117 protein-coding genes are annotated in these 108,251 nt (G+C 66.4%); 58 read left to right on the top strand and 59 right to left on the bottom strand.

The window, feature by feature from the left end; genetic code table 11:
- Positions 1-602 precede the first annotated feature (602 nt).
- Complete coding sequence (locus VEA80_RS16580; protein WP_325061886.1) at positions 603-881, top strand: helix-turn-helix domain-containing protein; 279 nt, start codon at positions 603-605, stop codon at positions 879-881.
- A 17-nt stretch (positions 882-898) separates the two neighbouring features.
- Here the strand turns inward: VEA80_RS16580 and VEA80_RS16575 are convergent, their stop codons facing one another.
- The 5 genes from VEA80_RS16575 to fliQ form a co-directional block, all read right to left on the bottom strand.
- Complete coding sequence (locus VEA80_RS16575) at positions 899-2,596, bottom strand: hypothetical protein (protein ID WP_325061885.1); 1,698 nt, start codon at positions 2,594-2,596, stop codon at positions 899-901.
- 80 nt (positions 2,597-2,676) lie between these two features.
- Positions 2,677-5,202, bottom strand: coding sequence for an ATP-binding protein (locus tag VEA80_RS16570; protein WP_325061884.1), 2,526 nt, complete (start codon positions 5,200-5,202; stop codon positions 2,677-2,679).
- A 94-nt stretch (positions 5,203-5,296) separates the two neighbouring features.
- A complete protein-coding gene (gene flhB, locus VEA80_RS16565) occupies positions 5,297-6,391 on the bottom strand; it encodes a flagellar biosynthesis protein FlhB (protein WP_325061883.1) in 1,095 nt (364 codons plus the stop codon).
- Between the two features lie 4 nt (positions 6,392-6,395).
- Entirely contained in the window at positions 6,396-7,151 is a 756-nt protein-coding gene (gene fliR / locus VEA80_RS16560; protein ID WP_325061882.1) for a flagellar biosynthetic protein FliR, read from the bottom strand.
- 2 nt (positions 7,152-7,153) lie between these two features.
- Complete coding sequence (gene fliQ, locus VEA80_RS16555) at positions 7,154-7,417, bottom strand: flagellar biosynthesis protein FliQ (RefSeq protein WP_325061881.1); 264 nt, start codon at positions 7,415-7,417, stop codon at positions 7,154-7,156.
- 253 nt (positions 7,418-7,670) lie between these two features.
- Here fliQ and VEA80_RS16550 point away from each other — a divergent pair, with 253 nt between their 5' ends.
- Positions 7,671-7,799, top strand: a complete 129-nt coding sequence (locus VEA80_RS16550; protein ID WP_325061880.1) for a hypothetical protein — start codon at positions 7,671-7,673, stop codon at positions 7,797-7,799.
- Positions 7,800-7,825: 26 nt separating this feature from the next.
- On the opposite strand, the gene fliP is transcribed toward VEA80_RS16550, so the two are convergent.
- Entirely contained in the window at positions 7,826-8,629 is an 804-nt protein-coding gene (fliP, locus tag VEA80_RS16545) for a flagellar type III secretion system pore protein FliP (RefSeq protein ID WP_325061879.1), read from the bottom strand.
- The gene (locus tag VEA80_RS16540) at positions 8,626-8,901 is read right to left on the bottom strand and encodes a flagellar biosynthetic protein FliO (protein WP_325061878.1); all 276 of its coding nucleotides are present in this window, start codon (positions 8,899-8,901) and stop codon (positions 8,626-8,628) included. Before VEA80_RS16540 ends, fliP begins: the two co-directional genes overlap by 4 nt.
- Positions 8,902-9,039: 138 nt before the next feature.
- Here VEA80_RS16540 and flgB point away from each other — a divergent pair, with 138 nt between their 5' ends.
- From flgB to VEA80_RS16520, 4 genes are all read left to right on the top strand, one after another.
- Complete coding sequence (gene flgB / locus VEA80_RS16535) at positions 9,040-9,450, top strand: flagellar basal body rod protein FlgB (protein WP_325061877.1); 411 nt, start codon at positions 9,040-9,042, stop codon at positions 9,448-9,450.
- Positions 9,451-9,453: 3 nt separating this feature from the next.
- Positions 9,454-9,864, top strand: a complete 411-nt coding sequence (gene flgC / locus VEA80_RS16530; protein WP_325061876.1) for a flagellar basal body rod protein FlgC — start codon at positions 9,454-9,456, stop codon at positions 9,862-9,864.
- A 4-nt stretch (positions 9,865-9,868) separates the two neighbouring features.
- Entirely contained in the window at positions 9,869-10,174 is a 306-nt protein-coding gene (fliE, locus tag VEA80_RS16525) for a flagellar hook-basal body complex protein FliE (protein WP_325061875.1), read from the top strand.
- A 221-nt stretch (positions 10,175-10,395) separates the two neighbouring features.
- Positions 10,396-10,836: a hypothetical protein gene (locus VEA80_RS16520; RefSeq protein ID WP_325061874.1), complete on the top strand. Its 441-nt coding sequence runs from the start codon at positions 10,396-10,398 to the stop codon at positions 10,834-10,836.
- Between the two features lie 955 nt (positions 10,837-11,791).
- Here the strand turns inward: VEA80_RS16520 and VEA80_RS16515 are convergent.
- The 3 genes from VEA80_RS16515 to dxs form a co-directional block, all read right to left on the bottom strand.
- Positions 11,792-12,085, bottom strand: coding sequence for a helix-turn-helix domain-containing protein (locus VEA80_RS16515; RefSeq protein ID WP_325061873.1), 294 nt, complete (start codon positions 12,083-12,085; stop codon positions 11,792-11,794).
- A gap of 10 nt (positions 12,086-12,095) precedes the next feature.
- On the bottom strand, positions 12,096-12,452 hold the full coding sequence (locus tag VEA80_RS16510; protein ID WP_325061872.1) for a type II toxin-antitoxin system RelE/ParE family toxin: 357 nt from the start codon (positions 12,450-12,452) through the stop codon (positions 12,096-12,098).
- A 209-nt stretch (positions 12,453-12,661) separates the two neighbouring features.
- Positions 12,662-14,566, bottom strand: coding sequence for a 1-deoxy-D-xylulose-5-phosphate synthase (gene dxs, locus VEA80_RS16505; protein ID WP_325061871.1), 1,905 nt, complete (start codon positions 14,564-14,566; stop codon positions 12,662-12,664).
- 228 nt (positions 14,567-14,794) lie between these two features.
- Here dxs and VEA80_RS16500 point away from each other — a divergent pair, with 228 nt between their 5' ends.
- Entirely contained in the window at positions 14,795-16,108 is a 1,314-nt protein-coding gene (locus tag VEA80_RS16500; protein WP_325061870.1) for an NAD(P)/FAD-dependent oxidoreductase, read from the top strand.
- 84 nt (positions 16,109-16,192) lie between these two features.
- On the top strand, positions 16,193-18,313 hold the full coding sequence (locus tag VEA80_RS16495; RefSeq protein ID WP_325061869.1) for a prolyl oligopeptidase family serine peptidase: 2,121 nt from the start codon (positions 16,193-16,195) through the stop codon (positions 18,311-18,313).
- Positions 18,314-18,414: 101 nt separating this feature from the next.
- Here VEA80_RS16495 and VEA80_RS16490 read toward each other — a convergent pair whose 3' ends face one another.
- Both VEA80_RS16490 and VEA80_RS16485 read right to left on the bottom strand, forming a co-directional pair.
- Complete coding sequence (locus tag VEA80_RS16490; RefSeq protein WP_325061868.1) at positions 18,415-18,732, bottom strand: polyhydroxyalkanoic acid system family protein; 318 nt, start codon at positions 18,730-18,732, stop codon at positions 18,415-18,417.
- Positions 18,733-18,771: 39 nt separating this feature from the next.
- The gene (locus VEA80_RS16485; protein ID WP_325061867.1) at positions 18,772-19,659 is read right to left on the bottom strand and encodes a farnesyl diphosphate synthase; all 888 of its coding nucleotides are present in this window, start codon (positions 19,657-19,659) and stop codon (positions 18,772-18,774) included.
- A gap of 210 nt (positions 19,660-19,869) precedes the next feature.
- Between VEA80_RS16485 and VEA80_RS16480 the strand changes: the two genes are divergently transcribed.
- Positions 19,870-21,030, top strand: a complete 1,161-nt coding sequence (locus tag VEA80_RS16480; RefSeq protein ID WP_325061866.1) for a hypothetical protein — start codon at positions 19,870-19,872, stop codon at positions 21,028-21,030.
- Between the two features lie 84 nt (positions 21,031-21,114).
- Here VEA80_RS16480 and VEA80_RS20580 read toward each other — a convergent pair whose 3' ends face one another.
- The 7 genes from VEA80_RS20580 to VEA80_RS16450 form a co-directional block, all read right to left on the bottom strand.
- Entirely contained in the window at positions 21,115-21,384 is a 270-nt protein-coding gene (locus VEA80_RS20580; RefSeq protein WP_414731520.1) for a type II toxin-antitoxin system RelE/ParE family toxin, read from the bottom strand.
- Positions 21,381-21,602, bottom strand: coding sequence for a hypothetical protein (locus VEA80_RS16475; protein WP_325061865.1), 222 nt, complete (start codon positions 21,600-21,602; stop codon positions 21,381-21,383). The genes VEA80_RS20580 and VEA80_RS16475 overlap by 4 nt, the downstream gene beginning before the upstream one ends.
- Positions 21,603-21,614: 12 nt before the next feature.
- Positions 21,615-21,983 (bottom strand): tRNA-binding protein, encoded by a 369-nt coding sequence (locus tag VEA80_RS16470; RefSeq protein ID WP_325061864.1) that lies wholly within the window; start codon positions 21,981-21,983, stop codon positions 21,615-21,617.
- 16 nt (positions 21,984-21,999) lie between these two features.
- Positions 22,000-22,245, bottom strand: coding sequence for an exodeoxyribonuclease VII small subunit (locus tag VEA80_RS16465; protein WP_325061863.1), 246 nt, complete (start codon positions 22,243-22,245; stop codon positions 22,000-22,002).
- 95 nt (positions 22,246-22,340) lie between these two features.
- Entirely contained in the window at positions 22,341-22,958 is a 618-nt protein-coding gene (locus tag VEA80_RS16460) for a histidine phosphatase family protein (RefSeq protein WP_325061862.1), read from the bottom strand.
- A gap of 43 nt (positions 22,959-23,001) precedes the next feature.
- Complete coding sequence (locus VEA80_RS16455) at positions 23,002-23,922, bottom strand: histone deacetylase family protein (RefSeq protein ID WP_325061861.1); 921 nt, start codon at positions 23,920-23,922, stop codon at positions 23,002-23,004.
- Positions 23,923-23,957: 35 nt separating this feature from the next.
- Positions 23,958-24,413, bottom strand: coding sequence for a hypothetical protein (locus VEA80_RS16450; protein ID WP_325061860.1), 456 nt, complete (start codon positions 24,411-24,413; stop codon positions 23,958-23,960).
- Positions 24,414-25,004: 591 nt separating this feature from the next.
- Here VEA80_RS16450 and VEA80_RS16445 point away from each other — a divergent pair.
- From VEA80_RS16445 to VEA80_RS16435, 3 genes are all read left to right on the top strand, one after another.
- The gene (locus VEA80_RS16445) at positions 25,005-25,181 is read left to right on the top strand and encodes a hypothetical protein (RefSeq protein WP_325061859.1); all 177 of its coding nucleotides are present in this window, start codon (positions 25,005-25,007) and stop codon (positions 25,179-25,181) included.
- Between the two features lie 75 nt (positions 25,182-25,256).
- Positions 25,257-27,860 carry a M1 family metallopeptidase gene (locus tag VEA80_RS16440; protein WP_325061858.1) on the top strand — a complete coding sequence of 868 codons (2,604 nt, stop codon included), beginning with the start codon at positions 25,257-25,259 and terminating at the stop codon, positions 27,858-27,860.
- 70 nt (positions 27,861-27,930) lie between these two features.
- Entirely contained in the window at positions 27,931-28,848 is a 918-nt protein-coding gene (locus VEA80_RS16435; protein ID WP_325061857.1) for a hypothetical protein, read from the top strand.
- Positions 28,849-28,851: 3 nt separating this feature from the next.
- Here VEA80_RS16435 and VEA80_RS16430 read toward each other — a convergent pair whose 3' ends face one another.
- The 3 genes from VEA80_RS16430 to VEA80_RS16420 form a co-directional block, all read right to left on the bottom strand.
- Positions 28,852-29,601 (bottom strand): enoyl-CoA hydratase-related protein, encoded by a 750-nt coding sequence (locus VEA80_RS16430; protein WP_325061856.1) that lies wholly within the window; start codon positions 29,599-29,601, stop codon positions 28,852-28,854.
- A 93-nt stretch (positions 29,602-29,694) separates the two neighbouring features.
- A complete protein-coding gene (locus tag VEA80_RS16425) occupies positions 29,695-30,462 on the bottom strand; it encodes an ABC transporter permease (protein WP_325061855.1) in 768 nt (255 codons plus the stop codon).
- Positions 30,459-31,385 (bottom strand): ABC transporter ATP-binding protein, encoded by a 927-nt coding sequence (locus VEA80_RS16420; protein ID WP_325061854.1) that lies wholly within the window; start codon positions 31,383-31,385, stop codon positions 30,459-30,461. Before VEA80_RS16420 ends, VEA80_RS16425 begins: the two co-directional genes overlap by 4 nt.
- Positions 31,386-31,604: 219 nt before the next feature.
- On the opposite strand from VEA80_RS16420, the gene VEA80_RS16415 reads away from it, so the two are divergent.
- From VEA80_RS16415 to VEA80_RS16400, 4 genes are read left to right on the top strand one after another with little or no spacing between them, the layout of a single operon-like run.
- On the top strand, positions 31,605-31,958 hold the full coding sequence (locus VEA80_RS16415; RefSeq protein ID WP_325061853.1) for a DUF6491 family protein: 354 nt from the start codon (positions 31,605-31,607) through the stop codon (positions 31,956-31,958).
- Positions 31,959-31,997: 39 nt separating this feature from the next.
- Entirely contained in the window at positions 31,998-33,023 is a 1,026-nt protein-coding gene (locus VEA80_RS16410) for a ligase-associated DNA damage response exonuclease (RefSeq protein ID WP_325061852.1), read from the top strand.
- Positions 33,020-34,660, top strand: a complete 1,641-nt coding sequence (locus VEA80_RS16405; protein ID WP_325061851.1) for a cisplatin damage response ATP-dependent DNA ligase — start codon at positions 33,020-33,022, stop codon at positions 34,658-34,660. Before VEA80_RS16410 ends, VEA80_RS16405 begins: the two co-directional genes overlap by 4 nt.
- Before the next feature lie 49 nt (positions 34,661-34,709).
- Positions 34,710-35,045: a hypothetical protein gene (locus VEA80_RS16400; RefSeq protein WP_325061850.1), complete on the top strand. Its 336-nt coding sequence runs from the start codon at positions 34,710-34,712 to the stop codon at positions 35,043-35,045.
- Here the strand turns inward: VEA80_RS16400 and VEA80_RS16395 are convergent.
- The gene (locus VEA80_RS16395) at positions 35,042-36,817 is read right to left on the bottom strand and encodes an arylsulfatase (protein WP_325061849.1); all 1,776 of its coding nucleotides are present in this window, start codon (positions 36,815-36,817) and stop codon (positions 35,042-35,044) included. The two genes, VEA80_RS16400 and VEA80_RS16395, sit on opposite strands and share 4 nt — an antisense overlap.
- 112 nt (positions 36,818-36,929) lie before the next feature.
- Between VEA80_RS16395 and VEA80_RS16390 the strand changes: the two genes are divergently transcribed.
- Both VEA80_RS16390 and VEA80_RS16385 read left to right on the top strand, forming a co-directional pair.
- On the top strand, positions 36,930-37,415 hold the full coding sequence (locus VEA80_RS16390; RefSeq protein ID WP_325061848.1) for a CreA family protein: 486 nt from the start codon (positions 36,930-36,932) through the stop codon (positions 37,413-37,415).
- A gap of 63 nt (positions 37,416-37,478) precedes the next feature.
- Complete coding sequence (locus tag VEA80_RS16385) at positions 37,479-38,009, top strand: hypothetical protein (protein ID WP_325061847.1); 531 nt, start codon at positions 37,479-37,481, stop codon at positions 38,007-38,009.
- On the opposite strand, the gene VEA80_RS16380 is transcribed toward VEA80_RS16385, so the two are convergent.
- Both VEA80_RS16380 and VEA80_RS16375 read right to left on the bottom strand, forming a co-directional pair.
- Positions 38,006-39,781 carry an alpha/beta hydrolase family esterase gene (locus tag VEA80_RS16380; RefSeq protein ID WP_325061846.1) on the bottom strand — a complete coding sequence of 592 codons (1,776 nt, stop codon included), beginning with the start codon at positions 39,779-39,781 and terminating at the stop codon, positions 38,006-38,008. The two genes, VEA80_RS16385 and VEA80_RS16380, sit on opposite strands and share 4 nt — an antisense overlap.
- 87 nt (positions 39,782-39,868) lie before the next feature.
- Positions 39,869-40,735: an NAD(P)-dependent oxidoreductase gene (locus tag VEA80_RS16375; RefSeq protein ID WP_325061845.1), complete on the bottom strand. Its 867-nt coding sequence runs from the start codon at positions 40,733-40,735 to the stop codon at positions 39,869-39,871.
- Positions 40,736-40,863: 128 nt separating this feature from the next.
- Here VEA80_RS16375 and VEA80_RS16370 point away from each other — a divergent pair, with 128 nt between their 5' ends.
- Entirely contained in the window at positions 40,864-41,577 is a 714-nt protein-coding gene (locus VEA80_RS16370) for a hypothetical protein (RefSeq protein WP_325061844.1), read from the top strand.
- 89 nt (positions 41,578-41,666) lie between these two features.
- Entirely contained in the window at positions 41,667-42,413 is a 747-nt protein-coding gene (locus VEA80_RS16365) for a hypothetical protein (protein WP_325061843.1), read from the top strand.
- A gap of 48 nt (positions 42,414-42,461) precedes the next feature.
- Here the strand turns inward: VEA80_RS16365 and VEA80_RS16360 are convergent, their stop codons facing one another.
- The 3 genes from VEA80_RS16360 to VEA80_RS16350 are packed head-to-tail and all read right to left on the bottom strand — an operon-like array spanning position 42,462 to position 44,146.
- On the bottom strand, positions 42,462-42,779 hold the full coding sequence (locus VEA80_RS16360; RefSeq protein ID WP_325061842.1) for a YbjQ family protein: 318 nt from the start codon (positions 42,777-42,779) through the stop codon (positions 42,462-42,464).
- A 13-nt stretch (positions 42,780-42,792) separates the two neighbouring features.
- Positions 42,793-43,098: a hypothetical protein gene (locus VEA80_RS16355; protein ID WP_325061841.1), complete on the bottom strand. Its 306-nt coding sequence runs from the start codon at positions 43,096-43,098 to the stop codon at positions 42,793-42,795.
- Positions 43,085-44,146: an MBL fold metallo-hydrolase gene (locus tag VEA80_RS16350; RefSeq protein WP_349257279.1), complete on the bottom strand. Its 1,062-nt coding sequence runs from the start codon at positions 44,144-44,146 to the stop codon at positions 43,085-43,087. Before VEA80_RS16350 ends, VEA80_RS16355 begins: the two co-directional genes overlap by 14 nt.
- Before the next feature lie 147 nt (positions 44,147-44,293).
- Here VEA80_RS16350 and VEA80_RS16345 point away from each other — a divergent pair, with 147 nt between their 5' ends.
- Positions 44,294-45,511: a DUF2235 domain-containing protein gene (locus VEA80_RS16345; RefSeq protein WP_325061839.1), complete on the top strand. Its 1,218-nt coding sequence runs from the start codon at positions 44,294-44,296 to the stop codon at positions 45,509-45,511.
- A gap of 3 nt (positions 45,512-45,514) precedes the next feature.
- Here the strand turns inward: VEA80_RS16345 and VEA80_RS16340 are convergent, their stop codons facing one another.
- Complete coding sequence (locus VEA80_RS16340; protein ID WP_325061838.1) at positions 45,515-47,143, bottom strand: acyl-CoA dehydrogenase family protein; 1,629 nt, start codon at positions 47,141-47,143, stop codon at positions 45,515-45,517.
- Positions 47,144-47,245: 102 nt separating this feature from the next.
- Here VEA80_RS16340 and VEA80_RS16335 point away from each other — a divergent pair, with 102 nt between their 5' ends.
- From VEA80_RS16335 to VEA80_RS16305, 7 genes are all read left to right on the top strand, one after another.
- Complete coding sequence (locus VEA80_RS16335; RefSeq protein ID WP_325061837.1) at positions 47,246-47,911, top strand: YceI family protein; 666 nt, start codon at positions 47,246-47,248, stop codon at positions 47,909-47,911.
- Between the two features lie 100 nt (positions 47,912-48,011).
- The gene (locus tag VEA80_RS16330) at positions 48,012-48,716 is read left to right on the top strand and encodes a YceI family protein (protein ID WP_325061836.1); all 705 of its coding nucleotides are present in this window, start codon (positions 48,012-48,014) and stop codon (positions 48,714-48,716) included.
- Positions 48,717-48,719: 3 nt separating this feature from the next.
- Positions 48,720-50,060: a cytochrome b/b6 domain-containing protein gene (locus tag VEA80_RS16325; RefSeq protein WP_325061835.1), complete on the top strand. Its 1,341-nt coding sequence runs from the start codon at positions 48,720-48,722 to the stop codon at positions 50,058-50,060.
- A complete protein-coding gene (locus tag VEA80_RS16320) occupies positions 50,057-50,974 on the top strand; it encodes an L-threonylcarbamoyladenylate synthase (protein ID WP_325061834.1) in 918 nt (305 codons plus the stop codon). The genes VEA80_RS16325 and VEA80_RS16320 overlap by 4 nt, the downstream gene beginning before the upstream one ends.
- Positions 50,975-51,019: 45 nt before the next feature.
- On the top strand, positions 51,020-52,417 hold the full coding sequence (locus VEA80_RS16315) for an FAD-binding oxidoreductase (RefSeq protein WP_325061833.1): 1,398 nt from the start codon (positions 51,020-51,022) through the stop codon (positions 52,415-52,417).
- Between the two features lie 156 nt (positions 52,418-52,573).
- Positions 52,574-52,732 (top strand): hypothetical protein, encoded by a 159-nt coding sequence (locus tag VEA80_RS16310; protein ID WP_250689515.1) that lies wholly within the window; start codon positions 52,574-52,576, stop codon positions 52,730-52,732.
- 324 nt (positions 52,733-53,056) lie between these two features.
- On the top strand, positions 53,057-53,491 hold the full coding sequence (locus tag VEA80_RS16305; protein WP_325061832.1) for an NUDIX hydrolase: 435 nt from the start codon (positions 53,057-53,059) through the stop codon (positions 53,489-53,491).
- Here the strand turns inward: VEA80_RS16305 and VEA80_RS16300 are convergent.
- On the bottom strand, positions 53,482-54,144 hold the full coding sequence (locus VEA80_RS16300; protein WP_325061831.1) for a DUF6498-containing protein: 663 nt from the start codon (positions 54,142-54,144) through the stop codon (positions 53,482-53,484). The two genes, VEA80_RS16305 and VEA80_RS16300, sit on opposite strands and share 10 nt — an antisense overlap.
- Positions 54,145-54,212: 68 nt before the next feature.
- Between VEA80_RS16300 and VEA80_RS16295 the strand changes: the two genes are divergently transcribed.
- The 3 genes from VEA80_RS16295 (at position 54,213) to VEA80_RS16285 (ending at position 56,832) form a co-directional block, all read left to right on the top strand.
- Complete coding sequence (locus tag VEA80_RS16295; RefSeq protein WP_325061830.1) at positions 54,213-54,425, top strand: hypothetical protein; 213 nt, start codon at positions 54,213-54,215, stop codon at positions 54,423-54,425.
- An 80-nt stretch (positions 54,426-54,505) separates the two neighbouring features.
- On the top strand, positions 54,506-55,726 hold the full coding sequence (locus VEA80_RS16290) for a parallel beta-helix domain-containing protein (protein ID WP_325061829.1): 1,221 nt from the start codon (positions 54,506-54,508) through the stop codon (positions 55,724-55,726).
- Complete coding sequence (locus VEA80_RS16285) at positions 55,726-56,832, top strand: SO2930 family diheme c-type cytochrome (protein WP_325061828.1); 1,107 nt, start codon at positions 55,726-55,728, stop codon at positions 56,830-56,832. The genes VEA80_RS16290 and VEA80_RS16285 overlap by 1 nt, the downstream gene beginning before the upstream one ends.
- A 102-nt stretch (positions 56,833-56,934) precedes the next feature.
- Here VEA80_RS16285 and VEA80_RS16280 read toward each other — a convergent pair whose 3' ends face one another.
- A complete protein-coding gene (locus VEA80_RS16280) occupies positions 56,935-57,363 on the bottom strand; it encodes an MAPEG family protein (RefSeq protein ID WP_325061827.1) in 429 nt (142 codons plus the stop codon).
- 121 nt (positions 57,364-57,484) lie between these two features.
- Between VEA80_RS16280 and VEA80_RS16275 the strand changes: the two genes are divergently transcribed.
- On the top strand, positions 57,485-58,039 hold the full coding sequence (locus VEA80_RS16275; protein WP_325061826.1) for a TIGR00645 family protein: 555 nt from the start codon (positions 57,485-57,487) through the stop codon (positions 58,037-58,039).
- A 998-nt stretch (positions 58,040-59,037) separates the two neighbouring features.
- Here the strand turns inward: VEA80_RS16275 and argS are convergent.
- Together argS and VEA80_RS16265 are read right to left on the bottom strand one after the other, a co-directional pair.
- Positions 59,038-60,942 (bottom strand): arginine--tRNA ligase, encoded by a 1,905-nt coding sequence (argS, locus tag VEA80_RS16270; protein ID WP_325061825.1) that lies wholly within the window; start codon positions 60,940-60,942, stop codon positions 59,038-59,040.
- Between the two features lie 250 nt (positions 60,943-61,192).
- On the bottom strand, positions 61,193-61,861 hold the full coding sequence (locus tag VEA80_RS16265) for a hypothetical protein (RefSeq protein WP_325061824.1): 669 nt from the start codon (positions 61,859-61,861) through the stop codon (positions 61,193-61,195).
- A gap of 160 nt (positions 61,862-62,021) precedes the next feature.
- Here VEA80_RS16265 and ispH point away from each other — a divergent pair, with 160 nt between their 5' ends.
- The 5 genes from ispH to rnhA all read left to right on the top strand — a co-directional run bounded on the left by ispH (position 62,022) and on the right by rnhA (position 65,820).
- Complete coding sequence (gene ispH / locus VEA80_RS16260; protein WP_349257278.1) at positions 62,022-62,975, top strand: 4-hydroxy-3-methylbut-2-enyl diphosphate reductase; 954 nt, start codon at positions 62,022-62,024, stop codon at positions 62,973-62,975.
- A 66-nt stretch (positions 62,976-63,041) separates the two neighbouring features.
- Positions 63,042-63,887, top strand: coding sequence for a hypothetical protein (locus tag VEA80_RS16255; RefSeq protein ID WP_325061823.1), 846 nt, complete (start codon positions 63,042-63,044; stop codon positions 63,885-63,887).
- A 96-nt stretch (positions 63,888-63,983) separates the two neighbouring features.
- The gene (locus VEA80_RS16250) at positions 63,984-64,943 is read left to right on the top strand and encodes a homoserine kinase (RefSeq protein ID WP_325061822.1); all 960 of its coding nucleotides are present in this window, start codon (positions 63,984-63,986) and stop codon (positions 64,941-64,943) included.
- Between the two features lie 47 nt (positions 64,944-64,990).
- On the top strand, positions 64,991-65,389 hold the full coding sequence (locus tag VEA80_RS16245) for a hypothetical protein (protein WP_325061821.1): 399 nt from the start codon (positions 64,991-64,993) through the stop codon (positions 65,387-65,389).
- Positions 65,386-65,820, top strand: a complete 435-nt coding sequence (gene rnhA / locus VEA80_RS16240) for a ribonuclease HI (RefSeq protein WP_325061820.1) — start codon at positions 65,386-65,388, stop codon at positions 65,818-65,820. The genes VEA80_RS16245 and rnhA overlap by 4 nt, the downstream gene beginning before the upstream one ends.
- Before the next feature lie 12 nt (positions 65,821-65,832).
- On the opposite strand, the gene VEA80_RS16235 is transcribed toward rnhA, so the two are convergent.
- Complete coding sequence (locus tag VEA80_RS16235) at positions 65,833-67,665, bottom strand: adenylate/guanylate cyclase domain-containing protein (RefSeq protein WP_325061819.1); 1,833 nt, start codon at positions 67,663-67,665, stop codon at positions 65,833-65,835.
- A 133-nt stretch (positions 67,666-67,798) separates the two neighbouring features.
- Between VEA80_RS16235 and VEA80_RS16230 the strand changes: the two genes are divergently transcribed.
- Positions 67,799-68,284, top strand: coding sequence for a DUF6265 family protein (locus tag VEA80_RS16230; RefSeq protein ID WP_325061818.1), 486 nt, complete (start codon positions 67,799-67,801; stop codon positions 68,282-68,284).
- Here the strand turns inward: VEA80_RS16230 and VEA80_RS16225 are convergent.
- From VEA80_RS16225 to VEA80_RS16215, 3 genes are all read right to left on the bottom strand, one after another.
- Complete coding sequence (locus VEA80_RS16225) at positions 68,281-68,730, bottom strand: NfeD family protein (RefSeq protein ID WP_325061817.1); 450 nt, start codon at positions 68,728-68,730, stop codon at positions 68,281-68,283. The genes VEA80_RS16230 and VEA80_RS16225 overlap by 4 nt on opposite strands.
- Before the next feature lie 149 nt (positions 68,731-68,879).
- Positions 68,880-69,824, bottom strand: a complete 945-nt coding sequence (locus tag VEA80_RS16220; RefSeq protein WP_325061816.1) for an SPFH domain-containing protein — start codon at positions 69,822-69,824, stop codon at positions 68,880-68,882.
- A 40-nt stretch (positions 69,825-69,864) separates the two neighbouring features.
- Positions 69,865-70,347 (bottom strand): peroxiredoxin, encoded by a 483-nt coding sequence (locus tag VEA80_RS16215; RefSeq protein WP_325061815.1) that lies wholly within the window; start codon positions 70,345-70,347, stop codon positions 69,865-69,867.
- Positions 70,348-70,444: 97 nt separating this feature from the next.
- On the opposite strand from VEA80_RS16215, the gene VEA80_RS16210 reads away from it, so the two are divergent.
- Entirely contained in the window at positions 70,445-71,008 is a 564-nt protein-coding gene (locus VEA80_RS16210) for a YqgE/AlgH family protein (RefSeq protein WP_325061814.1), read from the top strand.
- 243 nt (positions 71,009-71,251) lie between these two features.
- On the opposite strand, the gene VEA80_RS16205 is transcribed toward VEA80_RS16210, so the two are convergent.
- Together VEA80_RS16205 and VEA80_RS16200 are read right to left on the bottom strand one after the other, a co-directional pair.
- Positions 71,252-71,482 (bottom strand): DUF1272 domain-containing protein, encoded by a 231-nt coding sequence (locus tag VEA80_RS16205; protein WP_325061813.1) that lies wholly within the window; start codon positions 71,480-71,482, stop codon positions 71,252-71,254.
- Positions 71,482-72,168: a DJ-1/PfpI family protein gene (locus VEA80_RS16200; RefSeq protein WP_325061812.1), complete on the bottom strand. Its 687-nt coding sequence runs from the start codon at positions 72,166-72,168 to the stop codon at positions 71,482-71,484. Before VEA80_RS16200 ends, VEA80_RS16205 begins: the two co-directional genes overlap by 1 nt.
- 53 nt (positions 72,169-72,221) lie before the next feature.
- Between VEA80_RS16200 and VEA80_RS16195 the strand changes: the two genes are divergently transcribed.
- Both VEA80_RS16195 and VEA80_RS16190 read left to right on the top strand, forming a co-directional pair.
- A complete protein-coding gene (locus VEA80_RS16195) occupies positions 72,222-73,184 on the top strand; it encodes a GlxA family transcriptional regulator (RefSeq protein ID WP_325061811.1) in 963 nt (320 codons plus the stop codon).
- A gap of 32 nt (positions 73,185-73,216) precedes the next feature.
- A complete protein-coding gene (locus tag VEA80_RS16190; RefSeq protein ID WP_325061810.1) occupies positions 73,217-74,014 on the top strand; it encodes an SDR family oxidoreductase in 798 nt (265 codons plus the stop codon).
- 163 nt (positions 74,015-74,177) lie between these two features.
- On the opposite strand, the gene VEA80_RS16185 is transcribed toward VEA80_RS16190, so the two are convergent.
- From VEA80_RS16185 to VEA80_RS16160, 6 genes are all read right to left on the bottom strand, one after another.
- Entirely contained in the window at positions 74,178-75,218 is a 1,041-nt protein-coding gene (locus tag VEA80_RS16185) for a cell wall hydrolase (RefSeq protein ID WP_325061809.1), read from the bottom strand.
- A gap of 615 nt (positions 75,219-75,833) precedes the next feature.
- Positions 75,834-78,503: a pyruvate, phosphate dikinase gene (gene ppdK / locus VEA80_RS16180; protein WP_325061808.1), complete on the bottom strand. Its 2,670-nt coding sequence runs from the start codon at positions 78,501-78,503 to the stop codon at positions 75,834-75,836.
- On the bottom strand, positions 78,500-78,829 hold the full coding sequence (locus VEA80_RS20495) for an endonuclease domain-containing protein (RefSeq protein WP_349257275.1): 330 nt from the start codon (positions 78,827-78,829) through the stop codon (positions 78,500-78,502). The genes ppdK and VEA80_RS20495 overlap by 4 nt, the downstream gene beginning before the upstream one ends.
- A 272-nt stretch (positions 78,830-79,101) precedes the next feature.
- Complete coding sequence (glyS, locus tag VEA80_RS16170; RefSeq protein ID WP_325061806.1) at positions 79,102-81,507, bottom strand: glycine--tRNA ligase subunit beta; 2,406 nt, start codon at positions 81,505-81,507, stop codon at positions 79,102-79,104.
- Positions 81,507-82,160 carry an endonuclease domain-containing protein gene (locus VEA80_RS16165; protein ID WP_325061805.1) on the bottom strand — a complete coding sequence of 218 codons (654 nt, stop codon included), beginning with the start codon at positions 82,158-82,160 and terminating at the stop codon, positions 81,507-81,509. Before VEA80_RS16165 ends, glyS begins: the two co-directional genes overlap by 1 nt.
- Positions 82,157-83,032, bottom strand: coding sequence for a glycine--tRNA ligase subunit alpha (locus VEA80_RS16160; RefSeq protein WP_325061804.1), 876 nt, complete (start codon positions 83,030-83,032; stop codon positions 82,157-82,159). The genes VEA80_RS16165 and VEA80_RS16160 overlap by 4 nt, the downstream gene beginning before the upstream one ends.
- Positions 83,033-83,088: 56 nt before the next feature.
- Between VEA80_RS16160 and VEA80_RS16155 the strand changes: the two genes are divergently transcribed.
- The gene (locus VEA80_RS16155) at positions 83,089-83,658 is read left to right on the top strand and encodes a Uma2 family endonuclease (RefSeq protein ID WP_325061803.1); all 570 of its coding nucleotides are present in this window, start codon (positions 83,089-83,091) and stop codon (positions 83,656-83,658) included.
- Here the strand turns inward: VEA80_RS16155 and VEA80_RS16150 are convergent.
- The 7 genes from VEA80_RS16150 to VEA80_RS16120 are packed head-to-tail and all read right to left on the bottom strand — an operon-like array spanning position 83,655 to position 87,061.
- The gene (locus VEA80_RS16150) at positions 83,655-84,539 is read right to left on the bottom strand and encodes an alpha/beta hydrolase (RefSeq protein ID WP_325061802.1); all 885 of its coding nucleotides are present in this window, start codon (positions 84,537-84,539) and stop codon (positions 83,655-83,657) included. The two genes, VEA80_RS16155 and VEA80_RS16150, sit on opposite strands and share 4 nt — an antisense overlap.
- Before the next feature lie 14 nt (positions 84,540-84,553).
- Positions 84,554-85,462 carry a TraB/GumN family protein gene (locus VEA80_RS16145; protein WP_325061801.1) on the bottom strand — a complete coding sequence of 303 codons (909 nt, stop codon included), beginning with the start codon at positions 85,460-85,462 and terminating at the stop codon, positions 84,554-84,556.
- A gap of 52 nt (positions 85,463-85,514) precedes the next feature.
- Positions 85,515-85,955 carry a hypothetical protein gene (locus VEA80_RS16140; RefSeq protein ID WP_325061800.1) on the bottom strand — a complete coding sequence of 147 codons (441 nt, stop codon included), beginning with the start codon at positions 85,953-85,955 and terminating at the stop codon, positions 85,515-85,517.
- Positions 85,956-85,966: 11 nt separating this feature from the next.
- Entirely contained in the window at positions 85,967-86,179 is a 213-nt protein-coding gene (locus tag VEA80_RS16135) for a helix-turn-helix transcriptional regulator (RefSeq protein ID WP_325061799.1), read from the bottom strand.
- On the bottom strand, positions 86,176-86,478 hold the full coding sequence (locus tag VEA80_RS16130; protein WP_325061798.1) for a hypothetical protein: 303 nt from the start codon (positions 86,476-86,478) through the stop codon (positions 86,176-86,178). Before VEA80_RS16130 ends, VEA80_RS16135 begins: the two co-directional genes overlap by 4 nt.
- Positions 86,475-86,879 carry a hypothetical protein gene (locus VEA80_RS16125; protein ID WP_325061797.1) on the bottom strand — a complete coding sequence of 135 codons (405 nt, stop codon included), beginning with the start codon at positions 86,877-86,879 and terminating at the stop codon, positions 86,475-86,477. The genes VEA80_RS16130 and VEA80_RS16125 overlap by 4 nt, the downstream gene beginning before the upstream one ends.
- Positions 86,880-86,890: 11 nt before the next feature.
- The gene (locus VEA80_RS16120) at positions 86,891-87,061 is read right to left on the bottom strand and encodes a hypothetical protein (RefSeq protein ID WP_325061796.1); all 171 of its coding nucleotides are present in this window, start codon (positions 87,059-87,061) and stop codon (positions 86,891-86,893) included.
- Positions 87,062-87,213: 152 nt separating this feature from the next.
- Here VEA80_RS16120 and VEA80_RS16115 point away from each other — a divergent pair, with 152 nt between their 5' ends.
- The 3 genes from VEA80_RS16115 to VEA80_RS16105 all read left to right on the top strand — a co-directional run bounded on the left by VEA80_RS16115 (position 87,214) and on the right by VEA80_RS16105 (position 89,779).
- Positions 87,214-87,786, top strand: coding sequence for a ribonuclease HII (locus VEA80_RS16115; protein WP_325061795.1), 573 nt, complete (start codon positions 87,214-87,216; stop codon positions 87,784-87,786).
- Positions 87,787-87,854: 68 nt separating this feature from the next.
- A complete protein-coding gene (locus VEA80_RS16110; protein WP_325061794.1) occupies positions 87,855-88,583 on the top strand; it encodes a hypothetical protein in 729 nt (242 codons plus the stop codon).
- A gap of 107 nt (positions 88,584-88,690) precedes the next feature.
- On the top strand, positions 88,691-89,779 hold the full coding sequence (locus VEA80_RS16105; RefSeq protein WP_325061793.1) for a site-specific DNA-methyltransferase: 1,089 nt from the start codon (positions 88,691-88,693) through the stop codon (positions 89,777-89,779).
- 111 nt (positions 89,780-89,890) lie between these two features.
- Here VEA80_RS16105 and VEA80_RS16100 read toward each other — a convergent pair whose 3' ends face one another.
- On the bottom strand, positions 89,891-90,334 hold the full coding sequence (locus tag VEA80_RS16100; protein ID WP_325061792.1) for a hypothetical protein: 444 nt from the start codon (positions 90,332-90,334) through the stop codon (positions 89,891-89,893).
- On the opposite strand from VEA80_RS16100, the gene VEA80_RS16095 reads away from it, so the two are divergent.
- The 3 genes from VEA80_RS16095 (at position 90,309) to VEA80_RS16085 (ending at position 92,915) form a co-directional block, all read left to right on the top strand.
- A complete protein-coding gene (locus tag VEA80_RS16095; RefSeq protein ID WP_325061791.1) occupies positions 90,309-90,674 on the top strand; it encodes a hypothetical protein in 366 nt (121 codons plus the stop codon). The two genes, VEA80_RS16100 and VEA80_RS16095, sit on opposite strands and share 26 nt — an antisense overlap.
- A 105-nt stretch (positions 90,675-90,779) precedes the next feature.
- On the top strand, positions 90,780-91,469 hold the full coding sequence (locus VEA80_RS16090; protein ID WP_325061790.1) for a Crp/Fnr family transcriptional regulator: 690 nt from the start codon (positions 90,780-90,782) through the stop codon (positions 91,467-91,469).
- Between the two features lie 387 nt (positions 91,470-91,856).
- Entirely contained in the window at positions 91,857-92,915 is a 1,059-nt protein-coding gene (locus tag VEA80_RS16085; RefSeq protein ID WP_325061789.1) for an AI-2E family transporter, read from the top strand.
- On the opposite strand, the gene VEA80_RS16080 is transcribed toward VEA80_RS16085, so the two are convergent.
- From VEA80_RS16080 to mutY, 4 genes are read right to left on the bottom strand one after another with little or no spacing between them, the layout of a single operon-like run.
- Positions 92,864-93,403: an isoprenylcysteine carboxylmethyltransferase family protein gene (locus VEA80_RS16080; RefSeq protein ID WP_325061788.1), complete on the bottom strand. Its 540-nt coding sequence runs from the start codon at positions 93,401-93,403 to the stop codon at positions 92,864-92,866. The two genes, VEA80_RS16085 and VEA80_RS16080, sit on opposite strands and share 52 nt — an antisense overlap.
- Positions 93,400-93,870, bottom strand: a complete 471-nt coding sequence (locus tag VEA80_RS16075; protein WP_325061787.1) for a GFA family protein — start codon at positions 93,868-93,870, stop codon at positions 93,400-93,402. Before VEA80_RS16075 ends, VEA80_RS16080 begins: the two co-directional genes overlap by 4 nt.
- On the bottom strand, positions 93,867-94,052 hold the full coding sequence (locus VEA80_RS16070) for a hypothetical protein (protein WP_325061786.1): 186 nt from the start codon (positions 94,050-94,052) through the stop codon (positions 93,867-93,869). Before VEA80_RS16070 ends, VEA80_RS16075 begins: the two co-directional genes overlap by 4 nt.
- Positions 94,052-95,104 (bottom strand): A/G-specific adenine glycosylase, encoded by a 1,053-nt coding sequence (gene mutY, locus VEA80_RS16065; RefSeq protein ID WP_414731519.1) that lies wholly within the window; start codon positions 95,102-95,104, stop codon positions 94,052-94,054. Before mutY ends, VEA80_RS16070 begins: the two co-directional genes overlap by 1 nt.
- Before the next feature lie 49 nt (positions 95,105-95,153).
- Between mutY and VEA80_RS16060 the strand changes: the two genes are divergently transcribed.
- Genes VEA80_RS16060 through VEA80_RS16050 form a run of 3 tightly spaced genes read left to right on the top strand, consistent with a single transcriptional unit; the run spans position 95,154 to position 99,863 of the window.
- A complete protein-coding gene (locus tag VEA80_RS16060) occupies positions 95,154-95,690 on the top strand; it encodes a DciA family protein (protein WP_325061784.1) in 537 nt (178 codons plus the stop codon).
- A 57-nt stretch (positions 95,691-95,747) separates the two neighbouring features.
- A complete protein-coding gene (locus tag VEA80_RS16055) occupies positions 95,748-96,389 on the top strand; it encodes a DsbA family protein (protein WP_325061783.1) in 642 nt (213 codons plus the stop codon).
- A 21-nt stretch (positions 96,390-96,410) separates the two neighbouring features.
- Positions 96,411-99,863 (top strand): AAA family ATPase, encoded by a 3,453-nt coding sequence (locus VEA80_RS16050; protein WP_325061782.1) that lies wholly within the window; start codon positions 96,411-96,413, stop codon positions 99,861-99,863.
- Between the two features lie 70 nt (positions 99,864-99,933).
- On the opposite strand, the gene VEA80_RS16045 is transcribed toward VEA80_RS16050, so the two are convergent.
- Positions 99,934-100,416 (bottom strand): hypothetical protein, encoded by a 483-nt coding sequence (locus VEA80_RS16045; RefSeq protein WP_325061781.1) that lies wholly within the window; start codon positions 100,414-100,416, stop codon positions 99,934-99,936.
- Positions 100,417-100,772: 356 nt separating this feature from the next.
- Here VEA80_RS16045 and VEA80_RS16040 point away from each other — a divergent pair, with 356 nt between their 5' ends.
- From VEA80_RS16040 to VEA80_RS16010, 7 genes are all read left to right on the top strand, one after another.
- Complete coding sequence (locus tag VEA80_RS16040) at positions 100,773-100,964, top strand: hypothetical protein (RefSeq protein WP_325061780.1); 192 nt, start codon at positions 100,773-100,775, stop codon at positions 100,962-100,964.
- A gap of 59 nt (positions 100,965-101,023) precedes the next feature.
- Positions 101,024-101,275 (top strand): hypothetical protein, encoded by a 252-nt coding sequence (locus VEA80_RS16035; protein WP_325061779.1) that lies wholly within the window; start codon positions 101,024-101,026, stop codon positions 101,273-101,275.
- Positions 101,276-101,467: 192 nt separating this feature from the next.
- The gene (locus VEA80_RS16030; RefSeq protein ID WP_325061778.1) at positions 101,468-101,806 is read left to right on the top strand and encodes an AtpZ/AtpI family protein; all 339 of its coding nucleotides are present in this window, start codon (positions 101,468-101,470) and stop codon (positions 101,804-101,806) included.
- 8 nt (positions 101,807-101,814) lie between these two features.
- The gene (locus tag VEA80_RS16025) at positions 101,815-102,585 is read left to right on the top strand and encodes a F0F1 ATP synthase subunit A (protein WP_325061777.1); all 771 of its coding nucleotides are present in this window, start codon (positions 101,815-101,817) and stop codon (positions 102,583-102,585) included.
- 36 nt (positions 102,586-102,621) lie between these two features.
- Complete coding sequence (locus tag VEA80_RS16020) at positions 102,622-102,855, top strand: F0F1 ATP synthase subunit C (RefSeq protein WP_325061776.1); 234 nt, start codon at positions 102,622-102,624, stop codon at positions 102,853-102,855.
- Between the two features lie 25 nt (positions 102,856-102,880).
- Positions 102,881-103,453 (top strand): hypothetical protein, encoded by a 573-nt coding sequence (locus VEA80_RS16015; protein ID WP_325061775.1) that lies wholly within the window; start codon positions 102,881-102,883, stop codon positions 103,451-103,453.
- A 12-nt stretch (positions 103,454-103,465) separates the two neighbouring features.
- A complete protein-coding gene (locus tag VEA80_RS16010) occupies positions 103,466-103,951 on the top strand; it encodes an ATP F0F1 synthase subunit B (RefSeq protein WP_325061774.1) in 486 nt (161 codons plus the stop codon).
- 114 nt (positions 103,952-104,065) lie between these two features.
- On the opposite strand, the gene VEA80_RS16005 is transcribed toward VEA80_RS16010, so the two are convergent.
- The coding region (locus tag VEA80_RS16005) for a beta strand repeat-containing protein (protein ID WP_325061773.1) at positions 104,066-108,251 on the bottom strand (4,186 nt) is incomplete at its 5' end.

Genomic DNA, 108,251 nt, shown 5'->3' with positions numbered 1-108,251 from the left:
GAAATGTTCTAGCTCATCCGAGAACGGAGAGCGGGACGCGGATGAATCGCGTCGAATAATGTGCGCCTTGTGAGGGCGCTGCCTACGCGGGTTCACCCGCGTCCCGTGATTGTTTGGGCATCGGCGCCGTCGCGGGAGATTTTTCACTCTCGGAGGCGGCTCGGCCGATAGCGTGCGGGTTTGCGCTGTTCGACGACGCAAGGCCCGGTGCTTCTCCCCGCCATTTCATGTTCGGCGGGCTTCTCCCCCTACCCCCGGCTCAAGTCCGGGGTTCGGAGGATCACGCTCAATCACCACGCTCGCGCATCGGTTCGAACAGGGTACCAACTGCTCTCCAGCGGAGCGATGCGCGCATTATAGCTCAACTTCGAGGTCGGTCGGATTGATTTTGTGGAGTCTCAACGATTGCAGGGGCTTAGCGCGGAAAAGTGTTGGATAGAGGCGAAGGTTATCCTCGTATTTCCCCGGATCGCCGCCGCCCTCGCCAGCATCGGAGTTGATGCAAATCCTGAGCGTAGTGATGTTACTCTGCCAGTGTCGCCGGCGAGGGCGCCGGCGGCCCCGGGGCGGCGCCGCGACCTCGCTCGTGACAGGATCAAGACGTGACGAAGAAAAGGAAAATACGGATTGGCTCGAGCTTCGATTCCTTTTTCAAGGAACAAGGCGGCTACGAGGACACCCAGGCGGTCGCGATCAAACGCGTGCTTGCTTGGCAAGTCGAACGGGCGATGAGGGAAGAGAATGTCACGAAAGCCGAGATGGCGCGGCGCATGAATACGAGCCGCAGCCAGCTGGTTCGGCTGCTCGATCCTGAGAACCATGCCGTGAGCCTGGAGACGCTGACGGGCGGCGCGTGCTGGGGGGCGGAATCTGAAGCTTGAGCTGGTCTGATCCGCGTTCAACGCAGCTGCTCCGTCACGCTCGCGATGGCCGCCCGATTTGAAGCGGTGCATAGGTCGATCACGATTGCACTCTCCATGATGGTTCGTGTCGCGAACTCTTGCAGCACCACACTGCAACCATCCGGCGATATGCTGCGCATCCGCAGGGCCGCGCCCGCTTCACGCGCTTGATACAGCCGAAGAGGGCCATGCTCCGAGATCAGGTATAGCCCGCCAGGAAGGTGGCCCCGAGGCGTCTCGTACCATTTGACCACGCCCAATAGTCCCGCCGCCGAAGGCCAATACTCAACATCTGCTTCGTTTAACGCGGTGCGCGCAATTTCAATTGTCCGTAGCGAACGTTGCTCGGGATCAACCACGGGGATCGAGATCGGATTGTCTGCATAAAATGAACCGCGCACTTCGACGGGAATAATGTAGGCGGCGTCGCGCGCCGACCAGACGAGTTGCCGCCACTCCGGTTGCAGACCCAAGTCGACGGACGAAGTCAAATCGGCGCTCACCAGAGCGAGCCTGTTGTGGCTAACAAGTGTCTCGTCGCGAACAGCAACGACGTATCCGTCCCCGGGTCGAAGCGGAAAGATGGTGCGGTCGTAGCGGTCAGCCGGAAGGATCGTGTCGAGCCTTTGCATGAACGCGGTGTGGTCGACAATCTCGCATGTGTACGGATTGATCCAATCCGCATTCCCGTCAGTCCAGATGTACGGCTTCGTCACACTTAGGACGTAGGGCGAGGTCACGTTCCGTCGGCGAGTCTCGCCACTGCTCAGAGTTAGTGAAGCAAGCGCATTGGCCTCGACACGTCCTGGCACAATGCGCTGCTCACGCCAGCCGATGCGGCCGTTCACGCCGCAGGCGAGGTCGGTGAGCATACCCTGCTCGAGCGTAAGTGGGCGTCGCGAGATTTCCTGACCACTCAAGACAACAAGAGAAAGCGGCCCGTCCCGGCTTTCACGATCAATCGAAAGCGCGACCGTCTCGTTATCAGCCCACATCGGATTGTCCGACACGCGTGCGTCGACAAATGTCGCCGTCATAGCGACGTGGGGAAACGGATCGGTGCGGCCAAGCGCTTCGATCTCGATCAGTCGCCGCCGACCTCGCTCCAGCCGCGCAGCAGCCCCTGACCATTCGTCGCGCGGGATGACATACTCGCGCTCCAGCCTCTGGCGATCGCTGAAATCTCGTTCGCCGAATACCCAGGCGCAGATTTCAGCGGCGGAGGCCTCGTCATCGTAGCGCCGGCCCTGACTGAGCGCCCATTCGAATGCCGCGACACGCTCCTGGGAGCTCGCGTCAGCGACGTTGCGGAACAACTCGCCATAGAGATCGCGCTCGATGCCTTCGAGCGGATTGAACAGGTCAGCCGCCCGGTCGCGCCGGCAACGCATTGCAGCGTAACCTTGGCGCAGCTGCCCGAGCGCAAATAGCCGCAGGGCAGCTTCACGATCAGTCGCCCATCGGCGCGACGCCAAAGCGTACAGAGCCCAATACGGAAGCTCAAACGGACGTCGCTCAAGCTCATCATAGATGCGCCCGAGGTCTTCAGCTTGCTGAAGCTCGAGAAAACCAACGTAGGAGACGTCGGCGCTGCTTCCGCCGCTCACCTGCACGGGCCGTTCAAAGTGAGGGAAAGGTATAGGCTGCTGGGCGCTCGCGCCGCTCGTCACGCTCGTCGCGAGCGCAATCGTCAACAAGAGCGCTCGAAACATCTCGCCCCGCACTACAGGTCAGCGAAGGCAATTTGTGCAGGCCGTTGCCGTTAGCGCAAGCCCTAAGCCGCCGCCAGCAGCTCCTTCACGCGTCCGACCAGCTGCTCCATCGTCACGGGCTTGCTGAGATAGTGCACGGGATATCGCTCCAGCACGTCGCTGAAGCTCTCCGGCGCGTAGCCTGAGAGGAAGAGCACTTTGGCTTTGCCGATCATCGCCGGATCGGCCTCTTCCAGCATCTCCGGCCCCGTCATCACCGGCATCGAGACGTCGGAGATGATGATGTCGAAGGCGCCGGGCTTGGCGCTCAAGATATCGAGCGCTTCCTGGCCGTCGCCGGCTTCCTCGACCTCGTAGCCGCATTCCTTCAGGTTGCGCACGGTCGCGCGGCGCACCGGCACCAGGTCCTCGACGAACAGAATCTTGCCGCGGCCGGAGACGTCCTTCGGCGGCGGCGCGATCAGCGCGAGTTCCTTGGCGGCGATTTCTTCCAGTTCTTCCGGCGTCGGATCGTAGGCGGGCAGGAAGATGCGGAACGTGGTGCCGACGCCCAGCTTCGAGGTGAAGAAGATGTAGCCGCCCGATTGCTTGATGATGCCGTAGCTGGTCGCGAGACCGAGCCCGGTGCCTTTGCCGGCTTCCTTCGTCGAATGATACGGGCGGAAGATCTTGGCCTGGTGCTCCGGCTTGATGCCGCCGCCGGTGTCCTCGACTTCGATCATCACGTAGGCGCCGTCCTCGATCGGGTTGTGGCCGAGGCCCCGCGCGGCGGTAGCATCGATCACCGAGGTGCGCAGCGTGAGCTTGCCGTCCTTCGCCATCGGCGAGCCCTTCGGCGTCATCGCATCGCGCGCATTGGTGGCGAGATTGACGATGACCCGCTCGAGCTGGGTCTTGTCGACCTTCACGTACGGCAAATCGCGGCCGTGGCGGATTTCGGTCTGCACCGAGGCGCCCATGATGCGCCGGATCAGCTCCTGCTTGGAGCCGAGGAAGTCGCCGACATCGAACACTTCGCGCGCGAAGTTCTGCTGGCGCGCATAGGCGCGCAGCATTTCCGAGAGCTCCTTGGCCGAGACAGCGTGGTCGGAAATCTCGCGCAGCATCGGATAGTCGGCGTCGCCGACCGGGTGGCGGCGCAGCAGTGTCGAGCAGGTTTGCATCACCACGGTCAGCAAGTTGTTGAAGTCGTGGGCGACGCCGGCGGCGAGTTCGCCGATCTCGCGCATCTTTTCCGATTGCGCGAGACGCGTCTCCAGCTCGCGTTGCTGGCTGACGTTCAGCACATAAGCGACGCCGCGCCCATCAGGCGTGCGGGCGAAATGCACGTGCGCGGCGATCGGCGGATCGGTTGCGAGGGTGATCTCGATCGGATCGTTGAGCGATTGGCGCAGACGATGCGCCAGTTGCGCCGGGCCTTCGGAGGCTTCGAACAGATCGGCGAACGGCGTCGACGGGGTCGCCCGGCCCTGCGTCATATCCATCAGCGCGGCGTTGGAATCGAGCATCGCCGCCGAGGCAGGATCGGCGCCGTCGAGCACGGCGATGCCGAACGGCGATTGGGCGAAGACGCCGTCGGCCGCAACAGCCGTCTGCGGCTGGGTTTGCGCCGGCGCTTCGGGCGCTTCGGCGTCGGAGAAGAACACGAACGTGCGCGAGACGCCGTCGGCGTCTTCCGCCGGCCAGAACGAGAGCGCGGCGACTTGCGTCTCCTGGCCGTCGAGGCCCTTCAGCGTGACGCGCGTGCGCGTCGGGCCGAAGCCGCGGCGGTCCTTGCGCACGATGCGCGAGGCGTCTTCCTTGATGATGTCCTTGACGCGGAGCAGCGCCGGATCTTCGCCGAGGCCCAGCACCGCCCGCAGCGCGCGGTTCATGTAGACGATCGAGCCGTCGCCGCGCGCGGCGAAGAAGCCGACCGGCGCATCGTCGAGGAAAAGCTGATTGCCCTCGCCGCCCTGCTCGCCCGCTTCGGCGGCGCCCAGCTCGCGCAGCCGCCACAGCACGTAGCCGCCCGGCATCGGCCCGACGCAGGCTTCGTAGCGCGCGTGCTTGCCGGAGATCGCCGTCGTCACCGGCAGCTCTTCGCGCCGCGTCTGCCCCGCCTGCGCGGCGCGCGAGAGGCGGAACATCGGCGCAGACAGCATCGGGTCGGCGCCGAACAGACGGCTCATCATCGGCGGCCGGTCGCTTTCGCCGAGCACGCCGGCGGCTTCGGCGATGTGCAGATAGGCGTCGTTCGCCGCCAGCGGCGAGAGACCGGCATCGGTGATCAGCGCCGCTTCGTCGAGCGCTTCAATTAGACCGAACTCATTGCGTCCGCCCAGCATCGCCGCCGCAGCGATCGCGCCGCGTTCCGGGAAGGCGCCGAGCTTGCGGCCCGCGCCGCGCGACATCCAGAAGAACAGCACCATCCCGACGGCGGCGAGCAGCAGCAGCAGGATCGCGCCAGGCCGGCCGACCGCCGGGCCGGCCGTGATCGCAACGCCGGCGGCGGCGACGCCGGCCGTCACCGCGCCCCAGAACAAGATCTGGAGCGGGTCGAGCCGCCCGCCGCTGCGCGGCGGGGTCTGGTCTGCGTGGTCTGTCATCGGCGCGCCTGTTGAAACGCCAATTGACCCCGATTCGGGCTTCGGAGCACGGTGCGGCGCCGGTGCATAGCCATCCGCCATAGGGCCTCTCCACTCACAAATTGACGCGCGGCGGCCGCCGCGTCCCGCGCCGGCGGGCAAGCCGCATGACGAAGCCGATCACTTTCGCCACCGCCTCGTAATGTTCCTTCGGAATCGGCTGGTCGATCTCGGCGGTCGCGAACAAGGCACGCGCCAGCGGGGGATCTTCCACGATCGGAATGTTGTTCTCGTTCGCAACTTCGCGAATCCGTTGCGCCACCGCATCGACGCCCATGGCGAGACAGATCGGCGCCGGCGTCTCGCCCTGCTCGTAGCGCAGCGCCACCGCGTAGTGGGTCGGGTTGGTGATGACGACGCTGGCGTTCGGCACGTTCGCCAGCATCCGCTTCCGCGAGCGCTCCATCCGGATCTGGCGGAGCTTGGCCTTCACCAACGGATCGCCGTCGCTCTGGCGCATCTCTTCCTTGATCTCGCGCCGGCTCATGCGCAGCCGCTTCATGTAGCTCTGGCGGGTGAAGACGTAGTCGACCGCCGCGAGCACCGCCGCCGCGCTCGCCAGCGCCAGCATCATGGCGACGACCTTGTCCTGGATGAACGGCAACAGCGCGCCGACGTCGAGCAGAGAGAGATTGTCGATGGTGGCGTCGTTCGGCCACAGCACCCACACGAGCACGGCGCCGACCAGCACCAGCTTCGCCAGCGACTTCAGGAACGCCGAGACGGCCTGCTTGCCGAACACGCGCTTGAACCCTTCCATCGGGTTCAGCTTGTTCAGCTTGGGCGTGAGGCGCTCGCCGGTGAAGGTCGGCCGGTCCTGGACGTAACGCGCCGCGATTGCGGCGACGCCAAGCGCGAGCGCGGTAAGGCCGAAGATCACCAGGAGCTTCAAAAGCACGCTGCCGAAGATCGCGCGAAGCGAGCCAGGTTCGACCGAAAACTGCTCGGGCGCGGCCAGAAAGCCGATGAAAGCGTGCGCCATCTGCGAGACGATCGGCCCGGCCATGAACGCGACGACGCCGGTCGCCGCGATTAGCGACAGCGCCGCGCCGACTTCGGCGGAATAGACGATGTCGCCCTTCTCGCGGGCCTGATCGAGCCGTCGCTGCGTCGGCTCTTCCGTTTTGTCGTCGTCGTTCTGCTCGGCCATGCGCCTACCTCAGCCACATGGCGTAGCGCTGCACGCTGTCGAGCCAGATCAGCATGCCGGTGGAGAGGCCCAGCGCGAACACGACGAGCCCGCCCATGATCTGCAGCGGCAGCGCGACGAAGAACACTTGGATCGAGGGGATGAGCCGCGACAGCACGCCAAGACCCACGCGGAAGATCAGCCCCGCCGCAACGACGGGCATGGCGATCTGGAAGCCGACGCGGAACGAGGACGCTGTTGTCTGCAATGCAAGTTCGGCCGCGTCGCCGACAGGCGCCGGCGCGCCGAGCGAGATCACATCGTAGGATCCGACGATGCCTTGCAGGAACATGTGGTGCAGGCCGGTGACGAAGATCAGCGCAACGCCCATCACGCTCAAAAACACGGCGACGAGCTGGCCCGACTGCGTCTGCGTCGGGTCGGCGGTCTGGGCGAAGGCGATGCCGATTTCGAGGCCGACAATCTGCCCCGCCGTCGCCAGCGCCGAGACCAGAATGCGCGCCGCGCCGCCCAGCAGGACCCCGATCAAGGCTTCGCTCGTCACTTGCGCGGCCATGCCGAACGCGTTCGTCGCCGCTTCCGGCACGCGGTCGGCCAAGGTCGGCCCGAGCGCGATGGCGATGGCGAGCGCGAGACCCAGACGCACGCGCGGCGGCACGGCCGGCTCGCCAAAGCCCGGCAGCAGCATGATCATGCCGCCAATGCGCGCAAACAGCAGCGCCGTGGCCCAAATCTCGACGCCGTAGAGCGTGAGCTCCATCGCTAGAACGCCGCGATGCGGGCGAAAATGTCGTTCATGAAGCCGCCCAGGAGGCCGCCCATGATCGGCAGGAAGAGCAGCACGGCGAAGAAGATGGCCAGGATCTTCGGCACGAAGACCAGCGTCTGCTCCTGAATCTGGGTCAGCGTCTGCAGCAGCGAGACGACGAGGCCGACGATGAGGCCCACGATCATCGGCCCGGCGCAGACCAGGACCGTGACCCAGATGGCTTCGCGCCCGAGATCGAGGACTTCTGCGCCGTTCATGGCCCCTCCTCGCCCGGCAAATTCTGCCGGGCGCTGACCCCAAGGACGCCTGACGTGGTTAACGCCGCGTTTCCGAAGCGGCGGACCGCTGCTTACGCCTCGGCAATGCGCCGCCGCCCACACCCGCGGCGCGAAAACGTGTTGCCGCCGCCACAGTGCGACTGAGTTTCCACAACGCGCATCCAAAACGCCGATTCCGCCTCATCTTGGATTCAGACCTGCATGGAACGATGGGCGGGTCCGAAACGTACTGATGTCTCGTCGCTATGCCGTGGGGCTGAAGATGCTGAGTGCGATTGCCGCGTTCTTCCGGAGCCTGTTCGCGCCGAAGGAAGACGACTTCAAAGCGCTCTTGATCTCCGATCTGGGGATCGAGCGCTAAATCAGGTTCGCGAGCCGATCGCGGGCCTAGCCGCCGGGCGGAGCGCCCGAGGCGAAGCTTTCGATCAGGCTGCCGGCCACCAATCGCCAGCCGTCCACCAGGACGAAGAAAATCAGTTTGAACGGCAAGCTCACCGTCACCGGCGGCATCATCATCATCCCCATCGCCATCAACAGCGACGCGACCACGAGGTCGATGATCACGAACGGGATGAACAGCATGAAGCCGATCTCGAACGCGCGGCGGAGTTCGGAGACCATGAACGCCGGCGCGAGAATCCGCAGCGGCGTCTCGGCCGCACTCGCCGGGCGCTGCTCCAAGTTGGCCATGTCGATGAAGAGCGCCAGATCGTCCTCGCGCGTCTGGCCGGCCATGAAGATTTTGAGTGGCTCGACGATGCGCGGAAAGGCTTCGTCCAGTGGCATTTCTTCGTTCATCACCGGACCGATGCCGGCCTGGTAGGCGTCGTTCCAGACCGGCTGCATCACGAACGCGGTCAAGAATAGCGACAGCGAGACGATGACGATGTTCGGCGGCGCCTGCTGCAGGCCGATCGCGGTCCTGAGCAGCGATAGCACCACGACGATGCGCACGAAGCTGGTCGTCATGATGATGATCGAGGGCGCGAGCGAGAGCACCGTGATCAGCGCGGCCAACTGCAGCACGCGCGCTGTCAGGCCGTCGCCGGTGCCGAGATTGATCGCGAGCGTCGGATTGGCGGCCGTTGTTGCGAAGGCGACGCCAGTCCACAGCGCGGCGAAAATGGACGAGAGGAGGATTATGCCGGTCCATTTGCCGGTTTGGCGGCGGGCGGTGCGGGGGGCGGTCACGTGGCGCTCTCCGCCTCGATGACCGCCATTTCGCTGACCACTATATCACCGCCCGGACCGAGGAGGATAAGATGCTCACGATTATCGCAGCGGACGACGACGAGGCGCCGGCGCGGATCGATCATGAGCGATTCGCTGACCTTCAACCGCTTCGGGCTGGCCGCCCCCGCCTGCAGCATGCCGAGCTTGCGCGCGCCCCACGCCACCGCGAGGATCAAGCCCAAAGTTGCGAGCAGCGCCGCCGCCGAGCGCGCCCAATCGATCCAATCCACGACACCCCTCCGTTCTGGAGCAGTCTCTTGGCTCGACCGGTTTGGTAAACGAGACGTAAACGTTGCGGCGCCAGTTTAAGGCGCGCTTAACCATGAGCTGTTCGACTAGGCAAAGTTTGCAGCCCTTGAGTCGGCACTTTGGACCTAGCTAACACCCCCTTCTTCGGCCTCCTGCGCGCGCGGCTCGATCAATTGAGCGAGCGCCAGCAGCTGATCGCCGAGAACATCGCCAACGCTTCGACGCCCGGATACCGGCCGCGGGATGTGGATACGGCGGGGTTCGAGCGCATGCTCGCTTCGGCCGCGGGCGGACGCGGGCTCGGCATGAGCCGGACCAACGCGATGCACATGGCGCCGAACGGCGGTTCGGGCGAGGTCCGCGTCGTCACCCGCGACGACAGCGAAACGACCATCGACGGCAATGCGGTGGTGCTCGAAGAGCAGATGGCGCGCGCCGCCGAGACGCGGATGGCGTTCGAGACCGGCATCGCGCTCTACCAAAAGGGCCTCGAACTCGTGCGCATGGCCGCGCGCGCGCCGGGGAGATAATAGATGACCGACATCAACGCCACGATCGCGGCCGCCGCCTCCGGCATGCGCGCGCAGACGACGCGGATGCGCATCGCCGCCGAGAACGTCGCCAACGCCAATTCGGCCGGCGCCAATCCGAACGAAGATCCGTTCCGGCGGCGCATTCCGCTGCTCGAAAGCACCGCGCTCGCCAATGGCGCGCAAGGTGTGCGCGTCGCCGGGGCGATTTCGGACATGAGCGCGTTCCGGGAGGAGTACAATCCCTCGCATCCGGCGGCGGACGAACGCGGCTACGTGCAGCTGCCGAACGTCGACACACTGGTCGAGATGATGGACATGCGCGAAGCGACGCGCGCCTACGAAGCCAATTTGAACATGATCGAAGCGGCGCGGACGATGACGACGCGCGCGCTCGATCTTTTGCGGAGATAAGTAGATGGCGATCGATCCAGTCTCGGCCGCGCGGGCCTATCAGCAGGCGGCGAACGCGACCGCCAATGTCGGCGGCGCGACTGGCGGCGACAGCGTCGACTTTGGCGGCTTGGTGCAGGACGCGATCCGGCAGGCGGGGCAAAGCGCCAATGTCGCCGAGACCCAAGCGCTCGCGGTCGCCGCCGGCCAGGGCGACATCGTCGATGTCGTGACCGCGATCGCCGCGGCCGAGACGCAGCTGCAGACGGTGATCGCCGTGCGGGATCAGGTGATTTCGGCGTATCAGGAAATTCTGCGCATGCCGATTTAGGGGCTAGGTGCTCGGGACTCGGGACTGGCTTTGCCGCGCTTGTGTTTTCGCGCGGCGTGAACCCGAGCTTCCCTAGTCCCAGTCCCTAGAACCCAGTCCCGAGTTCCCGGCATCGCCGGGAACTTCAGTCACAAAAACCGGAACGGCTTTTCTCCTTTTGCGTTAGGGCCCCGTGCGGCGAGCCGCCGCGCGCTTCATCTCCGATGCGAGGGAGGAAGGCCATGCAAGGCTGGCCGATCGCTTTGTTTGCTGCGACGGGCGCGAGCGGAGTGCTCGCTTTCGGGATCATTCAATCTGCGTACTCACAACAGGCCCAGGCGCTGTTCTACGTGTTCGGCGCGGTGCTGCTCGGCACGCTCGCGGCGAAGAAGTTTCTTGGCGGCGGCGGACACGGACACGCAGCGCATGGCGGCGGACACGCTGCGCCCGATCATGGGAGCGATCATGCCGTGGTGATGAGCGGACGGCTCGTCGGCGCGATGATGATCGGCGCGGCCGCGCTCGCCGGCGTTTACTTCTGGACCGACAACGAGCTGACGGCGGAGAAAGTCGGCCGCCAGATCGACGGCGGCGTCGCCAGCATCGGCCGCCAAGTCGAAGCGACCTACGTCGCGCTGCGCGACGATGCGCGGCGGGACGAGGAGCGGACGGCGCAGAATTAGGGACTAGGTGCTCGGGACTAGGGACTAGGTTGTGCGCATGCACGGCGTCTTTCCCTAGTCCCTAGCCCCAATCCCTAGTCCCGCGCGCAGCGCGCCTACTTCTTCGCGCCTTTCTTCTCGTCGGCGTTCTTCTTCGGTTTGCGCTTCTCTTTGTTCGACCGCATCTGACCTTTGGCCATGACGTCTCCTCCGTGATGGGATGTCGCAAGAATTGCATGTTTGTGGCGCAAGGCAATTGGGCAATGGGCAAATAGGCAATAGGTATGACGGCGCGCGTCGGCGTCGGCGCGCGAACGCCCTATTGCCCATTGCCGACTTGCCTATTGCCCTCCCAATGGGAGGCGGGCGCGCAAAGTCTGCGCCGAGTTAGTCTCTAGATCGCCGCGCGGGTCGCCCCTTGCGGCGCGCGCAGGCTTTGCGCGCCCTACGTCGGCCGTTTGTCCCGGATTGGCGACCAGGAGTTTGTGGCGCACCAGCATGGAAAGCATGCAGGGGCCTTGGCTCCTTATGGCCACGAGCCGGTTCAGCGCGTCAGGGTTTCCGAACTGCCCTGGACCTCACGGTTTCACGCCCCGTGAGCAATGCTGACGTCGTTCGCTTCGCCTCACGAACCTGGAAAGCGTCGTACCCTCTGCAAGGGCCCTCTCGACAATCCACGTCCATGGACTTCCTCAACGATGGTTCGGAGCTGATCGCGTCATTGCTGCCGCGCTCTTCCCTTCCCCACCGAAGCGACGCCAGCCGCGCCGGCCGCTGTCCCACCTTCCAAAGGTTCGGTGCACTTCGAAATCCTCCCGTGTGGAACGAGAGCATCATACGGGTGGTGGAAGGGGTGTAGGATACGAAATTTTCGTAAGGTTTGGGGGGTGGTCACGAGACGCTGGCCTTGAGGTCGGCCTCCAGTTTCGCGCTAGCGCCTCACCGCCTCAGTCAGCAGGCCGGACGGCAGCTTCCCTCATTTCCGCTGATGCAGGGCGCGTTCGACGGCTTCGGGTTCGCGGTCGATGACGGTGAGCAGGAGGCGCGCCGCGCCGGTGGGTTCGCGGCGGTTGGATTCCCAATTCTGGATGCTGTCGAGCGTGAAGCCGTAGCGCTTGGCGAAGGCGTCCTGGCTGAGGCCGGTGCGGGCGCGGATCGCTTTGACGTTCACCTTCGCCGGCGCATGCACGATGACCTTGCTCGGTTCACCGCGCGCATGCGCGGCAGCTTCCCGAAGGCCACGCAAAACCTTTTGACCTGCCTTGCTCATGTCTTCCTCTTCAATCCTTCGCTGCGCGCTTAGCCTTCTTCAATTCGGACGTAAGCTCGCGCATCGCTTTGATCTCGTCTGCGTCGAAATTTGCACGCGTTCCTTTGCCGAGCAGCGCCAACAAGTAGGCCGGCCTGTCCTCACCGACATAGGCGATCATCACGCGCCAACCGCCGCTCTTGCCTTTGCCGCGCCCGGCGAAGCGGCGTTTAAACACGCCGCCCGAGCCTTGCACGAGGTCCCCGACTTTGGGGTTAGCCGCGACGGCGTTGACGATGGCCGCACGCTCAACGTCGGAAACGCCCTCGTCTTTGCAGTCGGCTATGAACGCCGGCGTTTCGGCAACGGTGTGACCCGGCGCATCCATGATCTTATATACGCCAATGACGTATGTACGTCAATGGCGTATGGCGCTTAGCATGCCGGCGAGGCTCCGGCGGTCCGAGAAAGCGCGCCGTTGGCGCGCGCTGCCGGCTGGAAGCCGGCGGTCCGGTTGAGGCTTGTTCGGATGGGGACGCGCCCCTCCGGCGCCGGCTTCGCCGGCAAGCCACCTCCCCGCTTTGCGGGGAGGATGAGTTAGGCGCGCTGTTCGTTCACGCCGCGGCCCAACGCCAGCAGCGCGGCGTTGGCGATCGCGTCCGCGTCGAGCCCAGCTTGCGCGTACATGGCTTCGGGCTTGTCTTGATCCTGGAACACATCCGGGAGCGTCAGGGTGCGGATTTTTACGCCGCGATCCAAGAGTCCGTCTTTCGAGAGGAAGTGCAAGACAAACGCGCCGAAGCCGCCGATGGCGCCTTCTTCGATCGTCAGCAGCACTTCGTGTTCGCGCGCTAAACGCCGGATCAGGTCTTCGTCGAGCGGCTTGGCGAAGCGGGCGTCGGCGAGCGTGGTGGAAAGGCCCATGGCGGCGAGTTTGTCGGCGGCCTTGTGGGCTTCGGCCAGGCGGGCGCCGAAGTTGAGCAGCGCCACACTCGTGCCTTCGCGCACGATGCGGCCTTTGCCGATTTCGAGCGGCGTGTCGCAATCTGCGCCAAGCGCGCCGTCAGCGTCGCCGCGCGGATAGCGGAAGGCGGATGGCGTATCGTCGATCGCGGCGGCGGTGGCGACCATGCGGGAAAGTTCGTTGCCGTCGGCGGCGGCCATCAGCACCATGCCGGGCAGCGCGCCCATATAGCCGACATCGAACGAGCCGGCGTGGGTTGCGCCGTCGGCGCCGACGAGGCCGGCGCGGTCCATGGCGAAGCGCACGGGCAGCTTCTGGATGGCGACGTCGTGGACGACCTGGTCGTAGCCGCGCTGCAGGAAGGTGGAATAGATGGTGGCGAACGGCTTCATGCCGTCGGCGGCAAGGCCGGCCGCGAACGTGACCGCGTGCTGTTCGGCGATGCCGACATCGTAGGTGCGGTCGGGGAATTTGGCGCCGAAGAGATCGAGACCGGTGCCGCTCGGCATGGCGGCGGTGATGGCGACGATCTTCTCGTCCTTCTCGGCTTGGCGGACGAGCGCTTGGGCGAACACTTTGGTGTAGCTCGGCGCGCTCGCGCCCTTGGCCTGCTCGCCGGTGACGACGTTGAACTTCGAAACGCCGTGATACTTGTCGGCGGCGTTCTCGGCCGGGGCGTAGCCTTTGCCCTTCTTGGTGACGACGTGGATCAGGACGGGGCGATCGTCCATGTCGCGCGCGTTTTTCAGGATCGGCACGATGGTGTCGAGGTCGTGGCCGTCGAACGGCCCGAGATAGTGGAAGCCCAGCTCTTCGAAGAAGGTGCCGCCGGTGACCATGGTGCGGGCGTATTCTTCGGCCTTGCGGGTGACGTCGTGGATCGGCGCCGGCAGGTGCTCGGTGATCGACTTCACGGTCTTGCGGATGCGGCGATAGGCCTTCGTGGCGGCGAGGCGCGCCAGGTATGAGCTCATGCCGCCGACCGGGGGCGCGATGCTCATGTCGTTGTCGTTGAGGATGACGATGAGGCGCTTGGTGGTCTCGGCGGCGTTGTTCATGGCCTCGTAGGCCATGCCGGCGCTCATCGAGCCGTCGCCGATGACGGCGATGACGTGGCTGTCGTCGCCGCGTTTGTCGCGCGCCACAGCAAAGCCGAGCGCGGCGCTGATCGAGGTGGCGGCGTGGGCGGCGCCGAACGGATCGTATTCGCTCTCGCTGCGCTTGGTGAAGCCGGAGAGGCCCTGCCCTTGACGCAGCGTGCGGATGCGGTCGCGGCGGCCTGTGAGGATCTTGTGCGGATAGGCCTGATGGCCGACGTCCCAGATGACGATGTCGCGCGGCGTGTCGAAGACGTAGTGCAGCGCGACGGTGAGTTCGACGACGCCGAGACCGGCGCCGAGATGGCCGCCAGTAGTGGAGACGGCGCTGATGGTTTCGGCGCGCAGCTCGTCGGCCAGCTGGCGGAGCTGGCCTTGCTCCAGCTTGCGGAGGTCGGCGGGCAGCTTCACCTGGTCGAGCAGCGGGGTCTGGGGCGCCATGGGGTCTTTGCGATCGTGGACGATGGGGCGAACCTAGCCAGCTTCCGCCCCTAAAGCGACGCCAACATGGCGGCGCGGCGCGCATTTATCGCGCAGTTTCCGTGCGGCGCGTGGGCGCAGGGCGCGGCATCCGGCGCCAGCCATGCCGATATCGAATGTATCATGCTGGAACGCTGGCGCCCGGGACCGGTTGACCGGCCTTCATGGGCGCCGCTCGCGAGGTGAGTCATGGCTGAGACGGAGGCCCTCGTCCGCGCCGAGGTGGAAAGCGCGCCGCTTGAAGCGCCGGCCGCGCGGGCCCCGCGCGTGGTGATCATCGGCGCCGGCTTTGGCGGCCTCACTTGCGCCAAGGCGCTCGCGCGCACGATGTGCGAAGTGCTGCTGGTCGACCGCGAGAACCATCACTGCTTTCAGCCTTTGTTGTACCAAGTGGCGACGGCGGCGCTGTCGCCGAAGGATGTGGCGTGGCCGGTGCGGGCGATCCTGCGCGACCAGAAGAACACGGCCGTGCTGATGGCGGATGTGAGCGGCGTTGATCGCCGGGCGCGCGTCGTTATCGCCGGCGAGCGGCGGATCCCGTACGATTATCTCGTGCTCGCGACGGGCGCGGGGCACGCTTATTTCGGCCACGACGAATGGGCGCCGATCGCGCCGGGACTGAAGCGCATCGACGACGCCACCGACGTGCGCCGCCGCTTGCTGATGGCGTTCGAGAAGGCCGAGCTCACCGAGGACGAAGCCGAGCGCATGCGGCTGCTGACGTTCGCGGTGATCGGCGGCGGGCCGACGGGGGTCGAGCTTGCCGGCGCGATCGCGGAGATGGCGCGGCTGACTTTGGCGAAGGACTTTCGCCGCATCGATCCGCGTACGGCGCGCGTGCTGCTGCTGGAGGCTGCGCCGCGCCTGCTCGGCGCCTATCCGGAAAAGCTCTCGGCTTACGCCAAGCGCATGCTGGAGAAGAAGGGCGTCGAGGTCGCGCTCGACACGAAGGTCGAAGGCGTCGACCGCGGCGGGCTGGATACTTCGGCCGGGCGCATCGACGCGGGGGCGATCGTCTGGGCCGCCGGGGTGGCGGCCTCGCCGGCCGCCGCTTGGCTGGGCGCGGAGAAGGACCGCGCCGGGCGCGTCGCGGTGACGCCGGAGCTGACGCTTCCGGGCGATGATCGCGTCTACGTGATCGGCGATACGGCGGCGGTGAAGAACGCCGACGGCTCGCCCGTGCCGGGGCTTGCGCCGGCGGCGAAGCAGATGGGCGCTTACGTCGCCAAACGCATCGCCGCCGAGCTGCGCGGCGAGCGCGCGCCGGAGCGCTTCGTTTATCGCCACCAGGGCGATCTCGCCACGATCGGGCGCAACGCGGCGGTGGTGCGCATAGGCGGCGTGACGCTGAAGGGCTTCGTCGGCTGGGCGTTCTGGAGCCTCGCGCACGTCTATCTCTTGATCGGCGCGCGCAACCGTTTGGCGGTCGCTTTCAACTGGGCGTGGGATTATGTGACCGCACAGCGCGGCGTCAGGCTGATCACGCGCGCCGCCGGGCGGTAGCTCCTGCCGCTTGTCGCATCGGCGCTTGGCCGCCGCGCGCGTTCGCGGCTAGACAGACGCCAACAGGCTTTGGGAGATCACCTCTTGCACCAGAATACGCTTGGCGCCGCATTGATCACGGCCCTGCTCATGGGCGGCTGCGCCGCACAAACGGCGCCTGCGCCTTCGCCGACGCAGCAAACCGAGACGGCGGCGGCGGACCCCTATCTCTGGCTCGAAGAGGTCGAGGGCGAGCGGGCGCTGGCGTGGGTGCATGAGCAGAACAATCGCTCGCTGCCGGTGCTGGAGAACGATCCGCGCTATCCGCGTTTGCTGGAAGCGGCGCTGGACGTGGCGCAGAGCCGCGACCGGCTGCCGCTCGGGCAGGTGCGCGGCGGCTATGTCTACAATTTCTGGCAGGACGAGAGCCATGTGCGCGGCATCTGGCGGCGCGCGCGGCTCGACGGCTATGCCGCGAACCGGCCGCGCTGGGAGACGCTGCTCGATATCGACGCGCTGGCGGCGGCGGAGAACGCGAACTGGGTCTATCAGGGCGCCAACTGCGATCCGTCAGGCGTGCGCTGCATGATCGCGCTCTCGAACGGCGGGCTCGACGCCTCGACGCTGCGTGAGTTCGACGTCGAGCGGCGCGCGTTCGTCGAGGGCGGATTCGTCGTGCCGGAGGCGAAGTCGCGCATGGGCTGGGTTGACCGCGACACGCTGCTGGTCGCCACCGATTGGGGCGACGGCACGATGACGGAGTCGGGCTATCCGTTCGTGCTGAAGCTGTGGCGGCGCGGCACGCCGCTGGCAAGCGCGAGCGAAGTGCTGCGGGGCCAGCCGAGCGATGTCTGGATGGCGGTGCAGACGCTGGAAGACCGCGACGGCGAGCACATCGAGATCGCCGTCGAAGGCGAAAGCTTCTTCGAGGCGGCGTACTGGCTGATCGGCGAAGACGGCGCGCCGGCGCGCCTCACGCTGCCGCTGAAATCGACGATCCAGGCGTTCATGCACGACCGGCTGATCGTGACGCTAGAGGAGGCGTGGACGATCGGCGGGCGCACCTATCCGACCGGCTCGTTGCTGGCGCTGCCGCTGGAAACGGCGACGAGCGCGACGCCGGCGGTCGAAGTGATCTTCACGCCGAGCGAGCGGCAGTCGATCGAGAATGTGGCGGCGACGGCCGATGCGGTGCTGGTGGCGGGCTTCGACAATGTGCGCGGCCGGCTGCAGCGCTTCACGTTCGCGAACGGCAGCTGGCGCGGCGAGCAGATCGCGCTGCCGCCGACCGGCGTCGTCAACATCGCCGGCGCCTCCACCAGCGACGCACGCGCGTTCGCGGTGTTCGAGGACTTCCTGACGCCGCCGACGCTCTATGCGCTCGACGGCGCGCGGGCGCGCACCGTGCGCGCGCTCCCGGCGCAGTTCGACGCGTCGCCTTACGTGACCGAGCAGTTCGAAGCGGTGAGCGCCGACGGCACGCGCGTGCCCTATTTCGTGGTGCGCCGGCGCGACATGGCGCTCGACGGCGACAACCCGACTTTGCTCTACGCCTATGGCGGCTTCCAGCTGTCGCAGACGCCGAGCTACAGCGCCTATGTCGGCCGGCTCTGGCTCGATCAGGGCGGCACGTACGTGCTGGCCAACATCCGCGGCGGCGGCGAGTTCGGGCCGGCTTGGCACGACGCCGGGCTGCTCACCAATCGTCAGCGCATCTATGACGACTTCTACGCCGTCGAGCGCGATCTGGTGGAGCGGCGCATTACCTCGCCGCGGCGCTTGGGCATCTCCGGGCGCTCCAATGGCGGCTTGCTGATGGGCGTGATGCTGAACCAGCATCCGGAGATGGTGAACGCCGCGGTGATCGGCTCGCCGCTGCTCGACATGCTGCGCTACGATCAGTTGCTGGCGGGCGCGTCGTGGGTGGGCGAGTACGGCTCGCCTTCAGTGCCGGAGCAGCGCGCGTTTCTGGAGACGATCACGCCGTACCAGAACCTCGCCGCGCGCGAGAATTTCCCGACCGTGTTCATCTACACGTCGACCAAGGACGACCGCGTCCATCCTGGCCACGCGCGCAAATACGGCGCGCGGCTGACCGAACTCGGCATTCCCTATCTCTATTACGAGAACACCGACGGCGGCCACCAAGCCAACGCCAACCTGCGCGAAGCAGCGCGTCGGCGGACGCTGGAATATACGTATCTGGCGCAGCGTTTGATGGATTGAGCGGCAGTCGGCAGTCAGAAGTCAGAAGTCAGAAGTCGGAAGTCGGAAGTCGGAGGGCATCGGCAATTGCCGACTGCCGAGTGCCGACCTGCCGAGTGCCGTCACTTCTTCTTCTCGATCAGCAGCGTTCCCTGCTGCCGGAGCTTGCCGGCCACCTTTTCCGCGAAGCCGGCGAGCAGGCCGGGCAGTTCGACCTCGATCTGCAGATCGCGATCGCGCACATCGATGCGGCCGGTGACGTTTTGGCCGAGGGCCTTGGCGCGGAAGCCGAGCTGATCCTGTGACCAGGCGTGCTGGATGTTTCCGAGCCCCGCACTGCCAAGTTGGGCCTTGAACTGATCCAGGCTCGCATCGACGCGCTTGCGCGCCTCTTCGCGCCCGAGCTGGTGCGGGATGGTGACGGTGACAGGTCTTCCCATGGAAACGCAACGTGCGAGCGGTTCCGAGGTTTCACTGCACTAGTGCCGGCGGGTGACGACGAAATCGATCGCGTCCAGCAGCACCTGCGCGCGCGGACCGAAGATGGAGAGATGGCGGCGGGCCTGCTCGGCGAGCATGCGGATGCGATCACGCGTGGCGTCGGCGCCCAGGACGGTGACGAAGTTCACCTTGCCGCGCGCCTTGTCCTTGCCGACGGCCTTGCCGGTGTCGCGCACGACGCCTTCGGCGTCCAAGAGATCGTCGACCATCTGGAACGCCAGGCCGATGTCGTGCGCATAGCGTGAGAGCGCCGTCTTCTCCGCTTCCGACGCGCAGCCGATCAGCGCGCCTGCATCGACGGCAAAATTGATGAGCGCGCCAGTCTTCAAACGATTCATGCGCGTGACGGCGATGAGATCGCTGCCGATGTCGCCGCCGGCCATGTCAGCCGCCTGCCCCGCCACCATGCCAAGCGCGCCGGACGCCCTGGCGAGGCCAACGATCAGCTTGCAGCGCATTTGCGGATCTTGGTGCGTCGCCGGCTCCGCCATCACTTCGAACGCGAAGGTCAGCAGCGCGTCGCCGGCGAGCAGCGCGGTGGCTTCGTCGAAGGCGCGATGCAAGGTCGGGCGGCCGCGGCGCAGATCGTCGTCGTCCATACACGGCAGATCGTCGTGGACGAGTGAGTACGTGTGTACGCACTCGATCGCCATCGCCGCGCGCATGAGACAGGTTTCGTCGGCGTCGAAGATCCGGCCAGCCTCCAAAGTGAAGAACGGGCGCAGGCGCTTGCCGCCGTCGAGCGCGGCGTAGCGCATGGCCTCGATCAGCCGCGCCTCGGGCCCCTGCGGTTTCGGCAGGAGCGCCTCGAGCGCCGCATTGATGCGGTCGGCGGTTTCTTTGAGGCGGGCGTCGAGCTTGGACATGGGCGCCCCGGTTAGCAGAGCCCGCCGCTGGCGCAAGCGCCGGGCGCCATGCGCGCGGCCGGGGAATGCCTTGGCGCTGGGGCGCGGACTTTCCAACACGGGGGCATCCGGGGCATCATGCGCCCCGAAGGGCTGAGGCCCTGGCGCACGCCGTATTGCGGGCGGCGGCGCCAGACGGGCCTTGGGGGTTGATTGAGTGAGGAATTTTTGATGCCAACGGTGGTGATCATTCACGCCGCGGACGACACGCTGCCCGCGCGCGCGCTGGCTGAGAAGGTCCGCCAGGCGAAACTCGAGGTCGTGCTGGAAAAGACGGGCGACGAGCTTCGCAGCGCGCTGAGCAGCGCCACGCTGGCAATCGCCCTCTGGTCGCCCCGCTCGACGGCGCAGCCCGAGTTGGCCGAACACGCGAGCTTCGCCAAGGGCAAGACCAAGCTCATCCACGCCACCATGCAGAGCGCGCCGGCGCCCGAGCCGTTCCGCAACGAGCCGGCGGTGAATCTGACCGGCTGGCGCGGCGAAGACGATTTTCCGGCTTGGCGCGAACTGGCTGCGCAAGTGACGCAGAAGGCCGGCGTCGCGCCGCTGCCGCCGCCGACGCCGAAGCCGCCGTCTGGCTTCTTCCAGCCCGGCGTTGTCGCACCAGCGGCGCAAGGCGCGCCTGCAGCGCCGGCGGCCAAAGCAACTGGCCCGCGCCAAGCGCCGGCGCAACCGCGCCAACAGGCGGCGCCTCGCCCGCAGCCAACAGCGCCGCGCCCCGCGCCCGCACCGCGCGCCGAGCGCGCGCCGGAGCCCGCCGCGGAGAAGAAGGGCGGCGGCGGCATGCTGATCGCCATCATCGCCGTGGTGGTGCTGCTGCTCGCGGGCGGCGGCGGCTATTGGTTCATGACGCAGAACAATGCCGGCAGCGCGTACGAATCGGTCGACGCGACCAGCGTTTCGGCGCTGCGCGAATTTCTCGCCGGCGATCCTTCGACCGCCGATCGCGAACGCGCGGAAGCGGCGCTGGCGCAGCTCGAAGAGGCGGCGCTGAGCGATGCCCGCGCCGCCAATACGATCGAAGCCTGGGAAGCGTTCCTGCGCGATTTCCCGAACAGCGACGAAGCCGTCTACGCGCAAGGCCAGATCCAGCAGCTGCGCCTGCAGCAGAACACCGCGCCGCCGCCGCTCGGACCGGACGGCCAGCCGCTGCCGCTCGGCCCTGATGGTCAGCCGCTGCCGGTCGATCCGAACGCGCCGCCGGCGACGACTGTGACGCCGCCGGCGACCACGCCGACCACGCCGCCGGCGACGGGACCGACGACGATCTCGCCGCCGCCGGCCGAAGAGCCGCCGCCGGAAGAGCCGCCGTCAGCGACGCCGACGCCATAATGAAAGGAAAGCGCCGCACCCAGGAAGTGCTGCGCTTTGTGTTGGCGACCCAGCGGATCGGTGGGCGCTTCCATCAAAGTGAGATCAGCCTCGTTGTGCACCATGTCGCACGCGCAAGATCGTCACGTTTTTCGGTGAGCGCCGATAAATGACGATGTAGGGCGTGTGCGGGATGACCAGTTCACGCAATCCGCGACGCCCTTTCCTGCCAATGTCCGCCCAATAGGCGAGCAAGCCGACGGAACGCAATATCTGCTTACGAACCCGCGCTGCTCCGGCGGGACTCTGCAGGGCAATGTAGCCGATTGTTGCGTCCAGCTCCGCGCGAGCCTGCGCAGACCATTCGACTCTCATCCAGGATACTTGGCACGCATCTCGGCAACCACGTCCGCATGCGAACGAGTTTCGCCGCTCTCATCCATCGTGGCCTCGATCTCAGCCCATTCCTCGTCAGTGAAGGCGCTGCCAGAGACCAAGTTGTCGAGCCGCAGCTCGATTTCGGCCGCCAACGCCTGTTGCTCTTCAGCCGGCAGCTTGCGGATACGCGCGAAGACAAGATCGAGCTTCGTCATGCAATCAGTACATTAATAGAGCCGCCCGCCTTCCAGCGCCGGGCGGTCGATGTTCAGCAGTACGACATTGCCGTTGCGGTCGGGGAAGCCGAGGCAGAGCACTTCCGACATGAACTTGCCGATCTGCTTCGGTTCGAAGTTCACGACGGCGGCGACGCGGCGGCCAAGCAGCTCGCCGATGTCGTAATTTTGCGTCACCTGCGCGCTCGACTTCTTGACGCCGAGCGGCTCGCCGAAATCGATCCAGAGCTGGTAGGCGGCTTTCTTCGCCTCCTCGAACACCTTCACGTCGATGATGGTGCCCAGGCGGATGTCGACCTTGAGGAAATCCTCGAAGGTGATGATCGGCAGGCGCGCATTGTTTTGCGGATCGTCGGCCATTGGCGTTTCTCTTCCCCTATTGCCCGAGCTTCGCGGGCTCTGTGCGCGGGCCGTCCGGGCCCATCACGATTTGATCGACTTCGAGCTGCGCATCCTTCAGTTGGCTCTCGCAACGCGCCTTCAAGGCCGCGCCGCGCTTGTAGATGCGAATCGAATCCGCCAGCGGGACGTCGCCTCGCTCCAGGTGCGAGACGATTTTCTCCAGTTCCGCCAAGGACTCCTCGAAGGAGAGCTGGGAGGGATCGCGGGTTTCGGTGCTCATGGAGGGGAAGGTATGGGCTGGAACGGCGGTCGGCAATCGGCAGTCGGCAATCGGGAACAGCGCTCCGACTGCCTACTGCCGACTGCCGACCGCCGTCATTTCACTTTCTCGTAGCGGCGATAGCTCCAGTACTCGTCGCCGCCGTCCTCGATCTCGCGCCAGCCTTGCGCCTTCAGGATCGGGCGCATCATGCGGTTGAACCAGCCGTGGGCGCAGAGGAGCACGTTCTGGCCGCGGAGGGCCTGTGCGGTAAGGGTCGCCACCGCGGCTTCGGCGCGGAGCTCGGCCTCGGCGCGGCTTTCGCCCCTTTCGTGCATGCCGAGCCACCAAGCGACGCGCGCCCAGACGCCCCATGAGCCGGGACGATGCCGGCCCCAGATCGGCGGCGGCGGCAGCGGCGCTTCGACGAAAACCGGATCGGTGACGATCTCGCGCCCGCCGGCGACCATTTGCGCGGTGTGGATCGCGCGCTGCAGCGTCGAGGCGTAGATCACGTCACTGCGCGCAGCGAGATCGAGCAGCTTCTCCGGCGGCTTCTCGTCCGGGTGCAGACCGGCCAGATCGTAGCCTGCCCACCATTCACGGTAGCCGCTGCGGTCAACTCGCACTGTTCTATCAGCATGGGGCTGGCCGTGCCGGGCGATGACAATCATGCCAACGCGCGTGGCGGAACGGCGATCCAGCGTCTCGTCGGGCGCCATGGTCGTCGTCATTCTGACCCTTCACGCTTTCGACGCCCTCTCCCCGTGAGTGGGTCTAGTCGCGCAGGAGCGCCGCCAGGTAGGCCGCAGCGGATCCGGCGAGCGCGGGCAAGTCGTACCCGCCCTCCAGAGTCGAGACAAGCTTGCCGCCACAGCGCTTTAGCGCGGTGTTGCGCAGTTCCCGCGCCGCCCAGGCGAAATCCTCCGTCTCCAGCTCCATCTGGGCGAGCGGGTCGGCTCTATGGGCGTCGAACCCGGCGGAAACCAGAATCAGCTCGGGCGCGAAGGCCTCGAGCGCGGGGAGCACCTTCGTCTCCATGGCTTGCCGCCACACGGCGCTGCCGGCGCCAGGGGGCAGCGGAGCGTTGACGACATTGTGGGCGGCGCCGGTTTCGCTCGCGGCCCCGGTGCCGGGATAGAGCGGCGACTGGTGCGTCGAGGCGAAAAAGAGGCGCGGCTCCTTCTCGGCGATCGTCTGCGTGCCGTTGCCGTGATGGACGTCGAAATCGACGACGGCGACTTTGCTCAAGCCATGCGCTTCGAGCGCGTGCAGCGCGCCAATGGCCACATTGTTGAAGATGCAAAAGCCCATCGGCGAGATCGGCTCGGCGTGGTGGCCGGGCGGACGCACGGCGCAGAACGCCGTTTCGTCCTCGTCCGCCATTACCGCATCGACGGCGGCGACGCAGGCGCCTGCGGCGCGATAGGCCGCTTCGCGCGAGCCGGCGGAGATGTAGGTGTCGGGATCGAGCCTGACGCGGCCCTCGCGCGCTTCGGCGAAGGCGGGCTCGAGCGCGTCGATGTAACGGACGGGATGGACGCGCGCGATCGCCTCGCGTTCGGCGTACGGCGCTTCACGGCGGTCGAGCGCCAGGCCTTCGAGCGCATCGAGCACGGCGCGCAAGCGGCCGGCGTGTTCGGCATGGCCGGGCGGCGGCTCGTGCGTCAGCATCGAGGGGTGCGTGTAGAGCAGCATGGACGCGATCTAGCGCGCGCCGCCGCTTCGGCCAACTATTGCGGCGTTTGGCAATTCATCGCCTCGTAGCGCTCGGTCAGCGCCATCATCCGCTGCTGATCGATGCCGTCCATCGAGCGGTTGAGGCGGTCCGTCTGCGCGTTCATGCGCTCTTGGTGGCGCGCCGCATCGCGCTGCGCCTGCGCCGCCTGCGCCTGTTGCGCCGCCATGCACGCCGCGCCTGCGCCCGGGAGCGAACAAGCGGCGCTCGCGCCGACGCCGGCGGCCATGCCGCGGCGCTGCGCGCTCTCAACCTCTTGCTGCATGGCTTGCGCTTCGCGGCCGAACTCGGGATCGAGCTGGCTGTTCATGCGCTGGCCGGCGACGGTCAGCTCCGCCAGCATCGCCGCGCAATCCATCGTCTCGACCGGCGGCGGCGTTTCGGTTTGCGCGACCGCGACGGCGGAAAGGCAGGTGCCGACAACGGCGGCGAGCGCTGCACGCTTCAGCATCGGAAAACCCTCCTTCGCGAGCCCGCCCGGCGTGAACCTGCGCCCGGCGCGGCTGAAACGGAAATCAACTCCAACAACAGCGAAGGCCGCCGAGGGGGAGCTGCCTCGGCGGCCTTCTCGTGGGCCAAGCTTCGTCGCGGGGAGCTACGCGACGATCAGGGCAGCTTGGTTCAGGGTCGCCATCGCGACAGGCGCGAACACGGCGCAAGCGGCGATCAGGGCGTAAAACTTGGTCATGGGATTGGCTCTCGAAACTCGGGCTGGCGCTTAGGCGACGATCTGGGCGGCTTGGTTCAGCGTGGCGTAGGCGGCCGGCGCGAACATCAGAGCGGCGACGATCAGGCTGTAGAACTTGGCGGTCATTGGTCTTGCTCCTCTTGGCGAAGCGTCATCGCTTCGATGAGGAGAGACTACGACGCGCTGGCTCTGGCGGCTGTGACGGTGGTCACGGGCGAAAATCTGCGCCGATTTTCCGATGTGATTTGCGCCGCCCGCCGCCCTCGCAGTAGCATCAGCGCATCGCTGGCAAGGTCTTGGCCGCCGGCGCCTGAGAGACTGCTTTGCGCTCCCGCCTGGACCGAGGAGCTGCACATGTCCTCGAAACCACTTCCGCCCGAACTCGAAGAGCGCACGCGCCCGGCGAACGCTTCCCAGCCGGACATGCGCACCTGCCCCGTCTGCGGCCAGACCTACGACGCGCGGCTTCTGGCGCAGGTCTACCACCACGACGACGGACCGCATGAGCCGCTGCCGCCGGACGCGCGCTAGCGCCCGTTTGCAGCAAGGGTCTCGCGCAGCCGCTTCGGCGCAGCTAGGGCTTCCCGTTCACGGGAGGCGTACAGCATGCAGTTCAAACCGTTTGCCCTGATCGTGGCGCTGCTGGCGCTTGCGCCTGTGGCCGGCGCGCAGACTTCAGAGCGGCAGTGGTTCGCGGGCGGTCCGACTCCGCTTCGGTACGAAATCTCTGTGACGCCAGACGTCGAAACGGCGACGTTCGCGGGCGAGGCGCGGATCACGGTCGAGAGCAGCGAGGCGCTGCCGGCGGTGACGATGAACGCGCTGGGGCTCACCGTGACGCGGGCGACGATCGACGGCCAGGGGGTCGGCTTCGATGCAAACGAGGAAGCGCAGACGCTGACGCTGACGCCGCGGCGGCCGCTGCGCGCGGGGCGGCACACGATCCGCATCGTCTATAGCGGCGTGATACAGGACGACGCCTACGGCCTCTTCCGCGTCTCCTACCAGGATGACGGCGTCACCAAGCGGGCGCTGGCGACGCAGTTCGAACCGGGCGATGCGCGCCGGCTCGCGCCGATGTGGGATCAGCCGAACCGGCGCGCGGTGTTCGCGCTGACGGTGACGGCGCCGAGCGACCAGATGGTCGTCGGCAACATGCCGGCGGCGCGCACGCAGCGGCTCGCCGGCGGGCTGACGCGCACGACGTTTGCGGATACGCCGTCTATGCCGAGCTACCTCCTCTTCCTCGCGGTTGGCGATTTCGAGCGGGTGACGCGGGATGTCGACGGCGTCGAGCTGGGCGTCGTCGTGCGTCGCGGCGAGACGCACCGCACGGCGGCGGCGCTCGAGGCGGGCGAGCAATCGCTGCGCTATTTCACCGATTATTTCGGCATTCGCTATCCGCTGCCAAAGCTCGACATGATCGGCGTGCCGGGCGCCGGCGGCTTCGGCGCGATGGAGAATTGGGGCGCCATTCTTTATTTCGACCAATATCTGCTGGTCGACGAGACCTCGAGCGAAGCCGAGCGGCAGAACGTGTTCGGCATCGTCGCGCACGAGATCGCCCACCAATGGTTCGGCAATCTCGTCACCATGATGTGGTGGGACGATCTGTGGCTCAACGAAGGCTTCGCCTCGTGGATGGCGGCCAAGGCGACCGAAGCAGTGCATCCGGATTGGAATCCGTGGATGGCGCAGCTGACCGACGGCACCGCGACGGCGATGGCGCTCGACGCGCGCGAGGGCACCCATCCGGTGGTGCAGACCGTCAACACGCTGGATGAAGCCAATCTCGCCTTCGACACGATCACCTACGAGAAGGGCCTCGCCGTCATCCGCATGCTGGAGGCGTACGTGGGTGAAGAAGATTTCCGCCAGGGCGTGCGGGATTATCTGAATGCCCGGCAGTACGGCAATGCGCGCACCGAAGATCTGTGGACGGCAATCCAGGCGGCGTCCGGCCAGCCGGTGCTGGAGATCGCGCGCAGCTTCACGGGCCAGCCGGGCTTTCCGCTGCTGACGGCAAACGCGGCGGCGTGCCGAAGCGGCGCGCAGGTGAATGTCACGCTCACGCAGCGCCGCTTCGCCATGGACGACGCCTCGCGCACGGACGAGCGCTGGAGCATTCCGGTCGTCGCGCGCAGCGTCGGCGGCGAGCCGGTGCGCGGCGTGATGGCGCCCGCCGGTGAGCACTCGCTAGCGCTGGCCTGCGGGCCATATCTGGTCAACGCCGGCCAGAGCGGTTTCTTCCGCGTGCTCTACGACCAGCGCAACTTCGGCGCGCTGACGCAACGCTTCGCGTCGCTGGACGAGGTCGATCAGCTCGGCCTGTTGCTGGACTATTGGGCCTTCGGCCGCAGCGGCGACGCGCCGTTCACGAACTATCTTGAACTGGTGAGCGTACTGCCGGCCGACGCCGATCCGATCATCGTCGCCGACACGTCGGCTTCGATGGCGGCGTTCGCGGACTATGCCGAAGGGCGGCCGAGCGAAGCTTCGGTGAAAGCGTACGGCATCCGCACGCTGCGGCCGTATCTCGAACGCGCAGGGTGGGCGCCGCGTCACGGCGAAGGTTCGAACGCCGCCAACACGCGTGCGGGGCTGATCGCGACGCTAGGCGCGCTCGGCGACGAGGCGGTGATCGCCGAGGCGCGCCGGCGCGTGCGCGGCGGCGAGGCGCTGCCGGCGTCGATCCGCACGGCGGTGATCGGCGTCTACGCGAGCAACGCCACGACGGCGGACTACGATGCGCTGCTGGCGCAGGCGCGCGCGGCGACGGACTTCGTCGAACAGCGGCGGCTGTGGCGCCTGCTCGCCAGCGCCTCCGATCCGGCCCTGGCCCGGCGCACATTGGCGCTGACGCTGGGGGAGGAGATTCCGCGTCAGCTGCGCACGCAGGTGATCGCCTCCGTGGGCGGCGCGCATCCGCGTCTTGCCTGGGACTTCCTGGTTCAGAACCGCGCCGCGATCGAAGCCATGCTGGATCCCCTGCAGCGGCTCGAATTCCCGACCGCCCTCGCGTCGCTCAGCAGCGACCCGGCCATGGTGGCGGAGCTGGAAGCGTATGCCCGCGACTTCCCGGAAGGCGCGCGGCCGACCGTGGCCGCAGCCGCGGCGGCCATCCGGCTCCGTGCCGAGACCATCTCCGAGCGGATGCCGGCGGTGGAAGCGTGGATCGCAGCCAGAGCGCCGTCGCGGCGTCGACGCTGAGCACTTGGCTTCTCGCCAAGCCTGGGCAGCCTAGGCTAGGCTGACCGCCTCTACGGATGGGGTGAGATCCATGTTGGCCAAATTCGTTCGCGGCGCCGGCGCTGCGGTTCTGCTTCTCTGCGCGAGCGCGGCGCCCGCGGCGGGCCAAACTGCAAACCGGCTGGGTTGGCTCAGCGCGCTTGCGGGCTCGTGCTATCAAGGCCGCGACGCCGCGGGCGCGGTGGTCGACCGGCAATGCTTCCGCGACCAATACGGCCATTTCCTCCGCGCCAGCATCACGCGCAGCGCCAACTTCCGCGGCGAGTCCGTGATGGGCTACAGCCGCGACCGGCATCGGCTCGAAATCTACGCCTGGACCAATGACGGCTCGACCGCGATCCTGACGCCCACCTACGAGAACGAGCAGCTCGTGTTCAGCGCCGCAGACACCGATGGCGTTCCGACCCGCTCGGTGTGGCGGCGCGCCGGCGACGGATTCCAAGTCGCCGAACAGCGGCGCCAGGGCGATGCCTGGACGGACGCGAGTGTCGTGACATTCCGGCGTGACGGCGCAGCGCCGACGCCCTACTCCGCGCGCCGAGGCGCAATCGACGACGGCAGCGGGTTCGAATGGCTCGATCGCATCGCGGGCCGCTGCTTCATTCAGGCCGAGCCGAGTCGCGATCCCAACAACCGCGGCTGTTTTGCGTTTCAGTATCCGCGCGTGCTGCGGCAGACCTGGTATGCCGGCGGCGCCGGCTCCACCGGCGAGGCCGTCATGGTGCGCAGCGCGGATGGCGGCATCCGCTTTTTTCATTGGAATTCGCAGGGCGGCTTCGGCGTGGGCGAATCCGCGTTCGACGGCCGCTTTCTCGTTTCGATGACCGACACCGCGGACCGTGAGCGCAGCGTGCTGTTCCGGTCCTCGCGCGGCTTCACGATCGAGAACCAAAGACGTCAGAACGGGCGCTGGGAGTACGCCACCCACTTCCGCTACAGCGAACAGTAAGCGCTAGCGCCGCTGCAGGAAGGCGCTGAACGCCTGCATCGCCTCGGGCGACTTCAGGCGTTCGGCGAAGATCTCGCCCTCTTCGCGCATGCGCGCGAGCAACGCTTCGCGATCGCGCATCAGCCTTTTCGTGAGACGCATGGATTGCGGCGGCTTGCTCGCCAGCGTTTGCGCCGCGACGCGGGCGCGCGGCTCGACCTCGGCGGCCGGGAGCGCGGCGTTGGCGAGCCCCCACGCCGCAGCGTCATTGCCCGTGAGCGGCTCACCTAGGCCGAACAGCGCGAACGCCCGCGCATGGCCGAGGCGCTCCACCATGGTGAGGCTCGACGCGTTTTCCGGCACGACGCCAAGATCGATGAACGGCACGGTGAGGCGCGCGTGCTCGGCGACATAGACGAGGTCGCACTGGAACAGCATGGTCGTGCCGACGCCGACGGCGTGGCCCTGCACGGCGGCGACGATCGGCTTTTCCGCCTGGATCACCTCTTCGAGAAAGCGCGTCACGTGCCGAGGGCCTTCGAACGCGCCCGTGGACTGGGCGGCGAAATCCTTGATGTCGTTGCCGGCGGAGAAGAAGTCGCCGCTGGCCGTGAACAGCACGGCGCGCACGCCATCATCGCGCTGCGCTTCGGCCACCGCGTCGGCCATCGCGCCGTACATTGCGTTGGTGATGGCGTTCTTCTTGTCGGGACGGTTGAAGCGGATCTCAAGAACGGCGCCGTCTCGGCTGACGATGATGTGCTCTTCGCGCATGGGCCTCTCCATCGGCATGGCGAGGCCTAGCCCGGTTTCAGCTCGCGCGCACCATCACGTAGCGGCAGTCGAGCCGGCGAGGCGCCGGCCGCGTCAATTCTTCAGCCGATATCCGGTTTTGAAGATCCACCAGACGATCGCGAGGCACGCGACGAGAAAGAGGCTGATCGCGGCGAGGCTGACGCCGATGTTCACGTCCGCCGCCTCTGCCCCGAAGAAGGCCCAGCGGAAGCCGCTGATCAGATAAACCACCGGGTTGAACAACGTGATGGTGCGCCACGGCTCGCCCAGCATATCGATCGAATAGAACGTTCCGCCGAGAAAGGTGAGCGGGGTCAGGATCAGCATCGGCACGATCTGCAGCTTCTCGAAGCCGTCAGCCAACACGCCGAGAATGAAGCCGAACAGGCAGAAGGAAACGCTGGTCAGCACTAAAAAGAGCAGCATCGCCGGCCAGTTCTGGACTTCGTATTGCACAAAAAAATAGGCGGTGAGGAGGATGACGAGACCGATGATCACCGACTTGGTCGCCGCCGCGCCGACATAGCCGCAAACGGCCTCGAACGCCGAGACCGGCGCCGACAGCAGCTCGTAAATCGTGCCCGCCCAGCGCGGCATGTAGATGCCGAACGAGGCGTTCGAGACGCTCTCGGTCAGGATCGAGAGCATGATGAGGCCGGGGACGATGAACGCGCCGTAGTCCACGCCGCTGATTTCGCCGATCCGCGAGCCGATCGCCGAGCCGAACACGATGAAGTAGAGCGAGGTCGACAGCACCGGCGAGAACAAGCTCTGCCCCAGCGTGCGAAACCAACGCGCCATTTCGAAGCGATAGATGGCTTGGATGCCGTAGGTGTTCATTTGCGGTGCACCAGCGATACGAAAATGTCTTCGAGCGAGCTTTGCTCGGTGTGCAGGTCCTTGTAGTCCACGCCAAGCTCGCCGATCCGCTTCAGAAAGGATGGGATGCCGGTGTCGCTGGCTTGGGCGTCGAAGCTGTAGACCAGCTGGTGGCCTTCATTGCTGAGTTCGACATTGTAGCCGTTCAGTCCCGCCGGAACGGCCTGCAGCGCCGTCGGCAACTCCAAAGTCAACTGCTTCTTGCCGAGCTTGCGCATCAGCGCGTTCTTTTCCTCGACGAGGATCAGCTGGCCCTTGTCGATCACGCCCACGCGATCGGCCATCTCCTCGGCTTCTTCGATGTAATGCGTGGTCAAAATGATGGTGACGCCGCTCTTGCGGAGGCTGCGCACCATCTCCCACATGTCGCGTCTGAGTTCGACGTCGACGCCGGCGCTCGGCTCGTCCAAGAACAGAATTTTTGGCTCGTGCGAGAGCGCCTTGGCGATCAGCACGCGGCGCTTCATGCCGCCGGATAGCTCCATGATCTTGGCGTTGCGCTTGTCCCAGAGCGCCAAATCGCGCAGCACCTTCTCGATGTGGGCCGGATTCTCCGGGAAGCCGAACAAGCCGCGGCTGAAGGTGACTGTATCGATCACGCGCTCGAATGCATCGGTGTGCAGCTCCTGCGGCACGAGGCCGATCTTCCGGCGCGCCTGCTTGTAATCGCGGACGATGTCGTGCCCGTCGGCGACGATGGCGCCGGACGAGAGATTCACGATCCCGCAGGTCATGTTGATGAGCGTCGTCTTGCCGGCGCCGTTGGGGCCCAGGAGCGCGAATATCTCGCCCTTCATGATATCGAGCGAAGTGGGCTGCAGCGCCTGCACGCCGGACTTGTAGGTCTTGCTCACGTCCCGGATGGAGATGATCGGCTCGGTCATCGTGTTCAGATTTCCCCGCGAGAAGCGCCGCACATAGGGGCGCAAGCGCAATAAGGCTAGAGGGCTGGAGGGCGTCACCCGCCAAGGACGTGTGGGCGCGGGCGATTCCGACAGGCCCGGGCACAATTCGCCGTGAACGGTCGGGTTCGGCCTTCCCGCACTCCGGCGGCGGCGTAGAATCATCCCGCGCGCGCATCGAAGCCGCGCAGGGAGGTTTACATGCGCTTGCTTTTCGTCGCGGCGACCGTCGCCGCACTCGGCGCATGCGCCGCCAGCTCGGGCGGCGCACGCTCCGCTTACATGATGGGCGAAGAGAACGTGACAATCGAAAGCCGCGAAGCGGTCAGGAGTTCGTCCGTACTCGATGACGAGACGCTGCTCGTCGAACTGGTGTCCGGCCAGCGTTATCGGATCGCGCTGAACGGCCCCTGTGCGGCCGTCACCGACGCGCTGACGCCGATCTTCGTCGAAGGCCCCGGCGACGGCATCGATCTGGAGACGCGGTTCCGGTCCGGCGGCCACACCTGCGAAATCCGCTCGATCGCGCGGATGGAGCGGTCGGCGGCGAGCTGAGCCGAGACAGGCGCGCGGGCGCACCCTACTTCTAGAGGCATGCAGCCCGCCGCGATCCTGCACCCCCGCCCCGAGGGACTCTATTGCCCGAAGGCGGATCTCTACGTCGATCCGACCAAGCCCGTGGCGCGGGCGCTGATCACGCATGGGCACTCGGATCACGCGCGCTGGGGTCATGGCGCCGTGCTGGCGACGGCGGAGACGCTGGCGATCATGGAGGCGCGCTACGGGCCAGGGTTCGCGGTCTCCACCCAGGCGCTGAAGTACGGCGAACGGCTGGACATCAACGGCGTGACGTTCTCGCTGCATCCGGCGGGGCATGTGCTGGGCTCGGCGCAGGCGGCGGCCGAGTGCGGCGGCACGCGTGTGGTGGTTAGCGGCGATTACAAGCGTCAGAGCGATCCGACTTGCCCGCCGTTCGAGGTCGTGCCGTGCGACGTGTTCATCTCCGAAGCGACTTTCGCGCTGCCGGTGTTCGTCCATCCGACCGCCGAACACGAGATGCGCAAGCTGCTCGCCTCGGTGAAGATGTTCCCCGAGCGCGCGCATGTCGTCGGCGCGTACGCGCTCGGCAAGGCGCAGCGGGTTATGGCCGAGCTGAAGCGCTGCGGCTGGGACAAACCAATCTACGTGCACGGCGCGCTGATGGCGCTGACGCAGCTCTATCAAGAGCACGACGTAAATCTCGGCGACGTGCGGCCGGTGGAGACAGCGCCGAAGAGCTTCTATGCCGGCGCCATCGTGCTCGGGCCGCCTTCGGCGCTGCAGACGCCGTGGGTGCGGCGCTTTCCCGACCCGGTGACGTGCTTCGCCTCGGGCTGGATGCGCATCCGCGCCCGCGCCCGCCAACGCGGCGTCGAGCTGCCGCTGGTGATCTCCGACCACGCCGACTGGTGCGACCTGCAGCGCACGATCCTGGACACCGGCGCCGGCGAAATCTGGATCACGCACGGCGAGGCCGATGCGCTGGCGCACTGGTGCGAGACGCAAGGGCTGAAGGCGAAGGCGCTGCATCTCGTCGGCTATGGCGACGAGGAGAACGAGCCGGCGGGCGAAGCGGCATGAACCGGTTTGCGGCGCTGCTCGATCGCTTGGCCTACGAGCCGCGCCGCTTGGGCAAACTCGCGCTGCTCGAAGACTATTTTCGCACCACGCCCGATCCCGATCGCGGCTGGGCGCTGGCGGCGATGACGGGCGCGCTCTCGTTCAAGCATGCGAAGCCCGGCCTCGTGCGCCAGCTCGCGGCCGAGCGCACCGATCCGGTGCTGTTCGGGCTCTCCTGGGATTTCGTCGGCGATCTCGCCGAGACCGTCGCGCTGATGTGGCCGGCGAACGAGACGCGCGCGAACGCCGAGCTTTCGCTGAGCGATGTGGTCGAAGGCCTCGCCACCACGGCGAAGGAAGAACTGCCGGCGCGCGTCGCCGAATGGCTCGACCGGCTCGACGAGAACGGCCGCTGGGCGCTTCTGAAACTCATCACCGGCGCCCTGCGCATCGGCGTCTCGGCGCGCCTTGCGCGAACCGCGCTGGCGCGGCTGGGCGGGCGCGAACCGGACGAGATCGAGGACGTCTGGCATGCCGATGCGCCGCCGTACGCGCATCTTTTCGCTTGGCTGGAGGGCCGCGGCGAGGCGCCGAGCGTCGCCACGACGGTGCGCTTCTATCCGCCGATGCTGTCGCACGCGATCGAGCCGGAGGAATTCGCCGCGCTCGATCCGGCAGACTTCTGCGCCGAATGGAAGTGGGACGGCATCCGCGTCCAAGCCGCAGCCGGCAAGGACGCCGGCGGCAGGCATGCGGCGCGGCTGTTTTCCCGGACGGGCGACGATGTCTCCGCCTCCTTCCCCGATCTCGTCTCGGGCTTTGAGTTCGAAGCCGTGCTAGACGGCGAATTGCTGATCAAGCGCGGCGGCGGCGTGCAGGATTTCAACACGCTGCAGCAGCGCCTCAACCGCAAGAGCGTGACGGCCAAGCTGATGGCGGAGTATCCGGCGTTCATCCGCGTCTACGATCTGTTGGCCCTCGGTGATGCGGACTTGCGCGCGCTGCCGTTCGCCGAGCGGCGCGCCAAGCTGGAAGACTTCGTCGCCGCCAACCCGCTCGCGCCGATCGATCTCTCGCCGATGATCCCGTTCAAGACCTGGGAGGAGCTCACCTACGCGCGCGCCAACCCGGCCGACTCGGGCGCCGGCATTGATGCGGAGGCGGTCGAGGGCGTCATGATCAAGCGGCGCGACTCGCCCTATCTCGCCGGCCGGCCCAAGGGCTATTGGTTCAAGTGGAAGCGCGATCCGATGGTGATCGACGCAGTGCTAATGTACGCCCAGCGCGGCTCCGGCAAGCGCAGCTCGTTCTACAGCGATTACACGTTCGGCGTCTGGACCGCAGCGGGCGAGCTGACGCCGGTCGGTAAAGCCTATTTCGGCTTTACCGACGAAGAGCTGATGGAGCTCGACCGCTTCGTCCGCAACAATACCGAGAACCGGTTCGGCCCGGTGCGCGAGGTCACGCATACGAAGGCGCAGGGGCTCGTGCTCGAAGTGGCGTTCGAGGGCCTGCAGCGCTCGACCCGGCACAAGAGCGGCGTCGCCATGCGCTTTCCGCGCATCTCCCGCATTCGCTGGGACAAAAGACCGAGCGATGCGGATACGCTGGAGGATCTCGAAAAATTCCTCCGCGGCGGCGAACCGGCGCAGCGCTGAGCCTTGCCGCCGCACGGGCGCGCGTGCTCCACTCCGCGCAGGGGGAAACATGCGCATCGTCACCACAGCACTGATCCTGTCGCTCACCGCCTGCGCCTCGCCGCTGAGCGATGGCGGGCGCCGTTACACAGGCGTTTATGCCGAAGGTATGGAGACCATGACGTTTCGCGCCGAGGGCGGCGACGAAACCTGGGCGGTCGTGAGCGGCTTCGCCCCGCTCCAGGCCGCCGCGCCGCCACGGGCCGATCCGCGGGACGGCTTCAGTGTCTGCGCCACCATCGTCGGGCGCCTCAGTCCGCGCGGGCGTTACGGCCACCTCGGCATGTTTCCGCGCGAGATCGAGATCACCGAAGTGATCGAAACGCGCCCGGGCCCGTGCGGCTAAGCCGACTTTGGCCGGAATAGGCGCAGCGACAGCGTGACCAGCAGCCAGAGCAACGCGACAAGTACCGCAGCCGCGATCGCCAGCACCCACCAATGGCGCTCGAGCTGCTTCTTCAGCGCGTTGCGCGCGACTTGGCGTTGCACGTCGTAGCCCGGCGGCATCTCGAGAACGCCGTTGGCGGCGGCGTATTCGGCATACGCCTGCTGCATCGAAGCGAACAACTCGGATTCCGTTTGCGACAGATCGTTCGTCTCGCCCGGGTCGGCGACGATGTCGTAGAGCCGCCATTGGCCGTCGCCATAACGCGGCAGGTTGCGCACCAGCTTGTAATCGCCGCGATAAAGCGCGGCGTTGCCCGAGACCTCGATGCCGATGACGTCATCGGGGCCGCGGATCGCATTCGCCTCTCCTGACAGCACCGGCGCCATGCTGCGGCCCGATATCGGCGCGCGTTCACCGGCCGGCGCGGCGACGCCGGCGCGCTCCAGCAAAGTGGGCGCAATGTCGGTGACGAAAGCGCGCGCATCGATGCGCGCCTGCTCAATACCCGGCCCAGCCACGATCAGCGGCGCATGCACGCCGCCTTCGCTGGTGTAGAATTTGAACAACGCCCCAGGCGCCGCGGTGGCGCTAGCGAATTCGGGGCCAATGAAGACATAGGAGCGCGGCTCGCCGAGAGTCTCCAGCTCGCGGGTGTAGCCCTGCAGCGCCATCCATTGCGGGAAGCCACGCTCGATCAGCGGATTGCTCGGTTCGGGCCCATTGTCGGAGACGACGACGAAGATCGTGTTCTCGGCCACGCCGCGCTGCTGCAGGTAGGCGATCAGCCGGCCGATGTGATGATCCATCGCCTCCAGCATGCCGGCATGAACGGCCATACTGCGCGCGTAGAGCGCCCGCTCCTCCGCCGGCAGTTCGTCCCAATCGCGCAAGCTCGGATGCAGCGCAGCCTGCGGCGCGTCTGCCGGCACGTAGCCAAGCTCCTGGGCGCGGCGCCAGCGCCGTTCGCGCAACGCTTCCCAGCCGGCGCTGTAGACGTCTTCATAATGCTCGGTGAACGCGCGCGGCGCCTGCACCGGAATGTGCACCGCCTGGAACGCGACATAGGCGAAGAACGGCTCCGCGCGGGCGCGATCGGCTTCCAGGTATTCGATCATCTGATCGACGATCAGTTCACTCGAATAGAAGTCCGCCGGCACTTCGGCGCGGGCGCCGTCCTCAAACCAGGGCGCGTCGGCGTAGTACGGCATGTACGAGCGCGGCGCCCAATTGTCCGCGCCGGAGGCGTCGAGCACCAGGGAACGATCGAAGCCGTGGCTGTTCGGCAAATCGCCCGGCCCATGCCCCAGGTGCCATTTGCCGGTGGCGTAGGTGCGATAGCCGCCGTCGCGCAGACGCGTCGCCACGGTGGTGACGCCGGGCTCGAGGCGCATCGTGTATCCGGGCTGGCCGACATGTTCTGGCGGCAGCACTTCGGGGATGGTGGCGATGCCGGTGCGGTGCGCATCGACGCCGGTCAGCAGCATCGCCCGCGAGGGCGCACACAGCGGCGAGGTGTAGTAGCGCGTGAACTGGGCGCCACGCGCGGCGAGCGCATCGATGTTCGGGGTGCGCGCTTCGCCGCCATAGGCGCCGAGGTCGGTGAAGCCGGCGTCGTCGATGACGATGACGACGAAGTTGGGCCGCGGCGGCGTCTGCGCCGGCGCATCGGCGCCGAGCAGCGCGGCGAAACACGCCGCCGCAAGCGCCGTCAGCTTGCCGAATGACCTCATTTCGAGCCTCCCCCTACTCTTTGGGTAAGGCCGCTCCGCAGCGTAAGTCAAAGCTTTAGCGGAACTCGACCGTTCGCCGGACGCTTTCTGCGCTGCAACACGGGAGATGCGCATGCGCGCGATCGGACTGGCCGCCCTTCTTGCTTGCGCGCTCGCGCTTTCCGCCTGCGGCGACCGCGAGGGCCAGGTCGGGGAATTCTCGAACGACCTGCTCGGCAACGAGATCATGATCGAGGCGCTGCCGGATCCGGAGCTCCCGGGCGTGGTGTGCCACATCGCCTATTTCGACCGCAGCTTCCTCGACCGCATGCGGCAGGGCAATTGGTTCGAGAACCCGTCGAACTCGGCCGTCTCGTGCCAGCGCATCGGCGCGATCGATCTCGCCGGCGTGAATGTCTCGCGCGCGGGCGAAGAGATTTTCAGCCAGCGCCAGAGCCTCTTCTTCAAGAACGTCGCCATCCGCCGCATCGTCGATCTGGAGAACCGCTCGATCCTCTATATCTCGCACTCGCGCGAGCTGGTCGAAGGTTCGGCCAAGCTGGACATCTCCACGATCGCTCTCACGGCCGCGGAAGCCGCAGCGGCGCGTGGGAACTAGCTGGTCCGGCCGCGGCTTTGATCCGTACATAATTCGGCCAGGAACGTTCCGGAAAAACACCGCATGCGCCCGATCCGCACTTTTGTCGCCGCATTCGCCGCCGCTTGGCTCGCAGCGGGGCCCGCTTTCGCCGCGCCGAGCGAAGTCTCGCGCGCTATCCCCGGCGCCCGCCAAGTGGGCGAAGCTCGCTACCAGGTGCTCTCGGTCACGCTGTTCGAGGCCGAACTGTGGACGCAGAGCGGCGCGTTCGCCTGGGATGCGCCGTTCGCGCTGTCCCTCACCTACGAGCGCTCGGCGCGCGCGAGCACGCTGATCAACCGTTCGATCTCGGAAATGCGCGGCCGCGGCGCCGGCAGCGCTCAAGCGCTCGCGCCGTTGCGCGCGCAGTTCCAGCGCTGCTTTCCTGACGTCGCTCGCGGCGACCGCATCACCGGAGTGAGCACCGGCGCGAACACGGCGCGCTTCTATCGCAACGGCGCGCATCTCTGCGACATCGAGTGGCCGGGCTTTCGCCGGCACTTCTTCGGCATCTGGCTCGCCGGCCGCGACGGGGCGGCGGCGCGGCTGAGCGCCGAACTTCGCGGGGAAGCCTAGCCGCGCTGCGCCAGCGTCTGGCGGCTGAAAAAATCCCAGATCACTTCGCTGGCGTGAATGTCCATGTTGGTCGGACCGAAATTCTCCGCCGGCAGCAGCTCCGGCACGCCCGGCCAAGTGTGGCCGCCGCCGTTGATTTGATAGAACTCGAGCGGCGCGCCCGCGCACTCGTGCGGCACGAAACGCACGACGCTGGTGCCTGGCGAACGGCCGCGTTCTGCAAGCGTCGTGCTACGGCCCGAGAGCGTGCACTCGTTACGGCGGGCGAACAGTGAAACGGTGTCGATCACACGCAGCGTGATGCGGATGGGCTCGCCGCCCTCGGGATTGCCGACCGTGACCCCCTCATACGGAATGCTCGGATCGGCGCTGCCGTGCATAAACAGAACCGGCGACGGCGGGCTTCGGCGGCAGAGGTCGGTCATCTCGACGTAGAGCGAGGCGCCGACCTCGGCGAAGCCCGCAAAAGTGTCTGACGCTGAGCACGCCATGCGCATGGTCATGAACCCGCCATTGGAGAAGCCGGCCACGTACATGCGGGCGGGATCGATGTTGAGATCGACACGCAAGTCTGCGGCGAGCGTCGTGAGAAAGCCGATGTCATCCTGCGGCAGGATCGAGCGATTGCCGGTCAGCGAGGCGTTGCCGCTGCGCCGGAGATCGAAATAGGCGTTCCATTCGTTGTCGATGCCTTCGGGGTAGACGACGATAAAGCCGTGCCGCCCGGCGACCGCGTTCATTTCGCTGATGGCGGCCATTGAGGCGGCGGTGCTTGGGCGGCCGTGCAGCACGATGACGAGCGGCGCAGGCCGCGCCGGATCGTAGTTCGGGGGCGCATAGGTGATCCATGACCGCGAACGGCCGTCGGCGCGCGTGCCGGGAAGCTCGAAAGCGGCCGCGTTGAAGAAGAAATCCTCGATAGCGGCGCTCGCATCAAGGCGATGGCGATTGAGTTCATAGTTCTCGCCGTCGCGGAACCATTCGTGCGCGCCGCGGGCGACGCCGACATAGGCCAACGACGCGCCGGATGCGCATGCGGCATAGAGGGCGCTGTCGTTGCTCGACGTCGCGCTCGGCCGCCCAGCGCAGCCGAGCCGCTCACGCCAGAACGCCACCGTATCGGTGGCGCTGAGCCGCCGCGCATCGGTGCGGCTGTTCGGGATGGCGCCGCCACGGACAGGAAAATTTTCGTCGTCGCGGCCGTGCAAGATCAGCACAGAGGTTTGTTGTGCGGCCGGGCACGCTTGCGCCGCGTAGTCCCACATCAGCGCCGAGACGACGGCGACTCCGGCAAGGCGCCGTTCGCTGCACGCCAGCCGAAACGCCATTGAGCCGCCGACGTCATGGCCGACGACATAGATGCGCGCGGCGTCGATTGCGCGTTCGCCGGCGACAGCGGCAATCGCCGCTTCGATGAAGCCCGCATCGTCGGCCGCCGCCTCGCGCCGCTGCAGCGCGGTGTGGCCGCCCTCGTTCCAGAACGCGCCGGCCGTCTCGGGATAGAGCAGCACCGCGCCGCGCGCTTCGGCGACGGCGGCGAGCCCACTGATCGCGTGCAGCGCCTTGGCCGACGAGTAGCGGCCGTGCAGCGCGACGATCAGGGGCGCCGGTCGCGCCGCGTCCGCAGTTGTCGGAACGTAAACGCCGTAGGAGCGGTTGGCGCCGGCGTGCGCGAGCTGACGGATCTCGATGTCGCGGTCATAGGCCTGCGCCTGCTCGACGGCGCCCAGCATCGCCGCCGCCAAGATAAAGACTGCAAGAAATCTCATCATCGTGCACTCCCCGATCCGCGTTAGACGATGAGTCGGGCTGCGCTACTCAATTCTGCGCGACCGGCGCGCCGTTGCGACGAACGGCGCTTAAGCCTGCGGCCCCATGCTGACGCCTGGCGGCAGCGGCGTATCGCCCGGCACGAAGAAGTCCGGCATCAGCGGCTTACTCGGGTCGACGCGGTATTTATCGAAGTCGCGCTCGCCTTCGGCATAGAGCAGCACGTCGTCGATGAAGAAATTGCCGGTGCATGCGCGCGCGGGTTTGTTGAAGATCGCATGGGCGGCGTCGGCGATGATATCCGGCGTGCGGCAGTGGCGCATGCCTTCTTCGCCCGCGAGCGCGAACTCGATCGCGGCCGTGGCGATGCCGGTGCGCGGCCAGAGCGCGTTGAAGGCGACGCCCTGGTCGCGGAATTCCTCGGCCATGCCTAAGACGCACATGCTCATGCCGTACTTGGCCATGGTGTAGGCGACGTGGCCGGCGAACCAGCGCGGGCTCATGTCGAGCGGCGGCGAAAGCATCAGCACATGCGGATTTTCGGCCTTCATGAGATGCGGCAGACACGTGCGCGTCGTCACGAACGTCCCGCGCGCGTTGACCTGATTCATGAGATCATAGCGACGGAAATCGGTGGCGAGCGTGCCGGTGAGTTGGATGGCGCTCGCATTGTTGACGCAGATGTCGATGCCGCCGAAGCGCTCGACCGCAGCGTCCACAGCCGCCTTGACACTCTCCGGCTCGCGCACATCGACGATGAGGGGCAGCGCCTTGCCGCCGGCCCTTTCGACATCCTCTGCTGCCGTATAGATCGTGCCAGGCAGCTTTTTGTGCGGCTCAGCGGTTTTCGCCGCGATCACAATATTGGCGCCGTCCCGGGCGGCGCGGAGGCCGATCGCGAGGCCGATGCCGCGGCTGGCGCCTGTAATGAAGAGGGTTTTGCCTCGTAAGCTCATGTCCGGCCTCCCGATTTACGGCTGCAGCTTAGGCGCTTCCGCACTGGGTTCCACTCCCTCCAGACCTTGACGTCGGGGGTCAGGAGCGGTGAATCAGACCGAGGACGAGCTTTTGTGGAGGAAAGCTAATGCGCAGACTTGCGCTTGCCGCTCTCTTGGGCGTGGGACTTGGCGCGGGCGTCGCCCATGCCGATCAATGGACGGATCCGAACGGACGACTGACATTCAACAAGCCGTCAGGTTGGCAGGCGGAAGCAGCGGGGCCGCAGACGTCCCAGACGGTGGTGCTGCTGTTCAACGCGAGCAACGATTGTTACGTCTTCGGGCTGCCCAATCCGGGCACCGCCAATTCGTCGCCTGACGCGGCGCGGAACACGACCGATCCGCTCACGCCGGACGCATGGGTGACCGCAGCCTCGGCTGTGCGCGACTTTTTCCCCTCCGGGACAACGCCGCAACTCGTTTCGCAAACGGTCGATACGAGCGGCTTCTGGCCGGTGCAGCGCGCCCAATTGCAGGGCGGCGGCAAAACCGTGTTCGGCGCGGTGCAAGTGCGCCCAGGTTTCGAAATGCGCGCCTTCTGCGCCTCGACCAGCGGCGGCGAATCACCTGGCTTCGCGCAGATCTTCAATTCGCTCGGCCATCCCAACGACGCCACGTGGCAAGCAGAGGCGCAACAGCAAGTCTCCGATCGCGAAGCACGCGCTGCGGCCGCTGCAGCCGCTGCCGAGGCGGCTGCAGCCGAGCAAAGCAACAGCCAAGCGCAACCGGAAGCTGACGGTGTCGACGACGGAGTCGCCCGCACGAGCCGCGATCCGCGCGCACGGCGCCGGCGTGACTAACGAAAGGTTACCGCGTCCATAGCGTAAATACTTGGTTATCCGGGCATTTACGCGCAATTCACGACGTTGGTTCATTTCAATGAACCATGATGAACGGGAGAATCCCTGAGCATGCGGCGGCGCTCCAATCCGGAGCGCTCGCCCGCGTCAGTCCGGCGCGGAGCGCAGCGGCGCTGTTCGCGGCTCTTGCGGTCGGTGCGGCGGCGCTCGCTTCGCCGCCGATCGCGCTCTTCATGCTCGCCGCGCTTGGCGCATTCGTGCTGATGCGCGGCGAGCATGGGCGCATCGATTTCGCATCACTGATTGGCCCGGCCGTCGCCGCCGTGATCGTCGGCGCGTTCACCGGGCTCGCCGGCGGCATCGGCACGCTGTTCGTGTGGCGCATGTTCGCCGACACGCACTGGAGCGTGCGCGAAGCTGCGCGGCTCGCCTTGATCGCCGGGCGTCCGGCCGAGACGTCGTGGCGATCGCTGGCGCATGCGTGGCTGACGCCGCTCTATGGCCTGACGCTCGTCGCCTACACCGCGCCGCATATGATCGCCGGCCTGCCGCTCGATCTGCCGCACGTGCCGGTGTGGGTCCCCATGCTGACGGGCGCCGCCACTGCGGGCGCCTTGTTCGACTGGAGCCTGCGCCGCGCGGCGGACTGGCGCTTGGGCGAGCTCGCCGCCGGGCCGGCCGCGCACCTGCTGACGCACCACGTGATCTTCCTGGCCGCGTTCGGCTTCAGCCTCGACGTCTCGGCCGGCATCGTCGCGCTGATGGCGTGGCGCCTGGCGCACGCGGCGTCGTTGTCGGAAATCAGAATTCAGAAGCCGGAAATCAGAAGCACCTAGGAGCGTCGAATTTTCCGACTTCTCTGATTTCTGATTTCCGAGTTCTGACTACCCCAACTTTACCGCGGTGCCGTACGCCAGCACCTCCGTCGCTTGGCCCTGCCCGGCGTCAGTCGTCTCGAAGCGCACGCCCACCACGGCGTCCGCGCCCAGCGATTGAGCGTGCTGCACCATACGGTCGAGCGCCTGCTCGCGGCTTTCGGCCAGCAGCTTGGTGTATTCGTGGATCTCCCCACCCACGATCATCCTGAGGCCCGCGACGATATCGCGGCCGATGAAGCGCGAGCGCACGACGTTGCCGCGCACCAAACCCAACTGCTGTGCAATGGTTCGGCCGTGAACGTCGAAAGTGGTTGAGATGATCATGTGGCGCTCCGAATCAGCGTTCGACGTCACGATAGCGCTTTTCTTCGGCGCCGCCGCTTTGATCGGCGATCACCTGCACGATCATCCAGACGCCGCCCACGATCAGCATGACGAAACCGATCACTCCCATGATGGCGACGCCGATCGCGCCGAAGATGCTGCCAGCGACGATGGCTGGATCGCCGCCGCTCAAGGCCGCGCCGATCACAGCGCCGATGCCGAGGAAGTAGGCCAGGATGCAGAAACCTGCGCCGGCGCAGAAGGTGATCATGGCGGCGCTTGAGCGGCGCTCGAGATTGCGTGGGTTAGGCGGACTCATAACGGATCACACCTTCCTCGTCGCGGACCGCCCGCGCAAGCCCGCGCCCAATCAGGCAATTCGCATGCGCGATGGCTTCGCCCGTCGCCATGCCAAGCAGGTCCGGACCGATCTTGCGCGCGAACAAGGCGCCGAACAGGTCGACCGCGCGCTTCGGCCCCTGCCGCAGCCGGTGCAACACGCGCGCGAGCGCCTTCTCGTGCCCCTCGATCAGATTGTTCAGCCGCTCGTGCAGCCCGTTGAACGGTTCGTTGTGCGAGGGCAGCACCAGCACGTCGTTCGGCACAGTCGCGAGCAGCTTTTTACACGAGCTGATCCAGTCCGCCAGCGGATCGCCTTCGGGCTCGGTCGGAAACACCGAGACGTTGGATGATATCCGCGGCAGCACCTGATCGCCGGAGATGAAGAGCTTCAGCTCTTCCTGCCACAAGCACACATGCTCGGGGCAATGGCCGTTGCCGGTGACGACGCGCCAGGGCCGCCCGCCAATCTCGATCACGTCGCCGTCGCTGATGCGCCGATAGGCGTCCGGCACTTTGGAAACGGCTTTGCCGAAACCGCCGAAACGGATCTTGTAGCTGTCGATCGCGTCTTCGTCCCAGCCGGCGGCGCGATAGAAGCGCACGCCCTCTTCCGGCGCCTCGCGGCCGGTGTCGGCCACCAGCATGCGGCCGGTGATGTATTCGAGCCGGCTCATCCATAGCGTCGCGCCGAACTTGCGGCAGATCCAGCCGGCGAGGCCCATATGATCGGGGTGCATGTGCGTGCAGATCACGCGCGTGACCGGCTTGCCCTTCAGCGTTGTGTCGAAAATCTTGCGCCAGTACTCGCGCGATTGTTCGAGCGCCACGCCCGTGTCGACGATGGTCCACCCCTCGCCGTCCTCGATCAGCCAGAGGTTGATCCATTGCAGCGCGAACGGCAGCGGCATGCGGACCCAGTGCACGCCGGGCGCGATTTCGCGCGGCTCGCCGGCCTCCGGCGGCTCACCCAAGGGATAGACCAGCTGCGGCTTGCGCCGCTCCGTCACTTCCTCGAGCCCGTCCATGGACATGAAATTGGCCTCCAGCGCCCAGCCTAGCCGAGCCGTCCCGGCTACTAAATGGGGCGAACCCTCTAAAAGCTGCCCGACGCCGCTTTAACCAAGCGCCGGAAACCGGCTAAGCTGCCCCCGCGCCGAGGCAAGGGGGAAAGCATGAAGCGCATTGTCGTGTGCATGGACGGGACCTGGCAGTCCCTGCACCAGCAGAACCTGACCAATATCGGCATCATCGCCCGCAGCGTCGCCCACAAGGAGACGCGCGACGACGGCGCAATGATTCATCAGACCGTCATTTACACCCACGGCGTCGGCTCCTCGATCGGCGCGCTGGCTAAGCGCGGCTTCCTCGAAGAGGTCTCCTACACCTTCAATAGGCTCGCCGGCGGGGCCTTCGGCGAAGGTTTGGAAGACGGCATCGTCGACACCTATCTCCGGCTCGCGTTCGATTACGAAGCAGGCGACGAGATCTACATCTTCGGCTTTAGCCGCGGCGCCTTCGCCGCGCGCCGCCTGGCCGGCCTGATCAACACGGCCGGCATTGTCAGCCGCCGGCACACCGACAAAGCGCGCGAAGGCTTTCGCCTGTACTATCGCGCGCCCGGCGACGATGCGACGGACGAACAGAAGCGCGCGCACGCGGAAGAAGCGGCGCAGTTCCGGCGCCTCTACGGCAAGGGCGAGCGCAATCCCGACGGCACGCGCCGGCAGACGACGGATGCGCCGCGCATCAAATATCTGGGCGTGTTCGACACGGTGGCGCAACGCGGCTTCGCCGAAGTCGTCGCCTCGATGACGCCGTGGCACGAGAAGCGCCGCTTCAGTTTCGTCAACAATCGCGTCTGCCCCAACGTCGACAACGCCCGCCATGCGGTGGCGATCGACGAATGCCGAATCGGCTTTCCGTGCTCGCTATGGGAAGGCTTGGACGACGACAACAAGCGCCTCGGCCGCCGCGCCTACGAACAGCGCTGGTTCATCGGCACCCACGGCGATGTCGGCGGCGGCGAAAGCTCCAATCTTTCAGCCGCGGCGCTGAAGTGGATCACCGAGGGCGCCGCCCAGGCGGGCCTACGCTTCTACGCCACCTACGGCGAGGACGAGTCGCCGCTGAACGAGGCGTTGCGCAACGCCGGGTACGATGCGCCGATCTCGCGGCCGAAGATGTCCAAGGCTTGGCAGCCAGTGCATTACCCGCTCCGCCCGCGCCGCATCTGGCGCGACAAGGAAAGGCCCACGCGCACCGACGCCGAGCTGCTGCTGGACGAATACGTCTTCCACCGCACCGCCGTGCCGCGGCCGCGCTATCGGCCCTCGCCGTTGAAGCCGTTCCAGCCTGCGCTCAAGGAATGGCTGAAAGAGCACCAGCGCTGAGGATCAGGCGATCGCCGCCAGCGCGACCGCGCCGATCTTGATTTCAGCCAGCCGCGCGTCGGCACGGGCGAGGACCGTCTGCGTGTAATAATCGAGCAGCGCGCGCTGTTCGCTGTTTGCAGTGCGGGCGAGCCCCTGAGCGATGAGAGCGCCGCCGGCGACGTCGCCCGCGAGCGCGAGATACGCAGCCGCGCCCGCGAGCGCGTCTTCGCGTGGCGCCGAGAGCATGTAGTCGGTCGCCGCGCCAAGAGTCGCAGCTGCGGCGGCTAGGCGCTCGCCCGCCGCGCCGCCGAGCCCTGCGGCCGCCGCCTTCGCTTCGCCGATCAACCGCCGCATCGCCTCGCCGCGGTCGCCGAGCAGCTTACGGCCGTAGAGATCGATCGCCTGGATGCCGTTCGTGCCTTCGTAGATCGGGGCGATGCGCGCATCGCGGTAGAATTGCGCCGCGCCGCCCTCTTCAACGAAGCCCATGCCGCCGTGCACCTGCACGCCCAGGCTGGACACCTCGACCCCGAGATCTGTGCACCAGGCTTTGGCGATCGGCGTAAGCAAATCCTCCATCGCCGTATCGCCGCTGTCGGCGGCGACGGCGCAGGCGTAGCAGATCGCACGGCCAGCCTGGATCTTGGCGCGCATCGTCATCAGCATGCGCTTCACGTCCGGATGTTCGATGATCGGCCGTCCGCCCTGTTTGCGCTCGCGGGCGTACGCGAGCGCCTTCTGGTAGGCGGCTTCCGCGACGCCGACGCCTTCCATGCCCACATTGAGCCGCGCCGCGTTCATCATCGTGAACATCGCTGCGAGGCCGCGGTTCTCTTCGCCGATCAGCCAACCGCGCGCCCCCTCATAGGCCATGGTGCAAGTGGGCGAAGCATGAATGCCCATTTTCTCTTCGACGCCAATGCAGCGCACGGCGTTGCGCGAGCCGTCTTCATAGCGGAATTTCGGGACGATGAAGAGCGAGATGCCCTTCGATCCCGCCGGAGCCCCTTCGATGCGCGCCAGCACCAGGTGGATGATGTTGGGCGCCAGATCGTGCTCGCCCCAGGTGATGAAAATCTTCTGCCCCGTTATGGCGTAGGAGCCGTCCGCCTGCGGGACAGCTTTCGTCGTGAGCACGCCGAGGTCCGAGCCGGCCTGCGGCTCGGTCAGGTTCATCGTGCCGGTCCACTCGCCGCTGACGAGCTTTTCCAGGTAGAGCGCCTTCTGGTCCGGCGCGCCATGCTGATCGATCGCTTCGATGGCGCCGAGCGTCAGCATCGGCAGCAGCGCCAAGCTCATGTTAGCGGCGTGCATCGTCTCCATCACCGCGAGCGCTGCCGCGCGCGGCAGACCTTGGCCGCCATAGGCCGGATCGGCCGCAAGCCCCTGCCAGCCGCCGGCTTTGAAGGCTTCATAGGCTTCGCGAAAACCCGGCGCCGCACGCACGACATCGCCCTCGAGCGTCACGCCGGCGCGGTCGCCGCTGCGGTTGAGCGGCGCAAGCGTTTCCGCCGCCAGCGCGCCGGCGCCTTCGAGGATCGCGGTGAGCAGATCGGCGTCGAGCTCCGGATAGCGCTCGCGCAGGCGCCAGAGGTCGGCGCAGGACTCCAGCGCAAAGCGCATGTCCGCGATCGGGGCGGCGTAGGTCATCGATGTGTCTCCGTCGAGAAAACCATAGACCGAGGTCACGTTGCCGCGACACCCGCCGCCGCGCCGCATGCTAGAATGTGTGCGGGGGAGGAGACTTTTCGCATGCGCGTACTATCCCTCTTACTTTGCTTCGGCCTTGCCGCCTGCGTCAGCATCGAAGGAGCCGCCGACCGGCCTCCGCCATTCTCCGCAGCCGCCGCCGCGCCGGCCGCCGAGACCTACCCGATTGCAGTGGACCTCCCGGCGGGAACCTATCGGCTCGATCCGCGCCACGCCTCGGTGCTTTTCCGCATCCGCCACCAGGCGCTGGCCTATTTCGTCGCGCGCTTCGATACAAAGGACGCCGCGTTCGAGTTCGATCCCGCCGATCCTTCGCGTTCGCGTCTGACGGCGAGCGTCGACGCCGCCTCGGTGAACACCGGCCTTGTGAACAATCGCGGCGAACGCAGCTTCGACCGCTCGATCGGCCGCGCCCTCGGCGCCGAGCGCACTCCACAAATCAGCTTCGTCTCCACGGCGATCGAGCGCACCGGCGCGCACGCCGCCCGCGTCACCGGCGATCTCACTATGAACGGGCAGACCCACCCGATGACGCTCGAGGTCACGTTCGCGGGGGCGTCGATCGATCCATTGCGCGGGGGCGCACAGGTGCTCGGCTTCGCCGGCCACGGCGAGATCGACCGCACGCTATGGGGCGTCGGCGCTTGGCGCGGCCTCGCCGGCGACGAGGTGCAGATCGTCATCGAGGCCGAACTGGTGCGCGACTGAGGCGCTTGACCTCGGGGTGCGTCAGGTCACATCGGTGTGCGTACTTGTCGGGCCGGGGCGCCGTCACCCCACATAAGGCGCTTAGCGAGGGAGACTTCAGATGAAGATTTGGACTGTTGCGGCCGCCGCCATTGCGCTGGCCGCTTGTTCGCAGCCTGCCCAGACCGCGCCCGAGGAACAACCGGCGCAGGTCGCCGTGAACGCGCCGTCAGGGACCTATCAGCTCGATCCGAACCACACCACGGTGACGGTCCGCGCAAAGCATTTTGGCCTCTCCAATTATCAGCTGCGGTTCAATGGGGTCACCGGCGCGCTGAACTTCAACGCGGAGGACCCGGAGCAATCGAGGGTCGAAGCCACCGTCGCCGCAAATACGCTCGATACGCCATATATCGGCGCCACGGACTTCGACGCCGAGCTGCAGAATTCCGAATGGCTCGACGCCGCGCAATTCCCGACCGCCACGTTCCGCTCTACCGCGATCGAGCGCACTGGCCCGAACACGGCCCGCGTCACCGGCGATCTCACCATCCGCAACATCACCCATCCGATCACGCTCGAGGTCACCTACAATGCGAGCCACGCCAGCCATCCGATGGGCTTCCCCGGCGCGCTGATCGGCTTCTCCGCGCGCGGGACATTCCTGCGCTCGCAGTACGGCCTCAACGTGCTGCAGCCGAGCGCGGCGGGCGCATCGGACGGCGTCTCTGACGAGGTCGAGCTGCTGATCGAAGCCGAGTTCACCCAGCCGGCGCAACCGACGACGACGCCGGCCCCGGCGCAGCCGGCCGAGCCGGTGAACTAAAGCGTGACGGCGCCGGCTCAACGTTACGCCGCGATCGCGATCGTCCTGCACTGGGCGATCGCGTTCGCGATCGCCTTGATGATCCCGCTCGGCTGGTGGATGAGCGATCAGGCGGAGGACGGCGTTGTCAGCGACGCGCTCTTCCAGACCTATCAGCTGCACAAGTCGATCGGGCTCACGGTGCTGGCGTTGAGCCTGGCGCAGGTCGCCTGGCGGATCGCCAATCCGCCGCCGGCGCTGCCGGCGCACATGCCGGTGTGGGAGCGCTTCGTCGCTCACGCCACGCACTGGGCGCTCTATGGGCTCATGGTTGCGCTGCCGCTGACGGGGTGGCTCTACGTGTCCGCCGGCTGGTCCGAGCACGACGACGCGCCGCTGCTCGTGACCACGCGCTGGTTCGGCCTCTTCGTCGTGCCGCACCTGTTCGGTCTGCCGAATGCCGGCGCAGACGTGCGCGAAGAGGTGGCCGATTTCGCCATGGAGGCGCACGAACTGATGGCCTGGGGCGCGATCGTGCTTGCCGGTCTGCACGCCGCCGCCGCTCTGAAACACCACGTCCTCGACCGCGACAACGTTCTGACGCTGATGGTTCCGGGTTTGCGGCCGTTGTCCGGCGGCGAGGCTGCGCCGAAGAACCCCGCGCGCCTCGCCGTACTGGGCGGCGGGCTGGCGCTGACCTTCGCCGGAGTCGCCGCGGCGCTCTTCACTCTGTCGAGCCTCGGCGCAGGGCCGCAGGCGCAATCCGAAATCGAGATCACCGAGACCGCTCCGGCGGCCGTGGAGGCTCCACTCGCAGAAGCGGCGCCCGCGCCAGCGACGCCACAAATTGGCGCGCCGGCGCCGTGGCGTGTCGATCCGCGGGCCAGCTCCATCGGCTTCGGCTTCGACTATGACGACGGCGAAAGCGCCGCGCGCTTTGCGGGCCGCTTCACCCGTTGGCGCGCCGACATCCGCTTCGATCCGAACAATCTCGATGCGTCCCGGGTGGTCGTGACCATCGAGACGGCCTCGGCCACAGACGGCGTCGCCCTGCACGACCGCGCCCTGCCCGGTCCGGAATGGTTCGACGCTGCCGCGCACCCGACCGCCGTCTTCCGCGCCGGCGACTTCCGCCGCCTCGGCGGCGACGCCTACGAAGCGCGCGGCGAACTGACGATCCGCGGCCGCAGCCGCAGTTTCACGCTGCCGTTCACGCTGGCGATCGACGGCGATCGGGCGGTGATGACAAGCATTACCCAACTCGACCGCCGCGACTTCGACATTGGCAAGGACACCGACGCGGATGAAATGATCTCGCGCGAGATCGACCTTTCCCTTCACGTCGAAGCCCTCCGCCAGCCATGAGCATCGGCCGCGCCGCCGAGATCCTGCGCGCCGGCGGGCTCGTCGTCTTCCCGACCGAGACGGTCTATGGCCTGGGCGCTGACGCCGCCAATCCGCATGCGGTTGCGCGCATTTACGAGGCCAAGGGCCGGCCGCAGTTCAACCCGCTGATCGCGCATGTGCCCGGCCTCGCCGAGGCCGAACAGCACGCGCATCTGCATGAGAACGCGCTGAAGCTCGCGCGCGCGTTCTGGCCTGGCCCGTTCACGGTCGTCGCCCGCCGCCGCGCCGAGAGCCGCATCGTCGAACTCGCCTGCGCCGGGCTCGCCACCGTAGCCCTGCGCGCGCCGTCGCATCCAATGGCGCGGGAACTGCTCGCCGCTTTCGGCGGCCCGATCGTAGCGCCGAGCGCCAACCGTTCCGGACATGTCAGCGCCACCGCCGCCCAGCACGCCGCAGAGGATCTGGGCGACCGTGTCGATCTCGTGCTCGACGGCGGCGCCTGCCCGATCGGGCTCGAGTCGACGATCGTCGCCGTTGGCGATGACGGCGAAGTCACGTTGCTGCGGCCGGGCGCGATCTCGCGCGCACAGATCGAAGCGCTGGTCGGTCCCGTTTCGATCGCGCACGGCGGCAAGGTGCAATCGCCCGGCATGCTCGAGAGCCACTACGCACCGCGCGCGCGCATCCGCCTCGACGCCGAGGGGCCGCGTCCGGGCGAAGCCTACCTGGCCTTCGGCGCGCCAGCGCCTCCGGGCGGGGTGACGCTCTCCGCGCGCGGCGATCTCGTCGAAGCCGCCGCCAATCTCTACGCGGCGCTGCGTTCGCTCGATGCGACGGGCGCCGAGACGATCGCCGTCGCGCCGATCCCGGCACAGGGCCTCGGCGAAGCGATTCGTGATCGGCTGGCGAGAGCGGCCGCGCCACGAAGCTAGACTTGGACCGACATGGCAGTTCGCGCTTGTGCTATCTCTCGCGCCATGACCGCCGACCTGATCGCCAAGCTCACGACCCGCCTCGGCCCCAAAGGCGTGATCACCGACGCCCCCGCCCTGGCGCCCTATCTCTCTGAATGGCGCGGGAAATTCGCCGGCCGCACGCCGGTCGCCGCCTTGCCGGCGAGCACTGAGGAGGCGGCCGACACCGTACGCATCTGCATCGAACACGGCGCCAAGATCACGACCCAGGGCGGCAACACCGGACTCGTCGGCGGCCAGATCCCGGATGGTGAAGTCTTGGTTTCGCTCAAACGCATGAACCGCATCCGCGAGATCGACGCCGACAACGACTCGCTCATCGCCGAAGCCGGATGCGTGCTCACTGCGGTGCAGCAAGCCGCGAGTGATTCGGACCGACTCTTCCCTCTGAGTCTCGCCAGCGAAGGCAGCGCGACCATCGGCGGCCTCATCTCCACCAACGCCGGCGGCGTGCACGTGCTGCGCTACGGCATGATGCGCGACCTCGTGCTCGGCGTCGAAGCGGTGCTTCCGGACGGACGCATCTATCGAGGCCTCAAGGGGCTGAGGAAGGACAATACCGGCTACGACCTGAAGCAGCTCTTCATCGGCGCGGAGGGAACGCTGGGCATCGTCACCGCGGCGAGCCTGAAGCTCTTCCCCCGCCCGCGCGCGCACGAAGTGGCGCTGGTCGCAACGCCGTCGCCCGAGGCGGCGCTGCAGTTGCTCCACCACATGAAGGGCGTGACCGGCGCGGTCGCGGCCTTCGAGATCATGAACCGGCTCTCGATCGATCTCGTCGTCAAGAACGTCGTCGGCCGGCGCGATCCGCTCCCCGGCGCGCCCTATCAGGTGCTGATCGAATTCGAAGGCATGCAGGCCGAAACGCTGCGCGAGACCGTAGCCGGCGCACTCCAACAGGCGCTCGAAACGGGCGAGGCGCAGAACGTCCTGATCGCCGAAAACGCAAGCCAGGCAAGGGATTTCTGGCGCATTCGCGAAGACATCTCGGCCGGCCACCGGCCCGAAGGCGCGCAGGTCAATCACGACGTCAGCGTGCCGGTTTCGCAGACGCCGGCGTTCTTGGCGCAGGCCAATGCGGCGATGGAAGCGCGCTGCCCCGGCGCGCGGATCGTCGCCTTCGGCCACATGGGCGACGGCAACTTCCACTACACGGCGATGCAGCCGCTCGGCATGGACGCGTCCGCCTTTCCCGGCGCCGCCCTCACCCAGACGGTCAACGAGATCGCCACTGCGCTCGGCGGCTCGATCTCGGCCGAACACGGCATCGGCGTTGCGCGCAAGGCCGACCTCGTTCGCTTCAAGGACGCCGAATCGATTCAGCTGATGCGGACGCTCAAGCGCGCGCTCGACCCGATGAACGTGATGAACCCGCGCGCGCTCATCGCAACTGAAGTGTAGCGAAACGATCCAAGCATCACCGCGTTGCGCGATGCTCAACTGCAGAATCGCTGTTGCAGATTCATCGCGATGAATCTTTTCGCTAGCGAATGTGCTTGCGCATGACATATTGAAGACGTACTGCGGCTGCGTTGCCGTAAGCAAAGGAGCCAGGGCATGGCTAAGAAAGCGAAGAAGGCGGCCAAGAAGGTCGCGAAGAAGGCGAAGGCCAAGAAGGCCACGCGTAAGACTGCAACGAAGAAGGCCGCCAAGAAGGCGCCGCGCAAGACCGCCGCCAAGAAGAAGGCGAAGCGTGCGAAGAAGGCGGCTCGCTAACACGAGACCCTTCGAGCGCATTGCGCGCTCCAACGAACAAGGACGAATGTCCAATCGATGCGCGGCGCGAGAGCGTCGCGCATCTTTGTTTTCGGGCCGCCGCACCGATCCAGTCGCGCTCGAAAAAGCTGTTTTGTTCCAAAAATTTACGGGTCGCCGCCGTCGGGGCGGCGGCAGCGCTGGCGAAGCTGCGTTCAAGGCGTCTCTGCAAACGCCGTCCCACGATCGCCGGCGCGGTCGGCAGCCATCACTTGCGCACTTCGCATCGCGTCTCGGCGCGTTCTGCGCTTGCGGCGTAGAAGTGCGGCGCCGCATCAAGAGGAGATGAGCGAACCCCGCCGCCCGATCGCCGCCGTCGGCGCCGTCTGTTTCAAAGGCGACGACGTGCTGCTGATCCGGCGCGGCGCCCCGCCGCTCGAGAATCACTGGTCGCTGCCGGGCGGGCGAATCGAATGGGGCGAGCGCGTCGCCGACGCCGCGCTGCGCGAACTGAAGGAAGAGACTGGATGCGAGGCCGAGCTTGTCGGTCTCGTCGATGTCGTCGACGGCCTCATGAGCCGCAGCGGCGCGCCGGACGAGCCGCCCTGGAACCATTACGTGCTGATCGACTATGCGGCGCGCTGGACCTGCGGCGAACCGAAGGCGGGCGATGACGCCCGTGAAGCCCGCTTCTTCACGCCGGCCGAACTCGCGAGCCTTGGTCTGTGGGCCGAAACGTTGCGGGTCATCGAAGCTGGCCGCCGCCTGCTTCAGGACTGACGAAGCGCGCCGCGCGCAAGATTGAAGGACGGCGCCCTGCCGGTCGCTTCGGCGACGTCGAACCCCGTCTTCACCAGCGCCAGCACGACCAGCCCCGCAAGCGGCTCGTCCATCAGCATCAGCAGGAAGCCGCCGAAGATGATGGCGAGGTGCAGGATGACGATGCGCGGGTAAGGCGCGGCCATCAGCGCCAAGGGATTGGTCCCGGCCGCCTCGCCGCGCACAACGAATAGCGTCAGCTGCAGCGCTTGCCAGAGCACGATGGAGGCGAGCCCCCAGCTCAGGCCGGGCTGCAGCGCGAACAGCGCCCGCGCCGCGCCGGGAAGGTCGAGCATGTTCGAGCCGAGCGCCTCGCCGGCGAACATGCCGACGACGAACGAGCCGTGCGCGAAGCAGAAGAGGCCGTAGTGCAAGGTGAAGAAGGCGCAGAAGAAGAGCACGCCGACGAAGTTGGCGCCGCCGACGATGCCGCTGATCGCCATGCTGAGCAACGTGCGCCCGCCGATGACGACGTTCTCGAGCCAATAGAGAAAGATGAGCGCGAAGGCGCTCCAGCCCCAGAACAGAACGCCGACGACCGGCACGAGATTGAAGCCGATCGCCGCGATCAGCGCGGCGCGCCCGTGCCGATTCGGAACAGCCGCCTCCCCCATGCGTTCGCTCCCTTCGGACGGGGAGCTTGCTCCGCACCGCTGCGAAGATCAAACGGGAGAGACGAGACATGTCCATCGGCAGTGGCGACGGCCGCGCTTCCGGCCCCGTAGACACTGGCGCAACGGCAGGCCCCGCGCCGAGCCTCAGCGACAGCCTGAACGAGAGCCTCGACGAGACGCAGGCGTATCTGAAGCAGCAATGGCAAGATCGCCCGCTCTTGATCGCCGGCCTCGTCGTCGCGGCTGGCCTCCTGATCGGCCTCGCCCTGCGGCGACGCTGACGCGCGCGTGGCAGCGTCAAGCCTTTACAGGCCGGCCTCAGCCGGCAAACTCCGCCCGTCGATTTCGGGAGGAGTTTCGTATGAGGCTGTTCGCAGCCGCCGCCGCGGCGGCTCTGATCTTCGCCGGCGCCGCCGAGGCCCGCACTTGGCGCATCCGCCCCGGTCCTGAAGCCGAGCAGCAGCTGCAGACGGCTTTGATCGAGGCTGAACCAGGCGATACGGTACAGCTCGGCCGCGGACGGTTTGAACTCACCGCCGGCCTTTCGCTCGATGTCGACCGCGTCACCATCCGCGGCGAAGGCGAAGACCGCTCGATTCTTTCCTTCGACGGCCAGCGCCGCGGCGCCGAAGGGCTGCTGATCACCTCCGACGGCGTCAGCTTGCGGGGCTTTGCCGTCGAGAACGCCCGCGGCGACGCGATCAAGGCGCGCGACTGCAACGGCATCCATATCCGCGAAGTGCGGGTGGAATGGACGCGCGGGCCGAACCCGGAGAACGGCGCCTATGGGCTCTATCCGGTCAACTGCTCCAACGTGCTGATCGAGCGCTCGATCGCCCGCGGGGCCTCGGACGCCGGCATCTATGTCGGCCAGTCGCGCAACATCATCGTTCGCGACAATACGGCCGAGTTCAACGTCGCCGGCATCGAGATCGAGAACTCCTACAACGCCGACGTGTTCGGCAACACGGCGACGCGCAATACCGGCGGCATCCTGGTGTTCGACCTGCCCGGCCTGCCGCAAAAGGGCGGCCATTCGGTGCGGGTGTTCGAGAACCGCATCGTCAACAACGACACGCCGAACTTCGCCCCGGCGGGCAATATCGTCGCCAGCGTGCCGACCGGCACCGGCGTCCTCATCATGGCCAACCGCAACGTCCACGTGTTCGAGAACGAGATCGCCGACAACGGCACGGTAAACGTGCTGATCACGGCCTATCGCAACGAATATGACGACCGCGAGTACGTCCCGGTCGCGCGCGACATCGTCATTCGCGACAATAGCTTCGGCAACACCGGCTTTGCGCCGGCTGGCGATCTGGCCGGTCTCGCGCAAATGGGCGTGCCGATGCCCGACGTGCTGTGGGACGGCTCGTATATGTACACGGTCGTTCATATGCCGACCGTCGCCACGCCGCGCATTGTCGTGCGCGACAACACCTCGACACGCTCCGGACAGGGCTCGTTCCTGTCGCTCGGCCTCGCCGTCGCCGGCACGCCGCTGACGGAGGCCGCGCCCGACCCGACGCCGCCGCCGCTGCTGGATGTGGCGGAGCCGGAAGCCGTGCGGATCCGCGACTGATGCGTTTCGGGCTGACGATCCTGGCGTGTCTTGCGCTCGTCACTTCGGCGGCGGCCCAGCGCATGCCGCCGCCGAACGTGGACGACCGGGTCGTCATGGCTGAGACGCCCGCGCCGCTTCTGTCGCATTATCGCTTCTTCCGCGACGTGCGCATGACCCAGCCCAATCCGCGGGTGACGCCCTATGAGCTCAACACCGCGCTCTATTCGGACGGGGCGCTGAAGTTCCGCCACGTCTATATCCCTTCGGGATCGCAGGCCCGCTACAGCGCCGACGACGTGTTCGACTTTCCGGTCGGCACGGTGCTGATCAAGACCTTCGCCTTCGCCGCCGACATGCGGGCGCCGACCGAGAACGTGCGCTTCATCGAAACGCGGTTGCTGATCCGCCGCGAAGAAGGCTGGGTCGCCTATCCTTACGTCTGGAATGAAGAGCAGACCGAGGCGCGCTATTCGCCGATCGGCGCGGATGTGCCGGTGAGCTTCACGGACGAAGATGGTGAAGCCATCGCGCTCGACTGGGCCGTGCCGAACCGCAACCAATGCAAGGCTTGCCACGATCGGGCTGGCGAGTTCGTGCCGATCGGGCCGAGCGCGCGGAATTTGAATCGATACCTGTATTACCCTCGTCGTTCGATAGGCTCGATGGTTCTGGAGAGTGAGGCAGAGGACCAGCTGAATTATTGGCTGTCCAATGGTCTCTTGGATCAAGTTCCTGATGACGTGCCTTATGTGCCCCATGCCTTCGACCCGGAAGACGGCACAATCGGTCAGCGCGCCCGCGCCTATCTCGATGTGAATTGCGCGCATTGTCATAACCCCGAAGGCCCAGGCCACACCTCTGGGCTCGATCTGCGCTGGAGCCAGAGCGATCCGGCGCTTTGGGGCGTTGGCAAGCGGCCGGTTGCGGCGGGGCGCGCTTCGGGCGGGTTTGATTTCGCCATTGAGCCGGGACATCCGGAGCGCTCGATCCTGGTGCATCGGATGGCGTCGACCGATCCGGGCGTGATGATGCCGGAGCTGGGACGCACGCTGGTCGATGAGCGCGGCGTTGCGCTGATGCGCGAATGGATCGGCGCGATGCGAGAGGACGGGTCGAGCGACTAGCTCCACCCATGCCCGGCTTCTTTGAGTGCCGGTGTTTCCCCTCCCTACACTCGTGTTTATGGGCCCCGGACTTGGCGCTGCGCGCCAATCCGGGAATGGGTGTCAGTGCAGATTGGGCAAGAAACCCACCGCCATCGCCGCGTGGACCGCCAGCGCCATCAGCACCAGCGAGCCGATCACGAAGACCGAGAAGCGGATGACGATGACGTTCACCGTCGCTTGCAGGATGGAATGCACAACGCGGATGGCGACGTAGAGCCAGGCCAAGCCAATATTGATCTCGTGCGCCTGATCCATCAGCTGCAGCGCAAAGCAGAGCGCGTAGAACAGCGTCGGCTGCTCCATCAGATGGTTGTAGTTGTTGGCGACGTTGGCGCTGGGCAGCGCTTCCATCTGCGCCTTGGTAGCCTGGCCGGGCTTCACTTTCGCTTTCGCCATGGCCGGGATGCGTGTGGCGTAAAGCCAGACCAGCATCACCAGCGACCAGATCACCAGCGCAACGACCGGCGCGATCATTCCGTAATCGTACATGAGTGTCCTCCCCGCAGGCGCAATCATGAGCGGGTTTGCGCGGCTGGCAAGCACTACCGCTACGGGAGTTCGCTTGGCGCGCGGCTGCGAGGCGCCTAGGTTCGCGCCAAACGGGGATTCCATGAGCCGCAACGACGCCGCAGAACGCGATAATTCGCCCTTCCTGGAGAAGGCGCTGGAATGGGTGATCTACGCCAGCCGCTGGCTGATGGCGCCGGTTTATCTCGGCCTGATCGGCGCGCTGGCGATCCTGATCGTCACCTTCTTCCGCGAACTGGTGAACACGGCGCCATTCATTCTGGAAATGGACGAGACCGACATCATCCTGCTGGTGCTGACGCTGGTCGACCTTTCGCTCGCGGGGAATCTGGTGCTGATCATTCTTTTCTCCGGCTACGAAAACTTTGTCTCCAAGATCGAAACCGCCCATCGCGACAAGGACCGTCCCGAATGGATGGGCACGCTCGATTTCAGCGGCTTGAAGATCAAGCTGATCGCCTCGATCGTCGCCATCAGCGGCATTCATCTGCTGAAGATCTTCATGAACCTCGCCAACTACACCGAGCAGCAATTGCTCTGGTACGTGATCATCCATCTGACCTTCATCGTTTCCGGCGTCTGCGTCGCCACCATGGATTGGATCGAGCAGAAGGCGCACAACGCGGCGCAAGGTTGAGTGCGCTTCGCGCGCTCGGGCAGTCGGCAGTAGGCAGTAGGCAATAGGCGCGTCTGCGCACCGGCCGACGCCGGGCTCGAAAAACGACTGCCAACTGCCAACTGCCTACTGCCTCCATGAGAGGCGGGGCGCGTCGGACGCGCTGGGGTAGTTTCCTAGGTTGCGATGCGTATCGCTACGCAACGCTGCGCGTCGAACGCGCCCCGTGATCGGCCGTTATTCCCGGATTGGCGACCAGGAGTTTGTGGCTCACCAACGCACAGAGCACGCAGGGGCCTTGGCTCCTTATGGCCACGAGCCGGTTCAGCGCGTCGAGATTCTCCGATGAATCCCGGACCCCTGCGGTTTCACGCCCCGCAGGCAATGCAGACATCGTTCGCTTCGCCCTTCGAACCTGGAAAGCGTCGTACCCTCTCTCAAGGGCCCTCTCGACATTCCCACGTCCGCGGACTTCCTCAACGATGAGAAGACGCCGCTTCGTGTCCTTCGTGACGTTCTTGGTGCCCTTTGTGTTTAAACACGAAGGCACAAAAGCCGCACAAAGATCACAACGCTTTCTCCCTCCCCTCGAAGCGACGTCTGCCGCGCCGGTCGATGCGCTCACATTTCAAAGCTTCGGAGCTCTTCGAAATCCTCTCGTGTGAGAGCAAGGGCATTATACGCCAGGTCTGGCGCTGTCGGATTGATTTCTGCGCGGGCTTTGATCGGATTGGTTTTTTGCGCGGAAACATGGGGGATAGAGCGCGCATCTATCCTCGTTTCCGTCACACTGGGCGCGCAATTGTGCGAGCTCACGATTAGGGGCGACCGCTGCGGCGATGGGAGGTGTCAGCGTGCGCGAGCGCGCTGACGGAGGGGTGCGCGCTCCGCCGCCGAAGACGAAGCCTCATAAGGCCATGCCGGAAAGGCTGGCGGGCCTCACCCCCTCAGTCATCCGCCTCCGCCTGCGGCTTCGGCCGATGACAGCTCCCCCATCGAGGGGGAGCACGAGGTCCGCGTTACATCCGCTCTGGCACTTCGATGCCGAGCAGGTCTAGCGTCCGCGTAAGCTGTTTCAACGTCGCCGCCGCGAGCGCCAAGCGCGACACGCGGATGGCGCCTTCCGACGGCAGGATCGGGCAGTTGGCGTAGAAGCCGGAGAAGGCCTGGGCAAGCGCGTAGGCGTGTTCGGCCAGGAAGTGCGGCGCCTTCTTGTCGTAGGCGGCGCGCAAAGCGCCGTCGAAGGCGTCGAGCGCAAGCGCGAGCGTGCGCTCGGCTTCGTGTTCGATCGCGATGACTCCCCCTCCCCCTTGTGGGGAGGGGGTTGGGGGGTGGGGGGCGTGCAAACGCTCAGGCGCCTGCGCGTCGGAACGCCCCCCCTCTCCCTGCCCTCTCCCCCACAAGGGGGGAGAGGGTTCGAGCAAACCCATCTCCTCGGCTTTGCGCAGGATGCTTTTGATGCGGACGGCTTGGTAGAGCAGATACGGGCCGGTCTTGCCTTCGAAGCTCATGAAGCGGTCGAGATCGAAGACGTAGGAGGTGCCGCGGAAGTTGGAGAGATCGGCGAACTTTATCGCGGCGATCGCCACTTTGTGGGCGATGTCCTCGAATTCGGCGGCGCCGTATTCTTCGCCGAGCCCCGCTTCGTGCAGGCGCGCACGCGCTTTCTCTTCGGCCTGACCGATCAGATCCTGCAGCTTCAGGACGCCGCCGGCGCGGGTCTTGAACGGCTTGCCGTCGGGCCCGTTCATGGTGCCGAAGCCGACATGTTCGAGCTTGTCGCGGGCGATGTAGCCGGCTTTCGCGGCGGCGCGGTAGACCTGCTCGAAGTGATCGGCCTGGCGCTGATCGACGACGTAGAGGATCATGTCCGGCGTTTGATCGCGCACGCGCTGGACGATGGTGGCGAGATCGGTCGTGCCGTACATGGCCGAGCCTTCGCTCGACACCACCAGCAGCGGATCGGGGCTTTCGACTTCGACCACCGTGCCGTCGTCGAGCTTCTTCTTCTTTGTTTCGCCCGGCTTGGCGACGCGCAGGATTCGGGCGCCTTGGTCTTCTTCGAGCAAGCCCTTGGCTTCGAGGTCCTTGACCATTTCAGGGATCAGCGGATCGGCGTCGCTTTCGCCGAGCCAGAGATCGAAGTCGACGCCGAGCGCATGGAAGTCGCGCTTCTGCGCCGCCATCGAGACGTCGTGCATGGCTTTCCAAATGGTGCGGTGGAGTTCGCTGCCGGCTTGCAGCTGCGCCGTGGCGCGCCGGGCGCGGTCGCGCACGGCGATGTCGCCGTCTTTCACCTTGGCGGCGTAGGTTGGATAGATCGCTTCTAATTGTTCGAGCGTCAGCGTCTTCAGGCGCGCTTCGAGCTTGGCGCGATCGTCGAAGCCGCCGAGTTCGTCTTCGAGCGCGGCGATGACGAGGCCCATCTGGAAGCCCCAATCGCCGAAATGCGCGTCGCCCCACACTTCGTCGCCGCGAAAGCGGTAGATGCGCTTGACGCTCTCGCCGATGATCGAGGCGCGCAGGTGCCCCACGTGCATGCCTTTGGCGACGTTGGGGCCGCCATAATCGACGACGACGCGGCGCTTCTGCTCCACCGGCGTTGCGCCGGCTTTCGCATCGTCGGCGACGAACTGGGCGCGCTGCGCCAGCGCTTCGGCGGTGACTTTGAAGTTGAGAAAGCCTGGGCCGGCGACGGTCGGCGCAGATGCGAGATCAGTCGCAGTCCAGGCGGCGGCGACTGATTGCGCCACCTCTTGCGGCTTCTTGCCGGCGGCCTTCGCGACGGCCAGCGCGCCATTGGCTTGGAACTCGCCGAGGTCCGGACGATCGGAACGGCGCACGTCGGCGTGCTTGGGATCGAGGCCTAGCCCCCTAAACACCTCCGCGTTGGCGGTGGTGAGTTTGCTCGCGAGGTCTTTCATGGTCTGCGGGATGGGGTTTGGAGCAGATTACGTCAAGGTTCGATGACCCACCTCCTCCTCGATGGAGGAGGTGGCCGCTTGTCCGCCGAAGCTCGAAGAGCGCAGGCGGGCGAAGCGGCCGGAGGAGGTGCGCGCGCGGACGATGAAGAAGACGCCTCACGTGGCTCCACCCCGAAAACCGGCGGGCCACACCTCCTCAGTCAGCGCTGCGCGCTGACAGCTCCTCCATCGAGGAGGAGCGGGTGCGAACCTACTGCCCCGGCGCGACGTTGTCGCCGGCGTCGATGCGGAAGCGGCGGCCGTCGCGGTTGAACTGGAGCTGCTCCGGCGTCAGCTCGAAGCCGACCAGAATCTCGAAGTTCTCGCCCGAGATTTCCTCGTTGGCGCGCGGGATGACGATGCGTTCGATCTGCTCGCGGCGCGTGGTCACCGCTTCGCCGCGGTCCCAGCGCACGTCGACGTCGAAATAGGCCTTTTCGATCGGGGCGCGGCCGCGGCGCGTCACCGCCACCCAATAGCGGTAGGTCTGGCGGTCGGACGTGGCCGCGGGGCCGCGGCCGAAGGCCATGTCGATCTCGAGGTTCATGACGATCGGATCCGTACCGACATAGCGGCAAAGACCGCGCACGCCCTGCATCTCGCCGGTGAACTCGATGTTGGCGTAGCGGACCTGATCCGGGGCGGCGAAGTCGACTAGGCGGGCGTTGTCGTAGAGCACGCCCATCAGCGGGCACGGGCCGGCGTTCGGGCGGTCGTCGTTGCCGACCATGCGGTCGAGCCAGCTCGGCTCGCGCACTTCCTGCTCTTCCGGCGTCACGCCGCCCGGCAGCTCGATCGTACGGCCGCGATCGTTGGACGTGCCGCACGCGGCCGTGGCGGCCAGAGCGAACGAAAGCATCAGCGCTGCCGGGAGCTTCATCTACGACCTCTCTCGCCCTGGGTTCATGCAGCGGCGGCTGCATGTCTCACCCCGCCTCCAAGGCAAATGGCGTCGGGCCGTGATAGCTTCGCCCCGCACGGCCCGCAACAGAGCCGGGCGCCCCGATCTGCCAATGCGCGAAAACTTCTCCACCGAGCCGATGAACCCGCCAGAAAAACGCCCCATTTCAATCCTGTTGGCGGCGCCGCGCGGCTTCTGCGCCGGTGTCGACCGGGCCATCCAGATCGTCGAGCAGGCGATCCGGAAATGGGGCGCGCCGGTCTACGTCAGGCATGAGATTGTCCACAACCGGCACGTGGTGGAGCGGCTCGAGGCGCTGGGCGCGGTGTTCGTGGAAGAGCTCGACGAGTGCCCGATCGACCGGCCGGTGATCTTCTCCGCGCACGGCGTGCCCAAAGCGGTGCCGGCCGAGGCGCGGGCGCGCGAGATGATTTATGTCGACGCCACCTGCCCGCTGGTGTCGAAGGTGCACGTCGAAGCGCAGCGCCATTTCGACGCCGGGCGCGAAATCGTGCTGATCGGCCATGCCGGGCACCCGGAAGTGATCGGCACGATGGGGCAGCTGCCGGAAGGCGCGATCACGCTGTTGGAGACTGTCGCCGATGCGGAGGCGTTCGCGCCGCGCGATCCGGCCAAGCTCTCGTTCGTGACGCAGACGACGCTCTCGGTCGATGACACGGCTGAGATGGTGGCGGTGCTGCAGCGGCGCTTTCCGGCGATCGCCGCGCCGCACAAAGAAGACATCTGCTACGCGACGACCAACCGCCAGGATGCGGTGAAGGCGATGGCGGAGCAATCCGATCTGGTGCTGGTGATCGGCTCGCCGAAGAGCTCGAACTCGGTGCGGCTGGTGGAAGTGGCAAAGCGCGCCGGCGCGCGCGATGCGCGGCTGGTGGGTTCTGCGGCGGAGGTGGATTGGAGCTGGTTCGAGGGCGTGGCGAGCGTGGGCGTGACGGCTGGCGCGAGCGCGCCGGAGGATCTGGTCGAAGGCCTGATCGCGGCGATCGCGGCGCGCTATGCGGCGCGCGTGGAAGAAGTGCGGGTGACAAAGGAAGACGTGACGTTCAAGCTGCCGCGGGTTTTGGCGGAGTGATTTTCCCTCGCCCCGCGAAGCGGGGGAGGGAAACGCGGCGAAGCCGCGAGGGAGGGGGACAGTGGCGTGACGCGGAGTATTTCCCCCTCCCCTTGCCCCTCCCCCGCTTCGCGGGGCGAGGGGAAAGTTCAACAGCTGATCCGCGACGTCATCGGCGGCGTCCGCACGCGGCGCTCGGAGCGGCCGGCGCTGATCGGCGTCGGCGGCGCGCAGGGCTCGGGGAAGTCGCACCAGTGCCGCGCTTACGCCGAGCGCCATCCGCGCATCGCGCACTTTTCATTGGACGACATCTATCTCACGCGCGCCGAACGACTCGATATGGCGCGCGACATCCATCCGCTCTGCGCCACACGCGGGCCGCCGGGCTCGCACGATCTCGGTCTCGCCGACCGCGTGATCGCCGAACTGGAAGACCCGAGCGGCAAGCAGAAGGTGAAGCTGCCGCGGTTCGATAAAGTGACCGACGATCGGGCGCCGGAGGCGAACTGGCCGGTGTTCGAAGGCCTGCCGCACGCCATTCTGGTCGACGGCTGGTGCATGGGCGCTGCGCCGCTCGATCCGGCAAGCCTTGATGCGCCGCTGAATGCGCTCGAGCGCGAGCAAGATGCGGACGGCGGCTGGCGGCGCATGATCGCCGCGCATCTGGCGGATGACTACCAGACTTTCTTCGACGGCTTCGATGCGATGATCTATCTCGCCGCGCCGAGCTGGGAGATCGTGCGTACCTGGCGCGGCGAGCAGGAGGTCGAAACGCGCGGCCGGCCGCTCACGGCGGAGGAGAACGCGGCGCTCGACCGCTTCGTGATGCACTACGAACGGGTGACGCGCGCCATGCTGGCGGGGCGCCATCGCGCGCAATGGATCGCGCATCTGGACGAGGCGCGGGGCGTGACGAGAGTCGAAGAGCGATGAAGTGCGCAGTCTGCAGGCGCCTGATCGTCGGAACGCCCCCCCTCCGTCGCCTTCGGCGACACCTCCCCCGCAAGGGGGGAGGAATCCGCTAGCGCCATGGCCGTCTACACCGCCCTCTCCGACGCCGATCTGGCGCAGCTGCTGGCGCAGTACGCGCTTGGGCCCGCCACCTCGTGCAAGGGCATCGCCGAGGGGGTGGAGAACTCGAACTATCTGCTGCGCACGGGCGCGGGGCAGTTCATCCTCACCGTGTTCGAGAAGCGCGTGCGCGAAGAAGACCTGCCCTTCTTCATGCAGGTGATGGCGCGGCTCGCCGAACGCGGCGTGCCGGCGCCGCAGCCGGTCGCGACGAAGACGGGCGCGTTGTTCACCCGCGCGAAGGGCAAGCCGGCGGCGATCGTCTCGTTTCTCGACGGCGTCTGGCCGCGCGCGCCGGACATCGGCCATTGCGCCGCGATCGGCGAAGTGCTGGCGCGCATGCATGTGGCGCTCGAGGGCTTTGCGCTGGAGCGCGCCAATGCGCTCTCGCTCGACGGCTGGGAGCGGCTGATCGCGCCGCGCTTGGCGCAAGCTGAATATTTGCGGCCGGGATTGGCGCGGCTGATCGAGCGCGATGTGGCCGAGGTGCGCGCCGCGTGGCCGAGCGCGCTGCCGCGCGGGCCGATCCACGCCGATCTCTTCCCCGATAACGCGCTCTTCCTGGGTGAGCGCCTCACCGGCGTGATCGACTTTTACTTCGCCTGCACCGATTTCCTGGCGTACGATCTGGCGGTTTGTTTGAACGCGTGGTGCTTCGCTGAGAAGCGCGACTACGATGTCGCGCGCGGCGGTGCGATGATCGCGGCGTACGAAACGATACGGCCGCTCAGCGAAGCCGAACGCGCCGTGCTGCCGACGCTCTGCCGCGGCGCGGCTTTGCGATTCTTCGGCACGCGCTTGGCCGATTGGGGCGACACGCCTGAGGGCGCGCTGGTAAAGCCGAAGGACCCGCTGGAATATGCGGATAAGCTGGCGTTTCATCGGAGCGCCGCTTCGGCCGCAGCCTACGGAGCCTGACGATGCGAACGGTTCTTCTCGTGTTGGCGCTTGTGCTATGGGCGCCCGTGGCCGGCGCGGCGGCGCTGTTCTTGATCAACGGCCTTGGCGATTCCGGCGCGTTCACCGAACCGCCGGACACAGCGATGCGGAGCCTTCGGCTCGCGGCATTCGAAGGATTGGAGTTCGGCGTTCGGTCGATGCCGTTTCTGTCGCTCGCGCCGGCGTGGGCTGTGTTCGCGGCGCGTAGGTGGGCGCCGATGATTGCCGACGTCGTCGCCGCGCTCATCGGCGCCGCTATCGTGTTTGCATTTTTTGTCGGTTGGACAGTGTTTTACCCGCTTGATCCTCTACTTGGCGGGATCGCTCCTCTGGTCCTGATTGTGTTGCTGATCGGGGCGGCATGGACAGGCCTGCTGATCATGCTCCTGCGTCCGCGCGCGACTCCCTCTAGATCAGCCCCATGAAAACAGTCGACATCTGGACCGATGGGGCATGCAGCGGAAACCCCGGGCCCGGCGGGTGGGGCGCGGTGTTGCGTTATGGCGAGACGGAGAAGGAATTCTCCGGGGCCGAAGCCGCCACCACCAACAATCGCATGGAGCTGATGGCGGCGATCCAGGCGCTGAAGGCGCTCAAGACGCCGGTGCGCGTGCGGCTGCACACCGATTCCAAATACGTAATGGACGGCGTCACTAAATGGATTCACGGCTGGAAGAAGAACGGCTGGAAAACCGCCGACAAGAAGCCGGTGAAGAACGAAGACCTCTGGCGCGAACTGGATGAAGCCAATGCGCGCCATCAAGTCGAGTGGAAATGGGTCAAAGGCCACGCCGACGATGTGATGAACAACCGCGCCGACGAGCTGGCGCGCGGCGCGATCAAGACGCTGCGCTGAGTTGAGGCGCCCCTATTTCAACTTGGCCAACAGCGCTTCGAAGCGCGGGTCGCCGCGGAGATTGTCGTAGTCGGGGTCCTGCTCGACCCAGTCCCGTTTGCCCCAGCCGCGCGCGAACACTCGGCCCAGCAATTCGAGCGCGACCTCATTGAAGCCGGCCTTCGCGTGCAGACAGGCGGCGTTCACGAGCACGCTCATATCGTCGGGATAAAGCTCCAGCGATCGATGCGACCACTCCATCGCTCGTTCGAGCTGGCCGTCCTCGAACAGATCGGTGGAGCCTAACGCCAGAGCGCGCGCATCGGTGGGATTGAGCGTCAACATGTATTCTGCGCGTCGAATCGACTCACGGACGACCTCGCGCGCCTCCTCGGTGCGTCGGAGCATGCGCAATGTCATGGCGCGCAAGCTGGTGCTCTGGAAGTCTTCGGGCCGTACTTCGGAGGCGCGCCGGAACAGCTCGTTGGCGCGCTCAATATCTCCGCGGGCGAATGACGCCCGCGCGAAATAGTAATAGGCCTCGAACAGGTTCGGATTGAGGCGGATGGCTTCTTCGAACACCTTTGCCGCATCGTCGTAGCGGCGCAGCAGCGAGAGTGCGAAGCCCCGGGCGGCGTGGACTTCAGCGATGTCCGGACTGGCTTCGAGGCCGCGCCGGCTGGCCGTATCGGCGCTGGCCCGATCCTCATCGCTGGCGCCGAACCACTCGTAGAGCGTGGCGTGTACGGCGGCGAGGCCGGCCCAGGCGGGGCCGTAGTCGGCGTCGAGCTCCAAGGCGCGGGTGAACATCTGTCGGGCGGTCTCGAGGTCCGGCCCGGTCAAGCGGGCGAGGTGCTGGCGCCCGCGCAGATAGAGTTCATACGCTTCCGTGCGCGTCTGCGGACGCACCAGCGCCTCTTTCTCGCGATGTGTCAGCACGGCGCCGCGGAGAGAGGCGACGACGCTCCCGGCGATCTCATCCTGAATTTCGAAGATGTCGCCAGTGGCCCGATCGAAGCGGCGAGACCATCTGTTGTCGCCAGCGGCGACGTCGACCAAGCGGACTGTGATGCGGAGCCGGTCGCCGGCCTTGCGCACGCTGCCTTCGAGCAGCGTCTCCACGCCGAGCCGGCGGCCGATCTCGCGCAGATCGGCGCCGGCGGCGTCGAACTGAAACGAAGCGGAGCGGGCCGTCACGCGGACGCCTTCGACATTGGCCAGCGCGTTGATCAATTCTTCGGCGAGGCCCTCGCAGAGGTAGTCCTGGTCCCGATCCGGGCTCATGTCGAGGAACGGCAGCACCGCGATCGACGGGTGTGCGGCCGCCGCCGCGACCGGCGCCTGCGCCGCCGAGTCGTGCTTCAGCCGATAAACCGCGACCGGCTCGGCGATGTTGCGCATGCGCTGCTCGCCCATCGGCTCGAGCGCGAATGACGTTTTCCTCCGCATCTCGCTGGCGACTTTGCCGGAGAGGCAGATGCCGCCGGGATCGGACAGCTGCTGCAAGCGGGCGGCGATGTTGACGCTTTCGCCGTAACGATCGGTCCCGTCTATGATCACTTCGCCCAGATTGAGGCCGACGCGGAGATCCAGGCGCTGCTCGCGGGCCAGGCCATCGTTCTGCCCCGCCAGAGCCTGCTGGATCGCGACGGCGCTCTCGACCGCATCGACGACGCTGGCGAATTCGGCCAGGAACCCGTCCCCCATCAGCTTGAAAATGCGTCCGCCGCGCTTGGCGATCTCCGGCTCCAACAGCTCGCGCTGGCACCGTTTCAGGCGCGCGAACGTGCCAGCCTCATCGCGCTCCATCAGCGCCGTGTAGCCCACGACGTCCGCAGCAAGGATAGCCGCCAGCTTCCGTTCCACCTGCGCGCCTCTCGCCGATCCTCCGGCCATCTAACATGCGCCCGGCGCGCGCGCGAAGTACGAACGCCAGCCGCCTGCTTCGCCGCGCAACGGAGGGGTTGCGCCGAATTCTGGATCCGCGCAGCTTCGTTCCATGCGCACTCTACTCTTCCTCGCCGCCCTCGCCTTCGCGCCGTTGGCGCAGGCCCAATCGCTCGACGACCTCGCTTGGCTCAAGGGGTGCTGGCGTGCGGGCGGAGAGGGACCGCAGATCACCGAAGTCTGGTCGGCGCCGCCGATGCCGGCGATGGTCGGCTATTCGTACACAGTCGGCGAAGGCGAGACGCAAGGCTGGGAGCAGATGCGGATCGAGATGATCGACGGCGCGCCGCACTTCGTCGCCATGCCCAACGGCGCTGCGCCGGTGCGGTTCAGAATGCGGCCCACGCTCGATCTGCTGGTTGGGGGCGAGCACGGCGTCGGCGCAACCTTCGAGAACGCGGCGCACGATTTCCCGCAACGCGTGAATTATCTGCGCGTCGGCAATCGATTGACCGCCACGATCTCGCGCCTCGACGGCTCCGACCCGATCCATTTCAGGTATCGCCGCATCAACTGCAGCGGCGCATTGCGGCCTTAGGCACGCTTCACTTTCAGCGTGGCGCCGTCGACGCCGTCGACCACCACCGCCTGCCCCGCTTCCAGCGTTTCATCGCTGACCGCGCGCCAGACCGTGTCCTGAACCTTCACCGAGCCGACGCCGTTGGCGAAGTTGGCGATCACGCCGCGTGCGCCAATCAAAGCCGACGAGCGCTCATTCAGACCGGTGGCCGCGCCTTCCTTGCGCCAGCGCTGCACCAGCGGACGGCCGAACGCCGTCAGCGCGATCACCAGAACGGCGAAGATCGCCATCTCGGCGATCCAGTTGGTGACGCCGGTGAGCGAGATCAAAGCCGTCGCGAAGGCGGCGACCGCGGGCCACAGGAGATAGGTGGTGCCGCTCGCCATTTCGGCGATCAGCAGGATGAGGCCCAGCACCAGCCAGTGCGTGGGGCCGAGACTGGTGAGGAATTGGATCAGGTCCATGGGAACAATGTAGCGATTTGCATGGCGGCTCGCCAGTTGGAGCGCATGGGAGCGCGCGGCTCCTGCCGCGTCCAGCGCGCAGAGCGCGCTTTTGGCGCTGCTGAAACAAACGGGCGCCCGGCCCGTGGGCGCGGCCGGAGCCGCGGTCCTTAACGCGTCGGCGGGACGGCGGTGCGCGGGGGGCCGCCGAGCGGGCTTTCGCCTTGGGCGTTGAGCGCCCGCAGGCCCTCGACCAGGCCGGCGAGGCCGCCCAGATCGGCCGGCACGATTACCGTGCGCTGCTGGTTCGAGGTGGCGAGATCGCCGAACGCTTCGACGTATTTGAGGCCGAGGAAGTAGCGGATGGCGTTGACGTCGCCCTTCGAGATCGCTTGCGAAACCATGTCGGTCGCCTTCGCTTCGGCTTCGGCTTCACGCTCGCGCGCTTCGGCGTCGCGGAAAGCGGCTTCGCGGCGGCCTTCGGCTTCGAGAATCGCCGCCTGCTTGGCGCCTTCGGCGCGCAGGATCGCCGCCTGCTTGTCGCCTTCGGCTTCGAGAATTTGCGCGCGGCGTTCACGCTCGGCCTTCATCTGCCGCGCCATGGACTGGGTGATGTCCGCCGGCGGCGAGAGGTCCTTGATCTCGACTCGCATCACCTTGGTGCCCCACGCGTCGGTGGCGGCGTCGACAACGCCGAGCAAGCGTGCGTTGATCGAGTCCCGCTGCGAGAGCACTTCGTCGAGATCCATCGAGCCGACCACCGTGCGGATGTTGGTCATGCAGAGGTTCTGGATCGCGAGCTTCAGATTCTCGACTTCGTACGCGGCCTTGGCCGCATCGATCACCTGGATGAAGACGACGGCGTCGACAGACACCACCGCGTTATCCTTGGTGATGACGTCTTGGCGCGGCACATCGAGCACCGTCTCCATCATCGAGAGGCGCCGGCCGATGCGGTCCACGAAAGGAATCAGAAACGAAATGCCGGGCCGCAGCGTGCGGATGTAGCGGCCGAAGCGCTCGGCCGTGAACTGCCGGCCTTGCGGCACGACCTTGATGGCGCTGAAGGCGAGCACCAGCGCCATCGCCACCAGAACGATTACGACATAGTCCATGTCTTCCCCCGCCGCTTCTGCGGCCAGCCGCAGCTTAAGATCAGGTCAATTGGCCAAGCAGATGCTCGGCGCTGGAAACCTTGTATTCACCAGCTTCTTCAACGTTGAGCTGTTCTACCACCCCATCCTTGACGAGCATTGAATAGCGCTTCGAGCGCGGCCCCATGCCGAACTTGGAAAAGTCGGCGTCGAGCCCCACTGCGCGCGCGAACTCGCCCGAGCCGTCCGAGAGCATGATCATGTCGTTTTGGACGCTTTGATCCTTCGCCCATGCGCCCATGACGAAGTGATCGTTCACCGCCGTGCAGGCGATGGTGTCGACGCCCTTGGCCTTCAGGTCATCCTTGAGGTCGCGGAAACTCGGCAAGTGGCGTGCGGAACAGGTCGGCGTGAACGCGCCCGGCACGGCGAACAGCGCCACCGTCTTGCCGCCGAAGACATCGGCGGTCCGCATCGTCTTCATGCCCTCGCTGGTCGGCACGTTGAACTGGACGTCGGGCAGCTTGTCTCCGACCTTGATCATGGCGTTCTCCTCAAACTTCCGCCTCAATCTAGGGCGGCGGATCGGGATATGCGAGCGCCCTCTTGCGCGGAAGCGCCCAGCCTGAAAGCATCGCCCCATGGCCAACTCCCTCGCAGGCAAACTTCTGGTGGCGATGCCGGCTATCGGGGACCCCCGCTTCGCTCACGCCGTGATCCTGATGTGCTCACACGACGAGGAACACGCGATGGGCGTCGTCATCAATCGCCCGAAGGAAGAACTGACGCTGAGCGAGGTGATGGAGCACCTGGGGCTGCCGACCAAGAACGAGATCGCGCTGAACGCGGTGCTCGACGGCGGCCCGGTGGCGCAGGACCGCGGCTACGTGCTGCACTCGGACGACTTCACCGCTGGCGAGGCGACGCAGGAGATCGCGCCGGGCATTCGCCTCACGGCGACGCGCGACGTGCTCGAAGCGATGTCCGGCAAGAACGCGCCGCACGATTTCGTGTTGGCGCTCGGCTGCGCCGGCTGGGGCGCGGGGCAGCTGGAGAACGAACTGAAGCACAACGCCTGGCTGATCGTCGATCCGGACAAGGCGATCATTTTCGACGAAGAGCACGAGGCGAAATGGACGCGCGCGATCCGCGCGCTCGGTTTTGATCTCTCGCAGCTGATCGGCAGCGAAGGCGGGCGGGCTTAGGCGGCGGCCCCGCGTCGCCTTCTACAAGCTCAGGCTGACGCTCTTCAGCGCTACTGTGAGAAATGGCGTCATGCTGAGCTTGTCGAAGCACGACGCCTCGCACAGACGTCTCAACGCTCTCCGGCCAAGCTGCGCGTAAGCGCTGCGCCGGGCCGGGGCCCATGGTCAGCCAAGCTCCGCCTGTCGGAATCTGTCGCAACGATGGGCCCCGGCCTCCGCTTCGCTACGGCCGGGGAGCGGCGGCTAACGCCTGCGGAGTACTCGCTCGGTCGAAGCCGGATACTTCACGAGCGCCGCACCTGTCCGCGTCGGCCGACGCTCCAAACCCCCGCCGCAGTTAGGACACGGACCCGACAGCGCGCCCTCGGCGCACGTCACACAGAACGTGCATTCGAACGAGCAGATGCGCGCGTCAGCGCTATCCGGCGGCAGGTCGCGGTCGCATGTTTCGCAATTGGGCTTCAGCGCCAGCATCAGGCGTTCCCGGCGACATAGGCTTCGATCGCTTCGCGTCGCTGCGTGGCGAAGGCGGAGAAAAGCTGCCGCACGGCGGCGACCGTCTTCTCCTCCGCCACTTCCGGCCGGCCGGAGTTGAACGGCGGCGCCGGCGCGTATTCGAGCGCGAGCTGGATCATCTTCGCGGTGTCTGCGCCGGCGAGGTCGGCGACGATGGTGAGGGCGATGTCGATGCCGGCGGTGACGCCGCCGCCAGTGATGCAATGGCCATCGCGTACGACGCGCGCGTCATCGGGGATCGCGCCGAACGGCGCCAGCAATTCGCGATAGGCCCAGTGGCTGCCGGCGCGCTTGCCTTTGAGCAGTCCCGCCGCCGCGAGAATGAGAGAGCCAGTGCAGACGCTCGTCACGTACTTGGCGCTTTCGCCGAGCCGTTTCACCTCGGCCATGAAGGCCGGATCCATCATCGCATCGGTTTGGCCCGGCCCGCCAGGGACCATGATCATGTCGGCGCGATCGATGTCGGCGAGCGCGCGCAGGCGCGAGAAGGTGAGGCCCATCTCGGTGACGAGTTCGCCGCCGTCCTTGGAGGCGATGATCACTTCGGCGCCCGGCATGCGCGCGAGCACTTCGTAGGGGCCGGTGAAATCGAGCTGGGTGAGGCGCGGATAGAGGATGAAGACGATGCGGAACGGGACGGTCATGGGGAGGCCTCCTGTTGACAGCGCCATCATGGACGCGCGAGGCTCTGGCCGAAATGTCAAAGAAGCCTCCTTTTCCGCCAAAGCAGAGGACGATCGAAATCGTCCTCTTCCCCGGCTTCCAGATCATTGATGCGGCCGGGCCGATGGGCGGGTTCGAGATCGCCGCGCGCTTCGTGCGCGGCGCCTATGCGCTGAAGCTGGTCGCGGCCGAGGCGGGGCTCATCCCCTCCTCCGCCGGCGCGCCGATGCCAGCGGAGAAGATCGGCGCCGGCAAGGTGGACACCGTGATCATGGCCGGCGGCCACGGCACGGGCGAAGCGATGAACGATGCGGCGCTGATCGCCGCGGTGAAGCGCGCGCCGAAGCGGGCGCGGCGCGTCGCCAGCGTCTGCTCCGGCGCATTCATCCTGGCGGCGGCGGGCCTGCTCGCGGGCAAGACCTGCACGACGCACTGGCGGCGCGCGCCCCAACTGGCGCGGCTCTTCCCCGACGTGCGCGTGGAGCCCGACCGCATTCATGTGCAGGACGGCGCGATTTGGACTTCGGCGGGCGTGACGGCTGGGATCGATCTCGCGCTCGCCATGATCGAGGAAGATTTGGGCGCGGAGGTCGCCGCCGAGGTGGCGCGCGAGATGGTCTGTTACGCCAAGCGCCCCGGCGGCCAGGCGCAGCACTCCGCGCTGCTCGACATCGACGCGCCGCGCTTTGCGGCGCTCAACGCTTGGATGCGCGATCACCTGGGCGATGATCTCTCGGTGGACGCGCTCGCGGCGCGCGCGGCGATGAGCCCGCGCAATTTCGCGCGGGCCTACGCAACGGAAACGGGCGTCACGCCGGCAAAAGCGGTGGAGCGGCTGCGGGTCGACGCCGCCCGCGCTGCGCTCGCGCAGGGCGGCGCAATCCAGGAGGTCGCGCGCCGCACCGGGTTCGGTGATCCCGAACGCATGCGCCGCGCCTTCATCCGCCTCTATGGCGCGCCCCCTGCCGCGCTGCGGCGGACGCTGCGTTCGGCTTGACGGCGCCTGCGGTTCAGCGGACGACTCGGCGCATGGCAAACACGAACCAGAAGACCATCTTCGTCACCGGCGCAGGCTCCGGCATCGGCCGCGCCACGGCGCAGATCTTCGCCGAGCGCGGCTGGTTCGTCGGCCTTTCCGACATCAACCCGCAGGGGCTCGAGGAAACCGCGGCGATGCTGCCGGAAGGCCAGCGCATCTCGATGATCCTCGACACGCGCGACCGCGCCGCCTGGACGCGCGCGATCGAGACGTTCGGGCAAGTGACCGGCCGGCGCATGGACGTGCTGTTCAATAACGCCGGCGTCGGCCGCGGCGGCTGGATCGAAGAGATGAGCGGCGAGGACATCGATCTGACGCTCGATGTGAACCTGAAGGGCGTGATCAATGGCTGCATCGCCGCGCTACCGCTGTTGAAAGAAGCGCAAGGACGGATCGTCAACGTCGCTTCGGTGGCGGGCGTGTTCGGCGCGCCGAAGCTTGCGGTCTATTGCGCCACCAAGTTCGGCGTGCGCGGTCTCACTGAAGCGCTCGATGTCGAGTATTCGCGCTATGGCGTGCGCGTCGTCAGCCTGATGCCCTGGTTCGTTGACACCGCGATCCTCGATCACCGCGACGTCGCCTCCAACCGCAACATCCGCGACCAGCTCACCGAGAACAAAACGCCGATCTATCCCGTCCGCATGGCCGCCGAACGCGCCTGGGATGCGGCGCACGGGAAAGACATCCACTACATGGTCGGCAAGGAAGCGGAACGCGCCCGCTTCGCGGCGCGCTTCTTCCCGAACGCCATGCGCAATTCGATCAAGAAGACGCTGGTGGATGATTGAGTGAGCTGAGCGCCAATGTGCGCATCGGCACACATTACACCCATCCCCGAGCAGTCCGGGGGCCATAAACACAGCTGCCCGGGACTATACACGAACAGTCGTGTTTATGGGTCCCTGGCTCGACGCTACGCGTCGCCCCGGGAATGGGTGGACCGCTCGATATTTAAGTCGCGACTTCCTCGCCGGTGGCGCTGACGTCTTCGACGCGCGGCGGCGCGGTGGTGATGGGCTCGCCGTTCATGGTCGGCGTCGCGGCGGCGTTCACGTCGATGGTCTCTTCCATCGCCGGATCGACGGCTTCCGGGATCAGCGCATCGGCGGCGCGGCGGCGCACGCCGAAGGCGCCGCGGCGGCGGGCCAACGCTTCCTGATAGACGGCGCGCTCCGAGCCGCGCGGGAAGCGATAGAAGACGTGGCTGCCGACGTTGGTCGTTTCGACCAGGCCCGAATTCCAGACCGGGTTGACGGCGTGGGTGTGATAGTGCGTGGCGCCGCCCGTGATCGGACGGGTGTAGCCCTGCATCACTGCAGTCGCGACGCGCTGAGCGCGCTCCCAGGCGCGGCCGCGCGGGCGATGGTTCAGCGAACCGTCGCAGGTGAAGGTGAACTGGCAGCCGGTGGAACGGTGCGAGCCCTGATAGACGACGCCGCAGATCGAGTTCGGGTAAGCGCGCGAGCGCACCCGGTTCATCACCACTTCGGCGACGGCGACCTGGCCGCGTTGGCTCTCGCCGCGGGCCTCATAGTAAATCGCTTGGCTGAGGCAGGCGTGCTGGCGCGCATCGACGGCCGGCTGCGCCTCCTGGTTTTGCTCCGGCGGCGCGGTGGGACCGCGCAGCACGGCTTGCACCATCATGGCGCGCGCGTCGGCGCTTTCGAACAGCGTCGCTGTACCGCGGGCGCGTAAACCATCATCGGTGCGGAAGGAGGTCAGTTCGACACGGGCGTTCGGTTCTGACGCAAGCAGCTGCTGTTGCAGCTCGGCCTGGAACGCGGTGGAGGTCGCGGCCCATTCTGCGCCTTCGCGCTGCTCAGCGGCGCGGTGCGCGATCACGGGCATCGCGACCGCAGCGGCCGCAAGGCACATGATCGTGGCGGCGCCCTGGCGCACGGCCAGAGGGTTCCTGTCGATCTCCACCATCACTTGGGTCCGAATTCCGTCCGCAAGAATAGCCAGTCGACGCCAGAACAACGTCAAATGCATTAAGCCCCGCTTAACAGCGTGCAGTTTTGGGACAGATCGAGCCCAAGTATCCGCAGCAGCAACAAACCATTTCGCCTTGGCAATAACAGCCGCGGCGACTTGGCGGGGATACAGGACGGGAACCCGAGGGGCGATTGACTTTTTGTTCATAGTCTCGACTGCGCCGCCCTCGACCTGACTTCTCTGGTCCAGCGCGGCGCCTCCGCCACAGGCCACAGGCCCAACCGGGGCATAGCCATGCTCGAAACGTGCCGATTCACCCGTTTGGAGAATTTTTACTTCGATCACCGGGAGGGGTTCGGCCTCTACGTGACGTAGCGGCGCCTGCGACAGTGCGACTGTCCGAAGCGCAGCCGCGTGGGCGCTGTGGCGGGCGATCAGGTGGTTAAGGCGCGGCCCGGAAACCGCACGCCGCGGCCTCGGCCTTACACCGCAGGTGCAGTCAGCAAACGCCAAGTCGCCAGCCCTAAACCGCGGCCTGGCCCCGTTCGTCAGCCAGCCGCCCCAAGACCGCCTGGCGAAAAAGCGAGCCGGGCGCGAACGGAACGGGCGGTAAAGGCTTTGCCGGCGGGTTCGTTCCGGCCGGCCTTCCCAAATTTTTCGCAATCCGGCCGGTCAGCCGCCGCGTTTGCCCAGCGCCGCCTGCGCCGCCGCCAAGCGGGCAATCGGCACGCGGAACGGGGAACAAGAGACGTAATCGAGGCCGACGCGCTCGCAGAACGCGACCGAATCCGGATCGCCGCCATGCTCTCCGCAAATGCCAAGCTTCAGATCTTTCGCCGCGGCGCGGCCGCGTTCGGCGGCGAGCTTGATCATCTCGCCGACGCCATCGGTGTCGATGGTCACGAACGGATCGCGGGCCAACATGCCCTTGTCGACATAAGCCCCCAGGAACTTGCCGGCGTCGTCGCGCGAGAGGCCCATCGTCGTTTGCGTCAGGTCGTTGGTGCCGAACGAGAAGAATTGCGCCGCCTGGGCGATATCGCCGGCGATGATCGCTGCGCGCGGCAGCTCGATCATCGTGCCGACGAGGTACTCGATCTTCCGCCCGCGCTTCTCGAACACGTCCGCTGCTATCGCATCGACGCGCGCGCGCAGCGTCTCCAGCTCTTTGCGGGTGATCACGAACGGGATCATGATTTCCGGAATCGGCGCAGCGCCCTTCTCGGCGACATCGCACGCGGCTTCGAACACGGCGCGCGCCTGCATGTCGTAGATTTCCGGATAGACGATCGCCAGCCGGCAGCCGCGGAAGCCGAGCATCGGATTGCTCTCGGCCAGCTCCTTCGCCCGCGCCAGCAGCGCTTTCGCGTCTAGCCCGGTGGCTTTCGCCACGTCTTCGCAATCTTCTTCGGTGTGCGGCAGGAATTCGTGCAGCGGCGGGTCGAGAAAGCGGATCGTCACCGGGCGCGCGCCCATCGCCTCGAAGATTTCGAGGAAATCCTTGCGCTGGTGCGGGAAGAGTTTGTCGAGCGCAGCGACGCGCGCCTCTTGCTTCTCGGCCAGGATCATCTCGCGCACGGCGGCGATGCGCTCGGCATCGAAGAACATGTGCTCGGTGCGGCAAAGGCCGATGCCCTCAGCGCCGAACTTCACCGCTTGCGCAGCGTCGGCCGGCGTTTCGGCGTTGGCTCGCACCTTCATGCGCCGCGCCTTGTCGGCCCAGCCCATCAGCGTGCCGAAATCGCCGGTCAGCTCCGGCTGCACCATGTCGGCGGCGCCCGCCAAGACTTCACCGGACGAGCCGTCGACCGTGACGGTCTGTCCCGCTTTGATTACCCGGCCGGCGGCGCGGAACTCGCCCGCCTTCATGTCGATGCGGATATCGCCGGCGCCCGAGACGCACGGCCGGCCCATGCCGCGCGCGACCACGGCAGCGTGGCTGGTCATGCCGCCGCGCGCGGTGACGATCGCTTTCGAGGCGTGCATGCCGTGAATGTCTTCCGGGCTCGTTTCCTCGCGCACGAGAATGACGGCTTTGCCTTCGCCGGCGAGCCGCTCGGCTTCGTCGCTGTCGAACACGACGATGCCGACCGCCGCGCCTGGCGAGGCCGGCAAGCCCTTGCAGATCAGGTCGCGCTTGTAGTTCTGCGCGATGGTCGGGTGCAGCAATTGATCGAGCGCCATCGGATCGACGCGCAGCACCGCTTCGTCCTGTGTGATCAGCCCCTCAGCGGCCATATCGACGGCGATCTTCAGCGCAGCTTTCGCGGTGCGCTTGCCGTTGCGGGTTTGCAGCATGTAGAGCCGGCCTTGTTCGACCGTGAACTCCAGGTCCTGCATGTCGCGATAGTGCGCCTCGAGCTTCTGATAGACGCGCACCAGTTCGGCGAACACCGCGGGCATCGCCTCTTCGAGCGACTCGCCGGTCTCCTTCATCTCGATGCGCGCGGCCTTGGTCAGCGCGCGCGGCGTGCGGATGCCGGCGACGACATCCTCGCCCTGCGCGTTGATCAGGAACTCGCCGTAGAACTTCTTCTCGCCCGTGCTCGGATCGCGCGTAAACGCAACGCCGGTGGCCGAGGTGTCGCCCATATTGCCGAACACCATCGCTTGGACGTTGACGGCGGTGCCCCAGCTTTCGGGGATGTTGTTGTGCTTGCGGTAGAAGATCGCGCGATCGTTCATCCAGCTTTGGAAGACGGCGCCGATGGCGCCCCAGAGCTGCTCCTTCGGATCGGCCGGGAACGGCTTGCCGAGTTCACGCTCCACCGCGCGCTTGTATTGCGCGACGACGTCTTTCCAGTCGTCCGCAGAAAGCTCCGTATCGGAGCGATAATCGTTGGTGTCTTTGTGCGTGCCGAGAATTTCCTCGAACACGCCATGCTCCAGTTCGAGCACGACGTCCGAATACATCTGAATGAAGCGGCGATAGCTGTCGTAAGCAAAGCGCGCATCGGCGGAGAGCTTGGCGAGGCCTTCGACGGTTTCGTCGTTTAGGCCAAGGTTCAGCACCGTATCCATCATGCCCGGCATCGAGGCGCGCGCGCCTGAACGCACGGACACGAGCAGCGGGTTTGCAGGATCGCCAAACTTCTTGCCGGTCTTCTTCTCCAGCGCCGCCAGCGCCGCATCAACCTGCCCCGCCAGCTCCGGCGGATAAGCGCGATTGTTCGCATAAAACGCGTTGCAGACTTCCGTCGTCAGCGTGAAGCCGGGCGGCACCGGCAAATCAAGCCGCGCCATCTCGGCCAGGTTCGCGCCCTTGCCGCCGAGCAACGCCTTCAGCGAAGCATCGCCCCCGCTCTCTCCGCCGCCAAACCCGTACACCCACTGCTTTGTCATGGCTCCGAACTCTCGTCTCCCCCGCCCCCTTGCGGGGCGGGGGCCGGGGGGTGGGGGGCGGGAAGGCGCGCATGCACTTCCGAGACGACCCACGCCGGCCGATCCCACACGTCATTGTTCTGGAAACGCAGCACGCGGAAGCCCTGCGTCGCCGCATAGATAGATTTCGCTTTGTCGCTGGCTTGAACATCAGCTCGTTCGTGAATCGAACCATCAAGCTCGATCAACAATCGCGCACCGTAACAGGCGAAGTCGAACACGTAGTCGCCGATAGCGACCTCTTTGCGGAAGCGCGCCTCCTCGATGTCACGCAGCAACAGCCACAATTTCTTCTCAGAAGGCGTCAGCTCTTTGCGCAGCGCCTTCGCGCGCAGCTTCGTGCGCGTGCGATCTTTCTGACGCGCGCCAGCGTTCGGATCAGGCGCCCAGCCGCTTCCGACCTTGCGCGAACGAGCATCCCCTCCTTTTGCTGGGGAGGCAGCCGCGGAGCGGCCGGAGGGGGGGCGGGCCGAAGCGTCGGGCGGTGGAGCGTTTGCGCGCCCCCCACCCCCTGCCCCCGCCCCGCAAGGGGGCGGGGGTGCGTTTGCGCGGCCGGCGCTCATCCTTCAACCTTCGAGAAATCCGCGACCGCGGACAGCGCTTCCCGGAAGCGCGAGAGCAGCAGAAGCCTGTTGCGTCGGACTTGTTCCTCCGGCGCGTTGACCAACACCTTATCGAAAAACGCATCCACCGGCGCGCGAAGCCCCGAGAGGGCTTTCATCGCCGCCGCGAACTCTTCCTTGTCCACAGCCGCGCGCGCTGCAGGCAGCGCTTTCTCCAGCGCTTCATGCAGGGCTTTCTCGGCAGGTTCAGCAAGAAGCTTCGCATCGACTTGGCCTTGAGCCTCGTCCGCGCTCCACTTCCCCTTCTTCTCCTCGGCCGCCAGAATATTCGCCGCGCGCTTATAGCCAGCAAGAAGATTGGCGCCGTCCTCAGTCTTCAAAAACGCATCCAGCGCTTCAACCCGCGCAACGATGCGAACAAGATCATCATCGCCAAGCGCAAATACCGCATCGACCAGATCGTGCCGCTTGCCTTGGTCACGAAGCTGAACTTTGAGGCGATCGGCTAAGAAGGCGAGCAGCGACGACTCCATCTCCTCGATTGGCAGGAAACGCGCGTGCGCCTTCTCCGCAAACTGATCCGTCAGCATCGGCCCGGGGTCGAACGTCTCTGCTCGCCCGGCAAGGACGTTCAAGTTCAAATAGAAGAAGGCATCGCTCTCAGCAGGCTCCTTCATCAATAAAGTTAGATCGTTGTAAGATCTGAAGCTCCCACTTGCCGATCGGAACCTCAAAACCGTCAACTTGCTGAAACGTTCTAGAAACTCTGAATGCGATGAGCCCAGGGCACTTCGGACCGACATTCTGACGTCCCGGTCGATTACCAATCTCGCGAACCCCAGCGCCGCACGCCGTAGCGCAAACGGATCACTGCTGCCCGTCGGCTTCTCATCAATCGCCCAGAAGCCAACAAGCGTATCCAGCTTATCCGCCAGCGCGAGCGTCACCGCGACAGGATCGCTCGGCACGCGGTCGTTCGGGCCGAGCGGGCGGTAGTGATCTTCGATGGCGGCGGCGATGGACTGATCTCCTCCTCCCCCTTGCGGGGAGGAGGCCGGGAGGTGGGGGGCGTTCAAACGCTCAGGCGCCGGAGCGTCGGCACGCCCCCCCTCACCCTGCCCTCTCCCCCGCGAGGGGGGAGAGGGTTCTTGGCCGACTTCGAGCAAATAAAGCTGACGCCCCACCTGCCCTTGCAGTTCCGGAAACTCGCCGACCGTCTCCGTCACCAAATCCATCTTGCAAAGCTCTGCCGCGCGTTCGACCAGCGCCCGATCCGCGCCCGTCACCGCACACAACTCGCCCGCCAGCGCCTTCACGCGCTCGACCTTATCCCACACCGAGCCGAGCTTCTGGTGAAACACGATCTTCTTCAGCTTCTCGCGCCGCTCTTCGGTGAACAGCGTCGTCTTCTTATCCGTATCCCAGAAGAACCGCGCATCGTTCAGCCGCGCGCTCAGCACGCGCGCATTGCCGGCGGCGATCGCCTTGCCGCCGTCTTTCGCTTCGACGTTCGCGACCGTCACGAAATGCGGCGCGAGCTTGCCGCTCTTCGGATCGCGCACCGCGAAATACTTTTGGTGCGTGCGCATCGAAAGCCGGATCACCTCACCCGGCAGATCGAGGAACGCCGGGTCCATGTCGCCCAACAGCACGACCGGCCATTCCACCAGCCCCGCCACTTCTTCCAAGAGGCCGATATCGTCCACCAATTCCAGCCCGCGCGCCGCGCAAACGTTCTTCGCGTCTTCCAAAATCCGAGCCTTGCGCGCTTCGCGGTCGATCTCGACCTTGGCCGCGCGCAGCCTGGCGGCGTGATCGGCCGCATTCTTCGGCTCGATCGGCGCCGGCGCATGGAAGCGATGGCCCCAGGTCAGGTTCTGACTCGGCACGTTCTCGATGCCGATGGCGACATGCTTGCCGCCGAATAGGCAGAGAATGTTCTGCAGCGGCCGCACCCAGGTGAGATCGCTCGTCCCCGAGCGCATCGATTTCGGCCACGGAAACGCGCGCACGATCTCCGGCACGATCTCCTGCACGATCGCGCCGGTCTCGCGCCCCGCGCGCTCGGTCCGCGCGACATAGAAGGCGCCCTTCTTGTCCTCGACGATTTGCGCCTGATCGATCGACGTGAGGCCTGCCCCTTTCAAAAAGCCTTGGATCGCCTGATCCGGCGCGCCGACGCGCGGGCCTTTACGCTCCTCATTCACGTCCGCCGCCTTCGCCGGCAGATCGTCGATCACGGCGCCGATGCGGCGGGGGCTGGAGAACGTCTTGATCGCCTTCGCTTCAAGCCCATGCACCCTGAGCTTTTCGGCGAGCGCACGCGCCAGATCCTCCTCCGCGCGCTTCTGCATGCGGGCCGGGATTTCTTCGGAGAAAAATTCGAGGAGGAGCTGGGGCATTAGCGTTCTTCTCCGGAACGCGCGCCTTCCGGAATCGCCTTTCGAGACTTCTTCTTCACCGCTGGCGCGCGCACCTCCTCCGGCCGCTGCGCGGCCACCTCCTCCATCGAGGAGGAGGTTAGGTGCGCGTTGGCTGCTTGGATGCGTGTGGTCTCTTGCTCGCGCCAGCGCTGCATGCGCGCCCGCGCCGGCGTTTCGCCGGCAGCCTGGTGAATGGAGCGCCAGACACCGTCGCGATCACTGATCGCTTCATTATTCCAAAAACGCAGCACGCGATAACCTTGGCCGTTCAGCATCACCGTACGTTGAGCATCGTGCTCGGTTTGCTCGGGAGACCCGTGCTGGGCGCCGTCAATCTCAACGACGAGACGCGCCGGGTGCGACACGAAATCGAGGATATAGTCTCGAAACACTGTTTGACGGCGCGAATAGAGTGCAACCAACTCGCCCTCGTGCAATATCCGCCACGTCGCCTTCTCATGCGGCGTCATCTCGCGACGCATTTCCTTCGCACGCTTGCGCAGCCAAGCGCGAGCCCCCCGCTCCTCCTCGATGGAGGAGCTGTCATCGCGCAGCGATGACTGAGGAGGTGAGGCCCGCCGGCCCTTGGGATTGGCCTCGTAAGGTGCCGTTTTCTCATCCTGCGGCGTCATGCTTGTGACTCCGCCCACGCCACCGCACAGCCCTTCGCCAACTCGCGCACGCGGGCGATGAAGCTTTGCCGCTCGGTCGGCGACACCACGCCGCGCGCATCCAGCAGATTGAACAGGTGCGAGGCCTTCAGCGTGTAGTCGAACGCGGGCAGCACGGCGCCTTCACCGAGCAAACGCTTTGCCGTCGCTTCCGCATCATTGAACCAGCGCAAATTCTGCTCTGGATCGCTGAGTTCGAAATTGAAGCGCGATTGCTGGCGCTCGTTTTCCAGGAACACGTCGCCATAGGTCAGCGGCGTGGCGCTATCGGGATCGTTGAACGGCAAGTCGAACACGCGGTCGACGCCGAACACATACATCGCCAAGCGCTCTAGCCCGTAAGTCAGCTCCCCGCTCACGGGCTTCACATCCAAACCGCCGACTTGCTGGAAGTAGGTGTACTGCGACACCTCCATGCCGTCGCACCAGACTTCCCAGCCCAGCCCCCAGGCGCCGACCGTCGGGTTCTCCCAATCGTCCTCGACGAAGCGAATATCGTGCAGCAGCGGGTCGATTCCGATGGCGGCGAGCGAGTTGAGATAAAGCTGCTGCAGGTCCGGCGGGTTCGGCTTCAGGATCACCTGATACTGATAATAGTGCTGCAGCCGGTTCGGGTTCTCGCCATAGCGGCCGTCCTTGGGCCGGCGCGAGGGCTGCACGTAGGCCGCGCGCCAGGGCTTCGGGCCAAGCGAGCGCAGCGTCGTAGCGGGGTGCAGCGTGCCGGCGCCGACCTGCTCGTCATACGGCTGCAGGATCGCGCAGCCCTGCTCGGCCCAGTAATTCTGGAGCGTCAGGATCACGTCCTGGAAGCAGCGCGGCGGCTTTGAAGGCATGGGCCGTGGCCTAGCCGCGCTGACCGGCGCCCGCAAGTGTGCTATATATCAACACCATGACCGACCTTGCCCCCGCGCCCGTCCGCATGACCGGGACAGAGTTCGACCGCCTGATGGAAGGCGGCGGCTCGGCGGCGCTCGGTCGAATCGAATTGCGACGGGGGGTGCTGGTTCAGATGTCGCCGGAATATCTCCCCCACGGTCGCTTCAAAGCCTGGCTGTTCAAAACCCTGGACGCGGCGATTGCGGCGGCGCGTTCACCCTACGCAATCGACATCGAAGTAACTGTTCGTTTCCCCGGCCGCTTCCGCCCGTCGCCGGACGTCACGGTGTGGGACGGCGGCCCGCTCAAGGGCCCGATCCCCGGCGAGAAGGCGCGGCTCTGCGTCGAAGTGTCGGACGACACCTTCGCCGACGATATCGGCGCCAAGCGCATCGAATACGCCGAGGCCGGACTGCCCGAATATTGGGTGCTCGATGTCAACGCGCGCGCGGTGCATCGCTTCTGGCAGCCGCACGAGGGCGACTACGCCAAGCGTGACATCATCCGCGCCGGCGAAGCGCTGACGAGCGCGACGCTTGCAGGCATCGCGCTCGCCTTCGATCCGCCGGTCGTGGGCGTCTAGCGCAGGAAATCCGCCACGGCCGCCTGGAACGCCCCCGGCTGGTCGAACATCACGAAGTGGTAGGCGCCGTCGATACGGACGAAGCGAACGTTCGCGGCGCCGGCATACCCACCGCGATAGAGGCCGTCGATCATGGCTTCCGGACCCATCGCCGGGTCGTAGGCATAGACTACGGTCAGCGGCGTTGCGACGCTCGCGACCTCGCCGCGCAGATCGGTGGTCATCACTTCGTACATGGCTTGCGCGAAGGTGGCGCGGTTGGAGGCTGCGCTCCAGGCGACGATCTCGGCGCGCCGCTCCGGCGTTCTCACCAGCCGGCCGACGCCTGCGTTTTGCTGCGCCAGGAAGCTTGCATCGTCCAGCGCCGCGATCTGGTCGCGCATCGCGCGCGCCTGCGGCTCGACGTTCGCGGCCGTTGCCTGCGGGCTGAACATGGCGCTGAAGAACGGCAGCGAGTCGACGATCATCACCCTGCCGACGCGCTCGGGATGGCGGCGCGCCAGCATCAGGCCGGAGAAGCCGCCCATGGAATGGCCGATGACGGCGGGGCGCTGAAGCTCGTTGGCTTCGATGTACGCCGCGAGCTCCTCTACAAACGGGGCGATCACTTCGCCGGCCGGAGCGCCGACCGGTTCGCCGGCGAAGCCGGCCAGTTGTACGAGATGCACGCGGTGATCGGCGGCGATGACTTCGATCTGGCCGTTCCACACGTCGCGGCTCGAGCCGAGTCCCGGTATGAGGATCACGTCCGGCCCTTCTCCGCGCACTTCGACGGTGAATCGCGTCGGCGCGAATGTCTCCGCAGCGGCCGGCTGCAGGGCACCGCCGATCAAGAACGCGGCCAGCGATGCGATGGCAAGTTTTCTGCTGATTTCGAACATTGGGCGATCCCCTCTCACTCTCGAGCTTGCTGCACGCGTTCGACCCGGACGCCGCGGGCGCGGAGTTGCGCGATGAGGCCGTCGGGACCGTAGAGATGGCCTGAGCCGACCGCGACGAAATCGACGCCGGCGCCGTCGAGCTCCTGAGAGAGCACCTCCATCCAGGCGTTGTTGCGACCGACGAAGAAGAGCTGATAGAGGTCCGGATAGGTCGTGCGGGTTTCGGTGACGATCTGGGCTTCGAGTGCGGCGGTATCGCCGCGATCCCAGGCGGCGGAGATCCCGTTCACGAGCGCGACGCCCTCTTCTGCGCCTTCGAGCGACTGGCGCAGCCAGGCGATTTGGGTCTCCTCATCCCAATTCGCGAAGAAGCCGATCTGCTGCTCAGGCGTTTCGAACGAGCGCAGCGTTTTCTGATGTTCGCCCGCCCAGGCGACGATCGCGCGATCGACGCCGGCTTGCGGATCGTATCCCGCCTGCATCATCGGCATGACGGAGAGTGTGAGCGCGGCCATCCAGGGATGCATGCGATCGAGCGCTTGGATCGGGATGCCGAAGCGCTGGCTGAGCGCGGCGAGACGCTGGCGATCTTCCTCATTGAGATGCGTGGAGAGCGGCGTGTCCGGCGACATGCCGTGGCGCATCGCTTCGGTCTGTGCACGCGCTTGGGCGGCAGGATCGAGATCGACTTCGGTCCAGATTTCCTCCGACTGCACGAGCGCGGCTTCGACGTGCGGGCCGCCCCAGGGATCGCCGGCGCGGCGGAGGTGGATGGTGCCGTAGAGGTACATGGTGGAGTCGGCGTCGCGGGCGACGAAGAGCGCGGGGGCTGCGCCGGCAATGTCGTTCGGGGCCGGCGTGCTGGCGCAGGCGGCGAGGAATGCGACGGCCAAAGCGGCCAGCAGTGTGCGTGCGATGGACATGGTCCCTCCTTCGCGCTTCACGCGCGCAACAATTTCAAGATTCGCGGATCGGTTAGCGGCGGCGCAGCCAGTACGCGGCCCACCAAAGCGTGAAGCCGATCACCATCAGCAGCGGCGTCGTCATCATGCCGGTGAGAAAGCTGGTCATCGGATCGGGATCGACCCAGCGCATCAAAGCTTCCTGCATGAACCCGGGCCGCTGGCCGGCGAAGGCGATCGGCAATTGGATCAAGAGGATTGCAGCCAGGCCGAGCATGCTGCCCCAATACCAGGCGATGTACTGCGCCTGCTTGGCGACCTCGTCGAGCGTATTGAACTGAGCCACCGCCAGCGCGCAGAACGCCACCAACAGCGCCAGCATCGGCCAATGCGTGTCGATATCCGTCATCCGCGCGATCACCGCGCAGGCCGCCATGCCCAAACCGATGACGATCATCAGGTTGCGCAGGAGCGCGCGGCGCTTGTTTTGCGAGGCAGGAAGGATCGCTGTCATTTGAATCACTCTTACTCAGCAGCCTGCGCCGCTTCGTCGGCGCTGAAGATTTGTTCGATGGCAAGGCCGAACACGGCGGCGATCTTGAAAGCGAGCGGCAGCGAAGGATCGTACTTGCCGGTCTCGATCGCGTTCACGCTCTGGCGTGAGACGTCGAGCTTGTCGGCGAGATCCGCCTGGCTCCAGTTGCGCTCGGCGCGCAGGACCTTGAGACGGTTTCTCATGGCTGGCTCGTCTCACTCTTGCCGCGACCGAACAGGCGCCGCTTCCAGCGGCCGATCGCTTCGCGGCGCTTGGCGAGGAAGCCCCAGCCGAACACGCCGGCGGCGGTCCACATCAGCACTTCGAGGCTGACGCCGGCCACCGTCGCGGCGCCCATGACCAGGGGCACGTTCGAGCGATAAAGAATGACGATCACCACCGCGCCGGCGCATGCAAGCAGCGCAAAGGTCAGCGCCACGCTCAGGATCAGCCAGCGCGCCTTGCGGCCGCGTTGGTCGACATTTCGTGGTTCGGCGCTCATTTGTAACGCCTCCGCACGAAAATGGTCGCAACGCCCCACACCGCGCTGAAGGCCGGAAACACCCACAGCAGCGGCACGTGCGGGAAGTCCGCCCATTCCTCCAAAAAGCCGTAGGCGAAGCTGCCGAACACGACGAAGGCGCTGGCGATGATCAGCGCCTCACTCTGCAGGCGGCGTTGAAACTCATCCATTGACCGCGTGAAGACGATATAGGCGCGCAGCATCAGCAGCGCGGGCGCGACTGGAGCCAGCGAGAGCACGATCACCGCCCATTGCGGCAGTTCGACCTCGCGGATCGCCAGCGCCGCACTGAACACCAGGGCGACGTAGATCGCGCCGCTGATCGCAATGTCGCGCCGGTAGCGCTTGGCGGCGTCCTTGTTCGAAAATTCGCATGTCATCGCTCGTGTCCTCAGAAATTCAGTTCGATCGTCGCCCCGGCGACGCTGGCGCTGAGTTCGAAGCCGAGCGGCGCGAACGCCACCTCGAGCGTCCAATCCGCCGGGCTTGCGCCCGCCGCCACGAGCAGCGCCACCGCCACACTCGCCGCGACCGCCGCCCAGCTCAGTTCCCGCTCTTCCATCTGACCCTCCATCGGACAAGCGACCTTGCCCCGATGACAAGGAGAGTTGTCACATCCGGCTCGATAAGTCAAGCGCCCTTGTCCAAAAGTCGACAATCCCCGACAGCGCCTCCCGTTTGCGTCCCGCAACGAATCCGGACCATGTTCGGCCCATGGCGATTTGTGGGATCGACGAGGCGGGGCGCGGGCCCCTGGCCGGGCCGGTGGTGGCCGCGGCGGTGATCCTGCCTGCCAAAGGCCGCCCGAAAGGTCTCGACGATTCCAAGCAGCTCACGGCCGAGGCGCGCGAAGAGCTGGCGGTCAAAATCCGCGCCGTCGGCATCGTCGCGGTCGGCGTCGCCAGTGTCGAGGAAATCGACACGCTGAACATCCTGCGCGCCTCGCACTTGGCCATGCGGCGCGCGTTCGACGCGCTTCCGCAAACGCCGATCGCCGCGCTGGTCGACGGCAACATGTCGCCCGACCTCCCCTGCCCGGTCGAATGGGTCATCGACGGCGACGTGATCGTGCCGCTGGTTTCAGCCGCCTCCATCATCGCCAAGGTCGAGCGCGACCGGATGATGAACGAGCTGTGCGCGCAATTTCCAGGCTATGCGTTCTCGAAGCACAAGGGCTATTCAACGCCCGAGCATCAGGACGCGCTGAAACGGCTAGGCCCGTGCGCTATCCATCGCCGCAGTTTCAAGCCGGTGCAGCTGGCGATGGAAATGCGTCTCGCCGGCTGAGCGCCGTTTACTTGCGCCGCGCCGCCCTTATGTTCCGCGCCATGACGACTGGGGACGCAAGCGGGGCAATGCCCGTCAAGGACATCTCGGCAAAGATCGTCTGGATCGCATGTGCGGCGCTCTGGGCGGCGCTGATCGCCATCGCCTTGCTCGAGCCGACCATTCTCGAAGGACCGCCGACGCGGCTCGGCCGCAATCACGAACTTGGTCTGCTGGAGACGCTGCAGAACATCATGCTGCTCAGCGCTCTGATTGTGACGCTGACGACGATCCCGCGCGCGAACGACAGGCTGTTGCGCGGCTGGCTGATTCTAATTGCGCTCGGCACGTTCTGGCTGCTTGGCGAAGAGATCAGCTGGGGTCAGCATTATTTTAGCTGGGAGACCGGCGGCTGGTTCGCGGAAATGAACGACCAGGGCGAAACCAACATCCACAACACGCCGGACGGCTGGTTCGATCAGAAGCCGCGCGCGATCCTGCTGTTTGGCATGATCCTCGGCACGATCGTGCATCCGTTGGTGAAGCGGTTTCGCAACGGGCGCGGGCTGTTCGATCGGCCCTGGTGGCTGGCGCCGACGCTCGCCAGTCTGGCGCCGGTCGTGTTCTCGCAGATCGCCGCGCTGCCCGAGCGTATCGACGACCTGAACCTCCTCGCGATCTCGGTCCAGGACATCTTCCGCTATCGATCGAGCGAGATGGAGGAAGTATTTCTCTACGTCTTCTTCATCACCTACACGCTTTCGCTCGGCCATCGGCTGAAGCAGCGCAAGGCGTTGGGGATAAGCCCCGCCGACTGATCATTCTTTATGGTTAACGACTTGCAGACTCTTGATTCGCGAGTCCGGTCAAGAGAGAATCCCCTGCTCGCGACGGCTCTTTGAGCGCGTCCGCGCTCGGGGGACCAATGGCGCGCCATTTCAAAGACAAGATCATCGAAGGCGATTGCATCGAGGAGCTGAAGAAGCTCGCCGACGGCAGCGTCGATCTCGTATTCGCCGATCCGCCCTATTTCATGCAACTCGGCGGCGCGCTGACGCGTCCTGACCAATCCAACGTCGATGGCGTCGACGATGAGTGGGACAAGTTCGAGGACTTCGCCGCCTATGACGCCTTCACCCGCGCCTGGCTGAGCGAAGCGCGGCGGGTGCTGAAGCCGAACGGCGCGATCTGGGTGATCGGGTCCTATCACAACGTCTTCCGCCTCGGCGCGGCGATGCAGGACCTCGGCTTCTGGATCCTGAACGACATCGTCTGGCGCAAAACCAACCCAATGCCGAATTTCAAAGGCACACGTTTCACCAACGCGCACGAAACTTTGATCTGGGCCGCGCGCTCGAAGGAAGCGAAATACACCTTCCACTACGACGCGCTGAAGATGCTGAATGACGATCTGCAGATGCGCTCGGACTGGACACTGCCGATCTGCACCGGCCAAGAGCGGCTGAAGAACCGCGAAGGCCGCAAGCTGCATTCGACGCAGAAGCCGGAAGCGCTGCTGCACCGCGTCGTGCTGGCCACCACCAAGCCGGGCGAAGTGATCCTCGATCCCTTCTTCGGCACCGGCACCACCGGCGCGGCCGCCAAGCGTCTGGGCCGCCACTATATCGGCATCGAGCGCGATCCCGAGTACGCGGAAGGCGCCCGCGCGCGATTAAAGAAAATCAAACCAGCCTCGATCGAAGATCTGGCCGTGACCAAATCCAAGAAAGAAGAACCGCGCGTGCCGTTCGGCCAAGTGATCGAAGCCGGCTTCATTCATCCGGGCTCTTGGCTCGTCGCGCCCAACGGCAAACGCGCGCGCGTCCGCGCCGACGGCTCGCTCGCGCTCGGCGAGGCGACCGGCTCGATCCATCGCATCGGCGCGATCGCATCGGACGCGCCGGCCTGCAACGGCTGGACCTTCTGGAGCCTGGAAACGAAGAAGGGTCCGCAGCCGATCGACCACTTCCGCCGCGAAATCCGCCGCCAAATGGCGATGTCGCCCGGCGCATAATGCCCGCGTAGCCGCAACCGGCCGAAAGCGAAGCAGTCCCCGATCCGCCGGCGGCGCTGGGATTGGCGGCGTGTTTTAGGCGGCCTTGGCGAGCTCTTCCGAAATCTGGCCCTACTCGCCTTCGGCGTGCCGTTTATTGAGCCGTTCTTGAGCGGCAGCCCCACAGATACCGCCCGCGCAGCAGGCGGCATAGGGATTGGTTTGGCATTTCTCGTGATCGCGCTTATCTTCGATCATGAAGAAGGGATTGAGATGCATCCCGTGGACGCCTTCCTGCTCGCCATCAGCGCCATCTTCATCCCGCTTGGTTTGCTCGTCGCGTACCTGGCGCATCGGCAACGACTGGAAGACGAAGCTGAAGAAGACGCTCGCGATCCGCACGGAACGCCCGCGGAGTAACACCGCAGTAATCTCCGCGCATCCATCGCATGCGCACTGCGCTTCGTCGCATGCGCTGCAGTTCGACACATCCATGATGCAAACGCCGCGCATCTCCCACGTGCGGGTATCGAACACATGGGAGTCCGACATGCGCCGCATGTTCACAATCTTCATCGCCCTCGCCGTGCTGACGCCGCTCAACGCCACCGCGCAAGAACGCATGAGCGATCAGCGCTATCTCGCTGCGTCCGAGTGCCTGGCGTACGGCGACTTGCCGTCGCTGAGCGGCGATCCTGTCGATCTCAGCGGTTTGCGCACGGCTGTCGGCGAAGGCTTCCGCAGCCAGGCGATCGCCGGCGAGGCGCGCGACCAGACGCGCCGCGTCCGCGCCCGCGCCAACGGCATGGCCCGCAGCGAAAGCGGCCTCGCCGAACTGCGCGAACGCCGCGACGTCGCATGCGCCAGCTTCGTCGAGCGCGGACTGGTGCAAGTCGGCGGCTCTGGCGCTTCGTAGCGCTGGCGGCTGACGGGTTCTCGCCTCCCCTAACAGGCGGAGGCGAGCGCCCCGCCGGGCGGATGTGATTGACGCCGCGCCAGCGGCGCTTAAACCTCGCCCGGAATGGCCGAGAAACAGGACCTTCAGAACGTCGAAGCGGCGCTGGGCAAGGCCGAGCTGATGGCCGCGCTTTCCGACGCCACGCGTGCGCGGCTCGCCAAACAGGGCCAGCCCTGCACCGTCGAGCCCGGCAAGCTCCTGTTCGCCAAGGGCGACAAGGGCGATGCGCTCTATGTTTTGCTCGAGGGCGAAGTCGAAGTCCGCAGCTCGACGGAAGCCGGCAAGGATATCCGCATCGCGTCGCTGAAGCCGCCGGCCGTGATCGGAGAGATGGCCGTGCTCGACGGCGGCCTACGCTCGGCCGATATCTGCGCCATCCGCAAGTCGCGCTTCCTGCGCATCCATCGCGACCAGGCGCTGAGCGCGCTCGAGAGCGAACCCAAGGCGCTGTTGAAGCTCGTCTCCGAGATGAGCCGGCGCCTGCGTCACGCCGACGCTGCGCTCGAAGACGCGCACACGCTCGATCTCGGCGGGCGCCTCGCGCAGCGTCTGCTTGAAGAAGCCGGCGACGGCGCTTCGGTGACGCTGACGCAAACCGAACTCGCCCGCCGCATCGGCGCCTCGCGCGAAAAGGTGAACCGCAAGCTGCACGAATGGGTCGATGAAGGCTGGATCAGCATGGGCCGCGCCGGCATCAAGCTGGTGGCGCGCGACAAGCTCAAAGCGCTGATTCAGGAAGCGCGGGCGACTTAGCGCTCGAGTGTCCGCCTTCGACAAGCTCAGGCTGACGCTTCAACGACCAAACACGCGCCTCTCACCCTGAGCCCTCGAAGGGCGACGCGCGCACCGATCGTGCGTGACTCGAGTCACGGCGCCCTGCCCCGCGCACCGCTACCTTCTCCTCATCGAACACGACATCCGTTCCGGGGAGAGCCAAATGACCGCCACTTTCGCCACCAAGCTCAGCAGCCTCGTTCTGGCCGCCGCCTTCTTCCTTCCTGCGGCGCTGGCCACATTGAACCAAGCTGCGCTGATCGTCGCGTAAGAGCCGACGCGACCGATCGACAAAGCAAGGACGCGGCCCCGCCGCGTCCTTCGCTTTTGCTGGAACTGGACCCGGCGGGCGCCCGTTAGGCGGCCATGCCGCACGGGGCCGTACCGGACAAAGGAACCTTCACCAGCCGCGTCGCCATCGTCGTGTTCGCGGCGCTCTTGATCGCGCTCGTCATCGCGCTGCGGCACGTGCTGCTGTTGGTATTTGGCGCGGTGCTGATCGCCGTCGGGCTGCGCGGCCTCGCCGGCGCGATCCAACGCCGCGCACGCCTGACCAAAGCCGGGGCGATGGTCGTCGCCGGGCTCATCGTCCTCGGCGCTCTCGGCGGGCTGTTCTACCTGCTCGGCGCACAGATCGCAGCGCAGATTTCACAACTGACGGAAACGCTGCCCGCCGCCTGGAGCAGCTTCCGCGAACGCATCGATCAGAACGAGTTCGCCTCGAGCGTCGTCGGAGAATTGCAAGGCGCGTTCAGCGGAACGAATGGCAGCCAGCTCGGCGCCTATGCGAGCCGCATCGGCGCGTTCACGATGAGCGCCGCGGGCGCGACGCTCGAACTCTTCCTGGTCATCGTCGGCGGCGTCTTCTTCACGGTGAACCCCAACGCCTATGTGGACGGCGCGCTGACGCTCGCGCCGAAACAGCACCGCGACAACATCCGCGAAGCGCTCGGCGCTTCCGCGCATGCGCTGCGGCGCTGGCTGCTCGGCACGCTTCTTTCCATGGCATTCATAGCCGTCACGGTCAGCATCGGCCTATGGGCGCTCGGGGTGCCCGCGTTTCTGGCGCTTGGCTTGCTCTGCGGTCTCGCGCAGTTCGTACCGCTGATCGGCCCGATCCTCGCGGCGGTGCCAGGCGTTCTGCTCGCGCTCACCGTGGGCCCTCAAACGGCGCTGTGGGCGACATTGCTCTATTTCATCACAGCGCAGGTGGAAGCGAACCTGCTGACGCCGATGATCCAGCAACGCGCCGTTTCGCTGCCGCCGGGGCTTTTGCTGTTCGGCGTCATCGCCGGCGCGCTGTTGCTCGGGCCGCTCGGCGCGCTGTTCGCGACGCCGCTCATCGTCGTCATCGCCGTGTTCGTGGTGATCTTCTATGTGCGCGGCGTCTTGGGCGACGCGGACGCCAAGGCGCCCGGCGCCTGAGCCGTCCACGGCGTCAGCCGCGGCAGCCAGCGGCCGACATTCTCGCAATAGGCGGCGTACGCCTCGGGAAAGCTCTTCTTCAGCTTCGGCTCCTCGTAGCCGAGCACGAAGAAATGGAAGATCAGCGCTATCAGAACGGCGTAGGCCAACAAGCCGGCGTTGGCGAACACCAGCATCTGGCCGACGATCGCCAGCAGCACGCCCAGATACATCGGATTGCGGACGTAGCGATAAAGGCCGCTGACGACGAGCTCGCCGGTCGGTGCGATCGGCGCGGGCGTGCCGCCTTTCAAGGCAAAGCGCATGAAACAATCGACGAGCGCCGCGAACCCCGCCGCCGTCAGCGCCGTTCCGACGATCGTCAGCTGCAGCGAAGCGTCCTCGCCCGGGCGCCAGCGCGTGATCAGCCACGGAATCAGTCCCGCCACCACTACGGGCGCGGCGAGGAAGAACGCCGCCGAGCCGATGAACGCCTCCCGCGCCGTCATCCGCGGCTCGCCGCTTCGCGCCGGGAGAGGCTCTCGGCCGGCCATTCCTGCTTCATGTCGTAGAACACCTCGAACGCGCGCGCGCCTTCGGGGAGCTTCACCCAAGGGACTTTGCTCTTGGTGAAGATGTGCGCGTCGGGCTCAATTGCGTGCGGCTGGTCGAGGGTGGCGACACGCACGAACCGCAGATACGGCCTGCGCCCGTAATCGCTCCACACCGCGACTTCGCACTGACTGCAGCGATAAATGTCATGGCCGCGGCCGCTCGGGCTCGGCATTTCGACGCGCCTTGGTTCGCCCGCGAGCATCTCGATCCGCGCCGTTTCGATCAGCGCATTGATCGCGAACGCGCCGCCAGTCTGTTTCTGGCAATCGAGGCAATGGCAGCAATGCGTGAACAGCGGCCGCGACGCCAGGCGATAGCGCACCGCACCGCAAGAACAGCCGCCTTCGAACACTTCGGTCATTGTCTGCGCTCCAATGCGGCGGCGATGCGCTCGAGAGCTTCAGTGTTTCGGCGCGTGAGTTCGAGCATTCGGCCCTGAATGCTGCTCGGGCTCTTCATGCGCCACATGAAGAAAAACCACGCGCCAATGAGCAGCAACATCGGCAAAAGGCCCAAGAAGATGTCGCCGATCGTAGGTCCCATCACTCTCTCCCCGCCATCGCCGCCTTCTTGAACACGGTCGGCAGCGCGCTTGCATCATCCCACCAGCCGTTGCCTCCAGGCGCGGCATCGGCCGCATATACATCAAGCGTCAGCGCGAAGTGCGTGAAAACGTGCTCGACCGCGCCGACCTTCTTCCACCGCCCCTCTGCCGGCGCGTGCGCGAGCGCTTCGGCGCGCGTCCATTTGGTGGCGCGCCACGCCGTCGTCGGCAGCGCCGCCATGCCGCCGAGCAGGCCCTTGTCCGGCCGGCGTACGAGCCACAGCGCGCCGTTTCGTTCGATGCGGAACGCGGCGCCGTAGCGGCGCGGCCGTTCGGCCTTCGTCGGGCGGCGAGGAAAGGTTTCGGGCGCGCCGGCCGCGAACGCCGCACAGGCGTTCATCCAGGGGCAGCCTCCGCACTTCGGCGCCTTCGGCGTGCAGACCGTGGCGCCCAGATCCATCAAGGCCTGGGCCCAGTCGCCGGGCCGCTCGGCGGTGACGAGTTCGCCCGCCAGCGCGCGCAATTCGGCTTTGGCCCCGGGCAGCGGCGCCGCGACGGCGCGGAGGCGGGAGATCACCCGCTCGACGTTCCCGTCGACCACGTTGGCGGGCTGGTCGAACGCGATCGCGGCGATGGCGGCGGCGGTGTAGGGCCCCACGCCCGGGAGCGTCCGCCAGCCGGCTTCGTCGGCCGGGAACCCCTGCTCGGCTAACACCTGCGCCGCCGCGTGCAGGTTGCGGGCGCGGGAGTAGTAGCCGAGCCCCGCCCAGGCCCCGAGCAGCTCGTCTCGCGGCGCGGCGGCCAGCGCCGCGACGGTCGGCCAGCGCGCCAAGAATCGCTCGAAATACGGGCCGACGGCGGCGACCGTGGTCTGCTGCAGCATGATCTCGGAGAGCCAGACTCGGTACGGGTCTGCCGCTCTGCCGCGCACCCGCCAGGGCAACGTCCGGCCGTTCTGGTCGTACCACGAGAGCAATGATTTCCGCAGGTTATCCCGAGTCGTGGATAGTTTACCCACAGGGGTCGGCGGGCGGCGGGCAAGCGCGGGCATGGGGCGTCTTTACCCTTTCTTCATGGCTTTTCGATTCGCTCCAGGGTCCATGTCCCTCCGCGACCGCTTCCGCCCGGCCGAGCCCGCGGCCGCCGATCCGCGGGCGGAGGCGCGCGCCTCACAAGCTCTGTCGGCCCGCCGCGGCCGTTCGGCAATGCCGGCCCCGCCATCGGCGGGCAAGAGCGTCACGGCGGTGCTGAAGCCCCTGCTCAAGGAGACCGGCCTCGGGCTCAACGAGATGAAGCGGCGCTGGGCGGACATCGCCGGCGAGAGCTTCGCCCGGGCGACGCCGGAAAAGCTGGCGGCCGGCGTGTTGACGTTGAAGGTTCCTGGCGCGCTCGCACCGTTCCTGCAGACCCAGACGCCTCTCCTAATCGAGCGGCTCAAAGTGGCCGGGGCGAAGGTGAAATCGATCCGCATCGAGCAGCGCACCGCCGCGGCGCCGAAAGCGACCAACGTGCGGCCGCTGAAGCGCGCTCTGAACCCGGTCGAAGAGGCCGCACTGGCGCAAGCGCTTGACCCGGTCGGCGACCCTGGCCTGAAATCGGCGCTGATGCGGCTTGGGCGCGCGGTCAAGCAGGGGTGAGTTTCCCTTACCGGGAAAAGCCACTATGCCTCCCCGGCCGTATCTTGGAGGTTCCGCATGTTCGCCATTGGGCGCCGCTTCATCCTGGGCGCAGCCGCACTTGCTCTCGTTGGACTGGTCGGCTGCAACAATGCGGGCGGCGGCGCTGGCGTGGGCGCGGACGACATGGTGCTGGGCGATGCGAACGCGCCGGTCACCCTGATTGAATATGCGTCGAGCACCTGCCCGCACTGCGCGACTTTCCATGAAGAAGTCTTCGAGCAGTTGAAGACCAACTACATCGACACCGGCCGCGTCCGCTACGTGTTCCGCGAATATCCGACGGCGCCTGCGCCGGTGGCAGTCGCCGGCTTCCAGCTCGCGCGTTGCGGCGGCGCGACGCCGGAGCAGTACTTCACCCGTTTGGGCGAACTCTTCCGCCAGCAGCAAGCGATCTTCGCGTCCGGTACGATGGAAGGCGTGCGCGGCAAGTTCATCGAGATCGGCGCCGCCGCCGGCCTTTCCGAAGAACAAGTGATGCAGTGCATCACCGACGAGGAAGGCGCCGAGCGCATCCGCCGCATCGTCGAGAGCGGCAACCGTGATTTCAACATCACCGGCACGCCGACCTTCGTCATCGACGGCGAGAAGGTCGAGGATCCGAGCGTGGTGACCTACGAAGGTCTGTCGCGTCTGCTCGATCAAGCCGCGGCGAACTAAAGGGAAGGCGCGCCGCTCCCCGTGAACATCACCGAGCTGCGCCTCCACGGCTTCAAGAGCTTTGTCGATCCGGCGAGAGCGCCGATCGAAAACGGGCTGACCGGCGTCGTCGGCCCGAACGGCTGCGGCAAGTCGAACTTGCTCGAGGCCGTGCGCTGGGTGATGGGCGCGACGAGCGCGAAGTCGATGCGCGCCTCCGACATGGAGGACGTGATCTTCGCCGGCAGCGCGGGGCGGCCCGCGCGCGAGTTCGCGGAGGTCGTCGTCGTTCTGACCGAAGCGCGCGGGCGGGCGCCGGCGCCGTTTCAGAACGAGGACGTGCTCGAAGTCACGCGGCGCATTCGCCGTGGCTTGGGCTCGACCTATCGCATCAACGGCAAGGAAGTGCGCGCCAAAGACGTGCAGCTCTTGTTCGCCGACGCGGCGACCGGCGCCAATTCGCCTGCTCTGGTGCGGCAGGGTCAGATCAGCGAACTGATCGCGGCGAAGCCGCAAAACCGGCGGCGCATCCTGGAAGACGCCGCCGGCATCGCCGGCCTGCATGCGCGCCGTCACGAAGCGGACCTGAAGCTGAAAGCGGCCGAGACCAATCTCACGCGGCTCGACGAAGTCTTGGCCGAGATCGAGGGTCAGGCGGCGAGCTTGAAGAAGCAAGCGCGGCAGGCCGAACGCTATCGCGGCTTGGCGCAGACATTGCGGGAAACGGAAGCGCTCTTGCTGCATCGCCGCTGGAGCGACGCGCGCGAACGCGAGGCGGAAGCGCAAGGATTCTTGCGTGACGCCGAACGTGCGGTCGCGCAGGCGGCGGCGGATGCGAGCGCGGCGGAGCGCGCGGCGAACGATGCGCGCGAAGCGCTGGGGCCGTTGCGGGAAGAAGAGATGGTCGCAGCGGCGGTGCTGCGTCGGTTCGAAGGCGTGCGCGTCGGGCTGGAACGCGATGTCGCCGAGGCGGATGCGGTGCTGGCGCGCTGCGACGAGGACGAGCGGCGCGCACGCGACGAGGCTGATCGGCTGGAGGCGCTGAAGCGCGATGCGGAAGCGGCGCTGACGCGGCTCGGCGCCGAAGCGGCGGAGCTGGGCTCGGGCGACGAAGCGCAGGCCGCAGCCGCGCTGAAGGCAGCCGAAAGCGCGCGCGATGCGGCGGCGGCGCAACGGGCCGAGGCGGAAGCGAAGCTCGAAAAACTGGCGGCCGAGGCGGCGGCGCGAAAAGCGCGGGCGCAGGCGTTGAGCGATGCGGCGATGTCGGCGCGGCAGCGGTTGGAGCGTCTGGCGGACCGCAAGCGCGCCTTGGAAGCGCAGGCGAAAGCGTTGCCGGTCACGGACGAGTTGAACCAGCGCTTGGCTGCGGCGAAGGCGAACGCAGCGAAATCGGCGGATGAGGTTGCGCGTCATCGTGCGGCGTTGGCCGAAGCTGAAACCGCGCTGAAGGCCGCCGAAGCCGCCGATGAATCAGCATGGGCGCCCTTCCGCGCGGCGGAGACCGCGTTCAATGCGTTGAGCGCTGAAGTGCGCGGCTTGGAGAAACTCACGCCGCCGGAGGCGGGCAAGTTTCCGCCGGTGCTGAACGCGATCGAGGTCGAGCCTGGATACGAGCGCGCGCTCGCCGCAGCGTTGGGCGAAGACATCGACGCGTCGACGGAGCGCGAAGCGCCATTGCGTTGGGCGGGGGCGAAGCCGCCCCCTTCCGCTTTGCCGCAAGGCGCGGCGCCGCTGTCGCAATACGTCGAGGCGCCAGAGGCGCTTTCGGCGCGCTTGGCCTTGGTGGGCGTCGTCGACGCGAAGAGCGGAGCGGCGCTGGCGAAAGAGCTCTCGCCCGGCGCACGACTGGTTTCGCGTGAGGGCGATCTCTGGCGTTGGGACGGGTTCGTGCGCCGGGCCGATGCGCCGCAACCGGCGGCGGCGCGGCTCGAGCACAAGAACAGGCTGGCGGCGGCGCGGGCGGAATTCAACAGCGCGGAAGCGACGCTCGCGGAAGCGAAGGCCATTGCCGATAGAGCGAAAGCAGAGCGGCAAGCAGCGGATGCGAAGCTGCGGATTTTGCGCGCCGAGGCACCGAAGCTGGCGGCGGCGGAAGCGAATGTGAGCCGTGAGGCCGAGCGCCTGGAGGCGGAGCTCGCGCGGCTGAACGAGCGGCGCGCCGATCTCGATGCGCAGGACCAAACGCTGAGTGCGGAAATCGCCGAAGCGGAAGCGGCGGCGAATGTCGCCGCGGGCGCCGTGAGCGAAACGCCGGCGGGCGGCGACGAACGAATATTGACTGGTGCGCGCGCCGACGTTGAAACGGCGCGCGCGGCGGCGGCGGAAGCGGCGGCGGCGGCGCAGGCTTTGGTGCGCGACAAGGCGCAACGGGATTCCCGGCGCGGCGTCGTGTCTGCCGAGAGCAAGCAGTGGCAAGCGCGGATCGCGGACGCGGACGCGCGGCTCGCGGCGTTGAGCGACGAGATCGACAAGATCGAAGCGCGGCGTGAAGCGGCGAAGGCGGCGCCGGTGGAGGCGCGGGCCAAGCTCGAGACGCTGATGGACGAAGCCGACGCGGCGGAGCAGCGGCGCCAAGCGGCGAGCGACCGGGTCGCCGAAGCGGAGACCGCGGCGCGCGAAGCGAACGACAAGGCGCGCGCGGCGGAACAAGCGCATGCGGGCGCACGCGAGCGGCGGGCGAGCGCGGACGCGCATGCGCAGGCGGCGCGCACGCGCGTCGAAGACGTGACGACGCAAGCGCGCGAGATCGCCAATGTCGAACCGGGGGCGCTGGCGGGGCTCGCCGGCGGGCTGCTGAACGGACCGCTCGGCCAGGCGCCGATCGGCGATGTCGAGCGCCGGCTGGAGCGCTTGAAGGCGGAGCGCGAAGCGGCCGGGCCGGTCAATCTGCGCGCCGAGGAAGAACTCGCCGAGGCGCAGGAGCGGGTCGAGACGCTGACGCGCGAGAAGGAAGACGTCGCGCAGGCGGTGGCGAAACTCAGGCGCGCGATCACCACCCTCAACAACGAAGGCCGTTCGCGGCTGCTGAAGGCGTTCGAGCAAGTTGATGCGCACTTTGCGCAATTGTTCGCGACCTTGTTCGAAGGCGGCCAAGCGGCGCTGAGGCTGACCGAGAGCGAGGATCCGCTCGAAGCGGGGCTCGAAATCTTCGCGCAGCCGCCGGGCAAGAGGCTTACCAATCTTTCGCTGCTCTCGGGCGGCGAGCAGGCGCTGACGGCGACGGCTCTGATCTTTGCAGTGTTCCTCGCCAACCCCGCCCCGCTCTGCGTGCTGGACGAAGTCGACGCCCCGCTCGACGACGCCAACGTCGATCGCTTCTGCCGCATGCTGGAAGAGATGAAGCGGCTGACGACGACGCGCTTCATCGTCATCACCCACAATCCGGTGACGATGTCGCGGATGGATCGCCTCTACGGGGTGACGATGCCGGAGCAAGGTTTGAGCCAACTGGTGAGCGTCGATCTCGGCCGCGCACAGGCGCTGGCGGCCGAATAAGCGCGCGCCGGCGCCCGCGCGGAGCTCGGCTCTGCGCGGCGAAATCGGACCGACGGCATGCGGTTTTTGGCTATGAGGTGTCGGCGGCCGCAACGGGCGCGCCCAGGTCGACACTGGGCAGCGACTGGCCAGGCGGGCGCACGGCGACGATGGTCATGATGCGCGGGAAACCGCGCTTCAGGCGGCGCGCGAACGCGCGGGCGTGGGTGTCGAGATCGGCGAACGCGGCGACGATCATGGCGAAGCGCGTGCGCAGGTCGCGATGGCGCAGCGCGCGGCGCAGCTCCGAGCCGAGGATCGAGCGCCGAAGCTGACGCGGGCGCACGCGGCGGCGAAAGCCTGCTCCGGTGAAATCCCGCGGCAGCGGACCGCGGGGACGGCGCGGCAGGCGCGCGAAGTCTATGCCGCGGATATAAATGAGCCGGAGCGCAAGGCGCGCCATCGGCTCCAACGAAAGAAACGGAGAGCGGCGGAGAATGTCACGGCGGCGCCGGCGGCGATCGGCTGATACCGGCGCGTCGCCGAACACCACCGTCCCGATCCACGCGAGCATCGCCGCGCCCAGGTGGTGAGCCTGGCGAGGCGATGCTCGGTTAGGTAGGGGGATGGGACGGGTTTCATGCGCAGCATTATGACCCAGCGCAGCAGCGGTCGGATTGATTTTGGCCCAGCGTTGATTGTTCAGGGAAAATGCCGCCGATCTGTTGGATAGAGCGCGTGTCGGCGCCCTCTCCGTGACATAGAAGCGGCCCCAGTTGACTGGGGCCGCTTCATGTTGCGGTGCGCCGGGCATTTGGGCGGGGGGAGTAGGAAGCCCGGCGCGTCCATACAACGGCGAGGCGAGCAGAGCGTTCCAGTGTTCTTCGAATAAAAGTGAGCAGCGGTTTCCGGAACGGCGCTGCGGCGCCAATGTTCGCTCGCTGGGACGAAGAAGCCTTGAAGAGCGAAACGGAACAGCCGCACCCGATCTCCTATCCGTCGTTGGAACGGGTGGTCGAGCTGGCGCGCCAAACGCTGCGCGAGCGCGGGCTCACCGACGACGAGATCGAATCGCTGCTGACGCGCACGCGCGCGCCAGAGTTCGAGCGCCCGCCGCATTAATCCGGAACGGCCGCCGCCACGGCGGAGTTCGCCCGGTGACGACTGGAGTAAGAAGAAAGATGCGCCTCTCCTTCGCCGTCCTCGGCGCCGCCTTCGTCCTCCTCGCTGCGGCCTGCGGCGATCAATACGGCCAAGAACCGCCGGGGCAAGCTGGCGATGTGAGTGAAGACACGACCGCACCGAGCAATCCCAACTCAGGGCCTGACGCGGCGATCAGCCCGAGCAACACGGACGCGCCGAATCCGCTGGCGGAACCGGAGGAGGCCCCGGTGGCGGATGGGACTGAGCCGAAAACGACGACGACGCCTTAAGGCTTTGCCCCTAGCCCGTTCCCTGGACTTGGTCGGCGAACGGCGTTTCGTAACGGCCCGCATTTTCTGGCGCGGCTTTGCTCCTTATGTCGCACTAGGCTTTCTTGACCCTCGAACGGCCCCTGCTAGTTTCCGCGCGCGCGAACAGGGGGGCTCTCTTCGAGTCGCCCCTTTGGGCGCGTGGACCGTTCGATGGCTGACGAAAAACCGCCCGAGGACGCCCTTTCCGACTTACGCCGGCGCGTCAGCGCCGCGCGGGGAGAAGGCGCCTCGAACACCCCTCCTCCGCAGAGCCCGGCTTCGCTGGCGCTGCGCTATGGCGGGGAGTTTGGCGCGGCGGTGATCGTCGGCGCATTGCTCGGCTACGGCGTCGATTATTTTGCCCACACGTCACCGTGGGGGCTGATTATCGGGGTGGTGCTGGGCTTCGTGGCTGGCGTCGTGAATGTGGTGCGCGTGGCGCAATCCTATTCGCGAAGCAATCCCGTCGGACCCGATACGCCGTCCATCTCGGACGACGAAGAGGACTGAAGCGGCCCATGGCCAACGACCCGATTGAGCAGTTTCATATCGAGCCGATCGCGAGCTTCGAGATCGCCGGCTACGACGCGAGCTTCACCAATGCGAGCCTCGCCATGGTGGGCGGCGCGGTGCTGGCGGCGTGGTTCTTCAACTGGGCGATGAAGCCGGCCGCTCTGGTGCCGAACCGCGCGCAGGTGGTCGCCGAAGGCGCCTACGGATTCATCCACGGCATGCTGAAAGACGCGGCCGGGACGGAGGGCGTGAAGAAGTTTCTGCCCTTCGTGTTCACGCTCTTCCTGTTCATTTTCATGTCGAACATGCTGGGGATGTTCCCGGGCGTTTTCGGCGTGCATCACATCTTCACGCCGACGAGCCAGATCGTCGTCACCGCGGCTTTGGCGCTGATGGTGTTCTTCACCGTCCTGGTCGTCGGTTTCGCCAAGAACGGACTGAAGTTCTTCAAGCTGTTCGCACCGTCCGGGGTGCCGATCTACATCCTGCCGTTCGTCATCTTCATCGAGGTGATCTCGTTCTTCTCGCGGCCGCTCTCGCACGCGGTTCGTCTGTGGGCGAACATTCTCGCCGGTCACATCCTGCTGAAAGTGTTCGCGGGCTTCGTGCCGGCGCTGATCGCAGCAGGCGGTTTTTTCGGCGTGCTGTCGATCCTGCCGCTGGCGATGACGGTCGCGCTCTACGGCCTCGAATTCCTGGTCGCGTTCCTACAGGCGTACGTGTTCGCGATCCTCACCTGCATCTATCTCAACGACGCGCTTCACCCCGGGCACTGAGGCCCGGCTGAACTCCAACCCAGAGGGGAATTTAGAATGGACGCAACTGCTGCAGCTTATATCGGCGCGGGCCTCGCCTGCCTCGGCATGCTCGGCGCCGCCATCGGCGTCGGCATCATCTTCGGCAACTTCCTGTCGGGCGCCATGCGCAACCCATCGGCGGCGCCGGGCCAGTTCGGCAACCTGATCTTCGGCTTCGCCGTGACGGAAGCGCTCGGCATCTTCTCGCTGCTGATCGCCATCCTGCTGCTCTTCGTCGTTCCGAAGTGATCTTAGTAAGAAGCAAGCAAGCGATATGGCTCATCCTGCCCCCGATCCGCATGGCGCCGTCGAAGGCGTCGACACCGCACACGGCGTCGGCGAAGCGGCGCACGCCAGCGAAGCGGCGGCGCATGGCGGCGAACACGCGGCGTCGTTTCCGCCGTTCGACGCTTCGCTGTTTCCGAGCCAGCTGATCTGGTTCGCGATCACGTTCGCGGCGCTCTATTTCATCGTCTCGCGCTTCATCCTGCCGAACATCTCGGCGGTGATCGAAAGGCGCGCGGCGACCGTGTCGAGCGATCTCGATGCTGCCGCGCAGAAGAGCGCGGCGGCTGACGAAGCGCGCACGCAAATGGAGAAGGCTTCGGCCAAGGCCCGCGCCGAGGCGCGGGCGATGGTCGATGCCGCGCGCGCGGACGTGATGGCCAAGCTCACGGCCGAGCAGGAAGCCGCGGAAACGCGGCTGACGGCGAAGATCGAAGCGGCCGAGGCGAAGGTCGCGGACGCGCGGGCCAAGGCGCTGGCCGAAGTGCCGGCGATGGCCGAAGCGCTGGCGCGTGAGATCGCCGACAAGCTGGGGCCGACTGCGGCCCGCAACGCGGCGTAAGGGAGAAGCGTGATGGAAATCACCGCGACCGAAATCGCCTTCCTGGCGCTGCTGCTGTTCATCGGCTTGCTGATCTACCTGAAGGTCCCGCAAGCGATCGCCGGCATGCTGGATCAGCGTTCGCAAGCGATCGCCAAGGAGCTGCACGAAGCGCGGCGCCTGCGCGAGGAAGCCGAGAAGCTGCACGCCGAGTATGAAGCCAAGCGGGCGGCGGCGGAGAGCGAAGCCAAAGCGATCGTCGACGCCGCCAAAGAGCAAGCGGCGATGGTGGCCGAGGAGACGCGCCAGACCATGATGGCGGCGATGGCGCGGCGCGAGAAGCAAGCGGAAGATCGCATCGCGTCGGTCGAGAGCAAGGCCGCCGACGAAGTGCGCGCGGCGGCGGCGGAAGCCGCAATCCAGGCGGCCGAGCGGATGATCCGCGAGCGCATGAACGATCAGGCCCAAGCGGCGCTGGTGCGCGAAGGCGTGGGCGAATTGCAGCGCAAGTTCGGTTAAGGCTTCAAGCTACCGGTCAAAGCAAAAAGGGCGGCGCCTCGCAGCGTCGCCCTTTGTTCATTCGCGGCATTGCCGCCCCGCGGACGCGATCTGCGCCCGCGGGAGCCGCCGTCGTCAGATGAAGCCCCACTCGTCTCCGACGCTGGCGATGGCGCCGGCGGAGAGGATGTTGGTCCCGTCGAGCATCCAGGCGAACACCGTGCCATTCTCGTGCTGGAACAGCAGGTCGTCATTGCCGTCGCCGTTGTAATCGCCCATCGCCAAAATCGACCACTCGTTCGGATCGACCGCGGCGAGGATGCCGGTGCTGGCGACGGCGCCGTTCTCCATCAGCCAGGCGACGATCAGGCCGTCGTCGCGCTGCCAGATGAAGTCGTCGTAGCCGTCGGCGTTGGTGTCGCCGACGCCGACGATGGTCCATTCCGTGCCGGCCTGAACCGAGGTCGCGTAGCCGCTCTCGATCGTGTTGCCGTTCATCTGCCAGACGAACGAGAGGCCGTCGTCGCGGCGCCAGACCAAGTCCTCTTGGCCGTCGCCGTTGAAGTCGCCGCGGCCGGAGAGCGACCACTCGGCGCCGAGCACGGCCAGAGCGCCCGCGCTTTCGATCGTGCGTCCATCCATCTGCCAGGTGACGACGAGGCCGCTGTCGTTGCGCCAGACGAGGTCGTCGCGGGTGTCGCCGTCGAGATCGCCGATCGAGACCAGCGACCAGTCGTTCCCAAGCGAGGCAATGCCGCCGGCGCTAGTAATGACCGAGCCGTCCATCTCCCAGGTGAATACGAGGCCGCTATCATGCTGCCAAAGGATGTCGGCGGCGCCGTCGCCGTTGAAATCGCCAGTGCCGAGCGCGGTCCATTCTGCACCGACTTGGGCGAGCACGGAGGCGGTGTCGAGGGTCGTGCCGCTCACGTCCCAAGTGACGATCAGGCCGTCGCTGCGGCGGAACAGCATGTCCGAGGTGCCGTCGCCGCTGAACGTCTGCGCCGCGTCGTCGAGGAAGACGTCGCGATCGGTGAAGTCGAGGAACTCGACATCGATCAACGTATCCGTGCCGTTGGCGCCAGCGGTGACGGTCCACGAGCCGGAGGCGTTGCGCACCCAGGTTGCGCCGGTCGAGGCGATCGTGAACGAGGCGATGTCGACATCGCCGCCGCCATCGATCGCATCATTGCCCGCACCGCCGAGGATGGTGTCGTTACCGGCGTTGCCGAACAGCGAGTCGTGGCCGACGCCGCCGTCGAGCAGGTTGTTCGAGCTATTGCCGATGATGGTATTGGCGACGCTGTTGCCCGTGCCGCTGATCGCCGTGCCGGCGAGCGTGAGGTTCTCCAGATTGGCGCCGAGCACGTAGCTGACGGTCGACACCACCGTGTCCGTGCCCTCGCTCGCCGCTTCCGTCACTGCGTCGCCGACATTGTCGACGGTGTAGGTGTCGTTGCCCAGGCCGCCGAACATCATGTCGGCCCCGGCAAGGCCGTTCAGCGTGTCGTTGCCGTCGTGGCCGGCGATGAGGTCGATGCCGGCGCCGCCCGTCAGCGTCTGGGCGAGATCGGGCTGCGACGCGTGCTCACCACGCAGCGTGGCGGCGTGCCACAGCGGGTTGAACAGGATGTCGTAGTCCGCGAGGGTCAGATTGTCGCTGACGCCGTCGATGTTGAACAGCGTCGAGGCGGTGTCGCCCGCGCCCCAATAGGCTTCGGCCGCGGTGAGGTCGAGGCTGACGATGTCGAGGCCGTCGATATTGGTGAAGTTGTTGATCGCCACCACCGCTTTGTGGAATTCGCCGGCGATGACGACGTTCTGGATCAGGATCGCGCCCATGATCGGCATCAGGCTCGGATTGCCGTTAACAACCGCGTTCTCGATGCCGTGGATTTCGATGCCGTAGTCGGGCCGCGAGGCTTGCGCCGTGCCGGCGGCGGCGCCGTCGATGGTGACGCCGTCGATGACGGCGTCGCCGGTGAAGCCGAACAGCTTGATGTGTGCGCCGCTGTTGATCCCGTTCGTGCCGTTGTTGGCGAAATCGCTGTTGGTGATGGTGAGCAGACCGATGTCGGCGTTAAGCGTGAACACGCCGTAGCCGCCATTGCCGCTGACGCTGACATCGTCGAGCGTGAGCTCGCCGATGTTGTCGGCCGTGACGTAGACGCCGGCGCCTTGGCCGATGCCCGTCCCGGTCGCGCCGCTGAAGTTGAAGCCGCTGATGCTAGTGTCGAGGCCGCCGTGATCGCCGCTGATGGTGAGCACCGGCGTGTTCGCGGCAGCCGAGTTCACGGTCACTTCGCCGCCGGCGGCGACGAAGGTGAGGCCGCCCGTCGCCAGCGTCAGGTTCTCCGTATATGTGCCGGACGCGACGACGATGGTGTCGCCGGCCTGGGCGGCGTTGATGGCCGCCTGGATGTTGGCGAAGCCGCTGCTGCCGTTCGGATCGACCAGCAGCACCCGCCCGGTCGAGCCGCCCGCGCCGTCAGGATCGACGCCTTGGACGTATTCGACGCCGGAGAGCGTGTCGGCGCCCTCAGCGCCGGCAGACACCGTCCAGGTCTGTGTGCCGCCGTTGTAGCTCAGATTCCCGGGCGTGATCGTGCCGGTGTAGTGCGCCGTGTCGCCGTCGGCGCCGCCGTTCAGCGTGTCGCCGCCAGCGCCGCCCCAAAGAGCGTCCGCGCCGGCATCGCCGTTCAGCGTATCCGTGCCGGCGCCGCCTTCGAGCGTGTCGCCGTCATCGCCGCCATTCAGCGTATCGTTGTCGTTGCCGCCTTGCAGCGAGTCGATCCCGGTTCCGCCGCTGATGATGTCGTTGCCCGCGCCGCCGACGAGATCGTCGGCGCCTGCGCCGCCGTCGAGCGTGTCGGCGCCGTCGCCGCCGTCGAGATCATCGTCGCCGGCTCGGCCGAACAGGAAATCGTCCCCGCCCCGGCCCTCGAGCGTATCGGCGTCAGCCGCATTCGGATTGCCGGGATTGTTGTTGCCGTCGAGCAGATCGGCGCCGGCCGTGCCCATCAGGTGATCGGCCCCCGAGCCGCCAAGCACGACGACGATATCGTTGTTCGGATTGGCCGGTACCGCGGGCGTCAGTGCGTCGACGGCTACGTCAGCGTCGAAGACGATGCCGGAGGTCAGGTTGCGGAAGTTGAAGTCGGTGCCGACGTTCTGGAAGTCGTTGTTTGACAGCACGACGTTGTCATTGTCGATCCCGTTCGAGATCGCGGTGCCGTCGGAGGCGAAGGTGTTCTGATCGATCACCGCGATCGAGTCGCCAGACATGTCGAGATTGACGCCGGTGCGGGTGAACTCGACGGTGTTGCCGGTGATGGTGATGTCGACGCCGCCGCCGTCGAACCAGATCGCGCGGCCCCAGGAGGCCGTGCTGAACAGGCCCGGCTGGCTGCCGGTGAAATAGTTATTCGAAATCGTCACGCTGCCGGTCGTCAGCACAGGCAGCGAGATCGCGCGGTCGTCCGACGCGCCGCCAGTCACCGTCGAATAGAAGATCGAATTGGTGATGACGTGATCGAAGCCCGACTGGATCTGCAGCGTCGGGTTGGACGGGCCGCCGCCCGTGGTCGTCGCATCATTCAGGAAGCGGACGCCGTCGATGGTGACAGCGCCAGCGGCGGTGATGTGGCTGTTGCCGACAATGGTGGTTTCGCCCACGCCGCCGGCCTCGTCGCGCGCGCCGTCCGTGCCGGCGACGCCCGCATGCGCGCCGAGGATGGTCACCGCGACATCGATGACGAGGTCCTCATTGTATGTGCCGGCGGCTATCATGATGACATCGCCGTCGGAAGCCGCGTCAATGGCTTCCTGGATGGTCGCGAAGCCGCCGCTGCCGACGAGCAGGATCGTACCGCCCGCGCTTTCGATGGTTTCGACGTTCGTGAGCGTGTCCACGCCCGCAGCGCCGCCGTCGACTTCCCATGCCGTGCCGATGGACGTGAGCATGTGCGTGCCGATGGCGTCGTTGTAGGTCACGACATCGAGGCCCGCGCCGCCGTCGATGGTGTCATTGCCGGCGCCGCCGACGATGGAATCGGCGCCCGCGCCGGCGCTGATGGTGTCGGCGCCATCGCCCCCTTGCAGTGAGTCGTCGCCGGCGCCGGTCTCGATCGTGTTGTCGAGCGCGTTGCCGTTGACGTCGACATCCGCCTGCGAAAGCGAAGCGTCGATGTCGGCCTCGGTGGCCGCGAGATCGACGGTGATTGTGCCGCCGTTAGCGCCGTCGGTGACGTTCTTCACGTCGGAGACCGTCGCATTGGTGATGGTGACGTTCTCGAGCACAACGTCGGGGCCGAGATTGTTC

This window comes from Vitreimonas sp. (assembly GCF_035627415.1).
In the GTDB taxonomy this organism is placed as follows: Bacteria; Pseudomonadota; Alphaproteobacteria; order Caulobacterales; family Aquidulcibacteraceae; genus Vitreimonas.
Note: the sequence above shows the minus strand (reverse complement) of the source record. Positions and strands in the feature narration are given on the sequence as shown.

Excerpts from the sequence above, each read along its gene's own strand:
- VEA80_RS16400 (WP_325061850.1), top strand. The coding sequence starts at position 34,710 with ATGCGCATCGTCACCACAGCACTGATCCTGTCGCTCACCGCCTGCGCC.
- VEA80_RS16010 (WP_325061774.1), top strand. The coding sequence starts at position 103,466 with ATGGAAATCACCGCGACCGAAATCGCCTTCCTGGCGCTGCTGCTGTTC.
- VEA80_RS16510 (WP_325061872.1), bottom strand. The coding sequence starts at position 12,452 with ATGGATGCGCCGGGTCACACCGTTGCCGAAACGCCGGCGTTCATAGCC.
- VEA80_RS16445 (WP_325061859.1), top strand. The coding sequence starts at position 25,005 with ATGTCCTCGAAACCACTTCCGCCCGAACTCGAAGAGCGCACGCGCCCG.
- VEA80_RS16035 (WP_325061779.1), top strand. The coding sequence starts at position 101,024 with ATGCGCCTCTCCTTCGCCGTCCTCGGCGCCGCCTTCGTCCTCCTCGCT.
- VEA80_RS16250 (WP_325061822.1), top strand. The coding sequence starts at position 63,984 with ATGGCCGTCTACACCGCCCTCTCCGACGCCGATCTGGCGCAGCTGCTG.
- VEA80_RS16185 (WP_325061809.1), bottom strand. The coding sequence starts at position 75,218 with ATGCATTTGACGTTGTTCTGGCGTCGACTGGCTATTCTTGCGGACGGA.
- VEA80_RS16080 (WP_325061788.1), bottom strand. The coding sequence starts at position 93,403 with ATGACGGCGCGGGAGGCGTTCATCGGCTCGGCGGCGTTCTTCCTCGCC.
- VEA80_RS16310 (WP_250689515.1), top strand. The coding sequence starts at position 52,574 with ATGGCTAAGAAAGCGAAGAAGGCGGCCAAGAAGGTCGCGAAGAAGGCG.
- VEA80_RS16055 (WP_325061783.1), top strand. The coding sequence starts at position 95,748 with ATGTTCGCCATTGGGCGCCGCTTCATCCTGGGCGCAGCCGCACTTGCT.
- VEA80_RS16020 (WP_325061776.1), top strand. The coding sequence starts at position 102,622 with ATGGACGCAACTGCTGCAGCTTATATCGGCGCGGGCCTCGCCTGCCTC.
- VEA80_RS16110 (WP_325061794.1), top strand. The coding sequence starts at position 87,855 with ATGCCCGTCAAGGACATCTCGGCAAAGATCGTCTGGATCGCATGTGCG.
- VEA80_RS16195 (WP_325061811.1), top strand. The coding sequence starts at position 72,222 with ATGTCAAAGAAGCCTCCTTTTCCGCCAAAGCAGAGGACGATCGAAATC.
- flhB (WP_325061883.1), bottom strand. The coding sequence starts at position 6,391 with ATGGCCGAGCAGAACGACGACGACAAAACGGAAGAGCCGACGCAGCGA.
- VEA80_RS16075 (WP_325061787.1), bottom strand. The coding sequence starts at position 93,870 with ATGACCGAAGTGTTCGAAGGCGGCTGTTCTTGCGGTGCGGTGCGCTAT.
- VEA80_RS16230 (WP_325061818.1), top strand. The coding sequence starts at position 67,799 with ATGCGCACTCTACTCTTCCTCGCCGCCCTCGCCTTCGCGCCGTTGGCG.
- argS (WP_325061825.1), bottom strand. The coding sequence starts at position 60,942 with ATGAAAGACCTCGCGAGCAAACTCACCACCGCCAACGCGGAGGTGTTT.
- VEA80_RS16475 (WP_325061865.1), bottom strand. The coding sequence starts at position 21,602 with ATGACGAAGCTCGATCTTGTCTTCGCGCGTATCCGCAAGCTGCCGGCT.
- VEA80_RS16190 (WP_325061810.1), top strand. The coding sequence starts at position 73,217 with ATGGCAAACACGAACCAGAAGACCATCTTCGTCACCGGCGCAGGCTCC.
- flgC (WP_325061876.1), top strand. The coding sequence starts at position 9,454 with ATGACCGACATCAACGCCACGATCGCGGCCGCCGCCTCCGGCATGCGC.
- VEA80_RS16285 (WP_325061828.1), top strand. The coding sequence starts at position 55,726 with ATGCGTTTCGGGCTGACGATCCTGGCGTGTCTTGCGCTCGTCACTTCG.
- VEA80_RS16410 (WP_325061852.1), top strand. The coding sequence starts at position 31,998 with ATGCAGCCCGCCGCGATCCTGCACCCCCGCCCCGAGGGACTCTATTGC.
- VEA80_RS16320 (WP_325061834.1), top strand. The coding sequence starts at position 50,057 with ATGAGCATCGGCCGCGCCGCCGAGATCCTGCGCGCCGGCGGGCTCGTC.
- VEA80_RS16490 (WP_325061868.1), bottom strand. The coding sequence starts at position 18,732 with ATGGGAAGACCTGTCACCGTCACCATCCCGCACCAGCTCGGGCGCGAA.
- VEA80_RS16370 (WP_325061844.1), top strand. The coding sequence starts at position 40,864 with ATGCGCAGACTTGCGCTTGCCGCTCTCTTGGGCGTGGGACTTGGCGCG.
- VEA80_RS16550 (WP_325061880.1), top strand. The coding sequence starts at position 7,671 with ATGTCTCGTCGCTATGCCGTGGGGCTGAAGATGCTGAGTGCGATTGCC.
- VEA80_RS16040 (WP_325061780.1), top strand. The coding sequence starts at position 100,773 with ATGTTCGCTCGCTGGGACGAAGAAGCCTTGAAGAGCGAAACGGAACAG.
- VEA80_RS16225 (WP_325061817.1), bottom strand. The coding sequence starts at position 68,730 with ATGGACCTGATCCAATTCCTCACCAGTCTCGGCCCCACGCACTGGCTG.
- VEA80_RS16140 (WP_325061800.1), bottom strand. The coding sequence starts at position 85,955 with ATGACAGCGATCCTTCCTGCCTCGCAAAACAAGCGCCGCGCGCTCCTG.
- VEA80_RS16425 (WP_325061855.1), bottom strand. The coding sequence starts at position 30,462 with ATGAACACCTACGGCATCCAAGCCATCTATCGCTTCGAAATGGCGCGT.
- VEA80_RS16515 (WP_325061873.1), bottom strand. The coding sequence starts at position 12,085 with ATGAGCAAGGCAGGTCAAAAGGTTTTGCGTGGCCTTCGGGAAGCTGCC.
- VEA80_RS16385 (WP_325061847.1), top strand. The coding sequence starts at position 37,479 with ATGCGCCCGATCCGCACTTTTGTCGCCGCATTCGCCGCCGCTTGGCTC.
- VEA80_RS16200 (WP_325061812.1), bottom strand. The coding sequence starts at position 72,168 with ATGACCGTCCCGTTCCGCATCGTCTTCATCCTCTATCCGCGCCTCACC.
- VEA80_RS16335 (WP_325061837.1), top strand. The coding sequence starts at position 47,246 with ATGCGCGTACTATCCCTCTTACTTTGCTTCGGCCTTGCCGCCTGCGTC.
- VEA80_RS16025 (WP_325061777.1), top strand. The coding sequence starts at position 101,815 with ATGGCCAACGACCCGATTGAGCAGTTTCATATCGAGCCGATCGCGAGC.
- rnhA (WP_325061820.1), top strand. The coding sequence starts at position 65,386 with ATGAAAACAGTCGACATCTGGACCGATGGGGCATGCAGCGGAAACCCC.
- ispH (WP_349257278.1), top strand. The coding sequence starts at position 62,022 with ATGAACCCGCCAGAAAAACGCCCCATTTCAATCCTGTTGGCGGCGCCG.
- VEA80_RS16280 (WP_325061827.1), bottom strand. The coding sequence starts at position 57,363 with ATGTACGATTACGGAATGATCGCGCCGGTCGTTGCGCTGGTGATCTGG.
- VEA80_RS16330 (WP_325061836.1), top strand. The coding sequence starts at position 48,012 with ATGAAGATTTGGACTGTTGCGGCCGCCGCCATTGCGCTGGCCGCTTGT.
- VEA80_RS16460 (WP_325061862.1), bottom strand. The coding sequence starts at position 22,958 with ATGACGACGACCATGGCGCCCGACGAGACGCTGGATCGCCGTTCCGCC.
- VEA80_RS16145 (WP_325061801.1), bottom strand. The coding sequence starts at position 85,462 with ATGTCCATCGCACGCACACTGCTGGCCGCTTTGGCCGTCGCATTCCTC.
- glyS (WP_325061806.1), bottom strand. The coding sequence starts at position 81,507 with ATGCCCCAGCTCCTCCTCGAATTTTTCTCCGAAGAAATCCCGGCCCGC.
- VEA80_RS16440 (WP_325061858.1), top strand. The coding sequence starts at position 25,257 with ATGCAGTTCAAACCGTTTGCCCTGATCGTGGCGCTGCTGGCGCTTGCG.
- VEA80_RS16345 (WP_325061839.1), top strand. The coding sequence starts at position 44,294 with ATGAAGCGCATTGTCGTGTGCATGGACGGGACCTGGCAGTCCCTGCAC.
- VEA80_RS20580 (WP_414731520.1), bottom strand. The coding sequence starts at position 21,384 with ATGAGAGTCGAATGGTCTGCGCAGGCTCGCGCGGAGCTGGACGCAACA.
- VEA80_RS16135 (WP_325061799.1), bottom strand. The coding sequence starts at position 86,179 with ATGAGAAACCGTCTCAAGGTCCTGCGCGCCGAGCGCAACTGGAGCCAG.
- VEA80_RS16390 (WP_325061848.1), top strand. The coding sequence starts at position 36,930 with ATGCGCGCGATCGGACTGGCCGCCCTTCTTGCTTGCGCGCTCGCGCTT.
- VEA80_RS16480 (WP_325061866.1), top strand. The coding sequence starts at position 19,870 with ATGCCAACGGTGGTGATCATTCACGCCGCGGACGACACGCTGCCCGCG.
- VEA80_RS16160 (WP_325061804.1), bottom strand. The coding sequence starts at position 83,032 with ATGCCTTCAAAGCCGCCGCGCTGCTTCCAGGACGTGATCCTGACGCTC.
- VEA80_RS16290 (WP_325061829.1), top strand. The coding sequence starts at position 54,506 with ATGAGGCTGTTCGCAGCCGCCGCCGCGGCGGCTCTGATCTTCGCCGGC.
- VEA80_RS16340 (WP_325061838.1), bottom strand. The coding sequence starts at position 47,143 with ATGACCTACGCCGCCCCGATCGCGGACATGCGCTTTGCGCTGGAGTCC.
- VEA80_RS16150 (WP_325061802.1), bottom strand. The coding sequence starts at position 84,539 with ATGTTCGAAATCAGCAGAAAACTTGCCATCGCATCGCTGGCCGCGTTC.
- dxs (WP_325061871.1), bottom strand. The coding sequence starts at position 14,566 with ATGGCGCCCCAGACCCCGCTGCTCGACCAGGTGAAGCTGCCCGCCGAC.
- VEA80_RS16220 (WP_325061816.1), bottom strand. The coding sequence starts at position 69,824 with ATGGACTATGTCGTAATCGTTCTGGTGGCGATGGCGCTGGTGCTCGCC.
- VEA80_RS16300 (WP_325061831.1), bottom strand. The coding sequence starts at position 54,144 with ATGGGGGAGGCGGCTGTTCCGAATCGGCACGGGCGCGCCGCGCTGATC.
- VEA80_RS16305 (WP_325061832.1), top strand. The coding sequence starts at position 53,057 with ATGAGCGAACCCCGCCGCCCGATCGCCGCCGTCGGCGCCGTCTGTTTC.
- VEA80_RS16085 (WP_325061789.1), top strand. The coding sequence starts at position 91,857 with ATGCCGCACGGGGCCGTACCGGACAAAGGAACCTTCACCAGCCGCGTC.
- VEA80_RS16315 (WP_325061833.1), top strand. The coding sequence starts at position 51,020 with ATGACCGCCGACCTGATCGCCAAGCTCACGACCCGCCTCGGCCCCAAA.
- VEA80_RS16450 (WP_325061860.1), bottom strand. The coding sequence starts at position 24,413 with ATGCTGAAGCGTGCAGCGCTCGCCGCCGTTGTCGGCACCTGCCTTTCC.
- VEA80_RS16105 (WP_325061793.1), top strand. The coding sequence starts at position 88,691 with ATGGCGCGCCATTTCAAAGACAAGATCATCGAAGGCGATTGCATCGAG.
- fliQ (WP_325061881.1), bottom strand. The coding sequence starts at position 7,417 with ATGAACGGCGCAGAAGTCCTCGATCTCGGGCGCGAAGCCATCTGGGTC.
- VEA80_RS16570 (WP_325061884.1), bottom strand. The coding sequence starts at position 5,202 with ATGACAGACCACGCAGACCAGACCCCGCCGCGCAGCGGCGGGCGGCTC.
- VEA80_RS16155 (WP_325061803.1), top strand. The coding sequence starts at position 83,089 with ATGACCGACCTTGCCCCCGCGCCCGTCCGCATGACCGGGACAGAGTTC.
- VEA80_RS16500 (WP_325061870.1), top strand. The coding sequence starts at position 14,795 with ATGGCTGAGACGGAGGCCCTCGTCCGCGCCGAGGTGGAAAGCGCGCCG.
- VEA80_RS16360 (WP_325061842.1), bottom strand. The coding sequence starts at position 42,779 with ATGATCATCTCAACCACTTTCGACGTTCACGGCCGAACCATTGCACAG.
- mutY (WP_414731519.1), bottom strand. The coding sequence starts at position 95,104 with ATGCCCGCGCTTGCCCGCCGCCCGCCGACCCCTGTGGGTAAACTATCC.
- VEA80_RS16350 (WP_349257279.1), bottom strand. The coding sequence starts at position 44,146 with ATGGACGGGCTCGAGGAAGTGACGGAGCGGCGCAAGCCGCAGCTGGTC.
- VEA80_RS16415 (WP_325061853.1), top strand. The coding sequence starts at position 31,605 with ATGCGCTTGCTTTTCGTCGCGGCGACCGTCGCCGCACTCGGCGCATGC.
- VEA80_RS16120 (WP_325061796.1), bottom strand. The coding sequence starts at position 87,061 with ATGGAAGAGCGGGAACTGAGCTGGGCGGCGGTCGCGGCGAGTGTGGCG.
- VEA80_RS16045 (WP_325061781.1), bottom strand. The coding sequence starts at position 100,416 with ATGCTCGCGTGGATCGGGACGGTGGTGTTCGGCGACGCGCCGGTATCA.
- ppdK (WP_325061808.1), bottom strand. The coding sequence starts at position 78,503 with ATGACAAAGCAGTGGGTGTACGGGTTTGGCGGCGGAGAGAGCGGGGGC.
- VEA80_RS16130 (WP_325061798.1), bottom strand. The coding sequence starts at position 86,478 with ATGAGCGCCGAACCACGAAATGTCGACCAACGCGGCCGCAAGGCGCGC.
- fliE (WP_325061875.1), top strand. The coding sequence starts at position 9,869 with ATGGCGATCGATCCAGTCTCGGCCGCGCGGGCCTATCAGCAGGCGGCG.
- VEA80_RS16430 (WP_325061856.1), bottom strand. The coding sequence starts at position 29,601 with ATGCGCGAAGAGCACATCATCGTCAGCCGAGACGGCGCCGTTCTTGAG.
- VEA80_RS16380 (WP_325061846.1), bottom strand. The coding sequence starts at position 39,781 with ATGATGAGATTTCTTGCAGTCTTTATCTTGGCGGCGGCGATGCTGGGC.
- VEA80_RS16030 (WP_325061778.1), top strand. The coding sequence starts at position 101,468 with ATGGCTGACGAAAAACCGCCCGAGGACGCCCTTTCCGACTTACGCCGG.
- VEA80_RS16125 (WP_325061797.1), bottom strand. The coding sequence starts at position 86,879 with ATGACATGCGAATTTTCGAACAAGGACGCCGCCAAGCGCTACCGGCGC.
- VEA80_RS16205 (WP_325061813.1), bottom strand. The coding sequence starts at position 71,482 with ATGCTGGCGCTGAAGCCCAATTGCGAAACATGCGACCGCGACCTGCCG.
- VEA80_RS16060 (WP_325061784.1), top strand. The coding sequence starts at position 95,154 with ATGTCCCTCCGCGACCGCTTCCGCCCGGCCGAGCCCGCGGCCGCCGAT.
- VEA80_RS16215 (WP_325061815.1), bottom strand. The coding sequence starts at position 70,347 with ATGATCAAGGTCGGAGACAAGCTGCCCGACGTCCAGTTCAACGTGCCG.
- VEA80_RS16420 (WP_325061854.1), bottom strand. The coding sequence starts at position 31,385 with ATGACCGAGCCGATCATCTCCATCCGGGACGTGAGCAAGACCTACAAG.
- VEA80_RS16435 (WP_325061857.1), top strand. The coding sequence starts at position 27,931 with ATGTTGGCCAAATTCGTTCGCGGCGCCGGCGCTGCGGTTCTGCTTCTC.
- VEA80_RS16405 (WP_325061851.1), top strand. The coding sequence starts at position 33,020 with ATGAACCGGTTTGCGGCGCTGCTCGATCGCTTGGCCTACGAGCCGCGC.
- VEA80_RS16095 (WP_325061791.1), top strand. The coding sequence starts at position 90,309 with ATGCGCCGCATGTTCACAATCTTCATCGCCCTCGCCGTGCTGACGCCG.
- VEA80_RS16070 (WP_325061786.1), bottom strand. The coding sequence starts at position 94,052 with ATGGGACCTACGATCGGCGACATCTTCTTGGGCCTTTTGCCGATGTTG.
- VEA80_RS16115 (WP_325061795.1), top strand. The coding sequence starts at position 87,214 with ATGGCGATTTGTGGGATCGACGAGGCGGGGCGCGGGCCCCTGGCCGGG.
- VEA80_RS16355 (WP_325061841.1), bottom strand. The coding sequence starts at position 43,098 with ATGAGTCCGCCTAACCCACGCAATCTCGAGCGCCGCTCAAGCGCCGCC.
- VEA80_RS16275 (WP_325061826.1), top strand. The coding sequence starts at position 57,485 with ATGAGCCGCAACGACGCCGCAGAACGCGATAATTCGCCCTTCCTGGAG.
- VEA80_RS16015 (WP_325061775.1), top strand. The coding sequence starts at position 102,881 with ATGGCTCATCCTGCCCCCGATCCGCATGGCGCCGTCGAAGGCGTCGAC.
- VEA80_RS16395 (WP_325061849.1), bottom strand. The coding sequence starts at position 36,817 with ATGAGGTCATTCGGCAAGCTGACGGCGCTTGCGGCGGCGTGTTTCGCC.
- VEA80_RS16100 (WP_325061792.1), bottom strand. The coding sequence starts at position 90,334 with ATGAAGATTGTGAACATGCGGCGCATGTCGGACTCCCATGTGTTCGAT.
- VEA80_RS16465 (WP_325061863.1), bottom strand. The coding sequence starts at position 22,245 with ATGAGCACCGAAACCCGCGATCCCTCCCAGCTCTCCTTCGAGGAGTCC.
- VEA80_RS16165 (WP_325061805.1), bottom strand. The coding sequence starts at position 82,160 with ATGACGCCGCAGGATGAGAAAACGGCACCTTACGAGGCCAATCCCAAG.
- VEA80_RS16090 (WP_325061790.1), top strand. The coding sequence starts at position 90,780 with ATGGCCGAGAAACAGGACCTTCAGAACGTCGAAGCGGCGCTGGGCAAG.
- VEA80_RS16485 (WP_325061867.1), bottom strand. The coding sequence starts at position 19,659 with ATGTCCAAGCTCGACGCCCGCCTCAAAGAAACCGCCGACCGCATCAAT.
- VEA80_RS16455 (WP_325061861.1), bottom strand. The coding sequence starts at position 23,922 with ATGCTGCTCTACACGCACCCCTCGATGCTGACGCACGAGCCGCCGCCC.
- VEA80_RS16265 (WP_325061824.1), bottom strand. The coding sequence starts at position 61,861 with ATGAAGCTCCCGGCAGCGCTGATGCTTTCGTTCGCTCTGGCCGCCACG.
- VEA80_RS16375 (WP_325061845.1), bottom strand. The coding sequence starts at position 40,735 with ATGAGCTTACGAGGCAAAACCCTCTTCATTACAGGCGCCAGCCGCGGC.
- VEA80_RS16210 (WP_325061814.1), top strand. The coding sequence starts at position 70,445 with ATGGCCAACTCCCTCGCAGGCAAACTTCTGGTGGCGATGCCGGCTATC.
- fliR (WP_325061882.1), bottom strand. The coding sequence starts at position 7,151 with ATGGAGCTCACGCTCTACGGCGTCGAGATTTGGGCCACGGCGCTGCTG.
- VEA80_RS16470 (WP_325061864.1), bottom strand. The coding sequence starts at position 21,983 with ATGGCCGACGATCCGCAAAACAATGCGCGCCTGCCGATCATCACCTTC.
- VEA80_RS16520 (WP_325061874.1), top strand. The coding sequence starts at position 10,396 with ATGCAAGGCTGGCCGATCGCTTTGTTTGCTGCGACGGGCGCGAGCGGA.
- VEA80_RS16295 (WP_325061830.1), top strand. The coding sequence starts at position 54,213 with ATGTCCATCGGCAGTGGCGACGGCCGCGCTTCCGGCCCCGTAGACACT.
- VEA80_RS16365 (WP_325061843.1), top strand. The coding sequence starts at position 41,667 with ATGAACGGGAGAATCCCTGAGCATGCGGCGGCGCTCCAATCCGGAGCG.